Raw genomic sequence first — 113,019 nt, 5'->3', positions numbered from 1 at the left:
CCTGTCGCCGCGCGAACAGGCGGTGCTGCGCGCGCTGGTGCAGCGCAGCGGCGAGCCGCTGTCGAAGCAGCAGATCCTCGACCGCGTGTTCTCCGACGACGACGAGGTGCACCTCGAAGCCATCGAGGTGCTGGTGTACCGGCTGCGCAAGCGGCTCGACGGCAGCGGCGTGCGCATCGTCACACTGCGCGGCCTGGGCTACGTGCTGGAAGCGGACTGAGTGAGCGCGCTGCGCCGCTTCACCGACCGCCTGCGCCGCACCAGCCTGTGGCAGCGGCTCGCGCTGCTGCTGTTCCCCGCCCTGCTGCTGGTGACGGGCATCGAGCTGTGGATGACGCGGCACGACGCGCTGGCCGCCGCCAACGCCGCGTACGACCGCTCGCTGCTCGGCGCGCTCAAGTCGATCGACGCGAACATCTCCACGGCCTCGGGCGGGCTGTCGGTCGAGCTGCCGTACACGATGTTCGAGTTCTTCGAGCTCACGGCCAGCGGGCAGGTGTTCTTTCGCGTCGCGACCTCCGACGGGCTGGTGGAGCTGGGCAGTGCCGACCTGCCCGCGCCGCCCGTCGAGCCGCCGATGGGCGTGCCGGCCTTCTACGACGCCACCTACTTCGGCGAGGCCGTGCGGCTCGCGGCCTATCGGCGCGACCTGGACCGCGCGCCGGCCGGCAGCACCGGGCGCAGCGTGCTGATCCAGGTCGGCGAGAGCACGCGCTCGCGCCAGGAATTCACGAGCCGCTTCGTGCGCAGCGCCGCGCTGCGCGACGGGCTGATCCTCGCGATGCTGCTGTGCGGCACCGCGCTGGCGCTGGCGGCGGCGCTGCGACCGCTCTCGCGGCTGGCGCGCGAGGTCCAGGCACGCACGCCCGACGACCTCACGCGCATCGCCGAGACCGACCTGCCCGCCGAGGTGCGCCCGTTGGTGGCCGCCGTGAACCAGCAGATGGCGCGCACGCAGGAACTGGTCGCACAACAACGGCAGTTTCTGGACGACGCCTCGCACCAGCTGCGCACGCACTTGACCACGCTGCAGATGCAGGCCGACTACGCGCGCCGCGAGGACGACCCGGCGCAGGTGCGCGCCGCGCTCGATGCGCTGGGCGCCGAGATCGGCCGCGCCACGCGCAGCGCGCAGCAGCTGCTGGCGCTGGGCCGCAGCGACACCGTGGCCGTGGCACCGGCCGAATTCGACACCGCCGAGCTGCTGCGCGAAGTGGCGGTCGACCTGCTGCCGCTGGCGCGCGCCAAGCGCATCGACCTGGGCATCCATGCGCCCTCGCCCGAGCTGCAGGCGGTGGGCGACCGGGGCCTGCTGCGCGAGGCGCTGAGCAACCTCGTGGCCAACGCCATCGCCTACACGCCGGCGGCCGGCACGATCACGCTCTTCGCGGCCGGCGACGCCGCGGGCTGGAGCCTCAACGTGGAAGACGACGGCCCCGGCCTGAGCGAGGACGAGCGCGCCACCTTGGGCCAGCGCTTCCGGCGTGGCACGCGCGCGGACCAGGGCGGCTTCGGGCTCGGCCTGGCGATCGTGCGTTCCATCGCGCAGCGGCACCGCGGCGATTTGCGGCTCGAAGCGCGCGGCGCGGGGCCGGGCCTGCATGCCATCATCTGGTGGCCCCGGCCTGCGGGGTGAACCGCCGCCGTCCTTCCCTTCGATGCCACGCCCCTTCGCCTTCACCCGTCGCCATGCGCTGCGCGCGCTGTCCGCGTGGCTCGCGCCTGTCGCGCTGCAGGCGACGGCGGCCGCGGGCGATGTGTCCGAAGGCCCGGCGGAATGCGTGATTCCCGCCAAGGCCGGCGGCGGCTTCGCGCTGACCTGCGCCCTCGCACGCGATGCACTGCAGGCCGTGCGCCCCGCGCGCACGCCGCTTGCGCAGCGCTACCTGCCGGGCGGCATCGGCGCCGTCGCCTTCGACCGCATCGCGAGCGGCCAGCTCGGCGGGCCGGGCACGCTGGTCGCGTTCTCGAGCGGCTCGCTGCTCAACCTCGCGCAGGGCCGCTTCGGGCCGCACCCGCCCTCGGCCGTGCGCTGGATCGCCACGCTGGGCACCGACTACGGCGTGGTCGCCGTGCACCGCGACTCGCCGTATCGCCGTTTGCAGGACCTGATCGCCGCGCTGCGCCAGGACCCGTCGCGCGTGGTCTTCGGCGCGGGCGGCACGGTCGGCAGCCAGGACTGGGTGAAGGCCGCGCTGCTGGTGCGCGCGGCCGGCGGCGCGCCGAAGGCGATGCGCTTCGTGTCCTTCGAAGGCGGCGGCGATGCGCTGGGCGCGCTGCAGGGCAAGCACGTCGACGCGTTCCCCGGCGACGCCGCCGAGGCGCTGCAGGCCATCGCCGGCGGCGCGCCGCTGCGCCTGCTCGCGGTGCTGTCCGAAGCGCGGCTGGGCGGCGCGCTCACCGGCGTGCCCACCGCGCGCGAGCAAGGCGCGGACATCGTCTGGCCGACCGTGCGCGGCGTCTACCTGAGCGCCAACGTGCCCGACGCCGCCGTGCGCGCCTGGACCACCGCCTTCGCCGAGGCCACGGCCGCGCCGGGCTACGCGGCGCTGCGCGAACGGCACGGCCTTTATCCTTTCGCGCTCACCGGCGCCGCGCTCGACGACTACGTGCAGGCGCGCATCAAGGCCTACCAGGCACTGGCCGACGAGCTCGGGCTGCGGCGCTGGAAGCCTTGATCTTCAACTGACCTCCATGACCGAAGACGACATCACCCAACACCTCATCGACATGCTCGGCGGCGGCCATTTCGAAGTGGCCCACGACAACACCTTCTTCTTCCACGGCGCGGACAACAAGTTCCCCTTCGCCACGATCGTGACGAAGGACAACGAGTTCGACAGCGCCTCGAAGCTGAACCGGCCCGGCGTGTTCCGCCTGAACGTCGGCGTGGGCAAGGAGAGCTTTCGTGCGCTGTTCGGCGAGCAGCCACCAGTCGACATCGACTACACCGCGATCGACCGGCTGATGCCGCACCCGGTGTACGCAAAGATGCACTGGGTCAGCGTGATCAACCCGAGCGCCGCGACCTTTGAGACCGTGAAGCCGCTCTTAACGGAAGCGCGCAACCTGCTGATCGCGCGGGACAAGAGCGCGTAGTCCACCCAAAACACCGGGCCATATGAAACGCATACAATCCATATACGTTTCATACAGAGGTGGCCCATGGGCATCGTCAAGATTTCAGACCTGATGCACGAGAACCTGCGCGTGGCGGGCAACGCCCTCAGCCGGTCGATCAATGCGCAGGCAGAGCACTGGATGCGGGTCGGCATGCTGACCGAGATGCATCCCGACCTCGACTACCGGGAGGTCTGTCAGCTGCTGATCCAGGCCGAGCTTTCGGGCGGGCTGGACATTGCCGCGACAGTCACTGCGGCGCCACCGGGCAAGCCCCGCGCCCCCGCGAACGGCAAGCACTGACGATGGCACACGACGTTCCACTCAAGTCCGCCGAAGAGCTGGTGATGGCGCGGCGCGCCGCACAGCTGGCCGCCGAGGTCCTGGCCATGATCGAGCCCCACGTCGTGCCCGGCGTGAGCACCGAAGCGCTCGACCGCCTCTGCCACGCACACATCGTGAAGGTGCAAGGCGCCATTCCCGCCAACGTGGGCTACCTGGGCTATCCGAAGACCATCCTCACCTCGGTGAACCAGGTGGTGTGCCACGGCATCCCCTCGGCCGACAAGATCTTGAAGGCGGGCGACATCGTCAACATCGACGTCGCCGTCAACAAGGACGGCTGGTTCGGCGACACCAGCCGCATGTTCTTCGTCGGTGCGCCCAGCGTGCTGGCGCGCCGGCTGGTGGAGACGACCTACGAAGCCCTGTGCGCCGGCATCCGCCAGGTGAAGCCCGGCGCGACGCTGGGCGACGTGGGCCACGCGATCCAGTCGGTCGCGCAGCGCGAGCACTTCAGCGTGGTGCGCGAATACTGCGGACACGGCATCGGCCGCATCTACCACGACGAACCGCAGGTGCTGCACTTCGGGCGGCGCGGGGCGGGCCTCGTGCTCGAGCCGGGTATGGTCTTCACCATCGAGCCGATGCTCAACGCGGGCCGCGCCGAAACGAAGCAACTGGCCGACGGCTGGACCGTCGTGACCAAGGACCGCTCGCTGTCCGCGCAGTGGGAGCACATGGTGGCGGTCACGGCAGACGGGTACGAGGTGCTGACGGCCTGGCCGGGCGGCACGGGCGCGTACGCGCCGATCTGATGCGCAGCCCCGGCCCTGGGGTGATGACGACTCAGTAAGTCACGGTGACCGTGATCGTGTCGCTGTAGCTGCCCGGCGCCACATTGGTCTGCGCCGGCACCCGCCCGTAGACCGGGATGGCGCTGCCGGGGTTGCCGCTGCCGTCGACCGTGTCCGTGCCTGCGGCATTGCCCCAGCGCAGCGAGCGCGCGGCATCGCGGTACAACTCATAGCGGATGTAGTCGCCGGTGCCGCCCGCCATGCGCCGCTGCGTCCCCGTCACGTTCACGCCATTGCTCAGCCCCACCTTCCAGGCGGTGCTGGGCGGGCAGGCCATGGTGATGGCGGCCGCGCCGTCGACCGCGGACGCCAGCGAGCTGGCACTGCCGAAGTCCAGGTCGGTGGCCGTCACGCTGACGGCACAGGCGCTTGAGTAGGTGGCCGTGACCTGCGTGTAGAAATTCGTCACCCCGGTGTACTTGGCCGAGCTCGCGTTGCAACTGCCGGGGGCGTTGCCGCTCTTCATGCCCCAGACGACCTGGGAGTTGTAGATGTTGGCCTGGTAGCTGCCCGCAGCCAGCGACTGCCCCGACGGCACGCGGCCGTACAGCGGGATGTTCAGCGCGACGTTGCCGCCGCTCGCCGGCAGCACGAACACGCCCGCCGCACTGCTGTAGGTGCCGCCGCCCGGCGGTGGGCCGACGATGCTGCTGCGGCCCGCATCGGAATAGATGTTGTAGGCCATCTGCGAGCCGTTCCAGTTGGTCATGTAGCGCGGCGCGTAGCCGGCGATCTCGTTGCCCTGGTAGACGTACACGCAGTAGTTCATGTACATCGTCTGGCCGGTGTCGTTCTGGCAGGCGAAGCCGACCGTGGCGGTGGTGTCCGTCGCCGCCGACGCCGTGACGGTGCCGAAAGCGAAGCTGGGCTGGCTGGCGACCCAGCAGCTCGGGTCGGCATGCGCCGCGCCCATGCCCAGCAGCCACGAGAGCGCCAGCGCCAGTTTCACGAATCTCAACGTCCACATGTCAACCGCTCTTTCTGCAAACCACCCCCCTCGGGACGCCGCCAGTCGAACTGCGCCCGGCACACCGCGCCGTCGGGCGCGCGCACGGCCAGCGTGTTGCGCACGTCGAGCGTGTCCAGGTACACCCAGCCGTCGTAGCCCACCACCGCGCCACCGCCCTCCTGCCCGTTCACCTGCACGCGGCTGCCCAGCGGCAAGGGCTGGCCCTGCGCGTCCATCAATGCCACGTGGGCGGCCCGCACGGGCGTGATGCCGAAATGCGCCCGCGCGCCCGACCGGCCGGCCGGGGTGATGAGACTCTCGGCGCGCTCGATGCGCACGTCGGCGGGCAGGTCCATCGGGTCGATCGCCAGCTTGTTGTTCTGGTAGGCGTTCACCGGCACGACCAGCAGCAGCCCGCGCGAGTTGGTCTGCCCCACCGGTCGATTCTCGAGCTTCACGGGCACGCCGGCCACGCCGTCGGTGTCCACCACGGCAAAGGCGTCGTCGATGCGCCGCGCGGCCAGCACCCCGCCGCCCATCAGCACCAGCGCACCGCTGGCGCCCGCATAGGCGTAGCGGCTGGCGCGGCCGCCCCCCATCTCGCTCACGCCGGCCTGCACGCGGCCGTAGGGACCCAGGTAGTTGATTTCGGCCTGCCCGCCGGTCGTGCCGCCGCCCGTGCGCGCGGTGGCGCGCCAGCCCCAGCCGCCGTCGCCGAGGGGGGAGTGCTGCGCGCTGACGGTGCCCACCGTGCCCTGGTCGCCGCTGCGCTGCACGCCGGCGCTCACGCTGGTCTGTGCGTCCCACGACCAGCTCAGGCCGACGAAGATGCCGCGGTCGCTGCGCTTGTCCAGGTTCTGGTTCATGCCCACCGAGACCGAGGTCGTGCGCCCGATCGAACGGAACCAGTTCACGCTGGCGTAGCGCGACGCGTTCTGCCCGACCGGGCGCAGGTAGAGGTAGCTCACGCTGACGTTGCCCAGGCCGCCCATGTCGTAGCCCACGCTCGCGCTGGCGCTGCCCTTGGCCGGGGCCGAGCCGTAGGCCGTGGCCACGTCGCGGTAGTCGCCCTGGGTGCGGGTGCCGTTCAGGCCCACCGACAGGCGCTCCTGCCGCCACAGGTAGCCCAGGCTGGTCTGCGTGCCGCTGCGGCTGCCGCCCGGGGTGTCGGCGTCGTGCCGGCTGCCCGCCAGCGCCGCCGACAGCGTGCCCGCGCCGCCCAGTTGCCACACGCCCCCGGCACCGGCCAGCGCCAGTCCGCGCGTCACTTCGCCATGCGCTTCCACCGTGAAGCTGTCGCTGAGGCCGCGGCGCCAGGTGCCGGTCAGCACCGGCTGCTTGCCGTAGTCGAAGGAGCGCAGGCCGTAGTTGCGGCGCACCACGCCCAGGTCCACCGTCCAGTCGCTCAGCCCGGGCGCCAGCAGGCGGCTGCTGTCGAAGAGCGAGAAGCTCAGCGTGGCGGCGCGGCCCAGCGCGTCGGTCACCACCACCTGCGCCGTGCCCGTGCTGTTGATGCGCGGCAGCGCGTTGAGCTGGAAGGGCCCCGCCGGCACCTGGCCGCTGTACTGGCGAATGCCGTCGATGAACAGTTCCACGTCCGAAGGCATCGTCGCCGAGCCGATGAAGCTGGGCAGCGGTGCGGTCTGCCGGTAAGGCTGCAGGCCGAAGTCGCGCGACAGCTGGATGCCGCCGATGCGCGTGGCGCGCGACCAGGGCACGGCGCCGGTGAGCGTGTCGCCCACGCGCAGGGTGAGCATCCTGTCGGGGAAGGCCATGCTCCAGGTGCTGTCCATGCGCACGGACTGGTCCTTCCAGCCCTGGGTGTCGTGCGTGCGCTGCATCAGCCAGGTGGTGCTGAGCACGCTGGCGCCACGGAACGCGCGCAGCTCGCCGAAGGCGCTCAGGCTGGCGCTGCCGCCCCTGCCCTGGGTGCCATAGAGGTCGTAGTTCAGCAGCAGACCGGTGGACGTGCTCAGGGGCTGCGCGGTGACTGCCGCCTGCCCCACGGTGGCCGTGGGCAGCTGCAGCATCGCCAGCGGCGCGGTCAGGCTCAGTTGCTGGCGCGCAGCGTCGTAGTCGGCCACGAGCCCGGGCAGGTCGCGCAGGGGCAGCCATTCGGCGCCGTTGTCGGGCAGGGAGAAACTCAGTTCGCGCAGCACCGCGCGGGAGGCCGACAAGGCCCCGGCCTGCAGGCGAAACGGGTGCAGCCCGCGCGCCATGCCGTTGAGGCTGACCTCCAGGTACAGCGTCATGGCCCCCGGCACGGACTGCGCGGCGGGCGCTGCGTGGGCGGGGAGCGCAGTCAGGGCCAGCGCAAACGGAGCCAGCAAGGCCCTCGCAGCGAACCCGGCCCGCTCAGCGCGCCAGCGGCGCGAGGTTGGCGTCCGTCGTTCTGCCATCGATCATGACCTGCCAGCGACCTGCGCCGGCCAGGGCGGCGGGCGACGTCTTCAGCGGCCAGCGCATGGTGGCGCCGGGCAGCACGTAGCCCAGCAGGCCGGTGTAGGCGGCGACGGCGCGGCCGTCCGCGCCGGTGAACACGAGGTCCGCCAGCTGGGCATGCACCCCGCCGCTGTTGCTGACTTCCAGCACGGCCTTGCCGTCCTCGCGCCGCAGGCTCCAGCGCAACTGCGCGGGGGCCGGCTCCGCGCCCGCCGGGGACACGAAGATGGGCAGCGAGTGCCGCATCACGAAGTTCAGGTTGCTCTTCTTGCCGTCCGTCGCGGTGCCCGCCGCCTGGGGCACGGGCAGTTCATCCACCAGCACGCGGTAGGCCTCTTCCGCCGGGCCCGCGGGCGGCGGGCCGTTGCGGATCACGCGCACCAGTTGCCGTCCGTCGGTGGGCAGCTGCAGCATGGGCGGGCTGACGACCAGTCCGTCCGCCGGCTCCATGCGGTCCTGCCCGTCCACCTGCGTCCAACGGAAGACGCGGATCTGTGCGTCCAGCGGCGCCGTTCCCGTGTTGCTGAGCCAGAGCCCGTCGCCCTGCCGTGTCGGCGCCAGCGTCAGGGTGACCGGCGAGACCTGCAGGCCGGCCGCCTGGACCGCACCGCCGCCAAGCAGGCATGCGCCCCACAGTCCGAGGTTGGCAAGTGCACGTCTCACGATTCAGCCCTGGCTCGGTGATTCAGCTCTGGCTCAGTACGTGACCGTCACCGTCACGGTGTCGGCGTAGCTGTCCGGAGTGAAGTTGGCGTTGGTGTTCTTGGCGTAGACCGTGTGCGTGATCGCCGCACCGGTGCCCGTGCCGCCGACCACATTGGCGCCGGTGCCGATGGTGTTGCCCCACACGATGGTGTTGCCCGCGTTGGAGTACAGCGCGTAGGGCACCTTGTCGGTGTTGGTGGCCGAGTTGGCGACGGACGACATGGCACCCGTGCCGTCGGTGGTGCCGCCGTTGGTGGACGAAGGCAGCAGGCCGACGGTGTAGGGCGTGGTCTTGGAGCAGGTGACCGAGATGGTGTTGTTGCCCGTCTGGTTGGTGGCGGTGGGCTGCACGGAGGTGCCCAGGCTGATGTCGGAGGCGTTGCCGGCGGTCACCGAGCAGCTGCGCACGATGGTCATCTTGACCTGGAAGCTGGCACCGGCGGTGTCAGCCAGGGCCGAACCGGATGCGAAAACGAGGGTGGCGGTGGCCGCCGCGGCGACTGCGAGCTTGAGCATGAAAGCACTCCAAATGTAATCAATAAGACCTGACGGGTCGGTATTTTGTAATCATTTTGCATACGTTTTGACTACAAAGTGGCGCAAGAATGCCCCACAACCGGCCCGTTTGCCCTCGGATTCACGGCGCCTCGGCTCAAGTTTCGTGATCTAGTTCTCGTAACAATTGGAAAACTGTTTGCATTGTTTACATTTCCACCACAGTCAAAGCACCCCCTGCCTCCGCGAAGTGGAGGCCTTGGTGCGGTCGATAGCGGGTGGGGAAGTGGTCGCAACAAGCGCAGGGCTTGGTGGCGCCCGAGGCTGGGCAGCCTCAGGAAGTCGATGCGGGCCGGCTCAAAGCGTTGCCCGGACCCGCCCGGGCGCAGGCGGCAGGGAGTCGCCCTGCCCCCTCGTCAGCCTCAGGCCTTGGCCAACCGCCGCCGCGCCTTCACCGCCGACGCCAGCCCCTCGAGCACCGGCACCGTCTGCGCAAAGCCGATGCAGGCATCGGTGATCGACACGCCGTGCTTCAGCGGCACACCGGGCTTCAGGTCCTGCCGGCCTTCCTCAAGGTGGCTCTCGATCATGATCCCGGTGATGCGCCGCTCGCCGGCCGCGATCTGCGTGGCCACGTCCTCGGCCACCACGATCTGGCGCTGGTGCTGCTTGCTGCTGTTGCCGTGCGAGACGTCGATCATCACCTGCGGGCGCAGGCCGTTGGCCAGCAGCGCCTCGCAGCTCGAAGCGACATCCGCGGCCGAATAGTTGGGCGCCTTGCCGCCACGCAGGATCACGTGGCAGTCGTCGTTGCCGCGCGTCTCGAAGATCGCCGCCATGCCCATCTTGGTCATGCCCATGAAGGCATGCGGCGCGCGGGCCGCGAGGATGGCGTCGGCCGCCACCTTCACGCTGCCGTCGGTGCCGTTCTTGAAACCGACCGGACAGCTCAGGCCCGAGGCCAGTTGGCGGTGGCTCTGGCTCTCGGTGGTGCGCGCGCCGATGGCGCCCCAGGCGATCAGGTCGGCGATGAACTGCGGGCTCAAGAGGTCGAGGAACTCGGTGCCGGTCGGCAGGCCCAGCGTGGTCAGCTCCAGCAGCAGGCGCCGCGCGCGCTCCAGGCCTTCGTTGATGGCAAAGCTGCCGTCCAGGTGCGGGTCGTTGATGTAGCCCTTCCAGCCGACGGTGGTGCGCGGCTTCTCGAAGTAGGCGCGCATCACGATGAGCAGGTCGTCCTGCAGCGAATCGGCCACCTTCTTCAGGCGCTGCGCGTACTCGATGGCCTGGTCGTGGTCGTGGATGGAACACGGGCCGACCACCACGACCAGCCGGTCGTCGCGGCCGTGCAGCACGTCGGCGATGGCCGCGCGGCTGCCTTCGACCAGCGCGAGCGTGTTGTCGCGCACGGGCACGCGCTCCTGCAGCAGCGCGGGGGTCATGAGGGGACGCACGGCACCGATGCGCACGTCGTCGATGCGGGTGGTGTCGAGGGTGCTGTCGCGGGAGCCGACTTCGGCGTCGTGGCGGGGGTCGTCGAGGCGGGGCATGGTCGTGGGATGCTGTGATGTCGAGGGGGTTGCTTCGATTGTCCCCCAGCACGCCCTCCTCCCCGGCTCAGGCCGCCTTCAGGAACACGTCGGGGTCCGTCGCGGCCTGCATCGGCAGCTGGCCTCACGGGACCACAGCCAGGCGATCACGCCGACGAACGCGACAGCGTCGCCAACTTCTTCCTCGCACTCTGCAAGAGGCCGACCTTCTCGACAGGCAGCGGCGCCTTCGTATCCCCGGGCTTGATGATCTCGAGCGCCGCGGGTTTCGGCATGAGCGCATCGCGCGGCGTGAGGCTGTTGAACTTCGCGTTCGAGATGACGTGCACCTTCAGGTGACGGTGGATGTTCTTCGAGAGCTTCCGGCAGGCGGCCGCCAGGGTGGCTTCGTCGGGCATCGACTGGCCGTGCACGACGAGCAGCTCCAGGGTGCCGTCTTCGTCCTCTGCGAGCACGAAGGCGCGCACGACCGAGGCCTTGAACTTGCCGCGCAGCATCGCGCGAACCGGCTCGGCCGCGGCAAACGACTTGAGCGCGATGTTGCGCAGTTCGTCGTGGAAGATGAACGCGCGGTCGATCGAGAAGGTCTCGGCCTCCTCGGCCTTCGGCTTTTGCTTCTTCAGGATGCCGCTGCCGACGAGGTGCGCCAAGGTGCGCTCCGCATCGGCGGGGTCGAGCTTCGAGCGCTGGGCCAGCTCGCTGGAAGACAGGGGTTGGTTGGGCGCGGCGTAGGCGACCATCAAGAGCTTTTGCACCTCGGGGGCGAAAAGAAAATCTGCTGCACTCATTTCGCGGTTCTCTACTTCCGTGCTTCTGTGGGGTTCTCTACAAGCGGGTTGCATTATCGAGAGCGCCCCGCTTCCCGTGCGATGCGGCTTTCTCCACGGCGTTTTCGCGGCGGATTCCGTCACCGCGCATGGCGCCGGCCTACAGCGGAGCCCGGCGCCCACCGGTAAGAACGGCTGAACACGACAAGGAGCTTCAGCCATGGACCTGAAACAGACGATCGACAAGATCAAGCAGGTGGATGCGGCGCGCGCCGACTACCCCGGCGAACACCTCGTCGTGCTCGGCGCCGGCGTGCTGCTGTTGCTGGCCGCGGGCCGCAGCCGGTCGTTCCTGATGCGGATCGTCGCAGCCGCCGCCGGCGGCGCGCTGATCGGCCGGGCCGCAAGCGGCACCGGCGGCATCGCGAAGCTGGCCGGCGTGTTGCAGAACGGAGGCCTGGCATGGCCGCGGCGTTGACCTCGCGGGCCCGACCGCCCGCAGGCGACCCCCGGCGGTACTGGGCCCCGTGCCTGGGCGTGGCGCTGGTGGCGATGTCGCTCTTCTATGTGACCTTGAAAGACCTGGTGCATGAGAGCGCGGTGCGCGCTGCGCTCCTGACCACGGCAGTCGGTCCGGTCGAGGCCGAGCCCGACAGATCGACCGCCCGCCAAACGTTGCCGGATGCGGCGCCAAGCGCATCCTCTTCGGCACCCGTCACCCTGACGAACACGCACTTCGAGCCTCCGGTGATCGGCCCCGAAACGCAGGCCGCTAAGTCCGTTCCTGCCGTCGTCGAGGTGCACAAGTGCGTCATGCCCGAGGGCGATGCGGCCTACTCCGACGGGCCGTGCCCCGCAGGCGCACGCGCGAGCACGCTGCGATTGCCGCGCGACCTGCACGCCTCGGCGAGTCCCTGAGTTCTTGAGCGGCTCACCCCGCCTTCAAGAACACATCGTGGTCCGGCGCAAAGTTGGCGTGCAGCGGCAGCATCGCACCGCCGAGCGCGCAGGCCTGCGCCCCCGCCCTGCCCCCATGCAGCTGCGGCGCCCACAGGCCTTCCCAGTTGCACTGCGCGAGCGCCGCGCGGGTCTGTACCAGCAATGCGTCGAGCAGCGCGCGCGACATCGAGCCGTCCATCACCACGTCGGCCAGGTCGAGCACGGCCGTGCTGCTGACGATGGCATGCGCCAGCGCGCGTGACGCGCTGCCGAGCCAGGCCTGCGTGGCAGTGGCGAACGGCGCCTCGAGCGCACGGTCGTCGTAGGCCGCCGTGGCGTCGAGGCCTTCGGCGCGCAGGCGCTGCTCCAGTTCCCACAGCGACGCCTCGGCCACCACCTGGGTCGACAGGCCTTCGGAAGGCTTCTCGGTGCGCATCGGGATCGACGCGAGCGCGCCCGCATTGCCGTGTGCACCGGTGTGCAGGTGCGAGTTGATGACCAGTCCGCCGCCCACGAAGGTGTCGACGAAGATGTACAGGAAGCTCTTGAGGTCGTGGCCGCGCCCGGTGACCAGTTCGGCCACGCAGGCCGCCACGGTATCGCGCGCAAAGCCCACGGGCACGTCGGTGCGCGCGCGCACCTCGGCCAGCAGGTCCATCTGGTTCCACTCGTCTGACTGCGCCTTCGACAGCCCCAGCGTGCGGTGCCAGCCGCCGAGCTGGAACGGTGCCGCCAGACCCGCGCCCACGTTGCGCGCGGCCAGCAGCCCGAGCCCGTCGCGCAGCCGGTGGATGTGCTCGGCGATCACGGGCAGCAGCGCCCCGGCGTCCGGAAATTCGTAGCGGATCGCGTGGTGCTCGCGCACCCGCGCCGCGAAGTCGATCAAGAGCCACTCAGCGCCGCGCCGCCCGAGCTTGACGCCGATGGCAAAGGCGCCGTCGGGGTTGAGCGCCAGCGGCACCGAGGGCTGGCCGATGCGCCCGCGCACGCGGCTTTGCTTGACGATGAGGCCGTCGTCCTCGAGCCGCGCGGTGATGAGGCCGATGGTCTGCGCGCTCAGGCCCGTGAGCCGCGCGAGGTCGGCCTTGGGCAGGCTGGTGTGCACGCGCAGCGCCTGGAGCACCACGCGCTCGTTGAACTGGCGCATGCCCACCTGGTTGGAGCCGCGCGGACGCAGCAGGGCCGACGGGCGCTCGAGGGCATCGGTATCAAGCATGCGCCTCCGCAGGCAACTGGTCGGCGGTCATGGCGCCGGTCATCACGGCCACGGTGTCGCTCATGCTGATCTTCTTCGGATTGAGCACGGCCGCGCGCCTGCCCAGGCGCGCCACGTGGATCCGGTCGGCCACCTCGAACACGTGCGGCATGTTGTGGCTGATGAGCACCACGGGCAGGCCGCGCTCGCGCACGCGGCGGATCAGCTCGAGCACCATGTTGCCCTCTTTCACGCCGAGCGCGGCAGTGGGCTCGTCCATGATGACCACGTGCCGCGCGAAGGCCGCGCTGCGCGCCACGGCCACGCACTGGCGCTGGCCGCCCGAGAGCGTTTCGACCGCCTGCGTCATCGACTGGATGCCGACCTTCAGGTCGGCCATGCGCGCCGTGCTTTCGAGCAGCATCTTCTTCTTGTCGAGCATGCGCAGCACGTTGCCCAGGAAGCCGGGGCGGCGCAGTTCGCGGCCGAGAAAGAGGTTCTCGTAGATGGTCATCGCGGGCGCGACGGCGAGGTCCTGGTAGACCGTCTCGATGCCGGCGCGGCGCGCGTCCAGCGGGTTGCGGAAATGCACCGGTGCGCCGTCGAGCAGGATCTGGCCTTCGTCGGGCACGATGGCGCCCGACAGCGCCTTGATGAGCGACGACTTGCCCGCGCCGTTGTCGCCGATCACCGCGAGGATCTCGCCTTCGCGCAGCTCGAAGTCGACACCGTCGAGCGCGGTGACCTGGCCGTAGCGCTTCACCAGGCCCTTGGCCTGCATCACGATCTTGGGATTGGCCACGGTGTTCATCAGCGGGCTCCCTTGCGCGAGAGTTGATCGGCCGCCACCGCCAGGATCACGAGCACGCCCGTCACCAACACCTGGTAGATCGACGACACGCCCATCAGCGTGAGCCCGTTGCGGAACACGCCCACGATCAGCACGCCGATGAGCGAACCCAGCACGATGCCGCGCCCGCCGAAGAGGCTGGTGCCGCCGAGCACCACGGCCGTGATGGCGTCGAGGTTCTCGGTCTGGCCCGCGTTCGGGTCGCCCACGCCGGTGCGCGCCACCGACAGCAGCGAGGCGATGCCGTAGAACACGCCCGCCGCCACGTACACCGCGAGCAGCACGCGCTGCGTGGGAATGCCCACCAGCCGCGTGGCCTCGGCGTTGTTGCCGATCGCATAGACATGCCGGCCGGCCGCTGTCTCGCGCAGCACGAACCACGCGAGCGCATAGAGCGCCAGCATGAGCACCGAACCCCACGCCACCTCGGCGCTGCCGATGGTGAAGGTGGTGCCCAGGCCCGTGAGGCCGGCGGGCAGGTCGGTGATGGTCTGCGACGACGAATACAGCTGCGTGATCGCGAACGCGATGTTCAGCGTGCCCAGCGTCACGATGAACGGCGGCAGCTTGATGCGCGTGACCAAGAGGCCATTGAGCAGGCCGAACAGCGTCGTCACGCCGATGCCGCACAGGATGGCCACCGGCACCGGCATGCCGAGCTCGGTGGCGAACTTCGTCATGATGATCCCGCCCAGTGCCATCACCATGCCGCACGACAGGTCGATGCCGGCCGTGAGGATGATCAGCGTCTGGCCGATGGCGATCACGCCCACCACCATCACCTGCTGCAGGATCAGCGACAGGTTGCCGCCCGTGAGAAAACGCTCGGACTGCGTCGCAAAGAAGATGCAGGCGCCGAGCAGGGCCAGCCACGGCCCGAGGGCGCCCCACGGGATGTGGTGCGTCGGAGATTTCGCCATCGGTGTGCCTCCCTATAGACCGGGGCCGTTTACTTCTTGCCCCAGCACAGCTCGGTGCCGGTCTTGGTGTCCTTGCTGTCGACGCCGGCCACGCTCTTGCCGGCGATGAGCGTCACGCCCGTGTCGACGTAGCCCGAGGCCTTCTTGCCGGTCTTGGCGAATTCGACGCCCGCGGCCACGCCCATGGCCGCCATCTTCAGCGGGTACTGCTGCGAGGTCGCGGCGATGATGCCGGCGGCCGTGTCCTTGATGCCCTGGCAGCCGCCGTCGACCGAGACGATCATCACGCCCTTCTCCTTGCCCGCGCGCTTGAGCGCGTTGTAGGCACCGGCCGCGGCGGGCTCGTTGATGGTGTAGACCAGGTTCACGTCGGGCGCCTTCTGCAGGCAGTTCTCCATCACGGTCTGCGCCTTGGCCTGGTCGCCGAAGCTGTCGGCCATGCAGACGATCTCGGGCGACTTCGACAGCTCGTTCGACTTGGCGTCGTTGGCCGGCAGGCCGAAGCCCTTCATGAAGCCGTTGTGGCGCTGCGCGCCCACGGGGTGGCCCGGCAACAGGTCGAGCGCGACGATCTTGGGCGTCTTGCCGGCCATCGCGGCCTTGGCGTATTCGCCGATGAGCACGCCGGCCGTGTAGTTGTTGGTGGCGAAGAGCGCGTCGGTGGCGTCCGGCGGATCGGCCGGGCTGTCGAGCGCGATCACCTGCACGCCCTTGTCGCGCGCCTTCTTGATCGCCGGCACGATGGCCTTGGCGTCGCTGGGCGTGATGAGGATGGTCTTGGCGCCGGCGGCGATCATGTTTTCCATCGCCGTGATCTGGCCCGCGTTGTCACCGTCGGCCTTTCCTGCCCCCGACAGCAGCTTGGCGCCGAGCTTCTTGGCTTCTTCCTGCGCGCCCTCCTTCATCTTCACGAAGAAGGGGTTGGTCTCGGTCTTGGTGACCAGGCCGATGACGGGCGGGTCGGCGGCCAGGGCCGTGGACGTGGCCGATGCGGCAAGGGCCAGGACGGCCAGGGCGGGAACGAAGCGCGGGCTGATGAACATGAGGTTGTCTCCTTCAGGGGGGCGGGCGCACAGCGCCTGCCGTGCTTGCTATGGAACCGGATGACGATCCGCCAACGAGCGGAAAGGCATTCGGACGAGGGGGACTATCGAGCAGTCGACCGACTAAATCAAGCAACTTGAGTTATCGAAAACCCGAGGCCTGACGGGTTCGTGCGGTCAGAGCTGACTGCGACGGAGGATTCCGTGCAGCGCGTAATTTGTAATTCAAACGGCCTCGTTTCTATTGCCGCTCGCTCAATTCTTTTCTGATTTTGACAATTGTCATGGATGTTGATTTATCGTCATCGAAGATGCAAAGAATCGGCAATTCGCAAAACGAAAAATAAAGTTTTCGCTGGAGCCCCACCACTCGCCAGCCGTTGATGCCAATGGATGCAGTGCTCCTTTTTTCGTTGCGATCCGCCGACCCGCTCGAATGAACAAATAACCCGGAGGGATCGCGGCAGATGTTCGGCCACCTTGTGGAAATACTCAGAAACAGTCCGGAGATCGCATTGTTTCTGGTGCTGTGCATCGGCTACGCGGTGGGCCAGATCCGTTTCGGCCCGATCCAGCTCGGCGGCATCTGCGGCACGCTGATTGCCGCGCTGGTGGTCGGCCAACTGGGCATCCGGCTCGACGACAGCGTGAAGAACGTGTTCTTCATGCTCTTCATCTTTGCGCTCGGCTACGCGGGCGGTCCGCAGTTCTTCGCCAACCTCGACGCCAAGGGGTTGCGGCTGGGCCTGCTGTGCCTGGTCGAGGTCGTGGCGGTGCTCGCGCTGGTGCTCGGCGCCACGGTGCTGCTGTCGCTCGACCGCGGCACGGCCGCCGGGCTGATGGCGGGCGCGGCCACCGAATCGGCGGTGGTGGGCACGGCGACCGACGCGATCTCGAAGCTCTCGCTCCCCGCCGCCGAGATCGCGCAGTTGCAGGCCAACGTGGTCACGGCCTACTCCATCACCTACGTCTTCGGGCTGATCGCCATCGTGGTGGTCACGAGCCAGGTGTTTCCGCTGCTGCTGCGCGTGAACCTGCGCGCCGAAGCCGACAAGCTCTGGAAGACCATGGGCGGCGGCGCCGACGACCCGGAGGCCGCCAGCGCCACGCCCGAGATGGTCGGGCGCGTGTTCCGCGTCACCGTGGGCCGCGGCCGCTCGGTCGGCGAGCTCACGTCGATACTCGGGCGGCAGGCCAGCATCGAGCGCGTGGTGCGCGACGGCCAGAGCCTCGCGGTCGAGCCCGACTTGCACCTGCGCGTGGGCGACCAGGTGCTGGCCATCGGCCGGCGCAGCGCGCTCGTCAACGTGGGCGAGCTGCTGGGTCGCGAGTTCGCCGACACCACCGCCTTCGACACCGTGGTCGAGACCACCGAGGTCGTCGCCAACCGCCGCGAATGGTTCGGCCGCGGGCTGCGCATGCTGGAAAACGAGTTGCCGTCCGCCGTGCAGGTGATCGGCGTAGCGCGCGACGGCCACGCGATGCCGCTCGTGAACGCGCTGACGCTGCAGCGCGGCGACGTGCTCCAGCTCTACGGCCCCGCGCCCGAGGTGGCGAGCGCGATCGCGCAGGTCGGCGACCGCGTGATCGCCTCCACGCGCAGCAACATCAGCTTCGCCGCCGCGGGCATCCTGCTGGGCGTGTTCATCGGCAGCTTCAGCGCGAAGCTCGGCGGCATTCCGTTTTCGCTCGGCACCGGCGGCGGCGCGCTGCTCACGGGGCTGGCCTTCGGCTGGTACCAGTCGAAGCACCCGCACCGCCTGAGCGTGCCGGCCGACGCGCTGGCGCTCATGAAGGACCTGGGCCTGGCCACCTTCATCGCCTGCGTGGGCCTGGCCTCGGGGCCGCAGGCGCTGGCGCTGGTCCAGAAATTCGGCGTTGCGCTGCCGCTGGTGGGCATCGCCGTCGCGGTCGTGCCGGCCAGCATCTCGCTGTTCGTCGGCCACCGCCTGCTCAAGCTCGAGGCGCCGGTGCTGCTGGGCGCCATCGCCGGCCAGCAGTGCAGCACGCCCGCGCTCAGCGCCGTGCAGAACGCCGCGGGCAACGCCACGCCACTGCTGGGCTACACGATCACCTACGCCATCTCGAACGTCGTGCTGCCGCTGATGGGGCCGCTGATCGTGGCCCTGGCCGGACTGGTGCAGCACGCGAAATAAGACAACGCCCCGAGACGCTCCACGCCCTCTCTCTTTTCTCATTGATGCCCTGAAAGGACTTCCCCTATGGATTGGCTGCATGAACTCTTCAAGAAATCGCCGGAGATGGCGCTCTTCCTCTCGCTGGCCGTCGGCTACTGGATCGGCAAGATCAAGTTCGGCAAGTTCCAGCTCGGCGGCGTCGCCGGCTCGCTGCTGGTGGCGGTGATCGTCAGCCAGGTCGGCGTGCAGATCGACGGCGGCGTGAAGGCCGTGCTGTTCGCGCTGTTCATCTACGCCGTGGGCTTCGAGAGCGGGCCGCAGTTCTTCAGCTCGCTGGGCAAGCAGTCGATCAAGGAGATCATCCTGGCCGCCGTGATGGCGGCCACGGGCCTGGCGACCGTGGTGGTCATGGCCAAGCTGTTCGGGCTCGACAAGGGCCTGGCGGCGGGCGTGGCGGCCGGCGGCCTCACGCAGAGCGCCATCATCGGCACCGCGGGCGACGCCATCGGCAAGCTCGGGCTCGCCGCGGCCGAGACCGCGCGACTGCAGGGCAACGTGGCCATCGGCTACGCCGTGACCTACGTGTTCGGCTCGTTCGGCGCGATCATCGTGTGCGTCAACATCCTGCCCAAGCTCATGGGCCGCAGCATCCGCGACGATGCGATCGCGGCCGAGACCGCGATGCAGGCCGGCGTGAAGGTGCTCGGCCCCGACCAGGAAGAAGCCGCGCCCTCGCTGGTCGGGCGCATCTACCAGCTCACGAGCGACCCGCAGCGCACGGTGGCCGACATCGAGAACGCCAACCCGGCCACCACCATCACCATCGAGCGCGTGAAGCGCGACGGCAAGTTCGTCGAAGTCAGCCCCACGCTCGTGCTGCGCCAGGGCGACTACGTGCTCACCGTGGGCCGGCGCGACGCCGTGGTGGCGAGCGCGCCGCTGCTGGGCAAGGAGGTCGACGCGGTCGACGGCATGGAGCTGACGCTGAACAAGCGCGAGATCGTGCTCACCAACAAGGACTTCGGCGGCAAGACCGTCGACCAGATCCGCCAGGCCACCGCCGGCGGCGTGCGCCACGGCATCTTCGTGGTGCAGCTCAGCCGCATGGGCCAGGTGCTGCCGATGAAGCCCGACACCGTCGTGCAGGTGGGCGACCTGGTGTCGATCTTCGGCGCCGAGCAGGATGTGAAGCGCGTCGCGTCCCTCGTCGGCGACGTGATCGTGCCCAGTGCCAAGACCGACTTCGTGTACCTGGGCGCGGGCCTGGTGGTGGGCCTGCTGGTCGGCCTGCTGAGCGTGAAGATCGGCGCCATTCCGCTGACGCTCGGCGCCGGCGGCGGCGCCCTGCTGTCGGGCCTGCTGTTCGGCTGGTACCGCGCGAAGAAGCAGACCTTCGGCGCATTGCCACCCAGCGCGGTGCAGCTGCTGAAAGACCTGGGCCTGGCGGGCTTCGTGGTCGTGGTCGGCCTGACGTCGGGCCTGCAGGCCGTGCAGACCATCAAGGAGCTGGGCCTGACCATCTTCGGCGTCGGCGTGGTCGTCACGCTCGTGCCGATGATCCTCACGATGCTGTTCGGGCGCTACGTGCTGCGCTACGACAACACGGCCGTCTTCGCGGGCGCGCTGAGCGGCTCGCGCAGCGCCAACCCGGCCTTCGGCGAAGTGCTGGGCAAGGCCGAGAACGCCATTCCCACCGTGCCCTTCGCCATCACCTACGCGCTGGCGAATGTGTTCCTCACGCTGCTGGGGCCGCTGATCGTGGCGCTGGTCTGAGCACCGCGCCTTCCCTTTTCTTTCTTCTTTCTTTTTATCAACCAAGGAGTACTCCATGGATTTCGGCGACGTGAAAAAGCTGGGCGGCCTGAGCCCGTTCGAACTGAAGGATGCGCTGATCCAGGTCGCACGACAGAGTGACCGGCTCATGCTCAACGCCGGCCGCGGCAACCCGAACTTCCTGGCCACCACCCCGCGCCACGGCTTCTTCCAGTTCGGCCTCTTTGCCATGACCGAGGCCGAGCGCTCGTACATCTACATGGCGGACGTGGGCGGCTTTCCGCAGCGCGAGGGCATCGAGGCGCGCTTCGAGCTCTTCGCCAAGTCGCACGAGGGCGAGCCCGGCGTGCGCTTCATCGAGGCCGCCGTGTCCTACGTGCGCGACCAGCTGGGCCTGTCGGCCGGCGACTTCATCTACGAGATGTGCGAGGCCATCCTGGGCTGCAACTACCCGGTGCCCGACCGCATGCTGCGCCTGACCGAGATCGTCGTGGGCCAGTACATCCACAAGGAAATGATCGGCACCCACCCCTTCGTGGGCAAGTTCGACATGTACGCGGTGGAAGGCGGCACCGCCGCCATGACCTACCTGTTCAACAGCCTGCGCGAGAACCACCTGCTGTCGCCCGGCGACACCATCGCGCTGGGCATGCCGATCTTCACGCCCTACATCGAGATCCCGCACCTGAACGACTACCAGCTCATCGAGGCGCTGATCGACGCGCCGCCGGAGAACAACTGGCAGTTCACCAAGAAGGAGCTGCAGAAGCTGCTCGACCCGAAGGTCAAGGCCTTCTTCCTGTGCAACCCGAGCAACCCGCCGTCGGTGAAGATCAGCGACGAGGTGCTGGGCTACATCGCCGACATCGTGAAGCAGCGGCCCGACCTCATCATCCTCACGGACGACGTGTACGGCACCTTCGCCGACAACTTCCTGTCGCTGTTCGCGATCTGTCCGCAGAACACCATCCTGGTGTATTCGTTCTCGAAGTACTTCGGCGCCACCGGCTGGCGCATGGGCGTGGTCGCCACGCACGAGGACAACATCCTCGACCGCAAGATCGCCGCCCTGCCCGAGGCCAAGCGCAAGGAGCTCGACGCGCGCTACAGCTCCATCACCACCGAGCCACGCAAGCTGAAGTTCATCGACCGCCTCGTGGCCGACAGCCGCACCGTGGCGCTGAACCACACGGCCGGTCTCTCCACGCCCGTGCAGGCGCAGATGGTGATGTTCTCGCTGTTCTGCCTGATGGACGAGGGCGAGACCTACAAGAAGTCGATGAAGCACATCGTCTCGCGGCGCAAGGAAGCGCTGTACCGCGAGCTCGGCCTGCCGCTGCAGCCCGACCCGAACTCGGTGAGCTACTACCACCTGCTCGACCTGCAGGACATCGCCACGCAGATGCACGGCGAGCGCTTCGGCAAGTGGATTCTCACGAAGCTGCAACCGAACGAAGCGCTGTTCCGCATCGCCGCCGAAACCAGCATCGTGCTGCTGCCCGGTCGCGGCTTCGGCGGCAAGCACCCGTCGGGGCGCGTGTCGCTGGCCAACCTCAACGAGTACGACTACGCGAACATCGGGCGCTCGCTGCGCAAGATGGCTTCGGAGTACTTTGCGATGTTCGAGAAGGAGGTCGGGGGCGGCAAGAGCAGCAACAGCACCCCGAAGCGCAAGAAGAAATAGGAAGCAAGCAGGAGCCTCTACTGCACCCCCTAAAGGATTACCCTCGGCCTTTCATCTCTTAACTTCATTGCATTTCCACTTACGATTTGAAGGTCATTGGTTGCAATCTCAGCGACCGGGACATTCAAATAACCAAGGGATTTTTGTAATGAAATCGTTTTATACGATGGCCGGGGTGGTCATCTTGGCGGGGGGGTTGGGGGGATGCGGAGGAGGAGGCGGTGGTGGAGGCGGCGGGGCCGGGTTTCCAATTCTTCCACCCACTCCCGTCGCGCTTGGCGTCACCGTGACCGTCAACGGCAACGCCGTCCAAGCCAATGGCAGCGGCCAGTACGCCGTCAAGCCCGGCGACACGGTCGCCATCGTTCCGAATCTCGACTCCGATTGGAGCAGCAGTTCGTCGCCCGCCGGCTCCGTGAGCCTGCGCAAGACAGACATCTCGAAGCTGAAGTGGTCTGCGCAGCTCGCCAATGAGACCGCTGCTGCCAGCGTGTTCACCGTCACGGCCAAGGCCTCCGCCAACAGCGCGCAGGTCAAGGACACCGTGTTCAATGTGTCGGCCGGCGATGCCCGCAATGCCAAGTACAAGGTCTTCGCGACCAATGGCACCCGGCAAGCACTGTCGCTCAACTTCGACACGATGTCGTACGTCATGACGGACGAGACTGGCGCCACGGTCTCGGACGACTTCGAGACCGATCTTTCCGAGGCTGGCACCTACCTGTTCAAGAGCGCGCGCAACACGGCCAAGGCCCTCAACGCCCGGTTCCGGCTCGCGACCGATACCGTGGTGGGCAGCTTCCCATTCCAGGTTGCCAAGGTCCCGGGTACCTACGCCGTGCAGCCCTTCTTTGCCTCGCGTGCGCTGGTAACGACGCAGTCGGCGCTCGACGGCATCTACACGCGCCTTGGCATCAACCTGCAGGCCGCCACCCGTGACTCGAACATCCGGCAGGTGCAGGTCGCAAACGGTGGCACGGTCGTCTACATGTGCAACGAGGTAATCATCACATCGATTGCGGCCTGCCCACCCGCGTCCCTGTTGACGTACAACGTGACGCCAGGCTCGACATCGGATGCATGGACCATCACCAACGTGAACGATCCGCTTGATACAGGCTCCATCTACATCGCCCGCCTGGCCGGAAAGAACGTCTACCTCTCCGCCGGCACCACCCCAAAGCCGCCGAACGACGCCCTGTTCCGCATTGGCCTCGCTGAATCCGCAAACTGGCCGGTGAGCACGTCCAGCGGCGGTGACACCAACGGCAGTTGGGGCACGCTGGACTTCGATGCCACGACGTACTCCACCGTGTTAGCCCGCAGCGACGCGACGGTTTCCGCTTTCGGGGCCGCCCTGAGCTCCCCGAGCCCGACCGTCTTGAACTTGAGGGCCTTCAAGGGGCCGAGTTCGGAGAGCTACTTCGGAACCCAAGACGATACGCTCTCGGTCGTGGTGGGTGCACGCACCGGTCCGGTTGCCGGCTACATACAGATCGGTCTGAAGCGCTGACCCTCTTTTGCAGGGCATCGGCTACGATGCCGGCGCCCTGCTCAAGAACAAGCCACGCAGTCCGCACCGCGTGGCTTTTTCTTTGGTTCTTTGTCGATTGCCAGAGAACGCTGCGTGAATCCTGAGGCAAAAAAGAGGCGCCGCAGTCACGGGCCTGGTCGCAAATTTCGCCGCTCAAGAACTCGGCGTCAGCCCTTGCCGACCGCGCGCCCCGACGGTTCGAGCACCACCATCCGCCACGCACACAACGTCCCCGCCACCGCCAGCAACGCCGCCAGCGCGAACATCGTGCGATAGCCCAGCTCCTGCGCCACCGCGCCGCCGAGCAGCACGCCCAGCACGCCGCCGAAGCCGTAACCGATCACCGTGAACAGCGCCTGCCCGCGTCCGCGCAGGTGGCCGGGGAAGCGGCGCGACACCACGGCGATGCAGGCCGTGTGGTGCGCCGCGAAGCTCAGTGCATGCAGCCACTGCGCGATGACCAGCGCAGCGATGAAGCCGCCCAGCCCGGCCGTGAGGCCGAGCCGCGCCACGCCGGCGATGCCGCACACCAGCATCCAGCGCGGCATCGGCAACAGGCCGATGAGCCGGCCCTGCAGGAAGAACCAGACGATCTCGGCCACCACCGACAGCGCCCACAAGAGGCCAATGGTGCTCTTGCTGTAACCGATCGAGTCGAGGTACAGCGAGAAGAACGCGTACACCGAGAAGTGCGACATCACCTGGAAGAACAGCGACGCGAAGAACCAGCGCACGGCGGGGATGCGCAGCACGGGGCCGATGGGCTCCTTCACGGCGTCGTGCGCAGCCGGCGGCTCGCGCAGGTCGGGCAGCTTCATGGTCGCGAGCAGCACCACGGCCAGCGTGCCGGCGGCCCAGTACGGAAAGTGCTTCATGCCGAAGCGCTCGAACCACTCGCCCGCGACGAACACGGTGACCAGGAAGCCGGCCGAGCCGCACAGGCGGATGCGCCCGTAGCGCCCCCAATCGCCCGCGACGATCTGCGCCATGGCCGCTTCGGTGAGCGACATCATCGAGCTGGTGTGCGTGAACATCACGAGCAGCACCAGCGCGAGCCACCAGGCGCCGCCATGCCACCACAGGCCGAAGGAGCTGGCCAGCGCCACCGCGGCGCTGAAGCGCAGCAGCTTCACGCGCTGGCCGGTGTGGTCGCTGAGCGCGCCCCAGGCATAGGGCGCGAAGACGCGCGTGATCGATTGCACCGAAGCCAGCAGGCTGATCGTGAAGATCGGCAGGCCCAGGTCCTTGAGCCACAGCGGCAGGTAGGGGTTGAAGAAACCGATGTGCGCGAAGTAGCTGGCCGACAGGCCAGCAAATGCCAACAGGTGGCCGCGCCCGGCGGCCACAGGTGGCGGCGTCGACACTACAGGAAGGACGACTGCGGCGACGCAGCTTCGCTCTTCTCGACGGGCGGGTTCACGTCGCCGCACTGCGCGCGGTTGCGCAGCACGTGCTCCATCACCACCAGCGCGAGCATGGCTTCGGCGATGGGCGTGGCGCGGATGCCCACGCAGGGGTCGTGGCGGCCCTTGGTGATGACCTCGACGGGGTTGTTGTTCACATCGATGGACTGGCGCGGGCTGATGATCGAGCTGGTGGGCTTGATCGCGATGCTCACCTCGAGATCTTGCCCCGAGCTGATGCCGCCCAAAATGCCGCCCGCGTTGTTGCTGAGGAAACCCGTCGGCGTGATCGAGTCGCCATGCGTGGTGCCACGCTGCGTGACGCTGTCGAAGCCGGCGCCGATTTCCACGGCCTTCACCGCGTTGATGCCCATCATGGCGTAGGCGATCTCGGCGTCGAGCTTGTCGAACAGCGGCTCGCCCAGGCCCACGGGCACGTTCGTGGCGGTGACGCGGATGCGAGCGCCGCACGAGTCACCGGCCTTGCGCAGGCGATCCATGTAGTCCTCCAGCGCGCTCACGTCGGCGATGGGGGCGAAGAAGGGGTTGTTCGGGACGTGGTCCCAGCTCTCGAAGGGAATGGCAATCTCGCCGATTTGCGTCATGCAGCCGCGGAACACCATCCCGTATTTTTCGGCCAGCCACTTCTTGGCGACGGCGCCGGCCGCGACCATGGGCGCCGTGAGGCGTGCCGAAGAACGCCCGCCGCCGCGCGGATCGCGGATGCCGTATTTCTTCCAGTAGGTGAAGTCGGCGTGGCCGGGGCGGAACTGCTGGGCGATCTGCCCGTAGTCCTTGCTGCGCTGGTCGGTGTTCTGGATCAGCAGCGCGATGGGCGTGCCGGTGGTCTTGCCCTCGTACACGCCGGACAGGATCTGCACCGCGTCGGGCTCGTTGCGCTGGGTGACGTGGCGGCTGGTGCCGGGGCGCCGGCGGTCGAGGTCGCCCTGGATGTCGGCCTCGCTCAGGGCCATGCCCGGGGGGCAGCCGTCGATCACGCAGCCGATGGCCGGGCCGTGCGACTCGCCGAAATTGGTGACCGCAAAGAGAGTTCCGAAGGTGTTGCCGCTCATGCCGGGGATTATCCCCACAAAGCAGCAGCCGACTCAGTCGGTGGTGTTTTCCATGCGCTTGGCGAGCACGCCGAGCTGCAGCTCGATGCTGAACAGCCGCTCGTTCAACACCGCCGTCTGCAGCCGGATCGCCTCGACGATGGCCTTGGTCTGCGGGTCGGAGGTGCTGTCGGACAGTTCCGCCAGGTCATGCAGCTTCTTGCGCAGTTCGTTGCTCATGGGGCCTCCGTTCGGTCGTGGGATGCGTCGTGGAAGCCCCAGTATGGAGGCTCGTCAACGCTCCGGCAATGCGGCACCGCCCGGGGGTACGGCGCCCTCGTCCTGCGCGCCGTGCGCCGGGGCCGTGCCCACACTGCGCAGGCGCACGGCCACCAGCACGCCGACGAACAGCAGCACCACGGCGCACAGGCCGGCCACCAGCCGCAGGGCGCGCAGCAGCGCCTCGCGCCCGGTGTCGAGCAGCGCGGCGCCCGTGGTACCGGGCAGTTCCCCGGCCAGCGCAACCGCCCCACCGAGCGTGCTGCGGGCGGCTTCGACCGCGGCCGCATCGGCCAGCCCGGCCGGCACGGCGTCGGCCATGGCCGCCCGGTAGATCGCCGCGCCGACGCTGCCGAGGATGGCGATGCCCAGCGCCCCGCCGAACTCGGAGCTGGTCTCCGAGATGGCCGAGGCCACGCCCGCACGCTCGGGCGGTGCGCTGCCCACGACCAGGTCGGTGGCCAGGGTGAACACCGGCGCCAGGCCGAGCGAGGAGATGACCGCGCTCGTCACCATCCAGGCCAGCCCGCCCTGCGCGGGCAGCAGCACCAGCATGCCGAAGCCCAGCGCCGCCACGCCCAGCCCGCCGCCCATCACGTAGGCCGGGCACAGGCGCCGCGTGAGCGCGGGCACGATCATCGAACCGACGATGAAGGCGCCGGCGCCCGGCATGCTCCACAGGCCCGCCGCCAGCGGCGGCAGGCCGAGCACCAGCTGCAGGTACTGCGCGTTGTACAGAAAGAGCCCGAACATCACGAAGCAGGCCAGCATGTAGGCCCCCAGTGAGACGCTGAAGGCCGGCAGCTTGAACAGGCGCAGGTCGATCATCGGGTTGGCCAGCCGCCCCTGCCGGCGCGCGAACAGCCAGCCGAGCAGCGCACCGGCCGCGATGGCCAGCAGCGACACCGCGTCGGGCCCGTGCTCGGCCACTTGCTTGATGCCGTAGATGGCCGCCAGCACCGCGCCGAGCGAGAGCGCCACGCTGGCCAGGTCGAGCGCGCCCGCGTCGGGGTCGCGGTACTCGGGCAAGAGCCACGGCCCGAGCGCCAGCAGCAGCACCATCACCGGCACGCCGATGAGGAACACCGAGCCCCACGGAAAGAACTGCAGCAGCACGCCGCCCAGCACCGGGCCGATGACCGCGCCGGCCGAGTAGCTGGAGATCCACACGCCGATGGCCACGGTGCGCTGCGCCGGGTCGAGGAACATGTTGCGGATGAGCGAGAGCGTGGACGGCGCCAGCGTCGCCCCCGCCACGCCCAACAGCGCGCGCGTGGCGATCAGCATGTTGGCGCTGGTCGAGAAGGCCGCGAGCACCGAGGCCACGCCGAAGGCCACCGCGCCGATCAGCAGCAGCCGGCGCCGCCCGATGCGGTCGCCCAGCGTGCCCATGGTGACCAGCAGGCCGGCCACGAAGAAGCCGTAGATGTCGACGATCCACAGCAGCTGCGAGGCGGTCGGCTTGAGGTCTTCGCTGATCGACGGGATCGCCAGGTTCAGCACCGTGAGGTCCATCGAATAGAGCATGCACGGCAGCGCGATGACCGCCAGCCCGGTCCATTCGCGTGCCGTGGCGCGGGCGGGCGCCGCCCGGTCGAGTGCGCCGCTCATGGGCCGGCTCCGCTGTCGCTTGCCGACCAGGCCTTGCGCACCTCGATGCTGCTCAAGCGCGCCGAGGGAATGCCGGCCGCGAGCTGCAGCGCTTCTTCTTCGCTGTCGGCCTCGACCAGGTAGAAGCCGCCCAGCTGCTCGCTGGTTTCGGCGAACGGCCCGTCGGTGACCGAGAGTTTGTCGTTGCGCATGCGCACCGTGACCGCCGTGCCGGCCGGCTGCAAGGCCTCGGCCACGACGAGCTTGCCGAGCGCCTGCAGATGGGCGTCGTAATCGATGTGTTCGTTGATGTAGTGGTCCATGTCCTGCGCCGAGAAGTGGCTCGTCTGCGCGTCGGTTCCGTAGATCAGGCAAAGGTATCTCATGCGGCATTCCCCTCGGGGTTTTCGATCATTTCCATGACGTCGATGGGACGCACCTCGATGGCGCCGTAGCGCGCCATCGGAATGCGGCCCGCCAGCTGGATCGCGGCGTTCAGGTCGCGCGCCTCGACCAGGATGAAGCCGCACAGCTGCTCGCGCGCTTCGGCATAGGGGCCGTCGACGTGCGAGCGCTGGCCCTGGCGCACCTGCACGACCTTGGCGGCGCGCACCGGGCTCAGCGCCTCGGCGGCGATGAAGTGGCCGGCGGCTTCGAGCAGGCGGTCGTAGGCCATCGAGTCGGCATTGAGCGCACGGCGCTCGTCGGGCGGCAGCGCGCGAAGCACCGCTTCGTCGCAGTGAACGAGGCAGAGGTATTTCATGCGGAATCTCCTTGCAAATTTGAGTGAGGACATCACTGGTCGAACGGCGACGGCCGGAATCGACAAGGGCTGTCAAAAATTTTTCGTGTCAGGCAGCGAGGCCAGCTGCCGCTCCAGGAACTGCCGCTCGGGCTGCTGGCGGACCAGCGACAGTGCCTGCAGATAAGCCTCACGCGCGTCGTCGGTGCGGCCCAGGCGCCGACACAGTTCGGCGCGCGCGCCGTGCGCCAGGTGGTAGCGGGCCAGCTCGCCGCGCGCGAGCAGCGCGTCGATCAGCGCGAGCCCCGCAGCCGGCCCATCGCGCATCGCCACGGCCGCCGCGCGGTTGAGTTCGGCCACGGGCGAGGGATCGAGCCGCAGCAGCACGTCGTACAGGCCGACGATCTGCGGCCAGTCGGTGGCGGCGGCCTCGGGTGCTTCGGCATGCACTGCGGCAATGGCGGCCTGCAAGGTGTACGGGCCGAAGCGGCGCGACAGCAGCGCGCGCTCGACCAGCGCCGCGCCCTCCCCGATCTGCCCGCGGTGCCACAGGCTGCGGTCCTGCGCGTCGAGCAGCACGAGCTCGCCCTGCGCCGAGGTGCGCGCGGCGCGGCGCGCGTCGTGCAGCAGCATCAGCGCGAGCAGGCCCAGCGCCTCGGGGTCGGGCAGCAGCTCGGCCACCAGCCGCCCGAGCCGGATCGCTTCGGCCGAGAGGTCGGCACGCGTCACGCTCTGGCCCGACGAGGCCGCGTAGCCTTCGTTGAACACGAGGTACACCACGCGCAGCACGGCATCGAGCCGTTCGGACAGCTCGGTCAGGCCCGGCACCTGGTACGGAATGCCGGCCTCGCGGATGCGCGCCTTGGCCCGCACGATGCGCTGCGCGATGGTGGGCGCGGGCACGAGGAAGGCGCGCGCGATCTCCTCGGTCGCCAGCCCGCAGACCTCGCGCAGCGTGAGCGCCACCTGGGCGTCGGGCGCGAGCGCGGGGTGGCAGCAGGTGAAGACGAGGCGCAGGCGGTCGTCCTCGAGCGCGTCGGCATCGGGGTCGGCCTCGTGCCAAGCGGGCGCGGGGTCGGCCAGCGTGTCGGTGTGGGCGGTGGCCTCGTCCCACGCGGTGAAGCGCGCCTGCCGGCGGATGCCGTCGATCGATTTGAAGCGCCCCGCCGACACCAGCCAGGCGCGCGGATTGGCCGGCGCGCCTTCGCGCGGCCATTGCTCGAGCGCGGCGCGAAAGGCGTCGTGCAGGGCTTCTTCGGCCAAGTCGAAATCGCCCAGCAGGCGCACCAGCGTGGCGAAGATGCGGCGCGACTCGCTGCGGTAGATCGCGTCGAGCGTGTCGGCGATGGCCGTCGGTTGTGCCGTCACCCGGTGTCGCCGGCGAGCAACCAACTCTCGAGCTTGACGAGGGAGCCGGTCCAGCCATGGTTGTGGCCGTCGCGCGCCGCTTCGTCGAAGAACTGCTGGTGCATGAGCACAAGCTCGCAGCCGCCCGCATCGGGCTCGAGCTGCACGGTGACGCGCGACTCGCGCTCGGGCGTGCTGCGCCAGGCCCAGCTGAAGACCAGCCGGCGCTCGGGCACGACCTCCAGGTAGGTGCCGCTCACGTCGTGCGTCTCGCCGTCGGCCGCCAACATGGTCACGCGAAAGCGCCCGCCCACGCGCAGGTCGACCTCGGCCAGCGGCACGTCGACGATTTCCTCGGGGCCGAACCAGTGCTTCAGCGCTTGCGGGTCGGTCCACGCGCGCCAGACTTTGGCGGGGCTGACGCGGAAGTGCCGCCGGAGCGTGAGCGAGGGGCGATCGGTGCCGGGGCCGGCGGTGGGGCCGGGGGAAGGTTTCGCCATTCGGTGTCCTCCTGGTGGTAGAGAAAGCGCGCCAGGGCATCGAGGCGGCCGGTCCAGAACTTCTCGTAGCGCGAGAGCCACACGGCGGCCTCCTGCATCGGGCCCGGCGACAGCTCGCAGCGCACGACGCGGCCCGCCTTCGTGCGCGAGATGAGGCCGGCGCCTTCGAGCACGCGCAGGTGCTTCATGAAGCCGGTCAGCGACATGCCGTGCGGCTCGGCGAGCTCGGTCACGCTGAGGCCGCCCTCGCCCAGCGCTTCGAGCACGCTGCGGCGGGTCGGGTCGGACAGGGCCGCAAACACGGCGTCCAGGGCATCTGAGTGAACCATGCGGTTGAGTATCTTGAGGGCCCTGCGGGCCGTCAAGCAATGGGCCGTGCGCAGGAACGGTTTATGCATGCTGCATCGCAGCATCATCCCCCGCGAAGGAGCGCCCATGCTGGACCGAACCGCCACCCAGTTCTCCCACGTCAAGCCCGGTGACACCGACTACGTCTCGGGCGGGTTGCGAGACTTCTTCCTGTACCGCGACCTCGGCATTGCGGCCGCCACGCACGGCAAGGTGATCGCGCACCTGGTCAAGGCCAACATGGCACCGGAAGCGGGCACCGGCTGGCACCGCCACGAGGCGGACTTCCAGATCGTCATCATGCTCAAGGGCTGGGCGCGCTTCATGTACGAGGACAAGGAGACGCGCGTCGAAGCCGGCGACGTGGTGCACCAGCGCCCCGGCATCCGCCACTTTCTCTTCGACTACTCGCCCGACATGGAGTACCTGGAAATCGTCTCACCGGCCGACTTCAAGAGCATCGACGTCGAGCCGGTCTGCGAAATTCCGCCGCCCACGCCCTGGCCCTGAAACCCACGGCCGGCGCGGCTTTGCGCGCCGATAAACTCCTCGCGTCTCACCAGAAACGACAACAACCGAGGAGAGAGAACTTGCGTATTCATACTGCCCGCCTGACGGCCGGCTTGCTGTTCGCGTGCGCCCTGACGGCCACCCACCTCAGCAACGCCGCATCCCCCACCACCGCTTCCACAACCTCTGCTGCGAGCTCGCTCGAAGCCGAGCAGGAAGCCGCCTTCAAGGCCGCCAAGGCCGTGCAGAAAGCCGGCCCCGCCGACATCACGCTGCGCGACCAGGCCCACCTGAAGCTGCCCGCGGGCTACGTCTGGGTGCCCACACCCGCCGCCGCGCAGCTCATGCGCAGCATGGGCAACCGCACCGACGACACCTTCATCGGCGCCATCTTCCCCGCCGACGACGGCGACTGGATGGCGGTCGTGAAGTTCGTGAAAGAGGGCTACATCAAGGACGACGACGCCAAGGACTGGAACGCCGACGAACTGCTCACGAGCCTGAAGGAAGGCACCGAGGCCGCGAACGAGGAACGCGCCAAGCGCGGCATCCCGGGCATCGAGGTCACGGGCTGGGCGCAGAAGCCGCAGTACGACGCCGCGACGCACCGGCTGGTGTGGTCGGCCCTGTCGAAGAAGAAGGGCAGCGACGGCGGCAACCCCGGCGTCAACTACAACACCTACGCACTGGGCCGCGAGGGCTACCTGAGCCTGAACCTCATCACCAACGCGAACGACCTCGAGAAGTACAAGCCCGACGCCACCCAACTGCTCGGCGCGCTGCAGTACGACGACGGCAAGAAGTACGCGGACTTCAACGCGTCCACCGACAAGGTCGCCGCCTACGGCCTGGCCGCGCTGGTGGCCGGCGCGGCTGCGAAGAAGCTGGGCCTGTTCGCGGTCGCCCTCGCCTTCCTGGCCAAGTTTGCCAAGGTCGCCGTGGTGGCGGGCGGCGCGGCGCTGTGGGGCCTCACGAAGCTCTTCAAGAAGAAGAGCTGAGCCTGCAGCAGCCCGCCGCGCTCAGCGGCCCGAGAAGCGCGGCGCGCGCTTCTCGGTGAAGGCCTTCACGCCTTCGCGCCCATCCGCGCTGCCCGCGCGTCGGCGCAGCAGGCGGTGTTCCATCTCGAAGTGTTCTTCGATCGGGCGCGCGGTGGCACCACCGCACAGCGCCTTGATGCCCGCGAACGATGCGGTGGCACCGTTCGCCAGCCGCTTCACCAGCGCTTCGGCGGCCGCCGCCAGTTCGGCGTCCGGGTACAGCGCATCGACCGCACCCGCCGCCAGGCAGCGCGCGCTGTCGATCGCGTCGCTCAGCATCAGCCACTGCTGCGCGCACACCGGCCCGATGCGGCGCGACAGGAAATACGAACTCCCCGCGTCCGGCGACAGCCCGATGGCCGCGTAGCCCGTGCGCAGCTTCATCGACTCGGTGGCGAGCACGAAGTCGCCGCACAGCGCCAGCCCCACGCCTGCGCCGCCGACCGTGCCGTTCACCGCCACCACCAGCGGCGCCGGGTTCTGGGCCAGCCGCAGCAGCGCGGGATGCAGCCGGTCGAGGATGGCGTCGACCAGCTCGGGCAGCTTGTCGCCGGCCGCCACGAAGCTGTCGATGTCGCCGCCCGCGCAGAACACGCGGCCCTCGCCCGTCAGCAGGATGGCGCGCGGCGCCGCTTCGAGCACCTCGTCGATGGCGCGCGCCAGCGCATGGCTGCTCGCCAGCGACACCGAGTTGGCGCGTTCGGGCCGCTTCAGCACGATGCGGCCGATGCCGTCCTGCACGCCCCAGGCAATGCCTTCTTCGAACTGCATCTCAGATCCCCGTCAGCCCACCGGTGCACATGAGCGTCTGGCCGCTCACGTAGTCCGACTCGGGCGCGCACAGCAGGTACACCGCGCCGGCCGCCTCTTCGGGCGTGCCGCCGCGGCCCAGCGGAATCGACTGTTCCATCATCGCCAGCAGGCCGGGGTTGACGCCGACCTTGATCTCGCGCCCCTCGATGTTCGCGGTGGTGGCCTCGGCCGTGCTGGCCGTGAGCCGCGTCTGGATGAAGCCGAAGGCCACGCAGTTCACCGTGACGTTCATGCGGCCCCACTCCTTGGCCAGCGTCTGCGTCATGCCCACGATGCCGGCCTTGGCGGTCGCGTAGTTGGCCTGCCCCGCATTGCCGAAGAGCCCGGCCACCGACGAGATGTTGACCACCTTGCGCACCACGCGCCGGCCCGCTTCGCCCTCGGTTTTCGCCAGCGCGCGGATCACGGGCTGCGCGGCGCGCAGGATGCGAAACGGCGCCGTCAGGTGCACGTCGATCATGGCGTACCACTGCTCGTCGGTCATCTTCTGCACCACGCTGTCCCAGGTGTAGCCGGCGTTGTTGACGATGATGTCCAGGCCCTTGAATTCGTTCACCGCCGTGCCGACGAAGCGCTCGGCGAAGTCCGGCGCCGACACGCTTCCGACGCAGGCCACGGCCTGCCCGCCGGCGGCGCGGATGGCCTGCACGGTCTCCTCGGCCGGTGCGGCGTCGAGGTCGTTGACGACGACGCGCGCGCCTTCGCTGGCCAGCTTGAGCGCGATCGCGCGGCCGATGCCGCGGCCCGAGCCGGTGATGAGGGCGACCTTGCCTTCGAGTTTGGGTGTCATGTCTCTTCTCTCTTCTTTCTTTCGTTCGTTCAAGGGGTCAGCGCAGCGCCACCAGCGCCTCGCCCGCGATGCGCGTCTGGCCGTGCTGGTTGGCGCTGAGCACTTCCACGCGCACGCAGCGCTCGCCGCCCAGCTCCAGCTTCTCGACCACGCGGCCGGTGCAGCGCACCGCATGGCTCAGGTGCGTGATGCCCTGGAAGCGCACGTCGAAGCGGCGCAGCTGCGCCTGCGGCACCCACTGCGTGAGCAGCCGGCCTAGCCAGGCCATGCCCAGCATGCCTTGCGCGAACACGTCGGGCATGCCGGCCTTGCGCGCGAAGTCGGTGTCGATGTGGATCGGGTTGTGGTCGCCCGAGGCGCCCGCGAAGAGCGCGAGCGTGGTGCGGTTCACCGGCGGGAGTTGCAGCGCGGGAAGTTCGTCGCCGACCTGGACGGTGTCGTAGCGGAGGGTCATCGCTCGTTCTTTCTTCAGTGGCGGCAGACGATCACCGTGCGCAGCTCGGCCACGAGTTCGTCGCGCTGGTTGGTGGCGCGCGAGGTCTTGACGACGAATTCGAGCGCGCCGTTCTTCTTGTCGTAGATGTCGCTGATGGTAGAGCGCACCGTCACCGTGTCGCCCACGCAGGCGGGGCGGTGGTAGCTGAAGCTCTGCTCGCCGTGCAGCAGCTTCGACAACGGAATCTGCAGGTCGGTGAGCAACTGGTCCGACGCGCCCGAGTCCAGCTCGGCGGCGAACAGGAAGGTCGGCGGTGCGGGCAGGTCGGGGTAGCCGGCGTCGCGCGCGGCGGCGGCATCGGTGTAGACCGGGTCGGTCTCGCCGATGGCCTTGGCGAAGAACTGCAGCCGGCTGCGCTCGATGGGCAGCACCGACGCGGGCAACTCATGGCCGATCCATTTCTTGTCGATCATCTGCGCTGCCCTCAGACGCGTTCGTACAGCGTGACCACGCAGGCGCCGCCCAACCCGAGGTTGTGCTGCAGCGCCATCCGCGCGCCTTCGACCTGGCGCTTGTCGGCCGTGCCGCGGAATTGCTGAACCAGCTCCGTGCATTGCGCGAGCCCCGTCGCACCGAGCGGGTGGCCCTTCGACAGCAGACCGCCCGACGGATTCGTGACGACCTTGCCGCCGTAGGTGTTGTCGCCATCGACCACGAACTTCTCCGCGCCGCCGACGGGGCACAGGCCCAGCGCTTCGTAGCTGATGAGCTCGTTGTGCGCAAAGCAGTCGTGCAGCTCGACCACGTCGATGTCCTGCGGGCCGACACCGGCCGCGTCGTACACCTTCTGCGCGGCTTCCTGCGCCATGCTGAAGCCCACCACCTCGCGCATGTCGCGCGCCTCGAAGGTGATGGCGCGGTCGGTGGTCATGGCCTGGGCCTTGATGCGCACGCTGCGGTCCAGCCCGTGGCGTTCGGCAAAGCGCGGCGAGCAGACGATGGCCGCGGCCGCGCCGCAGGTCGGCGGGCAGGCCATGAGCCGCGTCATCACGCCGGGCCACATCACGGGCGCGGCCATCACCTCGTCTTCGGTGACGACGGTGCGAAACAGCGCCACCGGGTTGTTCGACGCATGGCGGCTGGCCTTGGCGCGGATCTTCGCGAAGGTCGACATCTGCGTGCCGTACTGCTGCATGTGCGCCAGGCCGGCGCCGCCGAAGTAGCGCAGCGCCAGCGGCACCTGCTCGTTGCCGACCAGCTCGTCGGTGATCGACTCGAAGTGATCGAACGGGCTCGGGCGGTCGTTGAACACCGCACCCAGCGCGCCGGGGCTCATGTGCTCGAAGCCCAGTGCCAGCACGCAGTCGGCCGCGCCGCTGGCCACGGCCTGGCGCGCCAGGAACAGCGCGGTCGAGCCGGTGGAGCAGTTGTTGTTGACGTTGACGACCGGGATGCCGGTCATGCCCACTTCATAGAGCGCGCGCTGGCCGGCGGTGGAGTCGCCGTACACGTAGCCGACGTAAGCCTGCTGCACCAGCTCGTAGCCGATGCCGGCGTCTTTCAAGGCGGCGTTGGTCGCGTGCGCGGCCATCTGCGGGTAGGGCTGGTTCGCGCCCGGCTTGGTGAAGGGGATCATGCCGACACCGACGACGTAGACATCCTGGCTCATGAGGGGCTCCTGAAATGAATGAATGGAAAGTAAGAGAGAGTTCGAAAACCGTCAGGCTACGCTTCGTTGGCGCCCTTGCCAAAACGGTTCGCGCAGGCGGGTCTTGAGCACCTTGCCCGCACCCGACAGCGGCAGCGCCTCGACCACCGCCACGCTGCGCGGGCATTTGTAGTTCGCGATCAGCGCCTTGCAATGCGCGATGAGTGCGTCGGCCGCCAGCTGCTGGCCCGGCTTGAGCACGAGCACCGCATGCACGGCCTCGCCCCACTCCTCGCTGGGAATGCCGATGACCGCGCAGGCCGCCACGGCCGGATGCTGGTTGATGGCGTTCTCGACCTCGGCCGAATAGATGTTCTCGCCGCCGCTGATGATCATGTCCTTCAGGCGGTCGACCACGAAGATGTAGCCGTCGTCGTCCATGTACGCGCCGTCGCCCGTGTGCATCCAGCCGCCGCGCACAGCCGCGGCCGTTTGCGCGGGCTGGTTCCAGTAGCCCTGCATCACGTTGGGGCCGCGCACCGCGACCTCGCCCACCGTGCCACGCGGCACCTCGAGGCCTTCGGCGTCGACGATGCGCACCTCGGTGCAGTAGCTGGCGCGGCCGGCCGAGCGCAGCTTGCCCCGGCGCTGGCCTTCGGCCGTGTGGTTGCGCGCCGGGTTGACGGTGGCCAGCGGCGACAGCTCGGTCATGCCGTAGGCCTGCACGAAGTCCACGCCCGGAAAGGCGGCCATCGCGCGGGTCAGCACCGCCTCCGAGATCGGCGAGGCGCCGTAGGTGATGCACTTCAGGCTGCCGAGGTCGCGCGGCTCGCGCATCGCCGGATGGTCGACCAGCATCTGGATCATGGTGGGCACCAGCAGCGCGTGCGTGACGCGGTCTTGCTCGATGGCGTTCAGCACCGCCTCGGGGCTGAACGCCGGAATGATCGCGTGCGTGTTGCCCTCCAGCCAGTGCGGTGCGGCCAGGCCCATGTCGGCCAGGTGGAACATCGGCGCGGCATGCAGGTAGCAGCCCTCGGGCGAGGCCAGGCCCTCGGCGTGCAGGGCCAGCCCCGAACTGCCCATGTTGGTGTGGCTCAGCATCACGCCCTTGGGAAAACCCGTGGTGCCGCCGGTGTAGAAGATGCCGGCCAGGTCGTCGTCGCAACGGCCGGCGTCGGGCACGGGCGAGGCGGCCTCCAGCAGCGCCTCGTAGCCGAGCATGCCGGGCGGCGTCGGGCCGTCGCCGCAATAGATCACCTCGCGCAGGCTGGTCGCCTGCCCGCGCATCTGCTCGACCACCGGGCGGAAGGTGTCGTCCACCAGCAGCAGTGTGGAGCCCGAGTCGTCCAGCGAGTACAGGATTTCGGCCGCCGACCAGCGGATGTTGCAGGGGTTGAGCACACCGCCGCCCCAGGGCACGGCCATCTGGTATTCGAGGTAGCGCGCCGAATTGAGCGCCAGCATGGCGACGCGGTCGCCCGCCTGCATGCCGAGCCCCTGCAGGGCGCCCGCCAGGCGCGCGACCCGCTCGGCATAGGCGCGAAAGCTCAGGGTGCGGCCGGCGGCGCGCACGGCGATCCGGTCGGGGTGCTGCTGCACGCTGCGGTGCAGCGACTGGGTCAGGTACATGGCGGTTGTCTCCGTTCGGTTCTTGTGTAGGCGCATGGTAGAAACCGCGCCGTGCCACGGCGATTGCGCATCGCATCGCCCGCATGGCAGAAAACCTCAATCGACACCCGCGCCGCCACCGGGTCTGATCCGCTCACGCATGCTGCAACCGCCCGTCACCATCCCGATCGTGTTCGTCCAGGGCATGCTCTCGGGCGTGCGCGCGCGCGGCGACGACGCCCCCGTCTGCATCGACACCGCGCTGCAGGACGCCGGCATCGCCCCCGCCCTGCTCGACGCACCGGGCGCGCGCGTCACGGCCGAGCAGTACGTGGCGCTGTTCGCGCTGCTGATGGAGCGGCTGGACGACGAGGCCCTGTGCTTCCTGTCGCGCCGCCTGCGCTGCGGCAGCTTCGCGCTCATGACGCGCGCCACGTTGGGCGCGCCCACGCTCGAGGTGGCGCTGCGGCGCGTGGCCCGGGCCTTCAGCCTGCTGCAGGACGACCTCGAGATGGTGCTGCTGCGCGAGGGCCCGCTCGCGGGCTTCGGCCTGCGGGTGCAGCAGCTGCCGCGCACGCCGCTGAATTTCTTGCACGAGCTGATGCTGCGCGTGTACTGGCGGCTCTTTGCCTGGCTGCACGGCGGCCGACTGACGGCGCGCCGCTTCGACTTCGGCTTCGAGCAGCCGCCCTACGCGGCGCGCTACACCAAGGTGTTCCCCGCGCCGCTGCAGTTCGGCCAGCCGCTGTCGGCCGTGTGGTTCGACGCGAGTGCGCTGGCCACGCCGATCCACCGCGACGCGCGGGCCATGAGCGACTTCCTGGCCGCCGCGCCGGCCCACGTGATCCTGCCGCCGCTGGGCGAGCTGGCCGTGAGCGCGCGTGTGCGCACCGTGCTGCAGCAGCACCGCCCTGCCTGGGTCGACCTGGCCACGGCCGCGCGCAGCCTGCACATGTCGGTGAGCACGCTGCAGCGCCACCTGGCCACCGAGGGCACCTCGTTCCAGTCGCTCAAGGACCAGCTGCGGCGCGACGTGGCCATCGTGCGCTTGAACACCAGCACCGTGCCGCTGGCGGCTCTGGCCGAGGAGCTGGGCTTTTCGGACAGCGCGGCGTTCCAGCGCGCGTTCAAGACCTGGACCGGCGGGGCGCCGGGGTCGTATCGAAGGCGACCCAATCCGGAGCCGGACTCGGACCCCGAGGCTTGAAGCTACCCGTCTACCACTTGACCCGCACGCCGAGCGATCCGTTGACCGAGCTCTTCACCTTGGCATCGCCGCCCGAGGACCACAGCTTGCCGACTTCGCCGTACAGGCTGGTCGCCTGGCTCAGCGCCAGCGTGAAGCCGCCTGCGAGTTCGGTGCTGGTGCCGCCGGTCGGCGCGGCGATGTCGGTCGTGGTCGCGCCATTCACGAAGCGCGCGATGTCGGTGCCGCTCGAGGTCTTGTAGACGTTGACGCGGCCGTAGGGCTGCAGCACGCCCACACCGGTGTCGATCTGGCCCTTGACCCGCACGCCTGCGCGGGCGATCCAGCCGCTGTCGGCTTGGGGTTGCGCGATGGCACCGATGATGGCCGAGTTGCCCAGGTCCATGTGGTGGTGGATCAGCTGCAGCTGCGGCTCGATGCGCCAGCCGCTGCCGCCGATCGCGAAGGCCTTCCCCACTTCGATGGAGCCCAGCAGGCTGTGGCCCTTGCCGCCCACGCCGGCGCCGAGCATGGGCTCGACCGTGTAGCGGTGGCGGCCCGACTGCACCACCGCATCGGCGTAGAAGCCGCTGTCGGCGGTGTAGGTGCCGTACACGCCGACGTACTGGCTGCGCAGGTCGTTGCGGCCCACCGCGAGGTGGCGGATGCCGCTGGCAAAGCCGCTCACGCGGGCATCGCCGTCGAGCTGGCCGACGTACAGGCCGGCGCGCCAGTTCGGCGTGGCGAGCAGGTCGGTGCCCGCCTGGAAGCCGGTGAGGCGGCCCTTGCTGGTGGGCGAGACGGTGCCGCCCTGCTGGATGTCGATGTCGGTGGAGAGCACGCGGGCCCAGGCGCGGCGGTCGGAGCCGGTCTGAGTGCTTGTGGTTCCCTTCACATCTTCGTCGCCCACGCGCTTGCGCACATCGCCCAGCATCGCGAGGTTGCCCTGGCGCAGCTGGCCCGGCAACGCGGCGTACAGCGCCGCTTCCGGGCGGTAGGTGACGACGGGCAGGCCCACCGGTTGACCCGGCGACACTGCGTCGGTGGTGGAGCGCAGGTACCAGCTCTCGCCCGCGCCCTTCGCATCGGCGGCATGCAGGCGGTACTCGTAGGCGCCTGCGTCGACATGGCCACCGGCCAGCGAGAAGGCGTCCTTCGTGGTCTGCGCGGTGGTGGTCGCGCCGTTCTGCGCGGTGATGACCTCGATGCCGTTGCCGCTCGTGAGTGCGCCCAGGCCACCGAGGTTGCTGATCTGCACCGTGGTCTTGCCGCTGGCAATCGCGGTGGGGCCGTCGAGCACGAGGCGGTCGGAGGGACCGGTGCCGTTAAGCGTCGTGCTCAGCTTGAGCACGCCGTTGTTGCCAACGTAGGCGCCCTTGACGGTCAGCGTCGTACCTGCGGTCGCGCCGGCCAGCGACACAGTGCCGCTGTTGGCCAATGACGCGACGGTCTGGTTGAAGCCCGCCAGGTCGAGCGTGGCACCTGTGGCCACGCTGTGGGCTGAAGCAGCGCTCAGCGTGTTCGCTGCACCGGCCTTCAACGTGCCCTGCGCCACGTTCGTCGCACCGGTGTAGGTGTTGGCGCCCGACAGCGTCAGCGTGCCCGTGCCCTGCTTGGTGATGAAGCCGCCGCCGCTGATCGCACCGCTCAGCGTGCCGCTGAACGCACCGGTGTCGATGACCGGGTCGTTGTTGCCCGTCAGCTTGATGGTGTTGGCGATCGTGAGGCCGTTCGCGCTGAAGCCCAGCGTGGTGTCGTCGTCCATCGACAGTGTGCCGGTGCCCAATGCCTGGCTGTGGCCCACGTTCAGGCGGCCCTGGCGCAGTGCCGTGCCACCGGTGTGGGTGTTCTCGCCCGACAACGTGAGCGCGCCCGTGCCGACCTTGATGAGCGAGCCGCCGATGCCGGAAATCACGCCCGAGATTTCCGTGTCGGTGTTGAGAGCGCCCGTTGTCAGCGCCTTGGCGCCGAGCAGCACGCGGCCGGCGCCTTCGAGCGAACCGATGGTGATGCCGGGTGTGCCGAGCTTGGACAGGAAGACCGTGCCACCGGCCTTGTTCACCACGCTCGCCTGGGCGGCCGTTGCGTTGTCGCGAATGTCCAGCACGCCATCGCGCTCATTGACGATGGTCGCCTGCTCGGCGGAAGCGTCGCCCCAGAGGTAGGTCGTGCCACCAGCGAAGTTGGTGATGTGGGTCTTGCCTGCCTTGGCGTTGAACCAGACCATGACCTCGCCACCGCGGTTCTCGATGGTGGCATTGCCGGCCGTCGCGTTGCCACGGAAGTCGATCGAGCCGCCGGCATGCGCGGTCAAGGTCGCGTGGCCGGCCGAGGCGTTGTCCTGGAACTGGACGAAGCCGCCGTTGCCCGACTGGGCGGCGCCTGCCGTGATCTTTAGGCTTTCCGCATCCGCACTGCCGCTGAAGATCAAGGCCGCGCCACTGCTCACGCCCACCGGACCGGTACCCACCGCGCCTGTCGCGCCCACATTCAACGTGCCGCCGTCGACCTGCGTACCACCCTTGTAGCTGTTGGCCGCGGTGAGCAGCAGCTCGCCGCCGCCGATCTTGCGCAGGCTGCCCGCGCCGCTCATCGTGCCCGCGAAGCTGCCGCTGGCCACCTGGTCGAAGGCCACCCGGGCGTCGTTGACGATGGGGCCGCGCAGGCTGGTGGTATCGCCCTGCAGCGTGCCGGCGCGCACGAGCGTTCCGCCGGTGTAGGTGTTGGCGCCCTTCAGGATCAGCGTGCCCAGGTCGTCCTTCGTGAGGCCGCCCGCGCCGGTCAGCACCGACGCGATGGTGGCCTGCATCTGCGCCCCCGAGGCCGTGCCGTCGCCGACCTTGATGACGGTGTTGGCATTGCCCAGCGTCAGTGCGTCGCCGTTGACGACATAGCCGCTGGTGGAGAACTGCGCGCCATCGATGCTGATCGCGCCGCCCGTGTTGTCCACCCGGACCGTGCCGGCCGCGCCGCCGAACAGCGCGAACTGGTTCTGCTGCCAGCCGGTGTTGGTCTTGCCGTTGGCGCCGGTCCAACTGTCGGACGGGTCGTTGAGGGTGGAGTTGCCGATGCGCCAGGTGCCGGAGCCGCCGCTGATCGTGCCGTCGTTGTAGGTGGAAGCATCGCCGCCCGCGCCGTCCCAGAAGCCGAGCGACACGCCCTTGCTGTTGATCAGGTTGATCTCGCCCAGCACCGACGACTGCACGTGCAGGTCGCCGACCGCCGTGCCCGCGGGCACTATGCCGATATTCAAGCCGTTGTCGATCAGCGAGCCGGAGTAGCTGATCAGGCGGTACAGGCCGGGCCCGAAGGTGCCGCCGGCCGATTGCGCCACGTTGAGCGTGCCGTCGAGCACGAGGCCGCCGTTGACCTTGACGAGGTCGTTGAGCGGACCGCCCGCCGTGCCGGCCTGGCCCAGCTCGTAGCTCAGGAAGGCGCCCGGGTCGAAGCGCAGCATGCCGGTGGTCAGCGTGCCGAGGTTGCTGCCCGGTGCGAGCGTCGCGCCGTTGGCGATGGTGACCTGGCCCGCGATGCTGCCGCCGCCGCTGAGCGTGGCGCCGTTCTTGACCTGCACCGTGCTCGTGCCCGTGGCGCTGCCGGTGCTGTTGTTCACGCGCAGCGTGCCGGCGTTGACCTCGGTCGCGCCGCTGTAGGTGCTGGCGCCCGTCAGTTCCAGCACGCCCACGCCGTTCTTGGACAGGGTGCCGGAGCCGCTGATGACGCCTGCGTAGCTCAGGCTGTCCGCGCGGTCGAAGACCAGGTCGCCGTCGTTGGCGATGTTCCCTGCGATGCTGCCGGTGGTGCCACCCGCGCCGATCTGCAGGATGTTGCCGGCCACGACGGTGGTGGTGCCCGTGAAGGTGTTGTCGCCGGTCAGGGTCAGCTTGCGCGCGCCTTTCTGCAGAAGGCTGCCGGAGCCGCTGATGTTGCCGGCGAAGGTGGTGTCGGCGCTGCGGTTGAACACCAGCGCGGCGTTGTTGGCAATGCTGCCGAGGATGCTGCCGCTGTCGCGGATCTCCAGGGTGCCGCCGTTGAGGGTCGTGCCACCGGTGTAGGTGGCGTTGCCTGTGTAGACCAGCGTGCCCGCGCCGGTCTTCGTCACACTGCCGCTGCCGGTGATGTGGCCTGCGAAGGCCGCATCGTTCGATCGGTTGAAGACCAGCGCCGCATGGTTGGTGACGTTGCCGTCGATGCTGCCGGTGGTGCCGCCGCTGCCGATCTGCAAGGTGCCCGCGCTGACCGTCGTGCCGCCGGTGTAGGTGTTCGAGCCCGAGAGCGTCAAGGTGCCCGAGCCTTCCTTGACCAGCGAGCCCGTGCCGTCGATGCTGCCTGCGAAGGTGGTGCTGGCGTTGGCCGACCCGACGGTCAGGGTCGCGCTGCCCAGCTGAACGGTGCCTGCGGTGCCCGACAGGCTCGAGGCACGCAGGTTGAAGCTGCCCAGGTCGAGCACGCCGCCAAGCAGGGTGTACGCCGTGTTCTGCGACAGGGCCGATGCGGCGCCGAAGCGCAGCGTGCCCGCTTGGATGGTCGTACCGCCGCTGTAGGTGTTGGCGCCGGTCAGGGTCAGGGTGCCCGCCGTCGTCTTCGCGAGTTGGCCCTCGCCAATGATTGCACCCGAGAACGTGCCGGACTCTACCGTCGTGGTCTGGGTCGGGCCGTTTCCGGTTCGGGTGTTCAGCGTTCCGGCGCCCTGCAGGTTGCGCAGGGTGGCGCTGGCGCCGTTCAGGTCGAGCGTGGCGCCTGTGTCCACCGTGGTGGAAGCCACGTTGGACAAGAGGAAATTGAGGAAACCGGCGTCTACCGCCTGCAGCGTGCCGCCGGCCACGACGATCGCGGCATCCGAAAAGAGGCTGCCTCCGCCGCCGCCGCTCAGACGGATGGTGCCGTTTTCGGCGGCGCTGCCAAAGACGACAGTCGCCCCGGCGCCCAGGTTCAGGGCACCGCCGATACCGAACGCCTGGCCACTGGCGGCAGCCACTGTGCTTCGCTGACCGCCGGCGAAGTCCAGGCGGTTGGTCAGGTGGAGACTCGAGGTGGCGGTCAGCTTGCCGCCGTCGAGCGTGACCGTACCGGCGCCGAGCGCGCCAGCCGTGCCGATCTGCAGCGTGGTGCCTGTCTTGATCGTGGTTCCGCCGGCGTACGTGTTGGGACCGCCCAGCGCCAGCGTGCCGCCGCCGTCGGCCGTGAGACTGCCGGCGCCGGAAATGACGCCGTTCATGGCCAGATGCGCAGGCATTGGGCCGGTGCCGTCGACGGTGACCGTGAGGTCGCCCGTGGGCAGGAACGCGCCCGTCAGCGTCCACTGGCTGCCGCTGTGGGCATGGACGCTCGAGAAGCCCGACATCGCATCGTCTTCGCTGCCGCTGCCCTGGAGATTCAGGGTGTTGCCGCTACCGAGGGCAACCACTTGGCCGTTCAGCACCGACCCCGTCTGCAGCGTGAGTGAAGCGTTGCCGCCGCTGAAGCTGATGGCGTTCGCGCGGGTGACGCCATCGCCAGAGAGCCCGCCCGAGATGGTGCCGCTGCTGACGATGCGCGAGGCACCGCTGGCGACGATGCCTTCTCCACCCGTGCCCGCAGCGCCTGCTGCAGCGTCCGTGCTGCTGCCCCCTGTGCCGCCGTTGCCACCGGTGATGCTGCCGGCGTTGACAAGTGAAAGCCCGGCTCCTGAGAGCGAGAGGCCCACCCCACCTCGGCCACCACTGCCGCCATTACCGACAGCCCCCCCGGCGAGGGCAACACCGTCGCCCGCTCCTCCATTGCCGCCATTGCCGCCAGACACGCTGCCGCCCTGGGCATTCGTGATCGTCGCCACGGCCGTGTCGACAACAAGCCCGAGCCCCCCGTCGCCGCCACTGCCGCCCCCTCCCGCCCCGCCAACGTTATAGCCACGGAACCCGGCGCTGCCATTGCCGCCATTCCCGCCTCGAACGGCCACTGCGTTGACAACATCGGTGGATGCCACGGCCCCATGGCCACCCGCGCCGCCACCGCCGCCGCCATAGCTCGCGTTCCCGCCGGCTCTTGTTTCGCCGGCATTGCCGCCATTGCCGCCGGTCGGCGACTGCAAGGTACCGGACGCGCCGCCGCCCCCTCCGCTGCCCGCGGTTGGTTGAGAGTTGGGCACACCGTCGGCTCCGTTGGCGCCCGGCGACGCACCGGCCGCCCCGCCTGCGACATGGTCCGTAGAAACACCGGCCTGTCCCACATCGCCGCCCGCGCCACCGCTGTCAAAGTCGCCCGCCCCACCAGCGCCCCCGGCAGCCAGTGCGGCAGCGCCGGCCACGGTCAGACCCGCGGCCAGGACAGCCGCACGCACCTTCGAGCCCGCGCCCGACTTGCCCGAGGCACGCGCGGTTTCAGGTGCGGCCACCCAGGCCCCCAGCGACGAGTTCCAGAGGCTGCGATGTGCTTTGTTCATGGGGAGAAAAACCTTGAAATGAGAGGCCGGATGCACCAGAAATGGGCAAACCGTCAGGAAACGTTTATTTTTGTAAATAAATTGTTTCCAACCTATCGCCAGAACTAGTTATTCATGCGCGTCGCCATCCTTGCTGGGTTTTCGGAAACTTCCGTACGTCCAGCAATCCGGCGCGACAATCCGCCGCATGGCTTCCGCACCCGACCTCCCTCCCCTCAACCGCCAGTTCGTCGCCCACTTCGGCGAGATGGGCAGCAAGTGGGGCATCAACCGCACCGTCGGCCAGATCTACGCGCTGATCTTTTTGTCGGAGCGCGCGCTCAATGCCGACGAGATCGCCGAGATGCTGGAGTTCTCGCGCTCCAACGTGAGCATGGGTTTGAAGGAGCTGCAGGCCTGGCGCCTCGTGCACCTGCGCCACCACGCGGGCGACCGGCGCGAGTATTTCGAGGCGCCGAAGGACGTGTGGGAAATCTTCCGCGTGCTGGCCGAGGAGCGCCGGCGCCGCGAGATCGAGCCCACGCTCTCGATGCTGCGCAACGCGCTGCTCGAATCGCCCACCAGCGACGCCGAACGCCACGCGCAGGCCCGCATGCGCGAGATGCACGACCTGATCGACCGGCTGATGAAATGGTTCGACGACGTGCAGCGGCTGGCGCCCGAGACTGCGATGCAGCTCATGGGCATGGGCGCGACGGTGACGAAGGTCCTGACGCTCAAGGACCGCCTCACGGGCGGTGCGTCGAAGCAGAGCAAAGGCCCCGCGGGCGAAACCTGAGTCGCGCCGCGAGGCTGAGGGAACGGACGGGGCGCTACGCCCTCACAGCCGTTCCTGCCCCTGCGGGGTTTCCGGCGTGCCGAGCTTTTCCTTGCGGATGGCCTCGTCGTCCATCAGCTCGTACCACATGGCGTTGAGCACGGCGAAGGCGGCGGCCAGCGGCAGGCCGAGGATCCAGGCGAAGTACCACATGTCTTTTTCCTTCCCGTTTCAGTAGGCGTGTCCGCTCTCGTCGCGGATGGCTTGTTCGTCGACCTTGCCCCACAGCACGTGGTAGACCCAGGTGGTGTAGGCCACGATGATCGGGATGAAGATCGCGGTGACCACCAGCATGATGAACAGCGTCAGGTGGCTCGACGACGAATCCCACACCGTGAGGCTGGCACGCGGGTCGATCGACGAGGGCAGGATGAACGGGAACATCGACGCGCCCACGCTCAGGATGATGCCGGCGATGCCCAGCGCCGCCGTGAGCAGCGCGAACCCCGGCCGGCGCAGCACCAGCCCGAGCAGCGCGCCCAGCGTGCCGACGAAGCCCGCCGCCGGCGCGGCGATGGTCCAGGGGTGCGCCGCGTAGTTGCCCATCCAGGCGCCGGCATGCAGCTCGACGGTCTTGAGCATCGGGTTCGACGGGCCTACCGCGTCGACCACGCTGCTGATGCGAAAGCCCCCGATGCCCATGGCCAGCCACACGCCGGCCAGCGCATAGAACACGAGCGTGAGCACCGCCGCGACCATGCCGTAGCTGCGTGCGCGCTCGGCCACCGGCCCGGCGGTCTTGAGCAGCAGCCAGGCCGCGCCGTGCATCACCAGCATCGCCACCGACACCAGCCCGCAGAGGATGGCGAAGGGGTTCAGCAGGCCGAAGAAGCTGCCGTCGTAGAAGATGTGCATGTCGGCGCCGAAGCGGAACGGCACGCCCTGCAGCACGTTGCCCACGGCCACGCCGCAGATCAGCGCAGGCACGAAGCCGCTGAAGAACAGCACGCCGTCCCAGCGCGCGCGCCACTGCGGCGACTCGCGCTTGCTACGGAACTTGAAGGCCACCGGCCGCAAGATCAGCGCCGACAGGATCACGAACATCGCCAGGTAGAAGCCCGAGAACGACACGGCGTACAGCTGCGGCCAGGCCGCAAAGACGGCGCCGCCGCCCAGGATGAGCCACACCTGGTTGCCCTCCCACACCGGGCCCACGCTGTTGATGACCACGCGCCGTTCGATGTCGTTGCGCGCCGCAAAGGGCAGCAGCATGCCGGCGCCCAGGTCGAACCCGTCGGTCACCGCGAAGCCGACCAGCAGCACGCCGATCAGCAGCCACCAGATGAAGCGCAGGGTGTCGTAGTCGAGGAGTGTGTGGAGGATCATGCGGCGCTCCCGGTCGAGGCAGAAGAGGAAGACGTGGCGGCACGCGCCGGCGGAATGTGCGAGCGTGCATCGCCCTCGGTGGGCGCATGCTCGACCTCGGGGCCCTTGCGGATGGCCTTGAGCATCAGCTTCATCTCGATGATGAGCAGCGTCGTGTAGATCGCGATGAAGCCCGCGAGCGTGATCAGCAGTGTCGTCACGCCCAGGTTCGACACGGCCACCGCGGTCGGCAGCACGCCCTCGATCACCCAGGGCTGGCGACCGAACTCCGCTACCAGCCAGCCGGATTCAATGGCGATCCACGGCAGCGGAATCGCCCACACCGCGACCTTCAGCAGCCAACGGTGGCGGTCGAGCGCACGGCGCGCCGACAGCACGAAGAAGGTGCCCGTCAGCAGGATCAGCAGCATGCCGATGCCCACCATCACGCGGAACAGCCAGAACAGCGGCGCCACCTGCGGCACGGTGTCCCATGCGGCCTTGGCGATCTGCTCGTCGGTGGCCTGGCGCGGATCGTCCACGTAGCGCTTGAGCAGCAGCGCGTAGCCCATGTTGATGCCGTTGTCCTCGAAGTCGCCGCGCACGCCCTGCGTTACCTTGTCGGCACCGCCGGCCTCGCGGATCTTCTGCAGCGCGTCGTAGGCCTTCAGGCCCTCGCGGATGCGGGCCTCGGCGCGCTTCACGAGCTCGTCGATGCCGGGCATCACGGTGTTGAGCGAGCGCGTGCCGATGAGGCCCATCACCGCCGGGATGTGAATGGCGTAGTGCGTCTCGCGCGCCTTCTGGTCGGGGAAGCCGATCACGGTGAACGCGGCGGGCGCGGGCTGCGTCTCCCACATGCCTTCGATGGCGGCCAGCTTCATCTTCTGGTGTTCGCCCGAGAGGTAGCCGCTCTCGTCGCCGAGCACCGCCACCGACAGCGCGGCGGCCAGGCCGAAGGACGCGGCCACGGTCATCGAACGCTTGGCCAGCTCGATGTGGCGGCCCTTGAGCAGGTACCACGCCGACACGCCGAGCACGAACACCGCGGCGCACACATAGCCGGCCGACACGGTGTGCACGAACTTGGCCTGCGCCACCGGGTTGGTCAGCACGGCGGCGAAGTCGGTCACTTCCATGCGCATGGTCGCGGGGTTGAAGGCCGCGCCCACGGGGTTCTGCATCCAGCCGTTGGCGATGAGAATCCACAGCGCAGAGAAGTTGGAGCCGATGGCCACGGCCCACGTCGCGGTCAGGTGGCCCACCTTGGAGAGCTTGTCCCAGCCGAAGAAGAACAGGCCCACGAAGGTCGCTTCCATGAAGAAGGCCATGAGCCCTTCGATGGCCAGCGGCGCGCCGAAGATGTCGCCGACGTAGTGGCTGTAGTAGCTCCAGTTCATGCCGAACTGGAACTCCATCACGATGCCGGTGGCCACGCCCATCGCGAAGTTGATGCCGAACAGCACGCCCCAGAACTTGGTCATGTCGCGCCAGATGACGCGCCCGGTCATCACGTAGACCGTCTCCATGATGGCCAGGATGATCGACAGTCCGAGCGTGAGCGGCACGAACAGGAAGTGGTACAGCGCCGTCACGGCGAACTGCAGGCGCGAGAGCGCGACGATGTCAAGGTCCATGGGGGCTTCCTTTATGTGTTCTGTTCGTTCGTTGCTCGGTCGGTCAACTCATCAATCGGGGCGCAGGCCGCGCAGCGCAGCCTCGAAGGCCTCCGTGCCACGGCGCAGGTCGGCGACGATGCGACCCTGCACCATGCACACGAGGCGGTCGGCCAGCGCGGCTTCGCGGCGCAGGTGCGTGGCGATCAGCAGCGTGCGCGGACCGGCCTCTTGCGCCAGGCGCTGCAGCACGTCGTGCGCGGTGGCGGCGTCGAGCGCCTCGGTCGGTTCGTCGAGCAGCCACAGCGGCACCGGGCGCAGCAGCAGCCGCGCGAGCGCGAGCCGGCGTGACTGCCCGCCCGACAGGCCGAGGCCGCCTTCGCCCAGGCGCGTGTCGAGGCCGGTGGCCAGCGCGCGCACATCGGCATCGAGGCCGGCGGCGTGCAGCACGGACCAGAGGCGCTCGTCGCTCGCTTGCGGATCGGCCAGGCGCAGGTTGTCGCGCAGGCTGTCCTGGAAGAGTTCGGTGCGCTGGGTCAGCAGGCAGGCCGGTTGTGCCTGCACGTGACCGGCGCGGGGCGTGAGGTCGCCGGCGATCACGGAAAGCAGCGTGGACTTGCCTGCGCCGCTGGCGCCGACCAGCGCGACGCGCTCGCCCGCGTTCAGATGCAGCGACACACCGCCAAGCACTTCGGCCAGGCTACCGGGGTGCATGACGGTGAGCTGGTCGACCTGCACGGCCGCCGTCTGCGCGGTGCGAGCGGGGCGCGCGCCCTCTTCCACCGACGGGTCCAGTCGCGGTGCCAACCGACGCACCGCCAGCCAGGTGCGTCCCGCGTCGAGCGCGCCACGCCGCAGCGCGGCGAACGGTTCGGTGGCGGTCAGCGCGATCAGCAACGCGAGCGCCGCGCCGGGGGCGCCGATGACGCCTTCGCTCACCAGCGCGCCCACGGCCAGCAGCACGCCGACCAGCGTCAGCGTGCCCGCGCTGCCATAGGCGAAACCGGCCGCGGCTTCGAGCTTGTTCAGTGCGAGATCGGCCTGCGCGAGGTGCGCGTCGGCATTCATCAGCGCGGCGCGCTGGGCGTCGAGCCGGCCTGCCATCGCAAGGTCGGCCTGGCCTGCGACCAGGTCGACAGCCCGCGCGCGCAGCGCCTCCACGGCATGCGCGCGTTGCCGCGCCGGCTGCCGTGCACGCCGCGCGATGAGGAACGCCAGCCCCCAGCCGACGGCGCAAAGCCAGAGCGCGATCGCCACGCCCATCCCCACATGCATGAAGCCGAGCACGATGCCCGCCAGCAGCGCCGCGCCGAGCGCCGCAGCAGCAGGCACGAACAGGCGCAGGTAGAGCGACTCGAGCGCGTCGATGTCGGCCGTGAGGCGGAACAGCAGCCGCGCCGGCCGCATCAGCAGGTCGCGCGCGGCCTCGGGGCGTGCCCAGCCTCGGAACAGCCGCACGCGCAGCTCGGCGAGCACGGCGAAGGTGGCGTCGTGCGTGACCAGCCGCTCGCCGTAGCGCGACCCCGTGCGTCCGAGTGCCAGCAGCCGGATGCCGGCCGAAGGCATGAAGACATCGAAGGTGAAGGCCGTGGCCGCGTGCAGGCCGGCGAGCGCGGTCGCCGTGATGAACCAGCCCGACAGGCCCAGCAGTGCCATGCCTGCGAGCACGGTGACAGCAGCCAGCAGGCAGCCCAGCAGCAAGGCACGCGGCTGCGTCGCGAGGAAGGGACGCAACACGAGGCGCAGGTCGCGCCAGCGGGGGGAGCGGGTCGCGTGGTTGCTCATGCGGCCTTCTCCACCAGCGGTTCGGGGCCGAGGTTCACGGTGCGGTCCATGCGCGCGGCCAGCATCGGGTCGTGGGTCGAGACGATCAAGGTCCGGCCACGGGCGAGCGCCACCAGGGCGTCGGCGACGCGCGCGGCGGTGGCGGTGTCCAGGTGGGCCGTGGGTTCGTCGGCCAGGATCAGGTCGGCATGCGGATGCACCGCGACGCGCGCCAGCGCCAGCCGCACGGCCTCGCCGCCCGACAGGCCGCTGCCGCCCTCGCCCAGCGCGGTGCCGGGGTGGGCCTGCGCCACGTCGTCGAGCGCCGCGAAACGCATCGCCTCGGCGACCTCGGGCGCGCCGATGTCGGCACGGCCCAGCGCCACGTTGGCTTCGACCGATCCGGCGAAGACGTGGGGCTTCTGTCCCATCCACGCCGTGCGCTGGCGCAGCGCGGCGGCCGTGTGTTCGGTGAGCGGCACGCCGCCGATGGCGATCTCGCCGCGCGTGGCGGGCATCAGCCCGGCCAGCAGCGAGAGCAGCGCGGTCTTGCCCGATCCGCTGGGGCCGGCCAACGCGACATGCTCGCCGGCGCCGATGCGCAATTCATAGCCATCGAAGAGCGGCGTCGACTCGCCGGGCCAGGAGAAGTGCAGCCCATGGACTGTCACCGCAGGCGCAGCCCCTGCCCCGGCGGCGCCAGTCGCTGCGCGCGTGACCGCGACGCCCGCGCCGGGCAACGGCAGCGCGCCGCCTTGCAGGTCGTCGAGCGCCTGCAACGCCGCCTCGCCGGCCGCGCGGTCGTGCCAGACCGCCGACAGCTCGCGCAGCGGCTCGAAGAAGGCCGGCGCCAGCAACAGCACGAACAGGCCTTCGCCCAGACTGAGCTGCTGGCCCCAGGCGCCGAAACCGAGCGAGCCCAGCAGATGGAAACCGATGTAGACCGCGACCAGCGCCACGCCCAGCGCGGAAAACAGCTCCAGCACGGCGGACGACAGGAAGGCGATGCGCAGCACCGCCATCGTGCGCTGGCGCAGCGACTGGGCGGAGGCACCGAGCCGGTCGGCCGTGGTATCGACCGCATCGAGCGCGCGCAGCGTGGCCAGGCCGCGCAGGCGGTCGAGCAGGAAGGCGTTCATGCCGCCCATCTCGACCATCTGCGCCTCGCTGGCCGCCTTGGCGCGCCAGCCGACGATGGCCATGAAGATCGGGATCAGTGGCGCCGCCACCAGCAGCACCAGCGCCGCAGCCCACGAGAACCAGGCCACTGCCGCGAGCAGGAAGAGCGGCACCACCGTCGCGCGCCATCGCGCGGGTTGGTAGCGCACGAGGTACGGCACCAGCGCCTCGGCCTGTTCGGCGAGCACGCTGGCCGCAAGGCCGGAGGGCGCGCGTTCGCGGTCGAGCGGCGAACTGGCCGCCAATACGGACGCTGTCTGCGCGCGCAAGGCCGTCAATTGCGCCCGCGCGCGCCCGAAGGTGCGGCGCACGCCCCAGGCTTCGCAGCCCGCGCGCAGCAGGCCGAGAAAGAGGATGCCCACCGCCGGCCACAGCACGGCCGCCATGCCCTCGCCGTTGGCCAGACCCTGGACTGCCATCGCCAGCAGCGCCGCCTGCGGCAACCAAGCGAGCGCCGCGACGCCTTGCACCACGCTGCCGATGTCGGGCGACGTGAAAGCCTTCAACGGCGATCGTGGCGGCGATGGTTCTGTCATTCCTTGAGTTTGTGTATTTTCAGTATTTACTGAAAGATTCACAATCATACACAACAGGGGCAGTTCGCGCAGACTGCCCGCTCTGAAGCCCGAAGGCAACAGATTTGCAAAGGAATGGGAAGAAAAAGGGCCGCACCGCAGCGGGTGCGGCGCGCTTCAGTACGACACGATGAGGCCGCTGACGAGCAATGCGGCAAAAAGTGTGCAGACGCTGCGCAGCGACGCCGGCCGGGCTTCGACCCCGCGGTACAGCAGCACCGCGGCGCCCACCGAGAGGCCGAAGGTCGCGACCATGCCCAGCAGGTCGACCCATGGCCCATGCGGCCCCAGACCCGCCACCAGCGCGTTCACGGCGAGCAGCACCGGAAAGTGGATCAGGAACAGCGAATACGAAATGCGCCCCAACTGCTGCAGCGGCACGGCCGCCGCGGGCCAGTGGGCGGGCGACAGCCACTGCCGGCGCTGCGCCACCGCGATCAACAGCGCGGTCACCAGCGCGATGGCGATGCGGCTGCGCCAGTCGATGGCAAGCGCGCCCGCCCCCACCAGCGCCAGCAGCGCGACGGCGCTGCACCAGGTGCTGGTGCGCGTGGCGCGGCCGACCCAGAAGGCCAGCATGCCGAGCCCGTAGGCGCCGAAGAAATAGAACGCCGTTTCGTCCAGCCGCGCCTGCCGGTTGAACAGCGCGAGCGACGCCACGGCCACGATGAACACCAGCGCCACCGGCGCCCAGCGCGCGGCCGAAGTGGGTTGTCGCAGCACGGCGGGCAGCCCGACCAGTGCGAGCGCCAGCGCGAACAGCTGGAAGTCGATCGCCACGTACCAGACACCGGTCGACAGCGACTCGTAATTCAGCAGGTCTTGCAGCAGCAGGCCGTGCGCCAGCAACTGACCGAGGCTCGGCTCGGCCGGCACCACCTCTTCACCCAGCCATGGCCTCGCCACCTCGGCCACCAGCACGCAGACCGTGAGTGCCGCAAGGTACGGCATGACCAGCCGGCCATAGCGCTGGAAGATCCGCGAGAGCGGCCGGTCCACGCGCAGCACGCCGTCGGGCGCCAGGCTCGCCGTGGCCAGAAAGCCGGCGATCACGAGAAAGACCTGCACCGCGAGCCGACCGTCATTCGCCAGCCAGCCGAAGAAATCGGGCGCCAGCACCTGCGCGCCGGCCGGCATCGGGCCGTAGCGCGCGAGGTGATGCCCGACGATCAGCGCACAGGCCAGGCCCTTGACCACGTCCAGCAGCGGCATGCGCCCCTGCCGCGCAGGCACGGCCCCGCCGCCACCGCTCGCAGCGGAGGTCGATGCCGGTGCGTGCGAACCGTTCAAAGTGCCAATCGCTGTCGTGCTTCCTGGTACTCGCGCTTGAGCTTCTCGATGAAGGCGCCCGCGCTCGCCACTTCGGTGATCGCGCCGATGCCCTGGCCCGAGCCCCAGATGTCTTTCCAGGCCTTGGCCTTGCTGCCTTCGCCGCCGCCGAAGTTCATGGTCGTCACGTCGCCTTCGGGCAGGTTGGCCGGGTCCATGCCGGCCTTGACGATGCTGGGCGCCAGGTAGTTGCCGTGCACGCCGGTGAACAGGCTCGAGTAGACGATGTCGTCCGAGTTACCGTCCACGATGGCCTGCTTGTACTCCTCGCTCGCGCGCGCCTCTTCGGTCGCGATGAAGGCGGTGCCGATGTAGGCGAAGTCGGCGCCCATGGCCTGCGCCGCGAGCACCGCGCCGCCGGAGGCGATGGAGCCCGACAGCGCGATCGGGCCGTCGAACCACTGGCGGATTTCCTGCACCAGCGCAAACGGGCTCTTCACGCCCGCGTGGCCGCCGGCCCCGGCCGCCACGGCGATGATGCCGTCGGCGCCCTTCTCGATCGCCTTCTGCGCGAACTTGTTGTTGATGATGTCGTGCAAGGTCACGCCGCCGTAGCTGTGCACCGCGTCGTTCACGTCGGTGCGCGCACCCAGCGAGGTGATCACGATCGGCACCTTGTACTTTACGACCATCTCCATGTCGTGCTCCAGGCGGTCGTTGCTCTTGTGCACGATCTGGTTGATGGCAAACGGCGCGGCCGGCTTGTCCGGGTTGGCCTTGTTGTAGGCCGCCAGCTCCTCGGTGATCTCGATCAGCCACTCTTCGAGCTGGGCGGCCGGGCGGGCGTTGAGCGCCGGCATCGAGCCGACCACGCCGGCCTTGCATTGCGCGATCACGAGCTTGGGGTTGCTGATGATGAACAGCGGCGAGCCGATGATCGGCAGCGGGAGGTTCGCGAGAACAGAAGGCAGCTTGGACATGTCGTCTCCGGGAAGGGGTTCGGTTTTATAAGAGCAAGGGGCCGCTGCCGCCCGTCAGATCGGCGACAGCGGCGGGTGCGTCAGAACGCCTCGAGCGCCAGCGCCGTGACGCTCTCGGCACCTTCGACGATGCTGTCGCGGATGCCCGGCACCTTGTTCAGGATGTGCTCGGCGTAGAAGCGCGCGGTGGCGATCTTGGCCTGCATGAAGGCGACGTCGACATTGTGCGAGGCCTGGTCCTGCGCCACGATCAGCGAGCGTGCCAGCTGCCAGCCGGCCACGAGGTTGCCTGCCAACATCAGGTACGGCACGCTGCCCGAGAACACGGCGTTGGGCGAGGCCTTGGTCTGGCCGGCGACGAAGTCGACCACGTCGATGAAGGCCAGGCGCGCGGCGGTCAGACGTTTGAGGACGGCGGCGGCCGCAGCGCTGTCGCTCTTGGCAAGTTCGGCCTCGGTCTTCTCGATCTGCGCGGCAATCGCCTTGGCCGTCTGGCCGCCGTCGCGTGCGGTCTTGCGGCCCACGAGGTCGTTGGCCTGGATCGCGGTGGTGCCTTCGTAGATCGTGAGGATCTTCGCATCGCGGTAGTACTGCGCCGCGCCGGTCTCCTCGATGAAGCCCATGCCGCCGTGCACCTGCACGCCCAGCGAGGTCACTTCGAGGCTCATCTCGGTGCTGTAGCCCTTCACGAGCGGCACCATGAATTCGTAGAAGGCCTGGTTCTGCTTGCGCGCGTCGGCATCGGGATGATGGTGGGCGGCGTCGTAGGCGGCGGCGGCCACCGAGGCCATCGCGCGGCAGCCTTCGGTATACGCGCGCATCGTCATCAGCATGCGCTTGACGTCCGGGTGGTGAATGATGGGCGCGCTGGCATTGATCGAGCCATCGACCGGGCGGCTCTGCACGCGGTCCTTGGCGTAGGCGACGGCGTGCTGGTAGGCACGCTCGGCGATCGCGATGCCCTGCATGCCCACGGCGTAGCGGGCCGAGTTCATCATGATGAACATGTACTCGAGGCCGCGGTTTTCCTGGCCCACGAGGTAACCCACCGCGCCGCCGTGGTCGCCGTACTGCAGCACGGCGGTCGGCGAGGCCTTGATGCCCATCTTGTGCTCGATGCTCACGCAGTGCACGTCGTTGCGCGCACCGAGCGAACCGTCGGCGTTGACCATGAACTTCGGCACCACGAACAGGCTGATGCCCTTCACGCCTTCGGGCGCGCCGCTCACGCGGGCCAGCACGAGGTGCACGATGTTCTCGGCCATGTCGTGCTCACCGTAGGTGATGAAAATCTTGGTGCCGAACACCTTGTAGGTGCCGTCGGGCTGCGGCTCGGCGCGGCTGCGCACCATGGCCAGGTCGCTGCCGGCCTGCGGCTCGGTGAGGTTCATCGTGCCGGTCCACTGGCCGCTCACGAGCTTCTCGAGGTACACGGCCTTGAGCTCGTCGGAGCCGGCGGTGAGCAGCGCCTCGATGGCGCCGTCGCTCAGGAGCGGGCACAGCGCGAAGCTCATGTTGGCCGAGTTGAGCATTTCGCCGCAGGCCGCGCCGATGGTCTTGGGCAGGCCCTGGCCGCCGAAGTCCGCCGGATGCTGCAGGCCCTGCCAGCCGCCCGACACGTACTGCGCGAAGGCGTCCTTGAAGCCCTTGCTGGTGGTGACTTCGCCGTCCTTGAACGACGACGGGTTGCGGTCGCCTTCGACGTTCAGCGGCGCCACCACGTCCTGGTTGAAGCGCGCGCACTCTTCGAGCACGGCCTGTGCAGTTTCGAGGCCGGCGTCTTCGAAGCCGGGCAGCTTGGCGATCTCGCCGATGTTGGCCAGGTGTTCGATGTCGAACAGCATGTCCTTGAGGGGGGCGGTGTAGCTCATGTCTTCTCTCCAGGGGCCGCGGTGGGAGCGGCAGATGTAAAAAAGGCATCGCGAACGATGCCTTCTGGCTCAATGCGTTGAAGCGATCAGAGCGCCTTCACGAGTTCCGGCACGGCCGTGAACAGGTCGGCCACGAGGCCGTAGTCGGCCACCGAGAAGATCGGTGCTTCTTCGTCCTTGTTGATCGCGACGATGACCTTCGAGTCCTTCATGCCGGCCAGATGCTGGATGGCGCCCGAGATACCCGCGGCGATGTACAGCTGCGGCGCGACGATCTTGCCGGTCTGGCCCACTTGCCAGTCGTTCGGGGCGTAGCCTGCATCCACTGCGGCGCGGCTGGCGCCCAGGCCGGCGTTGAGCTTGTCGGCCAGCGGCGTCATCACTTCATTGAACTTCTCGGCGCTGCCGAGAGCCCGGCCACCGGAGACGATGATCTTGGCGGCCGTCAGTTCGGGGCGGTCGCTCTTCGTGACTTCACGGCCCACGAAGGCGCTCTTGCCGCTGTCGGCGACGCCTTCAGCCGTTTCGATCGCTGCGCTGCCACCGGTGGCAGCAGCTGCGTCGAAGCCGGTCGTGCGCACGGTGATCACCTTGGTGGCGTCGGTGCTCTGCACGGTGGCGATGGCGTTGCCGGCGTAGATCGGGCGCTCGAACGTATCCGGGCTGACAACCAAAGTGATGTCGCTGATCTGCGCCACGTCCAGCTTGGCAGCCACGCGCGGAGCGACGTTCTTGCCGTTGGCGGTCGAGGGGAACAGGATATGGCTGTAGTTGCCGGCGATCGCGAGCACTTGCGCTGCGACGTTCTCGGCGAGGTTCTCTGCCAGCGATGCGCTGTCGGCAGCGATCACCTTGGACACGCCGGCGATCTGCGCGGCGGCCTTGGCGGCTTCGGCGGCGTTGGCACCGGCCACGAGGATGTGGACGTCGCCACCGCAAGCCAGGGCTGCAGTCACGGTGTTGAGGGTGGCCGGCTTGATGCTGGCGTGGTCGTGTTCGGCAATGACGAGTACGGTCATGTTCGTTTCTTCCTCAGATCACTTTGGCTTCGTTCTTGAGCTTGTCCACCAGGGTGGCAACGTCGGGCACCTTGATGCCGGCGCCCCGCTTCGGGGGCTCGCTGACCTTGAGGGTCTTCAGGCGGGGCTTGACGTCCACGCCCAGGTCTTCGGGCTTGAAGGTGTCCAGCTGCTTCTTCTTGGCCTTCATGATGTTGGGCAAGGTGACGTAGCGTGGCTCGTTCAGGCGCAGGTCGGTCGTGATGACCGCGGGCAGCGTGAGCGTGAGGGTTTCCATGCCGCCATCGACTTCGCGTGCGACGGTGACCTTGTCAGCTGCGAGGTCGACCTTCGAGGCGAAGGTGGCTTGGGGCAGATCAGCCAAGGCAGCCAGCATCTGGCCCGTTTGATTGGCGTCGTCGTCGATGGCTTGCTTGCCCAGGATGATCAACTGGGGCTGTTCCTTGTCGACCAGTGCCTTGAGCAGCTTGGCCACGGCCAGCGGCTGCAGCTCTTCAGCGGTCTCGACCAGGATGCCGCGGTCGGCACCGATGGCCATCGCGGTGCGCAGGGTTTCCTGGCACTTGGCATCGCCGCAGGAGACGGCGATGACTTCGGTCACGATGCCCTTTTCCTTCAGCCGCACCGCTTCTTCGACAGCGATCTCGTCGAAGGGGTTCATGCTCATCTTGACGTTGGCAATGTCCACCCCGGTGCCGTCGCTCTTGACGCGCACCTTCACGTTGTAATCGACGACCCGTTTGACAGGCACAAGAACCTTCATTGACTTGACTCCATTGGATTGCAAAAAGGGGGGCTTCGAGAGCAGCCTGCCATTTTAGGACGCCGGCCTTGGCTGCCTCTCCATTCTTCTTGTCGGCCTCGAGGGCCATGAAAAAAAGAACGATCGTGCTTTTCCGTGATTATAAAACAGCGGGAGGCGCTGCGGTCACTCCCGCCGGCAAAGATTCCACTCGCAGCACCCGCTGCGGATAGGGAATGTCAATGCGGGCGGCGCGCAGTCCTTCGAGGATGGCGATGTTGATGGCCGAGCGCACGTTGTCCTTGCCCTTGTCAGGGTCGGCGACCCAGAAGTTCAGGCTGAACTCCAGGCCGTCGGGCGCGAAGGTGACGAGGTAGGCGATGGGCGCCGGGTCGGTCATGACGCGCGGCTGGGCCTTGGCGGCGTCGCACAGGATGCCCTGCACCTGCGCCACGTCGCTCTCGTAGCCGACCACGATGTTGGTCGTGATGTTGAACTTGCGGTCGGCCAGCGACAGGTTTTCGACCCGGCCGGTGATCAGCGATTCGTTCGGCACGATCGCCTCGCGCCCGTTGCCCGCGCGGATGAGCGTGTAGCGCGTCTTGATGTCGGTGATGCGGCCTTCGAAGGTGTCGACCTTCACGTTGTCGCCGATGCGGATCGAGCGCTCCAGCAGGATCACGAAACCGCTCACGTAGTTGGCCGCCAGCTTCTGCAGGCCGAAGCCCAGGCCCACGCCGAGCGCGCCGCCCAGCACCGACAGCGCCGTGAGGTCGACCCCCACCGCCGACAGCGCGAACAAGAGGCCGATCAGCAGCAGGAAGGCGCGCACCGCGTTCGACGCCACCTTGCGCATCGACAGGTCGCTCACGGCCTCGCGCAGGATGCGTTTTTCGATGGTGCTGGCGATCCACAGCGCGATCATCAGCACGAGCCCCGCCGACAGCGCGCCCTGGATGATGGTCTGCAGGCTCACGCGGGTCTTGCCGAAGGCCAGCGTGATGTCGTCCAGTTCGGCCAGCACCGGCGGCAACAGCCCGACGATCCACAGCACGGCGGCGATCCAGGCCAGCCACGAGATGGTGCGCTCGATCAGCCGCACCAGGCTGGAGGTCGGGAACACGGCCCGCAGCACCCGCGCGAACAGCCGGATGACCGCCAGCGACAGGAACACCGGCACGGCGATGCGCAGCACCAGCACCACGGGCAGCAGGTCGAGCGCCAGGCGGCGCGCAATGCCGGTGAGCACCAGCGCGAGCAGCGGGAACAGCAGGCCGTCGAAGGTGCGCTCGCCGAACCAGATCGAATCCTTGGGCTGGTCGCGCCCGAACCATTTGCACACCGCCCATGCCACGCCCACGCAGGCCACGAGCACGGCGAGTTCGATGCCCAGGCCGTGCGCGTCGACCTGTCGCAGGCGCTGGAGGAAGTCGTCGAAATTGAAATTCATCGGTGAAAGAAACAGGGCGCCTCGCGGGCGCCAACCGGGTTACAGGTCCGCCAGCACGCGGATGTGCGCTTCCACGCTGCGCGCCAGGGCGTCCAGGTGGTAGCCGCCCTCGAGCAGCGAGACGATGCGCCCGCGCGCATGGCGCTTGGCGACATCGCGCACGCGGCCGGTGATCCAGGCGAAGTCGTTTTCGTTGAGGCCGAGCTGGCCCAGCTCGTCCTCGCGGTGGGCGTCGAAGCCGGCGCTGATGAACACCATCTGCGGCTTGAAGGCCTCGAGCCGGGGCATCCAGATCGCCTCGACCAGCTCGCGCACGTCCATGCCCTTGGTGTAGGCCGGAATGGGCAGGTTCAGCATGTTCGACGCCGGGTGCTCGGTGCCGCTGTACGGATAGAACGGGTGCTGGAAGAACCCGACCATCAGCACGCGCGGGTCGTTCGACAAGATGTTCTCGGTGCCGTTGCCATGGTGCACGTCGAAATCGACGATGGCCACGCGGTCCAGGCCGTGCACCTCGAGCGCATGCCGCGCGGCAATGGCCACGTTGTTGAAGAAGCAGAAGCCCATGGCCTGCTCGCGGCAGGCATGGTGGCCCGGCGGGCGCACGGGGCAGAAGGCGTTCTCGATCTCGCCGGCCATCACGGCATCGGTGGCCGCCACGGCGGCACCCGCGGCGCGGCGCGCGGCCAGCAGGGTGAAGCGGGTCAGCACGGTGTCGGGGTCGACCTGCGCATGGTCGGGGCCGCCGGCGGGCGCGTCGGCCACGAGGCGCTGCTGCAGTTCCTCGAGGTGTTCGACATGCGCGTGGCTGTGGGCCCGGGTGATCTGTTCCAGCGTGGCCAGGGGCACTTCGCCCCGCGCCAGCGCGTCGCCGACGCCGGTCAGCAGCAACCGGTCTTCGATGGCATCCAGCCGCTCGGGGCATTCGGGATGCCCGTTGCCCATGTCGTGCTTCCAGAAGTCGCGATGCGTGAAGTAGCCTGTCTTGCCCATCTCTCGCCGTGTCTCGTGTCGTCGCGTCTAGACCTCACGCAGCATGGGGCCGCAAGGTCTTACGGTATCGTTTGCATATGGATACAAATATGGACGTTGCTGCGAAGCTAGCCACTTTGCTGAGTCAGCTTAACACGGTGATTGTTGGCAAAGAGGCCCAGGTGCGCGACTGCGTGGCCTGTCTGCTGGCGGGCGGGCACCTGCTGATCGAGGACGTGCCGGGGGTCGGCAAGACCACCCTGGCCCATGCGCTGTCGCACACCTTCGGCCTGCAGTTCTCGCGCGTGCAGTTCACGGCCGACCTGATGCCGGGCGACCTGTCGGGCGTGGCGATCTACGACCGGGGCCAGCAGGCCTTCGTGTTCCACCCCGGGCCGATCTTTGCGCAGGTGTTGCTGGCCGACGAGATCAACCGCGCCAGCCCCAAGACCCAGAGCGCGCTGCTCGAGGCGATGGAAGAAAAGCAGGTCACCGTCGAGGGCGAGACCCGCCCCCTGCCCTCGCCCTTCTTCGTGATCGCCACGCAGAACCCGCAGGACCAGCTCGGCACCTTCGCGCTGCCCGAGTCGCAGCTCGACCGCTTCCTGATGCGCATCTCGCTGGGCTACCCCGACCGCGCGGCCGAGCGCCAGCTGCTGGCCGGCGCCGACCGCCGCGAGATGCTCGCCGGCCTGCCCGCGATGCTGACCGCCGGCGAACTCACCGCCCTGCAGCAGCGCGTGCAGCAGGTGCATGCGGCCGAGCCGCTGCTGAACTACCTGCAGGACCTGATCGCCGCGACCCGCTCGGGCCGCTGGTTTTTGCAGGGCCTGTCGCCGCGCGCCGGTATCGCCGTGCTGCGCGCCGCCAAGGCGCAGGCGCTGCTGGCCAACCGGAACTACGTGGCGCCCGACGACGTGCAGGCCGTGCTGCCGCAGACCATCGCGCACCGCCTCACGCCCGTGGGCGACGCGGGCCGTGGCGCCGTCGAACAGGTGCGCGCCATGATCGCCGCGGTGCCGCTGCCGTGAACCCTGTCGGCGTCCTGCGTTCGCGCATCGACGGCTGGTTCCTCTCGCGCCGGGCCCCGTCGGACACGCTCGAACTCACCCAGCGCAACGTCTACATCGTGCCCACGCGCGCCGGCTGGACGCTGGCGGCCACGCTGCTGGTGCTGCTGATAGCGTCGATCAACTACCAGCTCAACCTGGGCTACCTGCTGACCTTCCTGCTGGCCGGCAGCGTCGCGGTGGGCATGCATGTGTGCCACGCCACGCTGCGCGGGCTGGCGCTGCGCATGGTGCCGCCCGAGGCGCAGTTCGCGGGCGCCGCGGCGGTGCTGCGCGTGGTGCTGCACAACGAACGGCGCAGCGTGCGCTACGGCATCGGCATGGCGGTGCGCGGCAGCGGCCAGTGGGCCTGGACCGACGTGCCCGCCGAAGGCACGGCCACGGTGGAGATCGCCTTCCAGCCCGAGCGGCGCGGCCTGCACCCGGTGCCGCCGCTGACCGCCGAGACGCGCTTTCCGCTCGGCACCTTCCGCGTCTGGACGGTCTGGCGGCCGGCCGCGCAGCTGCTCGTGTACCCGACGCCCGAAGCCCATCCGCCGCCGCTGCCGGCGGGCGAGCCGCTCTCGGGGCCCGCCGCCGCGTCGGCCGCGGTGCGGGCGCAGAACGCCGGCGAATACGACGGCGTGCGCGCCTACCGGCGCGGCGACCCGCTCAAGCTCGTGGTCTGGAAGAAGGCCGCCCGCGCGCAGGCCAACGGCTCCGAAGACCTCGTGAGCCGCGACACGCAGCACACGCAGCGCGAGGAGCTCTGGCTCGACGCGCACGCCGCCGCGCTGCCCGACATCGAGGCCCGCCTGTCGCGCCTGTGCGCCTGGGTGCTGATGGCCGACCGGCTGGACGTGGACTATGGCGTGCGCGTCGCCGGCCGCACGGTGAAACCGTCGCAAGGCGAAGCGCACCGGCGCGCCTGCCTCGAAGCGCTGGCGCTGTGCGCATGAACGGGATCGCCGCATGAACCGGGTCGTACGCGAACTCACCGCACTGCCGAGGGACGCACGGGACACGCTGTTCCTGCTGTGCGTCATCGGCCTCATCCTGCTGCCGCAGGTGGACGAGCTGCCCTGGTGGTGCTCGGCCATCACCGCCATGGTGCTGCTGTGGCGCGCCTCGCTGGCGGTGCAGGCGCGCCCGCTGCCCAGCAAGTGGTGGCGCATCGCGCTGCTGGCGCTGGCGCTGGCCGGCACCTACGCCACCCACCGCACGCTGCTGGGCCGCGACGCGGGCGTCACGCTGGTCGTGTGCCTGCTGGCGCTCAAGACGCTGGAGCTGCGCGCGCGGCGCGACGCCTTCGTGGTCTTCTTCCTGGGCTTCTTCGCGATGCTCACGAACTTCTTCTATTCGCAGTCGCTACTCACCGCCTTCACCATGCTGCTGGCGCTGCTGGGCCTGCTGACGGCGCTGGTCAACGCCCACATGCCCGTGGGCCGGCCGCCGCTGATGCAGGCCGCGCGCATGGCCGGCTGGATGGCGCTGGCGGGGGCACCGGTGATGCTCGCGCTGTTCCTGCTGTTCCCGCGCTTCGCGCCGCTGTGGGGCACGCCCGGCGACGCCATGGCCGGGCGCACCGGCCTGTCGAACACGATGCGGGTCGGCAGCATCGCCGAGCTGGCGCTCGACGGGAGCATCGCGGCGCGCATCAAGTTCGACGACAACCGCGCGCCGCCGCAGAGCCAGCTGTATTTCCGCGGCCCCGTGCTGGCGCAGTTCGACGGCCGCGAGTGGACGGCACTGCCGACCTGGGCACGCAGCGGGCAGTCGGTGTCGAACCTGCGCACGCGCGGCGAACCCGTGCGCTACGAGGTCACGCTCGAAGCCAGCCAGCGCCCGTGGCTGCTCACGCTCGACGCCGCGCCGCGCGCGCCCGAGGTGCCCGGCTACGAGGTCACCGGCACACCCGACCTGCAGTGGTTCGTGAACCGGCCGATCATGGACCTCGTGCGCTACCGCGCCGAGAGCCACCCGCAGTTCCAGAGCGGCCCAATAACGCGCACCGGCGGCCGGCTCCAGCCCTACCTGGCGCTGCCGCCCGGCAGCAACCCGCGCACCGCCGCGCTCGCCGCCCAGATGCGCGCCGACCCCACGCTGGCCGGCGCCGATGCACAGGCCTTCGTGCAGGCCGCGCTGCAACGTCTGCGCACCGGCGGCTACACCTACACGCTGGAGCCCGGCGTGTACGGCAACGAGACCGCCGACGAATTCTGGTTCGACCGCAAGGAAGGTTTCTGCGAACACATCGCCTCGGCCTTTGTGGTGCTCATGCGCCACCTGCAGATTCCGGCACGCATCGTCACCGGCTACCAGGGCGGCGAGCTCAACAACGTCGACAACTACTGGGTGGTGCGCCAGAGCGACGCGCACGCCTGGGCCGAGGTGTGGCAAGAAGGCGCGGGCTGGGTGCGCGTCGACCCGACCGGCTCGGTCGCGCCGGGGCGCATCGGGCAGTTCCAGCGCCTCACGCCGCAGCCCGGCCTGCTGGCCGGCGCCATCGGCGTCATGAGCCCGACGCTGGTGCAGAACCTGCGCGCCGCCTGGGAGGCCGTGAACAACGGCTGGAACCAGTGGGTGCTCAACTACACGCAGAGCCGCCAGCTCGACCTGCTGAAGACCCTCGGCTTCAACGCCCCGAGCCTGGAAGACCTGGGCTACGTGCTGCTGTACCTGCTGGTGGCCGCGAGCCTGGCCGGCGCCGGCTGGACGCTGTGGGAGCGCAGCCGGCACGACCCGTGGCTGCGCCTGCTGGGCCGGGCCCGCGCGCGCCTGGCCAAGGCCGGCCTGCCGCTGCCCGAGACAGCGCCGCCGCGCCAGATGGCCCAGGCCGCCGACGCCCGCTTCGGGCCCGCCGCGCAGGCCGTGCGCGACTGGCTGCTGAAGCTCGAAGCCCAGCGCTACGCGCCCGCCGCGTCCGGCCCATCGGCCTCGCTCGCCGCGCTGCGCGCCGAGTTCCGCCGGCTGCCCTGGCCGCCCACGCCGCCGCGCGCCTGACGCGCGGCTGCAACCACATGTGTCCCCCGAAAGTGCGCATGCGCACGGGCGGCACAATCGTGCCCATGTCACACGCCTTTCCCACGCCCTTGCGCGCCGCAGTGGCCGCCACCGCCCTCCTCGCCGCCTGCGTCGCCTGGCCCACGGGCGCCCTGGCCCAGAAGCCCCAGGCCAATGGCCGCCCCGCCGTCACGCCGGTGCGCGGCAGCACCCCCTACGCCACGCGCGACGACGCCATGGCGTTCGCCGACGACGTCGCCCAGCGCCGCAACCTCGACCGCGACTGGGTGCGCGCCACCATCGGTGCCGCGCGCTTCCTGCCCAACGTGCCGCGCCTGATGCTGCCGGGCCCGGTCGGCACGGTGAAGAACTGGCAGACCTACCGCAGCCGCTTCATCGACCCGGTGCGCATCGCGGCCGGCGTGCGCTTCTGGCGCGCCAACGCCGAGACGCTCGCGCGCGCCGAGGCCACCTACGGCGTGCCGCCGGAAATCATCGTCGGCATCGTCGGCGTCGAGACCATCTACGGCCGCAACATGGGCAACTTCCGCGTGATCGATGCGCTGGCCACGCTGTCCTTCGACTTCCCGCAGGGCCACCCGCGCGCGGCCGAGCGCGTCGCCTTCTTCCGCGGCGAGCTCGAGAGCTTCCTGAGCACCGAAAGCCGCACCGCCGACGACCCGCTCACGCCCGTGGGCAGCTACGCCGGCGCCATGGGCATGCCGCAGTTCATGCCCAGCAGCATCGCCAAGTACGCGGTCGACTTCGACGGCGACGGCCGCATCGACCTCGTGAACAACCCGGTCGACGTGATCGGCTCGGTCGCGAGCTACTTCAAGGGTTTCGGCTGGACCCCGGGCATGCCGTCGATCTACCCGGTGCACTTCGAGGAAGCGCGCCTGAAGAAGGCGCTGCTGCTGGCACCCGACATCCTGCCGACCTTCAGCGCCGACAGCTTCGTGGCCGCAGGTGCCGTTCCCGAGGGCGAAGGCCTGAAGCACAAGGGCCTGCTGGCGCTCATCGAGCTGCAGAACGGCCTCGACGCGCCGCCGACCTATGTCGCGGGCACGCGCAACTTCTACGTGATCACGCGCTACAACTGGAGCAGCTACTACGCGATGTCGGTGCTCGACCTCGGCCAGGAGGTCAAGGCCGCGATGGAGCAGTGACCGCGATGACACCGCAGGCGCTGCACGCGAACTGGACCGCCGCCTGGCAAGCGCTGGGCGTGGCCGCGCCCGACGACGCGCTGCAGCTGGAACTGCAGCGCCGCTACGGCGAGCCGCAGCGCCATTACCACACGATGCAGCACCTGGGCGAATGCCTCGCGTGGTTCGACCGGGAACAGGCACTCGCCGAACGCCCCGGCGAGGTGGCGCTGGCGCTGTGGTTCCACGACGCGATCTACGACGTGCATGCGCACGACAACGAGGCCCGCAGCGCCGACTGGGCGCGCCAGGCGCTGCAGGCCGCCGGTGCGAGCGATGCGTCGGCCGAGCGCGTCCACGCGCTCGTCATGGCCACGCGCCACGACGCCGTGCCCGAGGGCCGCGACGCCGAGTTGCTGATCGACATCGACCTGTCGATCCTCGGCGCCGAGCGCGCGCGCTTCGACGAGTACGAGCGCCAGGTGCATGCGGAATACGGTTTCGTTCCCGAGGAGATTCGCCTGCCGCGCCGGCGCGCGATCCTCCAGCGCTTTCTCGACCGTCCGGCGATCTACGCCACGCCGCGCCTGCATGCCCTGCTCGAAGCGCGGGCGCGCGAGAACCTTCAGCGCTCGATCGCGGGCTGAACCGTCGGCACCAGCCGCCACCATTCGGAGCGCGGCGGCACGTCGCCGAACGTCTCCTCCACCACCCCGAACAGCAACCCGTCGCGCCCAGCGCCCAGCTGCGACAGCGCCAGCGGCTGCGCGAGATCGCGGCACAGCATGAAGCTCGCATCGCCCTGCCAGTGGAGGCAGCGGCCGACCTCGGCCAGCATCAGTGCGGGCTGGCCCTGCATGAAGGTGAAGGGCATCGGCAAGCCCGCGTCGAGCTGCGCCAGCCCCGCGCGCGTGGCCTCCCACGCGCCGCGCCGGCTGGTCACGCGCAGGCGCGCGCCCGCCGGCAGCGCGGCTTCGCCGGCCGCGTCGAGGCAGCGCAGCGCGCCGTACATCGCCAGCTCGGTCCACAGGCCGACGCGGCGCGGCCGGCGGCCCAGGCGGGTCGCGAGCGCGTCGCGCCAGTCGTCGGGCGGCGGATGCGCCACGACATGGGCGACGGTGCGCCAGGGGGTTGTTGCAGCGTGGCTCATGCGGCGTCGCAATCCTTGAGCACCAGCGACGCATGCCCGCCGCCGAAGCCCACCACGTTGAGCAGGATGTGGCGCAGCCACGCCGGCGGCCCGTCGCTCAGCGCGATGCCGAGGGTCTCGTCCAGCGCGTAGCCGACCGACGGCCAGGCGCCGCCTTCGATGCAGCCGACCAGCAGGGCCAGCTCCGCCGCCCCGGCCGCGCCGAGCGTGTGGCCGATCGCCGACTTGAGCGACACCAGCGGCGGCAGCGGCGCGAACACCTCCCGCAACGCCTCGACCTCGATCGCGTCGTTGACCAGGCTGCCGGCGGCCTGCACCTTGATGAGGTCGATGTCCGCGGCCTGCAGGCCGCTGCGCGCCAGCGTGTCACGGCACATCGCGCGCACCGCGCTCGCCTCGGTACCCGACGGGTTGCGGCCGTCGACCACGTTGGCGCCGCCCAGCAGCGCCCAGCGGGCAGGTTGCGACCCGAGCCGCAGCGCCGCCACCGCTTCGCCGAGCACCAGCCCCTGGCGCCCCGCGCCGAAGGGCCGCGCGCTGTCGGGCGCCAGCAGCTGCATCGCGCCGAAGCCGGCCACGGTGAAGCGGTTGTCGAGTTCGGCGCCGATCACCAGCGCCTCGCGGGCCTCGCCTGCCCGCACCATGTCTGCGGCCGCCAGCATCGCGTTGAGCGCCGAGGTGCAGGCGGTCGAGACGGTGAAGACCGGGCCTTGCCAGTCGAGCGCGGCGGCGGCGATGTCGGCGAAATCCTGCAGGTCGCCGCTGAGCCGCGCATCGTGCTGCGCATGCTCCATGGCCCCGATGTCGAGCGACGACGAGGCCACGAACAGCGGCCCCTGCCGGTCCAGGCCCTCGCCGGTCTGCGCGACCACGCGGCGCACCGTGTGCTGCACGCGCTGCGCCCAGTCACCGGGCGGCACGGGCAGCGTATAGACCGGCCACTGCAGGCCATCGGCCACCGTCACCGGCGTGGGCGGCACGCCGCCGCGCCGCAGTGCAGCGAGCGCCGACGGCACGTCGTCGCCGAGCACGCAGGCCAGGCCCATGCCGGCCAGGTACACGGGGGCCACCAGGCTCATGCCTTGCCCGCTTGCGCCAGGTGTTCCGCCAGGTGCGCGATGGAGGTCATCGCGCGGCGCGTGTCCTTGCTGTCGGGCATGCGCAGGCCGAAGTGCTGCTGGATCGCCATCGACACCTGCAGCGCGTCGAGCGAGTCGAGGTCCAGGCGCGCCTCGGGGCCGAACAGCGGCTCGTCGTCGCCGAGGCCGCCGGGCGGCGCGTCTTTTTCGACGGCCTCGAGCACGAGGGCCTTGAGGCGGGCGATGAATTCAGGAGAAGAAACGGTGCTCGTCACGGTGCGCGCCTGCGAAACAGAAAGACAGCCACGAAGAACATGAGGGCCGCGAACGCCACCAGCCGACCGACCTGCGGCAGCACCTCGGCCACGCCGCCGCCGCGCAGCAGCACGGTGAGCAGCGCTTCGAGCCCCCAGTTCATGGGAGAAATTTCGACCATGCGCTGCATGAAGCCCGGCATGACGAACTTGGGCACCATGATGCCGCCCGCCGCCGCCATCAGCACATTCACCATCGGCCCGAGCGTGGCGGCCTGCGCATGGCTCTTCACCAGGCAGGCCACCGCCAGCGACAGGCTCACCGCCGCCAGGCTCACGGCCGCGAGCGACAGCAGCAGACCGCCCCAGTGGATGCCCGCGAGCGAGAGCGCGTCGCCACCGATCAGCGGCATGAACCAGATGCCCGCTGCCAGCATCAGCAGCGCCTGCAGCGCGTTCACACCGAGGTAGGGCAAGGCCTTGGAGGCCAGCAGCATGGAACGCGACACGCCCAGGCTCTGCAGCCGGCCGAGCGCGCCCGAGCCGCGCTCCTGCACGAACAGGCTGGACAGCGAGGCCACCACGAAGAACATGCCGAACACCAGCCAGGCCGGCACGTTCTGCTGCACCGACGTGGGCCGCGGGCCGGCGGTGGCAAAGCGCTCGGCCTGCACCATCGCCTGGATGGACGCCTCGGGTGCGGGGCTGGCCGTGCCGGGCACCGCCAGCGCGAGCCGCGCCTTGAGTTCGCCCGAAGCGCCGATGAGTTCGGCACGCAGCGCATTGAACAGGTTGGCGTCGATGCCGGGCTCGGCCAGCAGGCGGATGTGGGCGCGCGTGGAGAGCGCGGCCGATTCCAGCTCGTCCGACAGCCCGGGCTCCAGCACGATCACGTACTTGAGCGTGCCGTTGCGCAGCCGCGCCTGCCAGTCGGCGCCCAGCGGCTGCGGCGCGCCGTGGCTGCGCTGCCAGATCTGCAGCAGCCATTTGGCGGGCGTGCCGCTGTCGCGCGCATCGACCGCGTAGCTCAGCTCGGCCAGCGGCGGACGGTAGATGTCCTTCAGCGTGAGCGACATCAGCACGATGAACACCATCGGCATCACGAACAGCACGGCCAGCCCGTGCATGTCGCGCACGAGGGCCAGCAGTTCTTTCTTGATGAGCGCTAGGAGCATGGCGTTCGGTCAGTCGCGCAGCGAGCGGTGCGTGAGCGCCATGAACAGCTGCTCGAGGTCGTGCCGGCCGAACTCGGCCTGGCGCACCTCGATGCCTTCGGCTTCGAGCGCGGCCAGCACGGGGCCGGGGCCGGTGCCTGCGTTCAGGTGGATGCGCCAGTGCGCCGCGCCCTGCTCCACCGTGCCGAAGCGCGAGAGCCTCTGCGCGTCAAGCCCGTCGGCGGCCAGGGTCAGCAGCATCGCGCTTTGCGACAGCAGCGCGTCGAGCGGGCCTTCGCGCAGCACGCGGCCCTGGTCGAGGATGGCCACGCGGTCGGCGATGGCCTCGATCTCTTCCATGTAGTGCGAGGCGTAGATCACCGCCGCGCCGGCCTGCGCCAGGCTCTTGATCGCATCGAGGATGAAGGCGCGCGACTGCGGATCGACGCCCACCGTCGGCTCGTCGAACAGCATCAGCTCGGGCTCGGGCAGCAAGGCGATCGCGAGGTTCAGGCGCCGCTTGAGGCCGCCCGAGAGCCGCTCGGCGCGCACGCCCGAGAACTGTTCGAGCTGTGCGAACTGCGTGCAGGTGTCGATGCGCGCCTTCTTGCGCGCGCCCGAGAGACCGCCGGCCGCGGCGAAGCAGGCCAGGTTCTCTGCCACGGAGAGCATCGGGTAGAAGGCCTGGTCCTGCGGCGCCACGGCGATGCGCGTGGGCGCCTTGGCGCGCACCTGCTGCAGCGGCTGGCCGTCGATGCGGATGTCGCCCGACTGCACCGCGAGCGCGCCCGACAGGTGCGAGATCAGCGTGGTCTTGCCGGCGCCGTTCGGCCCCAGCAGGCCCAGCACGCAACCGCGCGGCACGGCGAGCGACACGTCGGCCAGCGCGGCCTTGTCAGCGTGCGGGTAGCGGTAGCCGAGCTGGTGAAGCTCGAGCATCAGGCGACGGCGGCCTTGAGGTCGCGGAAGAAGGTTTCCTCTTGCTGCGCCTGCTCGCGCAGCTTGCCGGCGAGCGCCACCGGATCGACCGGCTCGCGACCCTTGACCATGCGCGCCGCCTTGAGCGCGAACGCGCGCCAGCCGTCGCCGATGGCGATCAGGCGTTCGGACATCTGCGTGAGCTGCGGCTTGTCGAGCAGCTGCGCGGCCTCCTGCAGGAAGCCCGCGTAGATGAAACGGAAGCCCGCCCCACCCGTGCCGATCTCTTCCTGCATGCGCACCAGGTGGCCGATGAAGTCGACGCTGCGCGGATCGCTCGGTGACAGCTTCTGCATGCGCTTGGCCAGCGTGCGCATGCCGCGCACGCCGACGATGGGAATGGGCGCGAGCATGTTGCGCACGGTCTTGCGGATGGCCTGGGTCACCGAGGCGGCGTCGACCGCCTTGCGCTCGATGGCCTGCGGGTAGTACATGAGGCCCTTGGGCGCCAGCACGCCCTTGGCGAAGCGGGCGCGTGACAGGTCTTCGCTGGCGCAGCGCACGGGCTCCTCGAACACCGGGTCGCTGATCAGGTAGTCGTCGCCATCCTTGCCGTAGACCAGCAGGTTGTGCGCGTTGAAGTGAAAGCGCATGTTCGGCGGGAAGTACGGCAGCCAGTAGACCGAGGTCTGTAGGCCCACGAGCTGGCCGTCGGCCAGCAGCGCGTCCAGCCGCTGCTGCCCGGCCTGCGGGCTGCGGAAGGTCTCGAAGCGAAAGCGCGCGGCCATCGGTGCCAAAAGGCCCTTGATGATGGCCTTGGGCGGCATGCGGTACGAGATGAGCGGCAGGCCCGACAGCTTGATGAACGGCAGGTAGGCGAACGACAGCGCCGACGACAACCCCAGCGCCATCGCCTCGCTCATCGGCGCGCCGTGGTGGCGCATGAGGCTGGAGATGACGCCGCTTTCGCAGTGCGCCGCCTGTTGGTGTTGGAAGTTCACGGCAGGCCTTGCAGGGTGGAAACGGGCAGCCCCAGCGCCTGGCCGTAGCGGGCGAGCTGGGCCGGCGACAGCGCGGCGAAATGGCGCGGCAGCAGGTGGCGGCGCACGCGCCACTGCCAGAAGCCGCTGGTCTGCGAGAGCAGCGCCACGTCCATGCGGCGCTCGTACATCCAGTACTCGAGCGGCGAAGCCAGCCCGGCCTTCACGCGCGCCTTGGCCTCCTGCGCCTGCTCGATGAGCACATCGACCGCGTGGCTGGTGACGATCTCTTCCGCCTCCCAGCCTTTCGAGGTGGTGGTGACGACGCGGCCTTGCGCGTCGCGGGCGTACATCAGCTTGGAATGGCCCGCGAGGGTCGCGTTGCCCTCTTGCGGCACGGCATCGAGGTCCATGGCTACACCGCCTCCAGGTAGATGAAGCCGCTGGAGAAGCGGCCGCTTTCGGGCACGAACATCAGGAGCTTCTGGCCGGGCTTGATGCGGCCCGAGCGGAACAGCTCGTCGAGCATGATGTACGGCGAGGCCGAGCCCGTGTTGCCCTTGGTCGCGAGGTTGCTGAACCAGCGCTCGCGCGGAATCGGCAGGCCCAGCGCAGCCAGGCTCGCGGCCACGGGCTCGACGAAATAGTGCGACGACAGGTGCGGCAGGAACCAGTCGATGTCGTCGGTCTTCAGTCCGCGCCGCTCGATGATGGCCGCCAGCGGCTCGGCCAGCGTGGCGCGCACGATGTTGTCGTTGAGCAGGCGCACGTCCTGCTTGACGGCGAAGGTCGAGTCGCGCTGCCAGTCGGCCGGCGAGGTGCGGGCCCAGCCGTCGAGGCCGCCCTGTTCGTTCTTGTCGGCGCCGGCATACATGCACACCGGCAGCTCGTGCGCCGCCGACGACAGCTCGATCCACTCGACGCGCAGCGACAGCGGCCCGCGCGGCTCGCGCTCCAGCAGCACCGCGCCGGCGCCGTCGGACAGCATCCAGCGCAGGAAGTCCTTCTCGAAGGCGATCTCGGGGCGCGCTTCGAGCGCTTCGAGCTTGTGCTCGAGCTCGGCTTCGAAGTTGATGCCGCGCATCACGGCCGAGGCCAGCTCGGAGCCCGTGGCGACCGCGCGGCGCGCATCGCCTGCACGCACCGACAGCCACGCATGCTTGAGCGCCGCCGCGCCGGCCAGGCAGATGCCGGCGCAGGCCACCACCTCGAGCCGGGGCCAGCCCAGTTCACCGTGCACCATCACCGCGTGGTTGGGCATGAGCTGGTCGGGCAGCGAGGTGCCGGTGGCCAGGCAGTCGACCGGGCCGATGTCGTCGCCCAGCGCGCGGATGGCCGCGGCGGTGAGCTGTGCGTTGGTCATGGCCAGCTGGCCGGTGGCGCGGTCGATGGCGTAATGGCGCGACTGGATGCCGTTGCTGCGCAGGATGAGGCGTCGCGCACGCGACACCTTGCCGCCGATGCGGCCCAACACTTCTTCGATGTCTTCGTTGCTGACCGGAGAAAAAGGCAGGAAGGCGGCGGTGCGGGTCAGGAAAACATCAGTCGTCATAGAGAGGGAGCCGGTCCGTGGCAGAGCCCGACGGGCGCTCGAATTGAGCCGTCATTTTAGTCAGCCACCCTCGGAACAACGGCCGCAACAGGGCCTGCAGCGTCAGGCTCACCGGCACGACGGTGACGATCAGTGCCAGCAGAAACAGCACGTACAGCAAGAGCAGCGGTTTACGCACCGCCGCGCCCGGCCCGCCGGCCGCCATGATCAGCTTGCCCCAGAGATAGAAGCTGCGCGTGCCGGCCTTCTCGCTGATGAGCAGGCGCGCCTGGGCGCGCACCGCGCCCAGCCCGGCCAGCAAGGGCGCATCGCCCTGCTCGCGGCCTTCATGCAGCGCGTCGCGCAGGGCCCGGCCGAAACGGCCGCAGCCGCGGATCTGTTCCTCGCTCAGGCCCGCATCGGGCATGCCCCAGAAGCCGCGCTTGCGGCCCCAGATGAGCCAGGCCGGCGTGGTGAAGAAGGTGGCGAGCGTGGGCCCCGGGTCGGTGAGCACCACGTTGTCGATCAGGCGCGCGCCGGTGGCGGCGAGCAGGCCCTTGAGCTTTTCGTGGGCCAGCAGCCACATGTTGCGGCAAGCAATGACCGTGACCACGGGTTTTCCCTTGAGCAGCCGCGCCGCCACGGGGTGCTGCAGGAAGGCCACGACCGGCTGCGCGGGGGCCAGGAACCAGACCTGGTACGGCAGGATGACGAGGTCGAAGTCTTCATCGCCCGTGAGCGTCAGCGGCGCCAGCGGGCCCGGCTTCAGGTGGGCCGACTCGGGGAACGCGTCGAAGAAGGTCAGGAAGGGCCAGGGAAAGGGAAAGCGCTGCAGCGGCCGCAGCGTTTCCACGCGCAGTTCGATGCCCGGGTCGGCGCGCAGCGGCGCGGCGATCTGCCCGGCCACGCGGTCGAGTTGCCCGGTCTGCGAGTACTGGATCAGCAGGACGCGTTTGACACGCGCGCTCGGGGTGGCAGGAGGGCTGGCGGTGGGGCTGGAAGAACTTGGATTCACTGGCGGGCCGTGGCGGGGGCCGTCGAATGTAAGCGAACCTTTTCAAAGGTGCATCTGCCATAGGTCATGGCGTCGCGTGAATCCGACGAACCAGGGCGCCAGAAAGCGAAAAAGGGCCGCACCTCGCGGCGCGGCCCTTGTTTGCAATTGCTGCTGGCGACGCGCCGGTCAGCGCACCTTGCCGGCCTTCCAGGCGCTCAGCAGCTTGTTGTAGTCGATGGTCTCGCCCTTGGGCTTCTCGTTGGCCAGCTTCTTCCACGGGGCGTGCTGGTCGCTGAGCCACTTGTTCGGGTCGCCCTTGGCATTGAGCTTGGGCGCGCAGTGGGCCATGCCGGCGCGTTGCAGGCGACCCATCACGTTGTCCATCTCGTCGGCCAGGTTGTCCATGGCCTTCTGCGGGGTCTTCTCGCCCGTGACGGCCTCGGCCACGTTCTTCCACCACAGCTGCGCCAGCTTGGGGTAGTCGGGCACGTTGGTGCCGGTGGGCGTCCATGCCACGCGGGCCGGGCTGCGGTAGAACTCGACCAGGCCGCCCAGCTTGGGCGCCATGTCGGTCATGGCCTTGCTCTGGATGTCCGATTCGCGGATCGGGGTCAAACCCACGATGGTCTTCTTGAGCGAGACGCTCTTGGAGGTCACGAACTGGGCGTAGAGCCAGGCGGCGGCGGTCTTGTTGGCGTCATGGCCGTTGAAGAACGACCACGAACCCACGTCCTGGTAGCCGTTCTGCATGCCCTGCTTCCAGTACGGGCCGTTCGGGCCGGGCGCCATGCGCCACTTGGGCGTGCCGTCCTCGTTCACCACGGGCAGGCCCTTCTTGGTCATGTCGGCCGTGAAGGCCGTGTACCAGAAGATCTGCTGGGCGATCTGGCCCTGCGCGGGCACCGGGCCGGCTTCGCCGAAGGTCATGCCCATGGCTTCCTTGGGCGCGTACTTCTTCATCCAGTCGATGTACTTGGTGAGCGCGTACACGGCGGCCGGCGAGTTGGTCGCACCGCCGCGCGACACGGCCGCGCCCACGGGCGTGCACTTGTCGTCGGCCACGCGGATGCCCCACTCGTCGATCGGCATGCCGTTGGGGGTGCCGATGTCGGCGGTGCCGGCCATCGAGAGCCACGCATCGGTGAAGCGCCAGCCCAGCGACGGGTCCTTCTTGCCGTAGTCCATGTGGCCGTAGATCGGCTTGCCGTCGATGGTCTTCACGTCGACGCTGAAGAACTCGGCGATGTCCTCGTAGGCGCTCCAGTTCAGCGGCACACCCAGGTCGTAGCCGTACTTGGCCTTGAACTTGTCCTTCAGGTCCTTGCGATCGAACAGGTCGGCGCGGAACCAGTACAGGTTGGCGAACTGCTGGTCGGGCAGCTGGTAGAGCTTGCCGTCGGGCGCGGTGGTGAACTTGGTGCCGATGAAGTCCTTGAGGTCGAGCCCGGGGTTGGTGTACTCCTTGCCCGCACCGGCCATGTAGTCGGTGAGGTTCATCATCTTGCCGTAGCGGTAGTGCGTACCGATCAGGTCGGAGTCGGAAATCCAGCCGTCGTAGATCGACTTGCCCGACTGCATCGAGGTCTGCAGCTTCTCGACCACGTCGCCTTCCTGGATCAGGTCGTGCTTGACCTTGATGCCGGTGATTTCCTCGAAGGCCTTGGCCAGCGTCTTCGATTCGTATTCATGCGTGGTGATGGTCTCCGACACCACCGAGATTTCCTTGACGCCCTTGGCCTGCAGCTTCTTGGCCGCGTCGATGAACCACTTCATCTCGGCCGCCTGCTGGTCCTTGCTCAGGGTCGACGGCTGGAACTCGCTGTCGATCCATTTCTTGGCTTCGGGCTCTGCGGCCCATGCGCCGTGCGCGGCGACCATCGCCGCCGCCATTGCCAATGCCGTGTAGCGCATCTTCATGAATGTGTCTCCTCGGTTGTGCTTCCCCGGTTTTTTCATCGCGGCTCCGGGGAGGCGGAGAGCCGGACGCGTTGACGAAATCGGTGGAGCTAGCCTTTGCGCATCACGAGCGCGAGCACGAACATCGACAGCACGAAGCCGATCCAGATCGAGGGCTCCGCCTCCAGGCTCAGCCACTCCTGCACCTTGCCGGCCAGGCCGACGAAGATCAGGTTGACGTAGGCCGCGGACAAGAGGCCGATGAAGAGCCGGTCGCCGCGCGTGGTGGCAATGGGCAGCCAGCCGCGGCGCATCGTGGTGGGCGACTTGAATTCCCACACCGTCATACCGACCAGCATGAGCGCGATGCAGCTGAAGAAAACGGCCACCGGGGTGGTCCAGACCATCCAGTCGAACATCTTTCGACCTCCTTAAACGCGGCCCATCGCGAAACCCTTCGCGATGTAGTGACGCACGAACCAGATCACGATCGCGCCGGGCACGATGGTGAGCACACCGGCCGCGGCCAGCGTCGCCCAGTCCATGCCCGAGGCGCTCACCGTTCGCGTCATCGTCGCCACGATGGGCTTGGCGTTCACGCTGGTGAGCGTGCGCGCCAGCAGCAGCTCGACCCAGCTGAACATGAAGCAGAAGAACGCCGCCACGCCCACGCCGGCCTTGATGAGCGGCAGGAAGATGGTGAGGAAGAAGCGCGGGAACGAGTAGCCGTCGATGTACGCCGTCTCGTCGATCTCACGCGGGATGCCGCTCATGAAGCCTTCGAGAATCCACACCGCCAGCGGCACGTTGAACAGCAGGTGCGCCAGCGCCACGCCCAGGTGCGTGTCCATGAGTCCGACGGTGCTGTACAGCTGGAAGAACGGCAGCAGGAACACCGCGGGCGGCGTCATGCGGTTCGTGAGCAGCCAGAAGAACACGTGCTTGTCGCCCAGGAACGAATAGCGCGAGAACGCATAGGCCGCCGGCAGCGCCACGGTGAGCGAGATCACCGTGTTGATCGCCACGTAGATCAGGCTGTTGATGTAACCCGAGTACCACGACTCGTCGGTGAAGATGCGCGCGTAGTTGGCCCAGGTGAGCTGCTGCGGGAAGAACGAGAAGCTCGACAGGATCTCCTCGTTCGTCTTGAAGCTCATGTTGACCATCCAGTAGATGGGCAACAGCGCGAACAGGATGTACAGCAGCAAGAAGATGCTGCGCTTGTGGAAGCGTTTTTCGTTCATTGTTCTTTCTCCACTTCTTGCGTGCCCACGCGCTGCATCCAGTTGTAGAGCACGAAGCAGAACAGCAGGATGATCAGGAAATAGATCAGCGAGAACGCCGCCGCCGGCCCGAGGTCGAACTGCCCCACCGCCTTCTGCGTGAGGTACTGGCTCAGGAAGGTGGTCGCATTGCCCGGCCCGCCGCCCGTCAGCACGAAGGGCTCGGTGTAGATCATGAAGCTGTCCATGAAGCGCAGCAGCACCGCGATCATCAGCACGCCGCGCATCTTGGGCAGCTGGATGTAGCGGAACACCGCGAACTTGCTGGCACCGTCGATGCGCGCGGCCTGGTAGTAGGCGTCGGGAATGGAGCGCAGGCCGGCATAGCAGAGCAAGGCCACCAGCGGCGTCCAGTGCCACACGTCCATCACCAGCACCGTGAGCCACGCGTCGGTCGCGCTACCGGTGTAGTTGTATTCGATGCCCATGACCTGCAGCGCGTGGCCCAGCAGGCCGATGTCGGCACGGCCGTAGATCTGCCAGATGGTGCCCACCACGTTCCACGGAATGAGCAGCGACAGCGCCACCACCACCAGCACTGCCGACGACTTCCAGCCCGTGGCCGGCATCGACAGCGCGAGCGCGATGCCCAGCGGAATCTCCACCAGCAGCACCGACAGCGAGAAGCCCAGCTGGCGCCACAGCGCCTGGTGCAGCTCGTCGTCGCGCATCACGGCGGCGAACCATTCGGTGCCGACGAACACGCGCCGGTCGGGCGAGATGATGTCCTGCACCGAGTAGTTGACCACCGTCATCAGCGGCACGATGGCCGAGAAGGCCACGCAGATCAGCACCGGCAGCACGAGCCACCAGGCCTTCTGGTTGATCGGCTTGTTCGTCGGGTTCATGCCACCAGTTCCTCGTCCTTGTAATAGCAGGTGTGGGTGTCGAGCACCCGCAGCCACACCGTGTCGCCCACCGAGGGCGGCTGTTCGTCCGAATGCATGCGCACCTTGACCACGCCGCCGTCGACCTCGGCGCTGAGCATCGCGTGCGTGCCGACGTCCTGCACCTGCTTCACCACCGCCGGCACGGCGCCGGCCGCACCCGCATTCGACAGGCGCAGGTACTCGGGCCGGATGCCGATCTTGAGCGCGCCGGGCGGCAGCTCGCGCGTGGGCACCAGCGGCGTGCCCGCCACTTCGAGTGCGCCGTTGGCGCTGTGGGCCGACAAAAAGTTCATGCCCGGCGAGCCGATGAAATGGCCGACGAAGGTGTGGGCCGGCCGCTCGAACAGCGCCTCGGCGCTGCCCACCTGCACGGCCTTGCCGCGCGTCATGACCACCACTTCTTCGGCGAAGGTCAGCGCCTCGACCTGGTCGTGCGTCACGTAGATCAGCGTGAGCTTGAGCTCGCGGTGGATCTGCTTGAGTTTGCGGCGCAGCTGCCACTTCAGGTGCGGGTCGATCACGGTGAGCGGTTCGTCGAACAGCACCGCCGACACGTCGCTGCGCACCAGGCCGCGGCCCAGCGAAATCTTCTGCTTGGCGTCGGCCGCCAGGCCCGCGGCGCGCTGGTTGAGCTGGCCGCTCATGTCGAGCATTTCGGCGATCTCGCCCACGCGCTTCTTGATCTGGTCTTCGGGCACCTTGCGGTTGCGCAGCGGGAACGCCAGGTTCTCGGCCACGGTCATGGTGTCGTAGATCACCGGGAACTGGAACACCTGCGCGATGTTGCGTTCCTGCGGCGTGGCGCGCGTCATGTCGCGGCCGTCGAAGCTCACGCTGCCCTGCGAAGGCACGAGCAGGCCCGAGATGATGTTGAGCATGGTCGTCTTGCCGCAGCCCGAGGGGCCGAGCAAGGCATACGCGCCGCCGTCGCGGAAGCTCATCTTCAGCGGGAGCAGCGCGTAGTCGCTGTCCTGCGTGGGGTTGGCGCGGTAGGCGTGGGCCAGGTCGAGATCGATGCGTGCCATGACTAGCTTCCTTTGCGCCATGCCGGCGCGAGCGCCAGCTTTTCGCTGGCATCGAACACATAGGCTTGCGACGCGCTGAAGTACAGCGTGATCGAAGCGCCCAGCTCGAAGCGGTGCACACCGGTGAGCTGCGCCACCAGTTCGCCCACCGCCGTGTCGACGTGCACGAAGGTGTCGGAGCCCGAAATCTCGGCCAGCTCCACCTTGCCGGGCAAGGCGATGTCGCCCTCCCCCGCGTTCACGTTCAAGGCACTCGCGCGCAGGCCGACGGTGACCGCGCCCGACACGCTGTCAGGCAGGGCCAGCGTCAGCGCGGGCCCGCCCGCGAGCTGCACGCGGCCGGCCGCGGCCGTGCCCGCCAGCAGGTTCATCGGCGGATCGCTGAAGGCGCGCGCCACGCGCAGCGACTGCGGCGCGTGGAACACCTCGGCGGTCGGGCCGTATTGCAGCAGCTCGCCGGCGTCCATCACGGCCGTGTAGCCGCCCAGCAGCAGCGCTTCGCCGGGCTCGGTGGTGGCGTAGATGACGGTCGAGTCGCCGGTGGCAAAGAGCTGCGTGAGTTCTTCGCGCAGGCCTTCGCGCAGCTTGTAGTCGAGGTTGACCAGCGGCTCGTCGAGCAGCATCAGCGGTGCGTTCTTGGCGAGCGCGCGCGCCAGCGCCACGCGCTGCTGCTGGCCGCCCGACAGCTCCTGCGGATAGCGGTCGAGGAACATGCCGATGTGCAGCTTGTCGGCCAGCGCCTTCACCCGCGCGTCGATGTTCGACTCGCCGCGCAGCTTCAGCGGCGAGGCGATGTTGTCGGCCACCTTGAGCGAGGGGTAGTTGATGAACTGCTGGTAGACCATCGCGACGTTGCGCTCACGCACCGGCGTGCCGGTGACGTCCTTGCCGTCGACCAGCACACGCCCGGTGCTCGGCGTGTCGAGCCCGGCCATGAGGCGCATCAGGCTGGTCTTGCCGGCCTGCGTGGCGCCGAGCAGCACGGTCACCGCGCCGCTTTTGGGCGCAATGCTCTGCTCGTAGAGCCAGGTTTGCGCGCCGACCTTCTTGGTGACGCGCTCCAGAGTCAGCTGCATCAGCTCACCTCCACTTCCACGGTGTCGTTGTTGTTCTTTGCGTTGGCCTGCAGCCAGATCGCCACCTGCTCGCGCTCGGCCGGCGTGTAGTGCAGGCCGAGCTTGGTACGGCGCCAGAGCACGTCGTCCGAGCTCACGGCCCATTCGCGCGCCTGCAAGAAGCGCAGCTCGCGCTCGTACAGGCCGGGCGCCACCTCGGTGCCCATGTCGGCCAGCGACTGCGCCTCGCCGACCAGTTCGGCCACGCGCGCGCCGTAGCCGCGCGCCAGCCGCAGCGCGACCTGGGCGTCGAGCCAGGGGTACTTGGCCTGCACGGCCGCCACGAAGCGGGCGAAGTCGTCATCGGGGCGCTTGGGCGCGCCGATCCAGGCCGACAGGTCGCCGCCGGCCAGGAAGGCGCCGTCGGTCCAGGCCGGGCGCTGCGCGCCCGACTGGCCGAGCATCTTGCCGACCTCGTCGGCCGCGTCCTCGGCCAGCTTGCGGAAGGTGGTGATCTTGCCGCCCCACACCGACAGCAGCGGCGCGGCGGTGGTGTTCGACTCGAGCAGGTAGTCGCGCGTGACGGCCGAGGGGTCGCCCGAGGCGTCGTCCAGCAGCGGGCGCACGCCCGAGTAGGTCCAGACCACGTCGGCCGGCACGATGGCCTTGTCGAAGTAGCGGCTGGCCTGGGTGCACAGGTAGTCGATTTCTTCCTGCGCGATGCGCGCGGCGCCGGGGTCGTCGCCGCTGATCTCGATGTCGGTGGTGCCGATCAGCGTGAACGCGCCCTGGTAAGGGATGGCGAAGATGATCCGCTTGTCGGGGTTCTGGAAGATGTAGGCGTGGTCGTGGTCGAACAGGCGCGGCACGATGATGTGGCTGCCCTTCACGAGCCGCAGGCTCTTGGTGGCCAGCGCCTCGCCGCGTGCCGACTGGGCCACGCCGCGCAGGAAGGATTCGGCCCAGGGGCCGGCCGCGTTCACCACGGCGCGCGCACGCACGGTGCGGTGCGCGCCATCGGGGCCTTCGAGCGTGGCGACCCAGCCGTCGGCGCCGCGCTGCGCATGGATGCAGCGCGTGCGCGTGAGCACTTCGGCGCCCTTCGAACGCGCGTCGATGGCGTTGAGCACCACCAGCCGCGCATCGTCGACCCAGCCGTCGGAGTACACGAAGCCGCGCTTGTACTGCGCCTTGAGCGGCGCGCCGGCCGGGTGCTGGCGCAGGTCGATGCCGCGCGACGGCGGCAGCACCTCGCGCTTGGCGAGGTGGTCGTACATGAACAGGCCGATGCGGATCATCCAGGCCGGGCGCATCGAGGGGTCGTGCGGCATCACGAAGCGCAGCGGCCACATGATGTGCGGCGCGCTCTTGAGCAGCACCTCGCGCTCCTGCAGCGCCTTGCGCACCAGCGAGAACTCGTAGTACTCGAGGTAGCGCAGCCCGCCGTGGATCAGCTTGGTGGAAGAAGACGACGTGTGCGAGGCCAGGTCGTCCTTCTCGCACAGGACCACGCGCCAGCCCCGGCCGGCGAGGTCGCGCGCAATGCCGCAGCCGTTGATGCCACCGCCGACGACCAGCACATCGCAATCGGTGGCGGGTTCGGCCGCTGGAGAGGAGAAATCGGTCACAGGCTGGAGGTCCGTAGGTTCGTGACTTTTGTCAGCAAAGGCCGAGATTGTATTTTCGCGTTTTTTCATTTGGATTCCTTTTGGCGCGATTTTCCTCCGAGTTTTCCCTTACTCGGCTTCGTTTTCTTTCGTTTTAAAGTGACGCGGCCTGTACCCTCGACCCCAGTCTTTCCGCTTTCCACGACGCCTCTGTGAACTCCAACCCGCGCCAGATCAACCTCCTCGACACCGTGCGCGCGCGCGGTTCGGTCACCGTCGAACAGCTCGCCGACATGCTGGGCGTCACGCTGCAGACCGTGCGGCGCGACGTGCAGCGGCTGGCCGATGCGGGCTTGCTCACGCGTTTCCACGGTGGCGTGCGCGTGCCCAGCTCGACCACCGAGAACATCGGCTACCAGCAGCGCGAAACGCTCAATGCCGACGGAAAAGCGCGCATTGCGCGCCGCGTGGCCGAGCTGGTGCCCAACGACTGCTCGCTGATCCTGAACATCGGCACCACCACCGAGGCCATCGCCAAGGCGCTGATGCGCCACACGGGCCTGCGCGTGATCACCAACAACCTGAACGTGGCGACCATCCTGAGCGGCAACACGGCCTGCGAGGTGATCGTGGCCGGCGGCTCGGTGCGCCCGCGCGACCGCGCCGTGGTGGGCGAAGCCACCATCGACTTCATCCGCCAGTTCAAGGTCGACATCGCGCTCATCGGCGTGTCGAGCATCGAGGCCGACGGCTCGCTGCGCGACTTCGACCTGCGCGAGGTGAAGGTCGCGCAGACCATCATTGCCCAGGCGCGCGAGGTGTGGCTGGCGGCCGACGCGAGCAAGTTCAACCGGCCGGCCATGATCCAGCTGGGCACACTCTCGCAAATCGACCGCCTGTTCACCGACGCCGCGCCGCCGCCGCCCTTCCCCGACCTGCTGCATGCCGCGCAGGTGCGCCTCGAGATCGCGCGCGACAACTGAACCCCATCAGACTCATCGAATGACCACCTACCTGCTTGCCCTGGACCAGGGCACCTCCAGTTCGCGCAGCATCGTGTTCGACCGCGAAGGCCGCATCGTCGCCATCGCCCAGAAGGAACTCACGCAGATCTACCCGCAGCCGGGCTGGGTCGAGCACGACCCGATGGAAATCTGGCGCAGCCAGCTGGCCACCGCGCGCGAGGTGCTGGCCAAGGCGAAGCTGCAGCCCGCCGACATCCACGCCATCGGCATCACCAACCAGCGCGAGACCACCGTGCTGTGGAACCGCACCACCGGCCAGCCGGTGCACCACGCCATCGTCTGGCAGGACCGCCGCGCCGAGCCGCTGTGCGCGCAGCTGCGCGAGCAGGGCCTGAGCGACACCATCCGCGAGAAGACCGGGCTGGTGATCGACGCGTATTTCTCGGGCACCAAGCTGCGCTGGCTGCTGGACCACGTGCCCGGCGCGCGCGCCCAGGCCGAACGCGGCGAACTCGCCTTCGGCACGGTCGACAGCTGGCTCATGTGGCAGCTCACCGGCGGCAAGGTGCACGTGACCGACGTGAGCAACGCCTCGCGCACGATGCTCTTCAACGTGCACACGAACGACTGGGACGCCGACCTGCTGAAGGCACTCGACATCCCCGCCGCGCTCATGCCGAAGGTGCAACCCTCGAGCTCGCACTTTGCCGACACCGACGCCGCGCTGCTGGGCCATGCGCTGCCCATCGGCGGCGTGGCCGGCGACCAGCAGAGCGCCCTCTTCGGCCAGGCCTGCTTCGAGGCCGGCATGGCCAAGAACACCTACGGCACCGGCTGCTTTTTGCTGATGCACACGGGCGGCGCGTTCCAGCCCTCGCACAACGGCCTGCTCGTGACCAGCGCCGCGCAGACCGATGCAACCCCGCAGTACGCAATGGAAGGCAGCGTGTTCGTCGGCGGCGCCGTGGTGCAGTGGCTGCGTGACGGCCTCAAGGCCATCAAGGGCAGCGCCGAAGTGCAGTCGCTCGCCGAGAGCGTGCCCGACGCCGGCGGCGTGATGATGGTGCCGGCCTTCACCGGCCTGGGCGCGCCCTACTGGGACGCGGATGCGCGCGGCACGATCACCGGACTCACGCGCGGCACCACGGTCGCGCACATCGCGCGCGCCGCGCTGGAAAGCATCGCCTATCAAAGCGCCGCACTGCTGCAGGCCATGAGCCGCGACGCGGTGGCCGCGGGCGGCAAGCCCGTGGCCGAGCTGCGCGTGGATGGCGGCGCGAGCGTGAACGACCTGCTGATGCAGTTCCAGGCCGACCTGCTGGGCATTCCCGTGGTGCGGCCCGAGGTGGTCGAGACCACCGCGCTGGGCGCGGCCTACCTCGCGGGGCTGTCGACCGGCGTCTACACCGACGCGCGCCAGCTCTCGAAGCTGTGGAAGGTGGAGCGCCGCTTCATGCCGACCATGGGCCGTGCGCAGGCCGAGGAATCGATGGCGCGCTGGGAGCGCGCGGTGCGCCAGGCCACAGCGACCTGAGCGGGCGCGGGCTTACCAGCCCCAGAGGGAGCGCTTCAGCACCCAGCCGGTGGTGCCGCCTTCGTGGCGCACCTTCACCCAGTCGCCGCGGCGCTCGAGGGTGCGCAGCACGTCGCCGTACACGGCCTTCTTCACCACCGGGCTGCGCGCGCCGGGCGCGCGGCGCAGCTGCGCGGTCTTCGACTTCACGACGTGGTGCGGCGTCTTGCTCGTCATCGAACGGAAGACCCAGGCCTTGTCGTTCTCGAAGTCGGTGACACGAAGCCAGTCGCCCTTGCGGCCGATCACGCGCAGCGGATAGCCCCTGCTCACGGTCCAGTGCGCCTCGGCGCGCTGGCTGGGGGCGGTGCGCATGTTCAGGGTCTTGACCGCGACACTGACCATCTGCGGCTGCGCGGCAAAGGCGGACGGCAGCAGCATCCACGAGAAGAAGAATGCGAGCAGGAGCGCGGGCAGTCGGCGGCTGAATCGGGCCATGGGGCGAGGGTTCCTTTCGAGAAGACACAAGAGGTCCGGCAAATGCCGGTCGAAGCCCCCTCTGGGACGCTGAGCGCCGATAAGTTCCGCGGGGATATCCCTGAGCCGCACTCCAAAGACCCCGCGAGGGTCGGGACACTGGCCGTGTCGCGACAGGGTGCGGGGCAGAATTCGCCCGCCCTCGACTCCCCCGCGCCGCGCTTGACACATCCCGCCATCGACGCCCCGCGTCCTCCCTCCAGCGCCCTGCTGGCCTGCGGCGTGGTCGGCGCAACGCTGCTGGCACTGATCGCCCTGGGCCACGACGGCCGCCGCATCGCCCAGCTTGCGGTGCTTGCCGCGCCGCCCGTGCTCTGGCTGCTGTGGCCGCTGCACAGCGCACGCCTGCGGCGCTGGCGCACGGCGCTCGTGTGGCTCTGGGTCATGGGCTTCGGCCTGGACGCCGTGGTCCGCGCCTACCTGCTCGACACCTACCAGGCCGCGCCCGACAGCGCCATGGTGCTGGGCGCCGCGGCCAACACCAACGCGCGCGAAAGCACCGAGTACCTGCGCATGCACTGGCGCTCCGCCGTCGTCTGGTCGGCCGCGCTCGTGGCGGCGGGCATGGTGGCGGGCCTCTTCGCTCGACGCGGTGCCACGGCGCCGCATGCGCGGCGGCCGTTCTGGGCGCGCTCGCTGCTGCTCCTCATCCTGCTCGCCGCTTGCGTCGCCTACGTGAGCAAGCCCTGGCGCCGGCTGCACCCGGTCGTCTTCTGGACCCAGTGGTCGCAGTCGCTGCACGACCAGCGCGCCGCCTGGGCCGACCAGGAAAAAACCCGCGATGCGCAGATGGCCCAGGCCCGGCAGATCGCACCGGTGATCACGCGCGAGGGACCGTCCACGGTCGTGCTCGTCATCACCGACAGCATCAACCGCGACAACATGGCCCTGTACGGCTACGGCCGCCCGACCACGCCGCGCCTGCAGGCGCACAAGGCGCAGGAAGGCGACCGCATGGCCGTGCTGCGCAACGCGTGGTCGGTGGACGCGAGCACCCTGCCCGCGCTGCGCAACATGTTCCATTTCGGCCAGCCCGCCAACGGAAACGGGAACAACGGGAACGGCGACAGCCCGCCCCACCTGCTCGCCCTGGCGCGCGCCGCCGGCTACAAGGTCTGGTGGATCAGCAACCACGACGACCTGGCCATCGAGCAGCAGCACGCGCGCTACGCCGACGTGGTCGACATGGTGAACCGCACGCCGGGCCGCGCCAGCGCCTCACTCGACGGCGAGATCCTCGACTGCGTGCAGGAAGCCTTTGCCGACACCAGCACCGAGCGCAAGCTCATCGTGGTCCACCTGATGGGCGCGCACCCGCACTACAGCCTGCGCTTTCCCGAGAACGCCAATCCCTTCGACGACAGCGTCGACGCGGTCGAGAACGGCCTCGTGAAGGACGGCCGCTCGGCCTGGGTGCGCCACTTCCGCCAGGAGTACGACGCCGCCCTGCTGTACCACGACTTCGTGGTGTCGGAGCTGCTGCAGCAGACCCGCAGCACCGGCAAGCCGGACGACTACCGCGCCTGGATGTACCTGTCGGACCACGGCCAGGAAGTCGGCCACGGCAGCAACCGCGCAGGCCACAGCCCCGCGACCGCCTCGGGCTACCGCATCCCCGCCGTCGTCTGGCGCAACCGCGAGCCGCTGCCCACCGGCGCCGCCACGCAGCAGCCCTTTCGCGCGGACTGGGCCGGCTGGAGCCTGATGGACCTGCTGGGCATCCGCTGGAGCGGGCAGAAGGCCGAGCGCAATGTGCTGGGCGACAGCTACCGGTGGCAGGCGCCGGAGATTCCGGTGACCGTCGAGTCGTTCTCGAAGTAGAAGTAGCTGAAGGTCAGCGATCGGCCACCGGCCGCACGGCGTGGGTGGCCTCGGCCGCCTCGTTCTGGCCGATCCATGCATTGCTGAAGTCCACGGCATAGAAGTGCTGCGCGGCCTCGCTGCCCGAGCCCGACCAGAACTTGCGCAGCGGCGTATCCGGAAAGCGTGCGCTGTCGATGGTGGGAACGGAGGTTTCGCGGGCGCACCACCGGGGCACGGTGACGGGCTCCCGTTCGGGACTCAATTCGAGCGTGAAGGTCTCGTCGACCAGGCCATGGTCACAACGCCGCAGCGCCCCCAGCTCCACGATGGTCGGCAGCCGCCATTGCGAGATGCCTTCGTGGCCCTTGGTGTTGAGCGCCTGCACGCGTTCCTGCGCGTCCATCAGGCTCAGGGCTTCGGCCTCGCCGACGCAACGGCCACCCTGCCAAGTCTGCCCCAGCGCGCAGCGCAGCCAGCGCAATCCCGTGGCGGCATCGACGACGACGGCCGTCGATGCCTGCGCGGAGGCTTGTTCTTTCGGTGAGGCGGCCTGGTCGCAGCCGGCAAGCAACACGACAGCCGCCAAGGCGGCGGCCTTCCACTTGCCATCACGGGCAAGCATCGATTTCTTCATGAGAACTCCCTGCGGTCAGCAACTTGGATCGAGATCGAACTCGAATGCTACCGCCGGGGGTGCGAGGTCCCGGGGCCGGCCTGGGCCCGCAGGACGTCGATTCAATGCACCGTCAGTGCGCCGGCACCAGGAAGTCCTGGCTGATGCGCCCGCCCAGCTCGTTCACCCGGTCGAGGAACTGCGTGAGGTAGGCGTGCAGGCCCGTCGCCAGGATCTCGTCGACGCGTGCGTACTGCAGGTCGGCCAGCAGCTTGCCGGCACGGCGTTGGGTTTCGGCGCTCTGCTCGTTCTGCACTTTGGCGAGGTTGTTGACCACCTCGACCAGGCTCGCGTGCAGCGAACGCGGCATGTCGGCGCGAAGAATCAGCAGCTCGGCCACGCGCTCGGGCTTGATCACGTCGCGGTACACCTTGCGGTACACCTCGAAGGCCGAGACGCTGCGCAAGATGGCGCTCCAGTGATAGAAGTCGTACTCTTGGTCTTCCTCGGTGGCAGCACCGAAGAATTCGCTGTTGAGCGCGTGGAACTTCACGTCGACCAGGCGCGCCGTGTTGTCGGCACGCTCCAAAAAGGTGCCCAGGCGCGAGAAGTAGAACGCCTCATCTTGGAGCATCGTGCCCAGCGTGACGCCGCGCGACAGGTGCGAGCGGAACTTGACCCACTCGAAGAACTGGCCCGGGTCGCGCTCGAAATCGCCGGCGCGCAGCATGCGGTTCACCTCGAGCCAGGTGGTGTTCTGGGTTTCCCAGGCTTCGGTGGTGAGCGCGCCGCGCACGGCACGCGCGTTCTCGCGCGCGGCCTTCAGGCAGGAGACGATCGACGACGGATTGCTCTCGTCCTTGACCATGAACTCCATGACTTCGTTGGGCGTGATCTGGTCGTACTTCTTGCTGTACCAGGGCAGCAATTCGCTGATCGAGAGCACGCCCTGCCAGCCGTACTTGGCGACCTCGGCCGACTGCGGCAGCAGAGAGGTCTGGTAGTTGACGTCGAGCATGCGCGCCGTGTTCTCGGCACGCTCGGTGTAGCGCGACATCCAGTAGAGGTGGTCTGCGGTGCGGGACAGCATCGTGGGTGCTCCTACTGCGATTGGCTTTGCGACTGCGTGGCCGCCTTCGGCTTGGCCGTGCGGTCCGCTTCGAGAATCCAGGTGTCCTTGGTGCCGCCGCCCTGCGACGAGTTGACCACCAGCGACCCTTCCTTGAGCGCCACGCGCGTGAGGCCGCCGGGCACCATCTGCACCTCGCTGCCGGAGAGCACGAAGGGACGCAGGTCGATGTGGCGCGGCGCGATGCCGGCGTCGACGAAGGTCGGCGAGGTCGACAGGCTCAGCGTGGGCTGGGCGATGTAGCCGTCGGGCTTGGCGATGACGGCCTTCTTGAAGTCTTCGATCTCGGCCTGCGTCGCGGCCGGGCCGATGAGCATGCCGTAGCCGCCGGCGCCGTGCACCTCCTTGACGACCAGGTCCTTCATGTTGTCGAGCGTGTACTGCAGCTCGTCCTTGTTGCGGCACATGTAGGTGGGCACGTTCTTCAGGATCGGCTTCTCGCCGAGGTAGAACTCGACCATCTTCGGCACGTAGGGGTAGATCGACTTGTCGTCGGCCACGCCGGTGCCCACGGCATTGCAGATCACGACGTTGCCCTGGCGGTAGGCGCGCATGAGGCCCGCGCAGCCGAGGGTGGAGGTCGGGCGGAACACCTCGGGGTCGAGGAAGTCGTCGTCGACGCGGCGGTAGATCACGTCGACCCGCACCGGGCCGCGCGTGGTGCGCATGTAGACGAAGTCGTCCTTCACGAACAGGTCTTGTCCCTCGACCAGTTCCACGCCCATCTGCTGAGCCAGGAACGCGTGCTCGAAGTAGGCGCTGTTGTACATGCCGGGCGTGAGCACCACCACCGTGGGCTCGGCCGTGGCCGGCGGCGCGCTGGCGCGCAGGGTTTCGAGCAGCAGGTCGGGGTAATGGGCGACCGGCGCGATGCGGTTCTGGTTGAAGAGCTCGGGAAAGAGCCGCATCATCATCTTGCGGTTCTCGAGCATGTAGCTCACGCCGCTGGGCACGCGCAGGTTGTCTTCGAGCACGTAGTACTCGCCGTTGCCCTGGGCATCGGGGGCGCGCACGATGTCGATGCCCGAGATGTTCGAGTAGACGTTGTGCGGCACGTTCACGCCCATCATCTCGGGGCGGAACTGGGCATTGTTCAGGATCTGCTCGGCCGGGATGATGCCGGCCTTGATGATTTCCTGGTCGTGGTAGACGTCGTACAGGAAGCGGTTGAGCGCCGTGACACGCTGCACCAGCCCCTTTTCCATGCTCTCCCACTCGTGGGAGGGAATGATCCGGGGCAGCAGGTCGAACGGGATCAGCCGCTCGGTGCCGGAGCCGTCCTCGTCCTTGGCGCCGTACACCGCGAAGGTGATGCCGACCCGGCGGAAAATCATTTCCGCCTCTTCACGCCGCGATCGCATCACCTCACCGGGTTGCTTCGCAAGCCATTGGTCGTAGCGCTTGTAGTGCTGTCGGATTGCAGCGCCCGCATAGGGGAGCTGCTCATACATCTCGTCGAATTTGTGCATGGAACGACCAATCTCCTTGAGCCATAGCTTAGCAAGTTCGAGGCCAGTAGAAGCCCTAGGTTTGGGCCCGATGCGAGGGCATTTCGCGTTTCGGACCTTCATGGCATGCGGTGGCGCCAGTAGCGCGGATCATTCGCGCGTTCACACTTCAGCTCGGCCGGCGCCGGGCTCGCCCAGTGGGCGGCGCCGCAGCGCGGGCTGTCGACCACCTGCACGCCGCGTTCGACGTAGCGCGCCACCACCTCGGGCGCGGGGTGGCCGAAGCGGCTGCGGTAGCCGGCCTGCACGAGCGCGATGCGCGGGCGCACGGCGTCCAGAAAAAGCTCGCTCGACGAGGTCTTGCTGCCATGGTGCGGCACCAGCAGCACGTCGGCCGCAAGCCCGGGCGTTCGCGACACCAGCGCGGCCTCCTGCAGCCGTTCGATATCGCCCGCCAATAGAACCGTGGCACGGCCGTTGCCGATGCGCAGCACGCACGACACGGCATTGGGCCGCGTGAAGCCGAGGTAGTCGCTGTCGAAGGGAAACAGCACCTCGAAATCGACACCGTCCCAGGTCCAGCGCTGCCCGGCCTCGCAGCGGCGCGCGGGGCGCAGCGCCTGCAGCGGGTGCGCGGCCTCGATGGAACTCAGCAGCGCGGCCTGCGGCTGCATGGCGAGCACGGCGGGGGCGCCGCCGGTGTGGTCGATGTCACGGTGGCTCAGCAGGAGCATGTCGAGCCGCTCGCCCCGCGCGCGCAGCAGCGGCACGAGCACGCGGTGGCCCGCGTCGCTGTCGAGCCCGTAGCGCGGCCCGGCGTCGTACAGCAGGCTGTGCGTGGCGGTGCGCACGAGCACCGCGTTGCCCTGCCCGATGTCGGCGGCGAGGAGGTCGAACTCGCCCACGGCGGGCCGCGTCGGCAGCCACAGCAGCACCGGCAACAGCAGCGGCAGGCCGAGCGCGCGCACCGACCACGGCAGGCGCATCGCCAGCAGCACGCCGCCCGCCACGCCGCTTGCGGCCAGCCATGGCGGCGGCGCGGCCATCGACAGCGTGGCGAACGGCAGGCCGGCGAGCGCCTGCAGCAGCAGCGCGAACAGCTTCACGGCGACGGCCGCCGCGTCCCACAGCGGCGGCACCGCCACGCCGAGCATCGCCAGCGGCGTGATCACCAGCGTCACCCACGGGATCGCGAGCGCGTTGGCCACGAGCCCGACCGCCGACACCTGCTGGAACAGCAGCAGGCTCAGCGGCGTGAGCGCCAGCGTGATCGTCCATTGCTCACGAAAGAAGCGCCCCAGGCGCGTGAGCGCGCCCCCCCTGCCCTCGCCCGGCACGGCCGTGGCGGAGGCGAACAGCACCGCCACCGCCACGAAGCTGAGCCAGAAGCCGGCCTGCAGCAGCGCCCACGGATCGGCGCCCACCACGACCGCCGCCGTCAGCAGCCAGACGTGCGGCCATGGCCAGCGCCGGCCCGTCAGGCGCAGCAGCGCCACGGCCGCGAGCATCCAGACCGTGCGCTGCGAGGGCACGCCCCAGCCACTGAAGAGCGCGTAGAGCGCGGCCAGCAGCACGCCGCCCGCGAGCGCAGCCTGTTGCGCGGGCAGCCGCAGCATGAGCCGGCTGCTGCGCCGCCAGAGCGCGCCCACGACATGCGCCGCGAACCACGCGAACAAGGTGATGTGCAGGCCCGAGATCGACATCAGGTGCGCCACGCCGGTAGCGCGGAACACGTCCCAGTCGGCGCGGTCGATGGCGCCCTGGTCGCCAGTGACGAGCGCGGCGATCACGCCGGCCTGGCGCCGGTCGTCCACGCGGGCGAAGACGGCATCGCGCACGGCTTCGCGCGCCCGCTCGATCGGGTGCCGCCACGTCGTGCCCAGCAGGCGCGGCGCGGGGTCGCGCGCCCCGGCGCGCACATGGCCCTGCGCATGCACGCCTTGCTCCCACGCCCACAGTTCGCTGTCGAAGCCGTGCGGATTGAGGTTGCCGTGCGGCGCGCGCAGGCGCACGGTCAGTTGCCAGCGCTGGCCGGCGTGCACCTCGCCCACGGTGCGTGCGACGGATGCGCGACGTTCGGCGGGCTGCTCCCACATCCCGCCGTAGTCGCCGTACCAGGCGAGTGCGATGCGCGGCGGCACCGCCGGCGGCGCAGCATCACGTGAGGCCTCGGCCCACTGCGCCGTCTCCACATCGAAACGGAAGCGCGTTCCGATCTCGCCGGGCTGCGGCATCTGCGAGACCACGCCCGTGAGCCGCAGGTCGCGTCCTTCGAGCTGCGGCTCCAGCGCCCCTTGCGCGTAGGCCGTGGCGCGCCATCCGGCGAGCCCCGCGCCGGCCATCGCGCCGCAGGCCAGCGACAGCACGAGCACCGCCCACCGAGGCCCACGCCACCGCCACAACAGCCATCCGCCGCCGAGCCCCACGAGCAGCAACGCGACGTAGACACCCGCCGCCCACAACAGCGGCTGGCGCAGTTGCACCGCCGCGCCGAGCAGCGTGCCGCCCAGCGCAACGAAGGCCCCCGACCCACCCGCGACAGCCTCGGACGCACGCCGCGACTGCCCTCCCGACACCCCGGAATCCATGATGCAAACCCTCCCCCAACCCACGCTCGATGGCGCGTTAATTGCTTGGCAACTGGGCTAGTATGCGTCTCACCAGAGACATCTTTTCGATGCAACCTCGCTGCACTGCACGCCCCTACGCATGTCCATCCACGCCGCACTCCACCACGTCACCCACTACACATACGACCGCCTGGTGCAGTTGGGCCCGCAAGTCGTGCGACTGCGCCCCGCGCCCCATTGCCGCAGCAATGTGATCTCGTACTCGCTGCGGGTCGAGCCGGCCGAGCACTTCGTCAACTGGATGCAGGACCCGTTCGCCAACTACCAGGCGCGGCTCGTGTTCCCCGAGAAGACGCGCGAGTTCAAGGTCACGGTCGACCTCGTGGTCGAGATGGCGGTCTACAACCCCTTCGACTTCTTCCTCGAGCCGCAGGCCGAGAACTTCCCCTTCAAGTACACGGCCTCGCAGGCGGAAGAGCTGGCGCCCTACCTCGTCACCGAGAAGCCCACGCCGCTGCTGCAGGCCTACCTCGACAGGATCGAGCGCAAGGAGCAGCGCACCATCGACTTCCTGGTCGGCATCAACCAGCAGGTGCAAAAGGACGTCAGCTACCTCATCCGCATGGAGCCCGGCGTGCAGACGCCCGAAGAAACGCTGAGCAACGGCAGCGGCTCGTGCCGCGACTCGGGCTGGCTGCTGGTGCAGCTGCTGCGCCACTGCGGCCTGGCCGCGCGCTTCGTGTCGGGCTACCTGATCCAGCTCACGCCCGACGTGAAGGCGCTCGACGGCCCCAGCGGCACCACGGTCGACTTCACCGACCTGCACGCCTGGTGCGAGGTGTTCCTGCCGGGCGCCGGCTGGATCGGCCTGGACGCCACCTCGGGCCTGCTCGCCGGCGAAGGCCACATTCCACTGGCCTGCACGCCCACGCCGTCGAGCGCCGCGCCCATCGAAGGTGGCGTCGACGAGTCCGAGGTCGAGTTCAGCCACGAGATGAAGGTCACGCGCATCTACGAATCGCCGCGCGTCACCAAGCCCTACACCGAAGAACAATGGGCCGAGGTGCTCGCGCTCGGCGACGCGGTCGATGCGCGCCTCGTCGCCGGCGACGTGCGCCTGACCATGGGCGGCGAGCCCACCTACGTGGCCACCAGCGACCGCGACGCGCCCGAATGGAACACCGACGCGCTCGGCCCCACCAAGCGCGGCTACGCCACCGAGCTCGTGCACAAGCTGCGCGCCGAGTACGGCCAGGGCGGCTTCCTGCATTTCGGCCAGGGCAAGTGGTACCCGGGCGAGCAGCTGCCGCGCTGGGCGCTGTCGATCTTCTGGCGCGCCGACGGCCAGACGCTGTGGCACGACCCCGAGCTGTTCGCCGACGAACGCTTTCCCACGCACTACACGAGCGAGGATGCGCGCCGCTTCACCACCGTGCTGGCGCACAAGCTGGGCCTCACCGAGCGCTACATCCAGGCCGGCTACGAGGACACCTACTACTACCTGTGGCGCGAACGCCGCCTGCCGGTGAACGTCGACCCCTTCGACTCCAAGCTCGACGACGAACTCGAACGCGTGCGCCTGCGCCGCGTGTTCACGCAGAAGCTCGACGCGGTGATCGGCTACATGCTGCCCATCGAACCCGGCAACGCCAACAGCGACGCGCCCGCGCTCGCCGGCCCCGGCTGGAAGACCGGCCCCTGGTTCCTGCGCGACGACCGCCTGTTCCTGATCCCGGGCGACTCGCCCATGGGTTACCGCCTGCCGCTCGACTCGCAACCGTGGGCCAGCAAGGGCGACTACCCCTATCTCATCGAGCGCGACCCGACCGCGCCGCGCGCGGCGTTGCCCAGCGCGTCCGACTACCGCGCGCGCTATGCCACCGCCACCCCGGTGGCCGGCGCCGACCTGGGCGAGGTGCCCTACACCTTCGGCGCGCCGCCCGTGGTGGCCGCGTCGCTGCGCATGCAAAGCCCCGGCGATGCGGCGAAGGGCGATGCAGCAGCTGCTGCGGATGCCGCCACGCCCGCCACGCGCCAGCCGCTGCGCGGCGAATCGGCCCACTGGGTCACGCGCACCGCGCTGTGCGTCGAGGTGCGCGACCCGCGCCGCGCCAACGGCCCCGCGGCCGAAAAGAAAGGCAGCGCCTCGGGCGTGCTCTACGTCTTCATGCCGCCACTGGCGCGCCTGGAGGACTACCTCGACCTCGTCGCCGCCGTCGAAGCCACCGCGCAGCAGCTGGGCGTGCGCATCGTGATGGAAGGCTACCCGCCGCCGCGCGATCCGCGCCTGAAGATGCTGGCCGTGACGCCCGACCCGGGCGTGATCGAGGTCAACATCCACCCGGCCCACAACTGGAAGGAACTCGTCGACCACACCGAGTTCCTCTACAACGCCGCGTTCGAGACGCGCCTGTCGGCCGAGAAGTTCATGACCGACGGCCGCCACACCGGCACCGGCGGCGGCAACCACTTCGTGATGGGCGGCGCCACGCCCGCCGACAGCCCCTTCCTGCGCCGGCCCGAACTGCTGGCCAGCCTGCTGCTGTACTGGCACAACCACCCGTCGCTGAGCTACCTGTTCTCGGGCATGTTCATCGGCCCGACCAGCCAGGCGCCGCGCGTAGACGAGGCGCGCAACGACCAGGTCTACGAACTCGAAATCGCGCTGAAGGAAATCGCCAAGAACCGCGAGATCTACGGCCAGAATATGCCCGCGTGGCTGGTCGACCGCACGCTGCGCAACATCCTGATCGACGTGTCGGGCAACACGCACCGCAGCGAGTTCTGCATCGACAAGCTCTACTCGCCCGACTCCAGCACCGGCCGCCTCGGCCTCCTGGAACTGCGCGCCTTCGAGATGCCGCCGCATGCGCGCATGAGCATCGCGCAGCAGCTGCTGATCCGCGCGCTGGTCGCCCGCTTCTGGGACGCGCCCTACCAGGCGCCCGTCACCCGCTGGGGCACCGAGCTGCACGACCGCTTCCTGCTGCCGACCTTCGTGAAGATGGACTTCGACGACGTCATCAGCGAGATGCGCCAGGCCGGCTTTGCCTTCGATGCCGACTGGTTCGCACCGCACTTCGAGTTCCGCTTCCCGCTCGTGGGCCAGATGCAGTCGATGGGCGTGGAGCTGTCGCTGCGCAACGCGCTCGAACCGTGGCACGTGATGGGCGAGGAAGGCTCGGCCGGCGGCACGGTGCGCTATGTCGATTCGTCGCTGGAGCGCATCGAAGTGCGCGTGACCGGCCTGAACGAAAGCCGCCACGTCGTCACCGTCAACGGCAAGGTGCTGCCGCTGCAGCCCACGGGCGTCACCGGCGAGTTCGTGGCCGGCGTGCGCTACAAGGCCTGGAACCCGCCTTCGGCGCTGCACCCCAGCATTCCGGCCCACGCACCGCTGACCTTCGACCTCGTCGACACCTGGATGAAGCGCTCGCTGGGCGGCTGCCAGTACTTCGTCGCCCACCCGGGCGGTCGCAACTACGACACCTTCCCGGTCAACGCCTACGAGGCCGAGAGCCGTCGCCACTCGCGCTTCACGCGCACCGGCCACACCCCGGGCCTGCTGCGCACGCCGCCGGCCACCATCGAGCTGCCGGGCAGCCGGGAGTTTCCGTTCACGCTGGACCTGCGGCGCTGAGGAACGAGGTGGGCTCTGTTCGTGCGGGGCTTATTGCTTGCCGCGCGCCTTCGGAGCCTTCTTCTCATCGGGCGTCACAAAGCCGATGGGCCGCCTGGGCGGATCGGGTGGCGTCGTCAGCGCCTTGATGGCATCGAAGACCTGGCGCAGCTGGTTGCGCGTGTTGCTGCTGAACGATTCCTGCCGCATGTCGATCAGCTCGGTCTTGTCTTCCAGCTCGCTCAAACGCCTGGCCAGGTCCTGGTGCGTGGTGACCAGCGTCCGTACCCGCACGAAGGTGCGCATGATCTCGATGTTGACCGCAATGGCGCGCGGGCTACCGAGCACCGAGGACAGCATCGCCACGCCCTGCTCGGTGAACACGTAGGGTGCCGTGCGTCGGCCGCCACGGCCGGTGTTTGAGGTCACAGTTTGTGACCTCAAAGCCGCCCACTCCTCAGGCGAAAGCTGGAACATGAAATCGGCCGGAAAGCGTTCGGCATTGCGCTTGACCGCCTGCACCAGCACCTTGGTCTGCACGTCGTAAAGCACCGCTAGGTCGGAATCGAGCATCACGCGCTGCTCTCGCAATGACAGGATGCGGCTCTCGATATGTGGTTGCAGCGGTGAGTTGGGGGACGCCGCGCTCATGTGAAGAGATGGATTGTTTTTTTGATTATGGCTACCGCTGTTCATGTACGGACCTTCAACGCCTTCATTTCGCCTCGCGAGACGGTGCGCGGAGGCCCCGGTGACGGTGATGTGACAATCTCCCCCCTGTGGAACCCCTGAACGAATCCCTGTTCGACGCCCAGGCCCCGGAGCATCCGGCGGCCCTGGCGTCTTCGCTCGCGCCGGCGGCCCTGCCTGGGCATTTCGACGAATTGCGGGGACAGGCAACGCCCGCGGCGCCCTCACGGCCGGTGTCGGGCGCGGCCCCGGCGCCCGCCGCGGCCCCGCTGCTGTACGACGCCGCCGAGGAGCGACCTGCTCCGTCGCAATCGCAGTCCCAGTCACAGTCCTCCTCGCAATCGCAGGCACAGGAACCCTCACCCTCCAGCGAGCAGCCCCCGCTCACCCCCGCCTGGAACGCCTTCTTCGAACAGCTCGGCCCCGGCGGCATCAACGACCTGCCGCGGCGCGCGGTCAGCCTGGAGCGGCAGATCCGCGACAACGGCGTCACCTACAACGTGTACGCCGACGCCAACGGCCCGCAGCGGCCGTGGTCGCTCGACCTGTTCCCGCTGATCGTCTCGCCCGAGAGCTGGGCCCAGGTCGAGGCCGGCGTGCAGCAGCGCGTGCGCGTGCTCGACCGCGTGATGGCCGACGCCTACGGCCCACAGCAGCTGCTGGCCGAGGGCCTGCTGCCGCCGGCACTGGTGCGCGGCCATCCGGGCTACCTGCGCGCGCTGCACGGCGTGAAGCCGGCGGGCGACACCTGGCTGCACATCGCCGCCTTCGACCTCGCGCGCGGCCCCGACGGCAACTGGTGGGTGGTCTCGCAGCGCACGCAGGCGCCTTCGGGCCTGGGCTACCTGCTGGAGAACCGCCTGGCGATCACGCGGCAGTTTCCGCAGGCCTTCGAGGCGTTGCAGGTACAGCGGCTGGCCGCCACCTACAGCGCCATGATGGAAGGCCTGCAGCGCATGTGCCCCTCGGGCTCGCCGCCGCACATCGCACTGCTCACGCCCGGCCCGTACAACGAGACCTACTTCGAGCACGCCTACCTGGCGCGCTACCTCGGCCTGACGCTGGTCGAGGGCAGCGACCTCACGGTGCGCGACCAGCGCCTGTACCTGAAGACGCTGCAGGGCCTGCGCCCGGTGCACGGTCTCATCAAGCGGCTCGACGACCAGTTCCTCGACCCGCTGGAGCTGCGCCCCGACTCCACGCTCGGCGTGCCCGGCCTGCTGCAGGCGATCCGTGCGGGCAACCTGCTCGTGGCCAACATGCCGGGCTCGGCCTTCCTTGAGTCGCCAGCGCTGCTGGGCTTCCTGCCGGGGCTGGCGCTGCGGCTCATCGGCGAGAAGCTCAAGCTGCCGGCACTGCCGACCTGGTGGTGCGGCGAACGCGCCGCGCTCGAGGCCGTGCTGCCGCAGCTCGGCGAAAGCGCCATCAAGCCGACCTACCCCGGCTTCCAGGGGCGCTCCAGTTTCGACGCCGTGTTCGGCAGCCAGCTCGGCCGCCGTGAAATCGACGAATGGGCCGGCCGCATCGTGCGCGAGGGCGACGTCCACACGGTGCAGGGCTACCTGCCGCTGTCGCAGATGCCGACCTGGGCCAGCGACCTCGGCCCCGGCCACATCGCACCGCGCGCGCTGATGCTGCGCGTGTTCGCAGTGAGCGACGGCCCGCAGTCGTGGCGCGTGCTGCCCGGCGGCCTGGCGCGCCTCGCGGGCCCCGACGCACAGATCGCCTCGATGCAGCGCGGCGGCAGCAGTGCCGACGTCTGGGTGCAGACGCACGGCGAGGTCGACCGCACCACGCTGCTGCAACCGCACGCCACGCCGGCCTCGCTGGCGCGGCACCGCGCGCCTGTCACCAGCCGCGCGGCCGAGAACATGTTCTGGCTCGGCCGCTACACCGAGCGCGCCGAGAACGCGGTGCGGCTGGCGCGGCTCACGCTCAACCTGCTGGGCAGCGAAGACCAGTCCTCGCGCCCGCTGCTCGAATGGCTGCACCGCATGGCGGTGCGCAATGCACTCGTGCCGGCCGAGGCGCCGAGCGCGCCGCAGTCCCGCCGCGTGTTCGAACGCGCACTCATCGCCGAGCTGGGCGACGTCGACAACGGTGGCAGCGTCGGCTACAGCCTGCGCAGCATCCGGCAGGCCGCGGCGGCCGTGCGCGAGCGGCTCTCGCAGGACAACTGGAACCAGATCGTGCGCGCCGAAAGCGACTTTTTGCGGCGCGCGGCCGAGCAGGCCGGCGAAGGCAGCTTTGCCGCCAGCGCCGCCTTGCGCGCGCTCGAATCCGCGAGCACCGCGCTGGCCGCCATGACCGGCGCGCAGACCGACCGCATGACGCGCGACGACGCCTGGCGGCTGCTGTCGATCGGCCGCCACATCGAGCGGCTGGGCTTTCTCTCGAGCGCGCTCGAGGCCGGCTTCGCCAACGGCGCCGTGCACGAGGTGAGCGGCTTCGAGGCGATGGTGGCGCTGTTCGACAGCACCATCACCTTCCATGCGCGCTACCAGCAGCGCCGCGACGTCGCCACGCTGGTCGACCTGCTGGTGCTCGACGCCGAGAACCCGCGTTCGCTGGCCTGGGTCACGCAGACGCTGCGCGGGCGCATCGCGCGGCTCGCGGGCAGCGCGCCGGGCAAGCTCACGGCCCTGTCGTACGAGCTGCCCGACCCGGCCACCTGGACGCTCGAACACCTGTGCGCGGCCGGCCCCGGCGCCGACTACCCCGCGCTGGTCGAGTTGCTCGCCACCTGCGAGACCGCGGCGTACCACGTGTCGGACGCCATCGGCACGCGCTACTTCACGCTCACGTCCGAATCGCTGCGCTCAGTGGGCGCCTGATTCCACAGATACACACAACGATATTTCGAAGGAGGCATTTCCATGTCCGGCATCGCCCTCAACCGCCGTCTCACACTGACCGCCGCCAGCCTCCTGGTCGGCCTCGCGCTCGCCGGCTGCGGCAAGCAGGAACCCGCCGCGCCCGGGGCCGCCTCGGCACCGCCGCCCGCTGCCGCACCGCGCGTGCTGGTCGTCGGCACCGATGCGGCCTACACGCCCTTCGAATCGCAGAACGAAAAGGGCGAGGTCGTGGGCTTCGACATCGACGTGGTGAAGGCCATCGCGCAGAAGGCCGGCATCGAGGTGAAGTTCGTCAACACGCCGTGGGAAGGCATCTTCAACACGCTCGAGCTGGGCGACCGCGACCTGCTGGTGTCGGCCATCACCATCACGCCCGAGCGCCGCCAGACGATGGACTTCTCGCAGCCCTACTTCGAGGCCCGCCAGCTCATCGCGGTGAAGAGCGATTCGACGGTCGCGAAGTTCGACGACATCAAGAAGCTCAAGGTCGGCGTGCAGAACGGCACCACCGGCGACGAGGTGGTGGGCAAGCTGCTGGGCAAGTCGAGCACCGACATCAAGCGCTTCGAATCGACGCCGCTGGCGCTCAAGGAACTCGAAGCCGGCGGCGTACAGGCCGTGGTGGCCGACAACGGCGTGGTGGCCCACTACCTGGCCAACAACCCGGGCGGCGGCTTCAAGACCGTGAGCGACGCCGGCTTCTCGACCGAGCAGTACGGCATCGCCGTGAAGAAGGGCAACGCCGAGCTGCTGGCGAAGATCGACAAGGGCCTGGCCGACATCAAGGCCGACGGCACCTACGCGAAGATCTACGCCTCGCACTTCGGCGCCGAGTCCAAGTAACCAGCGAGCCGCGCGATGCTGCTGCACGTCACCCACGAAACGCGCTACGCGTACGCGCCGGCGGTCGAGACGGCGCAGCACCTGGCGCACCTGCGCCCGCTGGCCACCGCCTCGCAGGAGCTCGTGAGCCACCAGCTCACGATCGACCCCGCGCCCGCGCAGCGCAACGAGGTGCCCGACCTGTACGGCAACACGCGCGCCTTCTTCGCGCTCGAGACAACGCACGACCACCTCATCGTCACGGCCGAAAGCGTCGTGAAAACCTCGGCGCCCGTGCTCTCGCCCGCCGTGGCACGCGAGCTGCCCTGGGAGACCGTGCGCGAGCGCTTCCGCTTTCGCAAGGACGCACCGTTCGACCCCGCCTCGGAGTTCGTGTTTCCCTCGCCGTACGTGCCGCGCCACGACGACTTCGTGGCCTACGCGCGCGCCAGCTTCGTGCCCGAACGTCCCACCTTCGACGTGGCGATGGACCTCACCGAGCGCATGTACCGCGACTTCGCCTACGACGCCGACAGCACCGAGATCAACACCCCCGCCGTCGAGGCCCTGGCGCAGCGCAAGGGCGTGTGCCAGGACTTCGCCCACATCCTCATCGCGTGCTTTCGCGCCATGGGCCTGCCGGCGCGCTACGTGAGCGGCTACCTGCTCACGCAGCCCCCGCCGGGCCAGCCGCGCCTGGTCGGCGCCGACGCCTCGCATGCGTGGGTGTCGGTGTATTTGCCTGGCGAGGGCGAAGGCCCCGAGAGCGTGGGTGGCTGGGCCGACTTCGACCCCACCAACGGCCGCCAGCCCGGCGAGGACTACGTCACGCTCGCCATCGGGCGCGACTACTCCGACGTCTCGCCGATGCGCGGCGTGCTGCATGGCGGCGCGCGCCACACGCTGCATGTCGGCGTGACCGTGCAACCCGTGGGGGAAGTGGTGCAGCTGCCGGCGTCGGCGGCGCAAACACAGACACAATCACCCCCGTCATCGTCATCATCATCCCCAGATCAGGAGTCTCCATGAGCGTTTACGACAAGCTTTCCAGCCTCGGCATTTCCCTGCCCCCGGTGTCCGCACCCGCCGCCGCCTACGTGCCCTTCGTGCAGACCGGCAACCTCGTGTTCCTGTCGGGCCACATCGCCAAGAAGGACGGCAAGGTCTGGGTCGGCCAGCTCGGCGCCAACATCGGCACCGACGAAGGCAAGCAGGCCGCGCGCGCCATCGCCATCGACCTGCTCGGCACGCTGCACGCGGCCGTGGGCGACCTGAACAAGGTCAAGCGCATCGTCAAGGTGATGAGCCTCGTGAACTCGGTCGGCACCTTCACCGAACAGCACCTGGTGACCAACGGCGCCAGCGAATTCTTCGCCGAAGTGTTCGGCCCCGAAAAGGGCGCGCATGCGCGCAGCGCCTTCGGCGTGGCGCAGATCCCGATGGGCGCCTGCGTCGAGATCGAGCTGATCGCCGAGATCGGCTGATCTTCTTCAGGGCGGCTCAGCCTCAATGAATGAGCCGCCCTCCGTTGCCGATCATTGAAAGCGTCACCGGATGCGGACGCACCCCGGGATCGTCGCCACTCGACACCGGAATCCCCTCGATCTCACGCCGCAGCATCAGCTTCATGGCGTCCTGCATCGAGCGGCGTGGTGAAGCGGCCAGCGCCGAGCGCGCGGCCTCCACCGTCACCATCGCCACCACGTACCCTTCCAGCGAAAAGTAGCTGAACTCGTCGCGGCCCATGTGGCTGCGCATGTCCTGCTGGTAGCGCTGCACCAGCGGCGAGGTTGCCAGCCGCGGGTTGGGCATGACCTGCGAGATCACCGTGCCGCGCGCCGCCGGCCCCACGCTCTTGGCGAGCACCTCGCCGTTGACGATCGAGAGCATGTACGGCGTCGGCCTCGCAACACCGCTCTCCGCCGCCAGCCCCGACAGCAGCTTCACCCCGCACGGCGTCACGCACAGCGCGAACAGCGCATCGGGCTTGGCCGCGCGCACGCTCGCGGCCAGCGCGGCGCCGTCCATCTGCGCCAGCGCCACGCCCTGCTGCCCCACCAGTTCGATGCCCGCGCCGCGCAGCGCGATCTCGAGCGCGGCAAAAGCGTCGCGCCCCAGCCCGTCGTCCTGCCAGACCGCGAAGACGCGCCGCTGTCGCACCGACACCGCCTGCGCGACCAGCTGGCGCACCTCGTCGGCGTAGCTTGCGCGCAGGTGGTAGATGAGCGCGCGCTGCGCGCCGTGCAGCGCCGAGGCGCCGGTCATCGCGCCGATCAGCGGCGTGCCCGCCTCGCGCATCGTCGGGTAGGCCGCGTCGATGTGCGAGGTGCCGGCCGACAGGCCCAGCGCATCGACCTTGTCCTGCACCACCAGCTGGCGGATGTTCTGCGTGTGGCGCTCCACCGAGTAGCCGTCGTCCAGCGCGCGCCACACCAGCTTGTGGCGCCCGAGCAGGCCCTCGCGCTGCACGCGCGCCAGGTAGGCGTCGATGCCGTCCTTCACGTTGCGCCCGGCCTCGCCGAGCGGCCCGCTCAGCGGCAGCGACTGCCCCACCACGATCTCGTCGGCGCGGCCCGGCAGGCCCAGGCACAGGAGGAGCAAAGGCGCAAGCCAGCGGTAGACCATCGTCGTGTCGTCCTTGCCGGCGTCGCCGGCCGTGGGGCAGCCTGAAGCAGGCGGGCCCCGATCTTGGCGGCGCAGCGCATGCGGCGGCCATCGGACATTTCCGGCCGGCGCTACGGGGAACCCTGCTGCTCGCAAACCCTCGGGCGCGGCCGTGCGGCGCGGCCCGCGACCTATCATGCAGCGCGCCACCGCCCGCCCCCATGACAGCACCCGCCCGCGAGAGCCTGCAGGACATGCCCTTCGACACCATCGTCGAACAGGCGGTGGCGGGCATCTACGTGATCCAGGACGACCGCTTCGTCTACTGCAACGCGACCTGGGCCGCCATCGTGGGCTACACCGCAGAGGAAATGACCGGCATGTCGCTGGCCGAGATCGTGCCGCCCGACTTCGTGGAAGTCGTGCGCTCGCGCATCCGCATCCGGCTGGCGGGCAATCCGCCGAGCATGCACTTCATCACGCGCGGCCTGCACCGCGACGGGCGCGTGCGCTTCGTCGAAGTCCACGGCTCGCGCATCGAGCACCGGGGCCGCCCGGCCGTGATGGGCGTGGGCGTGGACGTGACCGACCGCGTGCGCAACGAGGAAGAGCGCCAGCGCTCGCGCGAGCAGTTGCAGGCCCTGGCGGCCTACACCGCCAACAAGCTCGAGGAGCAGCGACTGGCGCTGTCGCGCGACGTGCACGACGTGCTCGGCGGCATGCTGACCTCGATCAAGATGGACGCCACGCGCATCCAGCGCCGCGCCGACAACCCCGAGGTGCAGGCGCTCACGCAGGGCCTGATCGCGCTCACGCAGCAGACCATCGACACGGTCAAGCAGATCTCGGAGGCGCTGCGCCCCAGCGCGCTCGACCACCTCGATCTGTCGGTGGCGCTGGCCCACGAGCTGCAGGCCTTCACGCGCCGCTCGGGCGTGCTGCATTCGCTGGACACCGACGCGCCCGCGCTGCGGCTCGCGCCCAAGCAGGCCACCGCCGTCTACCGCATCTTCCAGGAAGGCCTGACGAACGTCCTGCGCCACGCGAAGGCGCAGCGCGTGGACGTGCGGCTGCGCGTGGACGGCGAACGCCTGCGGCTCGCGCTGCACGACGACGGCTGCGGCTTCGACCCCGACGCGCCCGAGGGCAGCGCGCTGGGCCTTCTGAGCATGCGCGAACGCGCGCGCGAGATCGGTGGCGAGCTGCACATCCACGCGGCGCCCGGCGCGGGCACGCGCCTGGCGCTGAGCGTGCCGCTGCTGCAGCCGGAGAACGGCCCGGCATGATCGACATCCTGATGGTCGACGACCACACGATCTTCCGCTCGGGCCTGCAGCGGCTGCTGCTCGACGAGACCGACCTGCGCACCACGGCCGAGGCCGGCAACGGCGCCGAAGCGCTCGAGCTGGTGCGCCAGCGCCGCTTCGACGTGGTGCTGCTGGACATCAACATGGAAGGCCGCAACGGCCTGGAGGTGCTGGCCTCGATCCGCGCGCTGCAGCCCGCGCTGCCGGTGCTCATGCTGTCGATGTACGCCGAGGAACAGTACGCGCTGGTCGCCATCCAGGCCGGCGCGCGCGGCTACATCGCGAAAGACGCGGAGCCCGCCGAGCTGGTGCGCGCGATCCGCTGCGTCGCGGCCGGCGGCCAGTACCTGAGCGCGCGCGCCGCCTCGCAGGTCAGCGGCCAGCTCGAAGGCCGCGACGACCGCCCCGCGCACCAGCGCCTCACGGTGCGCGAGCACCAGATCATGCTCATGATGCTCAAGGGCCTGTCGCTCACCGCCATCGGCGACGAGATGCTCATCAGCGTGAAGACCGTGAGCACGCACCGCAGCAACATCCTCGACAAGCTGGGCGTGGCCAGCACGGCGGAGCTGGTGCTCTATGCCGTGCGGCACGGGATCATCCAGTAGCTGGCTTTTTCAGGAGCTCAGCGAGTACCGTTGCGCAGTGGGTCCACCGAATCGGGCAGCGCGTTGAAGTCGATCTGCTGGAACAGGAACTCGCGTTGCTGCGGCGACAGCAGCGAGTAGCGCGGCCAGAAGAACAGGTAGTCGTCGGCCGACATGCGCGGCTGGTTGTCGAAGACCATGCGCTTGCTGCACAGCAGGCACACGAAGTTGGTCCAGTTGTTCCAGGTCGTCTGGCCGTCGAACATGCGGCTCGGTGCGCCGTAGCGGGCAAAGCTCGCCGCGTGGCCGATGAACTTGTCCGACAGCGCCTTGCGGCTGCTGGCGTTCGCGGGGCTCCAGGCAAAGCGCATGAAGTTCGGCTCGTCGGTCACGAAGTTGCCGAACAGCGCCGCCACGTCGATGCCGTGGAACGCGCCGAAGGTGTCCTTCCAGGGCTGCGGCGTGTCGTCCCAGTTGTAGTTGTAGCGGTAGATGTCGCCGTTCTGCAGGCGCAGCACGCGGATCACGTTGTCGATCACGTTGTCCAGCGCGTAGCTGATCACTTCATGCGTCTGCGTGTAGATCGGCCGGAACTCGGGCTTGATCAGCTGGTTGAAGGTGACGCTGCCGGGCGCCGCGTAGTTGGTCAGGTTCCACAGCTCCTGCTGCGAGGGCTGGCCCATGCCGAACAGGAAGGCGAAGTACGAGCCCTCATCGTGCGTGGAGCCGATCATCAGCGGCATCTTGTTGTAGTTGCCCGCGAGCAGCCCGGGCAGCCCGCTCGCACGGATCACGGTGCCGTCGGTGAAGTGGCCCGGCACCACGGGGCTGGGCGTGAACTTCATGATCTGCGCCGCGCTCGCACCGCGCAGCAAGGCGGCGATGTCGGACTGGCTCATCGTCACGCGCTGCGCCGCGGCCTGCAGCGTGGTCGAGGCGCGGCCGGTGTCGACCAGCAGGTTGTCGATGAGCGAGTCGGCCGCCAGCGTGCCCACCACTGGCGGATAGGCATTGGGCACGCCCGACATGCACAGCGCGCGGTGGAACTTGCCGTCGGCCAGCGGCGACTGCAGCAGGCCCCAGGTGTTGATGCAGCCGGCCGACTGGCCCGCCACCGTCACCTGCCCCGGGTTGCCGCCGAAGGCGCGCGCGTTGGCCTTCACCCAATCGAGCGCGCGCACGAGGTCCAGCGTGGTGAAGTTGCCCGAGTCGTCCAGCGCGTTGCCGGTCTTCATGGCCGGGTGGTTCAGCCAGCCCAGCATGCCCATGCGGTACTGCACGGTGACCACCACCATGTTGGCCTTCTGCGCCAGGTAGGCGCCGTCGTAGGCCGGCTCGCGCGCCGAGCCCTTGGTGTTGCTGCCGCCGTGGATCCAGAAGAACACCGGCAGGTTCTCGGCGCTGGAGTTCGGGCGCCACACGTTCAGGTACAGGCAGTCTTCGGTGCCCACGGGCTGGCCGAAGGTGGCCGGGTCGGGCTCGCCGAAGGGGTTGCCGACCTGCGCGCACATGCCGGCCAGCGTGGTCGCGGCGCGCGCGCCGCTCCACGGCTGCGGCGGCTGCGGGGCGCGCCAGCGCAGGTTGCCCACCGGCGGCTGCGCGAAGGGAATGCCCAGGAAGGCGTGCGTGTTGTTGGCCGCGACCTTGCCGTAGATCTGGCCGGCGTCCAGCGTGCGCGTGAGGCTCTGGTTGTAGGCGGCCAGCGCGGGCGCCGCGAGCATCGCGAGCGCCCACAGGACCGTGGTGCGAAGCAGCAGGCGAACGAGGCCTGCGAGAGAACGGGAGCGGTGCATGGTGGTTGTCTCCTCGAGGTGGATGCGGCGGGCTCTGACGGCCTCGGTCATGCATCGATTCTCGTGAGCACCCTGCCCCGCTCGCCTCGGTGTCATCGCAGGGGGGCGGCAAGAATCCTCCGATTGACATCCGCCCCGCAAAGGGCCATGCAACGCTTGGCCGCTGCTACTTGCGCTTCCAGCTCGCCACGGTGATGAACACGCCGGTTTCCTTCGCGTCGCGCAGGCGCACGCTGTAGCGGCCCGCGCCGTCGGTGCCGTTGAAGACGACCTCGCGGCCCTCTTCGTCCAGCGTCGCGCCCTTGGCGAGTTCGCGGTAGGTGTCGACCAGCTTGGCGATCGGCTCGTAGCTGCGCAGCGTGACCTCGGCATCGGGCAGCTGCGCCTCGGGGCGCTGCGAGCGCTCGTAGGCCGTGCGCATCGGCAGGCCGGCCAGGCCCTTGGGCAGCACGATCTTGCCGGCGCTGGCGGTGCTGTTCACCTCGGCCGTCTGCACCAGCAGCGGATGCAGCGACGCCGGGAAGCCCGGCGGCAGCTGCTCGGCGCGCCAGCCCGGCACGCCGGGCTGGCCGGTGATGTATTCGACGCTGGCGATCTTCTGCGCGGCGGCCACGTCCGCCGGATCGTCGCTGTCGGCCATGGCCGCGAGGAACGACGGCAGCTGCTTGCTCCAGGCCACCAGCGGCGCGGCGTCGGCCTGGCTGGCACCGGCACGCTGGAAGACCGACAGCACGGTCTGCGGCAAGGGGTTGCACACCTTGGGGTCGTCGCGCTTGGCGGCCGCGCGGCAGTGGCCGTTGACCAGCCCCACCGCCTGCACGCGGCCGTCGGCGTCGATCAGCATCGCCGCGCGCTCTTCGCCGTGGCCGCCGCCGCTGACGGACGCAATGACCTGGCGGCCGTCGGGCCACACGGTGCGCGTGACGTCGAACTTCGAGCGCATGCCTTCGAGCAGCTGCTGCGCGATCAGCGTGTCGGGCTCGGTGTAGCTGCCGCGCGCGTAGCCGACCAGGCCGATCACGGCGCTGCGGATGCGCGTCTGCTCGCTGAGGCGCAGGGTGGGCGGCGGCAGTTCGGTCGTGACGGGGCCGGCCGTGTCTTGTGCATGGGCTGCGAACGCGCAGGCGAACAGCAGCGACGCGAGCGCCGCCGGAATCAACTTCTTCTTCATTCTGAAATCTCCACTTCGATGTTCGTGATCGCGGGCATGTCACGCGGGACCGTCGTGCTGACGGAGAAGCTCAGGCCGTTGCGGCTGCCGGCGATGAAGCCGTCGCCGGACTCGATGTCCTTCAGCGGCGGCGACAGCTGCTTGTAGAACGCCAGCACCTGCTGCGGCGTGTCGACGGTCTGCAGGCGCAGCACGCGCTTGGCCTTGGCGTCGCTCAGTGCGTCCTGCGCGGTGCCGTAGATCAGCGCCTTGGGGTACAGCGGCACCTGCGCGGAGAAGGCCTTGTTGGGCCGCACGATGGGACGCGCCGTGGTGCGCGCGGCGTCCATCGTGACGTACTCGGTCGTGGCGATCTTCTCGCCCACGCCCTCGCCGCCCTGCATGCGGTCGGGAACCTGCTGGCTCCATGCGACCAGCGGTTGCGCCTTGGTGCGGTCGAGGCCGGGGCGCAAGAAGATCGAGAGCACGGCATGCTGGTCGTCGAGGCAACCGCTCGACGACGAGTCCTTGCCGCAGCTGCGATGCACCAGTGCGGCAGCCAGCACGTCACCGCTGCGGTCGTCGACCAGCACGGCCGCGCGCTCGCCGCCGTCGTAGGGCCGGCGGTACGACGAAAGCAGTCGTTGGCCGTCAGGCAGCGCCTGCTGCTTGCGGTCGGGGCGCGAGGCCAGGCCCGAGATCAGCTGCTCGGCCAGCAAGCCTTCGGGCCAGTAGTACGAGCCCGACGCCATGCCCGCGAAGCGCGTCACGGCAAGGTCGAGTGCGGGGGCCTGGGATGTTTCCGGGGCGCGCTCGTGATGCGGCACGAGGACCAGCTGGGGTGTCGCGGTTTGTGCGACGGCGCCGAGGGAAGAGAGAAGAAGAAAAGCGAGGAAAGCGGAACGCGGTCGAAGGTGAGGCATGCAAAAAAGAAAACGAACGATGCGGCTTGCCCGACGTTTGCGGACAAGTGTGTCGTTTCATTCTAGAAGGCGTTCATTGCCCAAACGCCTTGCCTCTCATCGCCGCGACCATCGTCTCACGGCGTGACCGCGAGCTTCGAACACAGCAGCCGCATCGCCGCACCGATCGGCGCGATCACCGGCACCTCGAAGCGCGGTGCGAGCGCGAGCGCCGCCTGCCCGAGCGGACCGCCGCCGATGATCACGGCCTGCGCGCCGTCGTCGTCGATGCAGCGTTGCACGGCCTGCGCCAAGGCCTCTTCGAGCGCCTTCGCATCGGCCGCGAGCGCGCGCGGATCGCCTTGCGTGAGGCGGATGCCGCTGAACTGCGCGCGCAAGCCGAGCGCGGCGGCGCGCGCTTCGATGGGCGCCACGAGGTCGGGCGTGACGGTGGCGATGCCGAAGCGGCGTCCGCCCTCGCCCGCCGCGAGCATCGAGGCTTCGGCGATGCCGACCACGGGCACGCCGACCTCGCGCCGCAGCAGCGCCACGCCGGGGTCGCCGAAGGCGCTGACGATCACGCCGTCCCAGCCCTCGCCCGCCGCCGCGCGCCACACCTTCAGCACCTCGAGCGCGGCCGCGTTCAGCTCGTCTTCGTTGACGATCATCGGCGGGCCCTGCACGGCCGTGCGGCCGGTCACGCGGCAACCGGCGGGCGCGTCAGCGGACGCGATGCCGACCATCATGTCGGTGGTGGCGACGGAGGCGTTGGGGTTGATGAGCAGGATGTCGGGCATGCGGAAAAACGCTTTCTTTGGAGATCGTTCGGTGCGTGGCTCAGTTCGAGCGGGCCAGCGTCGCGCCCGGTGCGCGGTCTTCGGCCTCGGCCTCGCCGGGCAGCGGCAGCGCATCGGGCGACTGGCCGTAGGTCTCGGGCACGCACTGCACGCTGGCGACGAACACCGCGTACATCGCGGCGGCCAGGCCGAACACGCCGACCAGCCCGAAGCTGTCGAACAGGCGGCCCGCCACCAGCGGCATCAGCGCGCCGGCCGCCGTGCCCGTGGCCAGGATGAAGGCCGTGCCGAAGGCGCGCACGCGCGTCGGGTACAGCTCGGGCGCGAAGATCCAGATGGTGGTGTTCAGCAGCAGCACGAAGAACTGGAACACCGCGCCCGCAATGAGGATCACGACGATGCTCTTGGCCACGAAGCCGATGGTCAGCGCCGCGAGGCAGGCGCACACAGCGCCGGCCGTCAGCACGCGCTTGCGCGGAAAGTGAAAGCCCAGCAGCGAGGCCGCGATGGCGCCCAGCAGGCTGCCGCCCTGCATCACCATCGTGAACAGCAGGCTCTTGGACATGCTGTAGCCCAGCGTCACGAGGATGGTCGGCATCAGCGTGAGCACCGAGATCTGCGCGCCGTAGGTCATCCAGATCGTGATGCACAGCGGCACCGTGCGCCGCGCGAGTGCGCCGCGGAAAATTTCGGTCATGCGCACCTTCGGCCGGGCGGCCTGCGCCAGCGTGCCGTCGTCGGTGATGTATGGCTGCGGCGCCGCCGGCTTGCCCGACAGCCGCCCCGAGGCGAGGCGCGACAGCACCGCGTTGGTTTCCTTCACGCGCCCCTGCGACAGCAGGAAGCGCGGCGTCTCGGGGATGTAGCGGCGGTAGAAGGCGCCCAGCAGCGCCGGCACCATGAGGCAGGCGAACAGCCAGCGCCAGGCGTTGTCGCCCGGGAACATCCAGAACACCAGCAGGCCGAAGCCCGGTGCGAGGAAGTTGCCCAGCCCGCCCGCGCCCACGTTCACCATCCCCACGGCCGTGCCGCGGAACTTGGTCGAGCAGAACTCGGCCAGCATGGTCACGGCAATGGCGATCTCGCCGCCCAACCCGAAGCCCACGACCGCGCGGCCCAGCGCCATCACCGTGAAATTGGGCGCCATCGCGCAGATGCCTGCGCCGAGCGTGAACAGCAGCAGGTCGATCGACAGCATCACGCGCCGGCCGTAGCGGTCGGCGATGAAGCCCGAAATGATCCGTCCGATGGCCGCGCAGGCGAAGGTGACGGTGTTCAGGAAGCCGATGTCGGAGGCGCTCAGCCCCCACTGCTCGCGCAGCATCGGGCCGACGATGCCGACCGCGTTCTGCTCGAAGGCGTCGAACAGGCAGCCGATGAGGATCAGGAAAATGATCGTGTGGTGCGAACGCGTGACGCCGATGGTGTCGAGCGCGCGATCGAGCTCCGCGACTCGGGGCGAGTCGGGCCCGGAAGAAAGTGCAGGTCCAGCCATGAGAAACCTCTGAAGAAGGAATGAAGTGCTTGCTTGCGCGTGGCAGCCCGATGTCGCGGATCGCATCGTAGGCCGCATCACGCCTGAATGGCATATGGATTTCACCTACTTTGAATAGTTGAAATTCAAATTTCATTCAGTTGCGAGCGCTTGCAAGCTTCATGCCGGGTGGTTTTCAGGCCTGGAAGACGGGTTCTCCGGGATTGGGCTGGAAAGTGGCGCCCGAACGCACCTGCAGCGTGCACTTGCGCACCGCGGGCGTGCGCCGCTGTCTAGGAGCTCGCGGCGCCGGCCAGCGCCAGCAGTTCGTCGACCTCCCAATGGTCGTCCGCGTGCCCGCCGTACTTGACGGCGACCACGGTGCCCCGCGCGTCGATGAGCACGTCGGCCGGCAAGCCCGTGATGCCGTTCTCCGCCCGCCTGTAGAAGCGGCCCGTCGCGAGCACCCAGCGCAGGCCGCTCCAGAAGACGCGCGGATGCAGGAACGCCAGCCGCGAGGTTTCCACACCGAAGCGCCGGTAGTGCGCCTTGGCGGGGTCGGCCACGCAGTCGAACGGCAGCTGCGCCTGGTACTTGCGCATCTCCTGCGCGGACGAGTGAAAGAGCACGACCTCGCGGATGCCCGCCGCCGCCAGCTCGCCTTGCCTGCGGGCGAAGGTCAGCAGATGGAAGTTGCAGACCGGGCAGCCCGCGAAGCGGCGAAACTGCAGGTGGACCCAGCGCGAACCGGCGTCCGGCAGCTGCAAGGGCTTTCCGTGGATCGTTTCCAGGGCCGTGGCGGGCACCACATCGCCGGGCGAGAACTTCATCGATGATCCTTCAAGAGGGTTGCGAGGACGCCGGGCCGGGTGGCTGGAAAGCGTCTTCCGATTTTTAAGTACACTGTACGTTTATTACTCTACAACCTCCTCGAGAACGGAGTCAAGCGTGGGACGTCCCGCCAAATTCACCCGTGAACAGCTCCAGCAGGCCGCGCTGGCGCTGGTCGATGCGGACGGCCTCTCCGGCCTGACCATGCGCGCGCTCGCGAGCCGGCTGGAAACCGGCGCGATGACGCTCTACAACTACGTGTCGCAGCGCGAGGAGCTGGAGATGCTGGTGGTCGAGGCGGTGCTGGGCAAGGTGCGCTGGGAGACCGACGACCGCCTGCCCTGGCACGAAGCGCTGGAGGACATCGCGATCGCGCTGTGGCGCGTGATCCGCGACCATCCCCATGTGATTCCCCTGATCCTCACGAAGCGCAGCCGCTCGCCCGCGGTGTTCGAGGTAACCGAAGCCTTGCTGCGCACGCTGGCCCAAAGCGGCCGCAGCGGCGCCCGCCTGCTCGTGGGTTTTCGCGCGGTGTCGGCGCTCATCATGGGCGCCGCGCAGGCGGAGCTCGCCGGGCCGCTCACGCTACAGGCCGACGAATCGCCCGACGACACGATCGCGCGCTTCCAGGCCCTGCCACAGGACCGGTTTCCGCACCTGATCGAGATCGCGACCGCCGCCACGGCCAGCGATGCGGAGACCGAGTTCCGGGCGAGCCTGTCGCTGCTGATCGATGGCCTGCGCGCGGATGCTGCGCCGCAGGCCTGACGCCGCTCAGGCCAGGGCCAGCGCCTCGACCTGGTCCAGCGCGCGCGAGACACCGCCCAGGCGCGTCGCCAGGTGCTGCGCGCGCTTCAGGTACAGGTGCGCGTCGTGCTCCCAGGTGAAGCCCATGCCGCCATGCACCTGGATCGCCGTGCGGGTGGCCTGCTGCGCGCCTTCGATGGCCGTGAACTCGGCGGCGGCGCAGGCAAAACGCCAGTCAGGCAGGCCGCCGTCGAGCGCGGCGGCGGCGTAGCGCACGGCCAGGCGCGCGTTGTCCACGCCCATCCAGGCGTCGGCGAGCTGGTGCTTGATGGCCTGGTAGCTGCCGATGGGCTTGCCGAACTGCACGCGCTCGCGGGCGTAGGCGCTAGCGAGGTCGAGTGCGGCCTGCGCGACGCCGACGAGTTCCGCCGACAGCGCGACGCGGTGGGCGGCGCGCACGCGGGCACGCGCTTCGGGCGCGATGGGCAGCGTCTCCCACGCGAGCGATGGCGCGGGAGCCGCCGGTGCTTGCCGCAACGTGGGATCGAGCGCATCGGATGCCGCGCCCTCGGGCATCGGCCGCAGCGCCACACGCAGCGGCACCGCGTCGTCGTGCCAGCCCTGCACCACCACGAGATCCGAAGCCTGCCCCGCATGGTCGATCCAGCCATCACCGTCCGCGATGCAATGGAAGGCGCCCTCACCCGCCATTGCCGCACGCACCCAGTCTCGCAG

Annotated in this window: 99 protein-coding genes and 1 pseudogene (2 of these 100 running past the window's edge); 32 read left to right on the top strand and 68 right to left on the bottom strand. The window is 69.1% G+C overall.

Annotated features, from left to right (window positions below):
* The 6 genes from AC1RGU_RS06555 to map form a co-directional block, all read left to right on the top strand.
* On the top strand, positions 1 to 220 hold the 3' end of the coding sequence (locus AC1RGU_RS06555) for a response regulator (RefSeq protein WP_062482520.1). 446 nt of this gene lie to the left of the window's left edge; only the last 220 of its 666 coding nucleotides appear in the window; its start codon lies beyond the left edge, outside the window; its stop codon occupies positions 218 to 220.
* Positions 221 to 1,636 (top strand): sensor histidine kinase, encoded by a 1,416-nt coding sequence (locus tag AC1RGU_RS06550; RefSeq protein ID WP_492695513.1) that lies wholly within the window; start codon positions 221 to 223, stop codon positions 1,634 to 1,636.
* Between the two features lie 22 nt (positions 1,637 to 1,658).
* Positions 1,659 to 2,678, top strand: coding sequence for a Bug family tripartite tricarboxylate transporter substrate binding protein (locus AC1RGU_RS06545; protein ID WP_492695512.1), 1,020 nt, complete (start codon positions 1,659 to 1,661; stop codon positions 2,676 to 2,678).
* A 16-nt stretch (positions 2,679 to 2,694) separates the two neighbouring features.
* Positions 2,695 to 3,099 carry a DUF6194 family protein gene (locus AC1RGU_RS06540; protein WP_492695510.1) on the top strand — a complete coding sequence of 135 codons (405 nt, stop codon included), beginning with the start codon at positions 2,695 to 2,697 and terminating at the stop codon, positions 3,097 to 3,099.
* A gap of 66 nt (positions 3,100 to 3,165) precedes the next feature.
* Positions 3,166 to 3,423, top strand: coding sequence for a ParD-like family protein (locus AC1RGU_RS06535; RefSeq protein WP_492695508.1), 258 nt, complete (start codon positions 3,166 to 3,168; stop codon positions 3,421 to 3,423).
* A gap of 2 nt (positions 3,424 to 3,425) precedes the next feature.
* The gene (gene map, locus AC1RGU_RS06530) at positions 3,426 to 4,217 is read left to right on the top strand and encodes a type I methionyl aminopeptidase (RefSeq protein ID WP_307694061.1); all 792 of its coding nucleotides are present in this window, start codon (positions 3,426 to 3,428) and stop codon (positions 4,215 to 4,217) included.
* A 31-nt stretch (positions 4,218 to 4,248) separates the two neighbouring features.
* On the opposite strand, the gene AC1RGU_RS06525 is transcribed toward map, so the two are convergent.
* The 6 genes from AC1RGU_RS06525 to AC1RGU_RS06500 all read right to left on the bottom strand — a co-directional run bounded on the left by AC1RGU_RS06525 (position 4,249) and on the right by AC1RGU_RS06500 (position 11,182).
* The gene (locus AC1RGU_RS06525) at positions 4,249 to 5,223 is read right to left on the bottom strand and encodes a Csu type fimbrial protein (protein WP_492695505.1); all 975 of its coding nucleotides are present in this window, start codon (positions 5,221 to 5,223) and stop codon (positions 4,249 to 4,251) included.
* Entirely contained in the window at positions 5,211 to 7,457 is a 2,247-nt protein-coding gene (locus tag AC1RGU_RS06520) for a fimbria/pilus outer membrane usher protein (RefSeq protein ID WP_492695503.1), read from the bottom strand. The genes AC1RGU_RS06525 and AC1RGU_RS06520 overlap by 13 nt, the downstream gene beginning before the upstream one ends.
* Positions 7,458 to 7,560: 103 nt before the next feature.
* The gene (locus AC1RGU_RS06515; protein ID WP_492695501.1) at positions 7,561 to 8,310 is read right to left on the bottom strand and encodes a fimbrial biogenesis chaperone; all 750 of its coding nucleotides are present in this window, start codon (positions 8,308 to 8,310) and stop codon (positions 7,561 to 7,563) included.
* A gap of 33 nt (positions 8,311 to 8,343) precedes the next feature.
* A complete protein-coding gene (locus tag AC1RGU_RS06510; RefSeq protein ID WP_492695500.1) occupies positions 8,344 to 8,868 on the bottom strand; it encodes a Csu type fimbrial protein in 525 nt (174 codons plus the stop codon).
* 401 nt (positions 8,869 to 9,269) lie between these two features.
* Positions 9,270 to 10,394 (bottom strand): 3-deoxy-7-phosphoheptulonate synthase, encoded by a 1,125-nt coding sequence (locus AC1RGU_RS06505; protein ID WP_492695498.1) that lies wholly within the window; start codon positions 10,392 to 10,394, stop codon positions 9,270 to 9,272.
* 146 nt (positions 10,395 to 10,540) lie between these two features.
* Positions 10,541 to 11,182 (bottom strand): hypothetical protein, encoded by a 642-nt coding sequence (locus AC1RGU_RS06500; RefSeq protein WP_492695496.1) that lies wholly within the window; start codon positions 11,180 to 11,182, stop codon positions 10,541 to 10,543.
* Positions 11,183 to 11,381: 199 nt separating this feature from the next.
* Between AC1RGU_RS06500 and AC1RGU_RS06495 the strand changes: the two genes are divergently transcribed.
* Both AC1RGU_RS06495 and AC1RGU_RS06490 read left to right on the top strand, forming a co-directional pair.
* Positions 11,382 to 11,639 carry a hypothetical protein gene (locus tag AC1RGU_RS06495; protein ID WP_492695495.1) on the top strand — a complete coding sequence of 86 codons (258 nt, stop codon included), beginning with the start codon at positions 11,382 to 11,384 and terminating at the stop codon, positions 11,637 to 11,639.
* On the top strand, positions 11,624 to 12,079 hold the full coding sequence (locus tag AC1RGU_RS06490) for a hypothetical protein (protein ID WP_492695493.1): 456 nt from the start codon (positions 11,624 to 11,626) through the stop codon (positions 12,077 to 12,079). The genes AC1RGU_RS06495 and AC1RGU_RS06490 overlap by 16 nt, the downstream gene beginning before the upstream one ends.
* Before the next feature lie 13 nt (positions 12,080 to 12,092).
* Here the strand turns inward: AC1RGU_RS06490 and AC1RGU_RS06485 are convergent, their stop codons facing one another.
* The 4 genes from AC1RGU_RS06485 to AC1RGU_RS06470 are packed head-to-tail and all read right to left on the bottom strand — an operon-like array spanning position 12,093 to position 16,108.
* Positions 12,093 to 13,316 (bottom strand): ROK family transcriptional regulator, encoded by a 1,224-nt coding sequence (locus AC1RGU_RS06485; protein WP_492695492.1) that lies wholly within the window; start codon positions 13,314 to 13,316, stop codon positions 12,093 to 12,095.
* Positions 13,309 to 14,106 carry an ATP-binding cassette domain-containing protein gene (locus AC1RGU_RS06480; RefSeq protein WP_095744828.1) on the bottom strand — a complete coding sequence of 266 codons (798 nt, stop codon included), beginning with the start codon at positions 14,104 to 14,106 and terminating at the stop codon, positions 13,309 to 13,311. The genes AC1RGU_RS06485 and AC1RGU_RS06480 overlap by 8 nt, the downstream gene beginning before the upstream one ends.
* On the bottom strand, positions 14,106 to 15,065 hold the full coding sequence (locus tag AC1RGU_RS06475) for an ABC transporter permease (protein ID WP_062475719.1): 960 nt from the start codon (positions 15,063 to 15,065) through the stop codon (positions 14,106 to 14,108). Before AC1RGU_RS06475 ends, AC1RGU_RS06480 begins: the two co-directional genes overlap by 1 nt.
* 29 nt (positions 15,066 to 15,094) lie before the next feature.
* Entirely contained in the window at positions 15,095 to 16,108 is a 1,014-nt protein-coding gene (locus AC1RGU_RS06470; protein WP_062475722.1) for a sugar ABC transporter substrate-binding protein, read from the bottom strand.
* Positions 16,109 to 16,575: 467 nt separating this feature from the next.
* Between AC1RGU_RS06470 and aspT (AC1RGU_RS06465) the strand changes: the two genes are divergently transcribed.
* The 4 genes from aspT (AC1RGU_RS06465) (at position 16,576) to AC1RGU_RS06450 (ending at position 23,216) form a co-directional block, all read left to right on the top strand.
* On the top strand, positions 16,576 to 18,264 hold the full coding sequence (aspT, locus tag AC1RGU_RS06465) for an aspartate-alanine antiporter (protein WP_492695490.1): 1,689 nt from the start codon (positions 16,576 to 16,578) through the stop codon (positions 18,262 to 18,264).
* A 66-nt stretch (positions 18,265 to 18,330) separates the two neighbouring features.
* On the top strand, positions 18,331 to 20,019 hold the full coding sequence (aspT, locus tag AC1RGU_RS06460) for an aspartate-alanine antiporter (RefSeq protein ID WP_492685291.1): 1,689 nt from the start codon (positions 18,331 to 18,333) through the stop codon (positions 20,017 to 20,019).
* Positions 20,020 to 20,074: 55 nt separating this feature from the next.
* Entirely contained in the window at positions 20,075 to 21,703 is a 1,629-nt protein-coding gene (locus AC1RGU_RS06455) for a bifunctional aspartate transaminase/aspartate 4-decarboxylase (protein WP_492695489.1), read from the top strand.
* Between the two features lie 286 nt (positions 21,704 to 21,989).
* Positions 21,990 to 23,216, top strand: a complete 1,227-nt coding sequence (locus AC1RGU_RS06450) for a hypothetical protein (RefSeq protein ID WP_492695487.1) — start codon at positions 21,990 to 21,992, stop codon at positions 23,214 to 23,216.
* 188 nt (positions 23,217 to 23,404) lie between these two features.
* On the opposite strand, the gene AC1RGU_RS06445 is transcribed toward AC1RGU_RS06450, so the two are convergent.
* The 9 genes and pseudogenes from AC1RGU_RS06445 to AC1RGU_RS06405 all read right to left on the bottom strand — a co-directional run.
* A complete protein-coding gene (locus tag AC1RGU_RS06445; RefSeq protein ID WP_492695485.1) occupies positions 23,405 to 24,601 on the bottom strand; it encodes an MFS transporter in 1,197 nt (398 codons plus the stop codon).
* The gene (aroC, locus tag AC1RGU_RS06440) at positions 24,601 to 25,713 is read right to left on the bottom strand and encodes a chorismate synthase (protein ID WP_095947386.1); all 1,113 of its coding nucleotides are present in this window, start codon (positions 25,711 to 25,713) and stop codon (positions 24,601 to 24,603) included. Before aroC ends, AC1RGU_RS06445 begins: the two co-directional genes overlap by 1 nt.
* 33 nt (positions 25,714 to 25,746) lie before the next feature.
* A complete protein-coding gene (locus AC1RGU_RS06435) occupies positions 25,747 to 25,932 on the bottom strand; it encodes a hypothetical protein (protein ID WP_056583411.1) in 186 nt (61 codons plus the stop codon).
* A 54-nt stretch (positions 25,933 to 25,986) separates the two neighbouring features.
* The gene (locus AC1RGU_RS06430; RefSeq protein WP_492695483.1) at positions 25,987 to 27,582 is read right to left on the bottom strand and encodes an MFS transporter; all 1,596 of its coding nucleotides are present in this window, start codon (positions 27,580 to 27,582) and stop codon (positions 25,987 to 25,989) included.
* On the bottom strand, positions 27,579 to 27,947 hold the full coding sequence (locus AC1RGU_RS06425; RefSeq protein WP_095744823.1) for a YciI family protein: 369 nt from the start codon (positions 27,945 to 27,947) through the stop codon (positions 27,579 to 27,581). Before AC1RGU_RS06425 ends, AC1RGU_RS06430 begins: the two co-directional genes overlap by 4 nt.
* On the bottom strand, positions 27,944 to 28,324 hold the full coding sequence (locus tag AC1RGU_RS06420) for a YciI family protein (RefSeq protein ID WP_139703818.1): 381 nt from the start codon (positions 28,322 to 28,324) through the stop codon (positions 27,944 to 27,946). The genes AC1RGU_RS06425 and AC1RGU_RS06420 overlap by 4 nt, the downstream gene beginning before the upstream one ends.
* A gap of 72 nt (positions 28,325 to 28,396) precedes the next feature.
* Entirely contained in the window at positions 28,397 to 29,671 is a 1,275-nt protein-coding gene (locus AC1RGU_RS06415; RefSeq protein WP_492695481.1) for an RNA polymerase sigma factor, read from the bottom strand.
* The gene (locus tag AC1RGU_RS06410) at positions 29,668 to 30,150 is read right to left on the bottom strand and encodes an SRPBCC family protein (RefSeq protein ID WP_369632295.1); all 483 of its coding nucleotides are present in this window, start codon (positions 30,148 to 30,150) and stop codon (positions 29,668 to 29,670) included. The genes AC1RGU_RS06415 and AC1RGU_RS06410 overlap by 4 nt, the downstream gene beginning before the upstream one ends.
* Positions 30,151 to 30,299: 149 nt before the next feature.
* Positions 30,300 to 30,479: pseudogene (locus AC1RGU_RS06405) on the bottom strand (ArsR/SmtB family transcription factor); the annotation flags it as partial.
* A 106-nt stretch (positions 30,480 to 30,585) separates the two neighbouring features.
* Between AC1RGU_RS06405 and AC1RGU_RS06400 the strand changes: the two are divergent.
* Both AC1RGU_RS06400 and AC1RGU_RS06395 read left to right on the top strand, forming a co-directional pair.
* Positions 30,586 to 31,008, top strand: coding sequence for a cupin domain-containing protein (locus tag AC1RGU_RS06400; protein ID WP_095744821.1), 423 nt, complete (start codon positions 30,586 to 30,588; stop codon positions 31,006 to 31,008).
* Positions 31,009 to 31,088: 80 nt separating this feature from the next.
* Positions 31,089 to 32,006, top strand: a complete 918-nt coding sequence (locus AC1RGU_RS06395; RefSeq protein WP_492695478.1) for a DUF2167 domain-containing protein — start codon at positions 31,089 to 31,091, stop codon at positions 32,004 to 32,006.
* Positions 32,007 to 32,027: 21 nt separating this feature from the next.
* Here the strand turns inward: AC1RGU_RS06395 and AC1RGU_RS06390 are convergent, their stop codons facing one another.
* The 6 genes from AC1RGU_RS06390 to AC1RGU_RS06365 are packed head-to-tail and all read right to left on the bottom strand — an operon-like array spanning position 32,028 to position 37,364.
* Positions 32,028 to 32,816, bottom strand: coding sequence for an enoyl-CoA hydratase/isomerase family protein (locus AC1RGU_RS06390; protein WP_492695476.1), 789 nt, complete (start codon positions 32,814 to 32,816; stop codon positions 32,028 to 32,030).
* A gap of 1 nt (position 32,817) precedes the next feature.
* Positions 32,818 to 33,648 (bottom strand): SDR family NAD(P)-dependent oxidoreductase, encoded by an 831-nt coding sequence (locus tag AC1RGU_RS06385; protein ID WP_492695474.1) that lies wholly within the window; start codon positions 33,646 to 33,648, stop codon positions 32,818 to 32,820.
* Between the two features lie 37 nt (positions 33,649 to 33,685).
* On the bottom strand, positions 33,686 to 34,102 hold the full coding sequence (locus AC1RGU_RS06380) for a MaoC family dehydratase (RefSeq protein WP_492695473.1): 417 nt from the start codon (positions 34,100 to 34,102) through the stop codon (positions 33,686 to 33,688).
* A gap of 14 nt (positions 34,103 to 34,116) precedes the next feature.
* Positions 34,117 to 34,557, bottom strand: a complete 441-nt coding sequence (locus AC1RGU_RS06375) for a MaoC family dehydratase N-terminal domain-containing protein (protein ID WP_070059441.1) — start codon at positions 34,555 to 34,557, stop codon at positions 34,117 to 34,119.
* Between the two features lie 11 nt (positions 34,558 to 34,568).
* Positions 34,569 to 35,753: a lipid-transfer protein gene (locus tag AC1RGU_RS06370; protein ID WP_492695470.1), complete on the bottom strand. Its 1,185-nt coding sequence runs from the start codon at positions 35,751 to 35,753 to the stop codon at positions 34,569 to 34,571.
* A 51-nt stretch (positions 35,754 to 35,804) separates the two neighbouring features.
* Positions 35,805 to 37,364 (bottom strand): long-chain-fatty-acid--CoA ligase, encoded by a 1,560-nt coding sequence (locus AC1RGU_RS06365; RefSeq protein ID WP_492695468.1) that lies wholly within the window; start codon positions 37,362 to 37,364, stop codon positions 35,805 to 35,807.
* A 139-nt stretch (positions 37,365 to 37,503) separates the two neighbouring features.
* Here AC1RGU_RS06365 and AC1RGU_RS06360 point away from each other — a divergent pair, with 139 nt between their 5' ends.
* On the top strand, positions 37,504 to 38,550 hold the full coding sequence (locus AC1RGU_RS06360) for an AraC family transcriptional regulator (RefSeq protein ID WP_492695466.1): 1,047 nt from the start codon (positions 37,504 to 37,506) through the stop codon (positions 38,548 to 38,550).
* Positions 38,551 to 38,560: 10 nt separating this feature from the next.
* Here AC1RGU_RS06360 and AC1RGU_RS06355 read toward each other — a convergent pair whose 3' ends face one another.
* On the bottom strand, positions 38,561 to 44,950 hold the full coding sequence (locus tag AC1RGU_RS06355; protein ID WP_492695464.1) for an autotransporter-associated beta strand repeat-containing protein: 6,390 nt from the start codon (positions 44,948 to 44,950) through the stop codon (positions 38,561 to 38,563).
* 187 nt (positions 44,951 to 45,137) lie between these two features.
* Between AC1RGU_RS06355 and AC1RGU_RS06350 the strand changes: the two genes are divergently transcribed.
* Positions 45,138 to 45,728, top strand: coding sequence for a GbsR/MarR family transcriptional regulator (locus tag AC1RGU_RS06350; protein ID WP_492695462.1), 591 nt, complete (start codon positions 45,138 to 45,140; stop codon positions 45,726 to 45,728).
* A gap of 42 nt (positions 45,729 to 45,770) precedes the next feature.
* On the opposite strand, the gene cydX is transcribed toward AC1RGU_RS06350, so the two are convergent.
* The 12 genes from cydX to AC1RGU_RS06290 all read right to left on the bottom strand — a co-directional run bounded on the left by cydX (position 45,771) and on the right by AC1RGU_RS06290 (position 60,530).
* On the bottom strand, positions 45,771 to 45,920 hold the full coding sequence (gene cydX / locus AC1RGU_RS06345; protein WP_062475789.1) for a cytochrome bd-I oxidase subunit CydX: 150 nt from the start codon (positions 45,918 to 45,920) through the stop codon (positions 45,771 to 45,773).
* Positions 45,921 to 45,938: 18 nt separating this feature from the next.
* On the bottom strand, positions 45,939 to 47,093 hold the full coding sequence (gene cydB / locus AC1RGU_RS06340; RefSeq protein ID WP_062475791.1) for a cytochrome d ubiquinol oxidase subunit II: 1,155 nt from the start codon (positions 47,091 to 47,093) through the stop codon (positions 45,939 to 45,941).
* Complete coding sequence (locus AC1RGU_RS06335; RefSeq protein WP_095947372.1) at positions 47,090 to 48,709, bottom strand: cytochrome ubiquinol oxidase subunit I; 1,620 nt, start codon at positions 48,707 to 48,709, stop codon at positions 47,090 to 47,092. The genes cydB and AC1RGU_RS06335 overlap by 4 nt, the downstream gene beginning before the upstream one ends.
* A gap of 51 nt (positions 48,710 to 48,760) precedes the next feature.
* The gene (cydC, locus tag AC1RGU_RS06330) at positions 48,761 to 50,473 is read right to left on the bottom strand and encodes a thiol reductant ABC exporter subunit CydC (protein ID WP_492695459.1); all 1,713 of its coding nucleotides are present in this window, start codon (positions 50,471 to 50,473) and stop codon (positions 48,761 to 48,763) included.
* Positions 50,470 to 52,167 (bottom strand): thiol reductant ABC exporter subunit CydD, encoded by a 1,698-nt coding sequence (gene cydD, locus AC1RGU_RS06325; protein WP_492695457.1) that lies wholly within the window; start codon positions 52,165 to 52,167, stop codon positions 50,470 to 50,472. The genes cydC and cydD overlap by 4 nt, the downstream gene beginning before the upstream one ends.
* 156 nt (positions 52,168 to 52,323) lie before the next feature.
* Positions 52,324 to 53,418: an acyltransferase family protein gene (locus tag AC1RGU_RS06320; RefSeq protein ID WP_062482677.1), complete on the bottom strand. Its 1,095-nt coding sequence runs from the start codon at positions 53,416 to 53,418 to the stop codon at positions 52,324 to 52,326.
* 74 nt (positions 53,419 to 53,492) lie between these two features.
* A complete protein-coding gene (locus tag AC1RGU_RS06315; RefSeq protein WP_062482679.1) occupies positions 53,493 to 54,455 on the bottom strand; it encodes an NAD(P)H-dependent flavin oxidoreductase in 963 nt (320 codons plus the stop codon).
* Positions 54,456 to 54,535: 80 nt separating this feature from the next.
* Complete coding sequence (locus AC1RGU_RS06310) at positions 54,536 to 56,326, bottom strand: acyl-CoA dehydrogenase (RefSeq protein ID WP_070059450.1); 1,791 nt, start codon at positions 56,324 to 56,326, stop codon at positions 54,536 to 54,538.
* Between the two features lie 86 nt (positions 56,327 to 56,412).
* Positions 56,413 to 57,345 (bottom strand): electron transfer flavoprotein subunit alpha/FixB family protein, encoded by a 933-nt coding sequence (locus AC1RGU_RS06305; protein WP_492695454.1) that lies wholly within the window; start codon positions 57,343 to 57,345, stop codon positions 56,413 to 56,415.
* A 13-nt stretch (positions 57,346 to 57,358) separates the two neighbouring features.
* Positions 57,359 to 58,108, bottom strand: coding sequence for an electron transfer flavoprotein subunit beta/FixA family protein (locus AC1RGU_RS06300; protein WP_070060185.1), 750 nt, complete (start codon positions 58,106 to 58,108; stop codon positions 57,359 to 57,361).
* Positions 58,109 to 58,247: 139 nt separating this feature from the next.
* The gene (locus AC1RGU_RS06295; RefSeq protein ID WP_492695452.1) at positions 58,248 to 59,537 is read right to left on the bottom strand and encodes a mechanosensitive ion channel family protein; all 1,290 of its coding nucleotides are present in this window, start codon (positions 59,535 to 59,537) and stop codon (positions 58,248 to 58,250) included.
* 39 nt (positions 59,538 to 59,576) lie between these two features.
* A complete protein-coding gene (locus tag AC1RGU_RS06290; RefSeq protein WP_062482261.1) occupies positions 59,577 to 60,530 on the bottom strand; it encodes a histone deacetylase family protein in 954 nt (317 codons plus the stop codon).
* An 89-nt stretch (positions 60,531 to 60,619) separates the two neighbouring features.
* Here AC1RGU_RS06290 and AC1RGU_RS06285 point away from each other — a divergent pair, with 89 nt between their 5' ends.
* The 5 genes from AC1RGU_RS06285 (at position 60,620) to AC1RGU_RS06265 (ending at position 66,356) form a co-directional block, all read left to right on the top strand.
* Complete coding sequence (locus AC1RGU_RS06285; RefSeq protein ID WP_070059454.1) at positions 60,620 to 61,540, top strand: AAA family ATPase; 921 nt, start codon at positions 60,620 to 60,622, stop codon at positions 61,538 to 61,540.
* Positions 61,537 to 62,517, top strand: coding sequence for a DUF58 domain-containing protein (locus AC1RGU_RS06280; protein WP_492695449.1), 981 nt, complete (start codon positions 61,537 to 61,539; stop codon positions 62,515 to 62,517). The genes AC1RGU_RS06285 and AC1RGU_RS06280 overlap by 4 nt, the downstream gene beginning before the upstream one ends.
* Before the next feature lie 13 nt (positions 62,518 to 62,530).
* On the top strand, positions 62,531 to 64,561 hold the full coding sequence (locus AC1RGU_RS06275) for a transglutaminase TgpA family protein (protein WP_492695447.1): 2,031 nt from the start codon (positions 62,531 to 62,533) through the stop codon (positions 64,559 to 64,561).
* Between the two features lie 65 nt (positions 64,562 to 64,626).
* Positions 64,627 to 65,730 (top strand): lytic murein transglycosylase B, encoded by a 1,104-nt coding sequence (mltB, locus tag AC1RGU_RS06270; RefSeq protein ID WP_070059562.1) that lies wholly within the window; start codon positions 64,627 to 64,629, stop codon positions 65,728 to 65,730.
* A 5-nt stretch (positions 65,731 to 65,735) separates the two neighbouring features.
* Positions 65,736 to 66,356: an HD domain-containing protein gene (locus tag AC1RGU_RS06265; RefSeq protein ID WP_492695445.1), complete on the top strand. Its 621-nt coding sequence runs from the start codon at positions 65,736 to 65,738 to the stop codon at positions 66,354 to 66,356.
* Here AC1RGU_RS06265 and AC1RGU_RS06260 read toward each other — a convergent pair.
* The 16 genes from AC1RGU_RS06260 to glpD all read right to left on the bottom strand — a co-directional run bounded on the left by AC1RGU_RS06260 (position 66,335) and on the right by glpD (position 81,618).
* Positions 66,335 to 66,859 (bottom strand): hypothetical protein, encoded by a 525-nt coding sequence (locus AC1RGU_RS06260; protein ID WP_492695443.1) that lies wholly within the window; start codon positions 66,857 to 66,859, stop codon positions 66,335 to 66,337. The genes AC1RGU_RS06265 and AC1RGU_RS06260 overlap by 22 nt on opposite strands.
* Positions 66,856 to 67,938, bottom strand: a complete 1,083-nt coding sequence (locus tag AC1RGU_RS06255; protein WP_492695441.1) for a beta-ketoacyl synthase N-terminal-like domain-containing protein — start codon at positions 67,936 to 67,938, stop codon at positions 66,856 to 66,858. The genes AC1RGU_RS06260 and AC1RGU_RS06255 overlap by 4 nt, the downstream gene beginning before the upstream one ends.
* A complete protein-coding gene (locus AC1RGU_RS06250; protein ID WP_062476711.1) occupies positions 67,935 to 68,213 on the bottom strand; it encodes an acyl carrier protein in 279 nt (92 codons plus the stop codon). Before AC1RGU_RS06250 ends, AC1RGU_RS06255 begins: the two co-directional genes overlap by 4 nt.
* On the bottom strand, positions 68,210 to 69,367 hold the full coding sequence (locus AC1RGU_RS06245; protein WP_492695438.1) for an ABC transporter permease: 1,158 nt from the start codon (positions 69,365 to 69,367) through the stop codon (positions 68,210 to 68,212). The genes AC1RGU_RS06250 and AC1RGU_RS06245 overlap by 4 nt, the downstream gene beginning before the upstream one ends.
* Positions 69,368 to 69,376: 9 nt before the next feature.
* Positions 69,377 to 70,285, bottom strand: a complete 909-nt coding sequence (locus tag AC1RGU_RS06240; protein WP_492695436.1) for an ABC transporter ATP-binding protein — start codon at positions 70,283 to 70,285, stop codon at positions 69,377 to 69,379.
* Positions 70,285 to 71,265, bottom strand: coding sequence for a BtrH-related acyltransferase DarH (gene darH, locus AC1RGU_RS06235; RefSeq protein ID WP_062476720.1), 981 nt, complete (start codon positions 71,263 to 71,265; stop codon positions 70,285 to 70,287). Before darH ends, AC1RGU_RS06240 begins: the two co-directional genes overlap by 1 nt.
* Positions 71,262 to 71,657 (bottom strand): DarG family dialkylresorcinol biosynthesis protein, encoded by a 396-nt coding sequence (locus AC1RGU_RS06230; protein ID WP_489057299.1) that lies wholly within the window; start codon positions 71,655 to 71,657, stop codon positions 71,262 to 71,264. Before AC1RGU_RS06230 ends, darH begins: the two co-directional genes overlap by 4 nt.
* Positions 71,658 to 71,659: 2 nt before the next feature.
* Complete coding sequence (locus tag AC1RGU_RS06225; protein WP_062476726.1) at positions 71,660 to 72,796, bottom strand: beta-ketoacyl-ACP synthase III; 1,137 nt, start codon at positions 72,794 to 72,796, stop codon at positions 71,660 to 71,662.
* Entirely contained in the window at positions 72,786 to 73,790 is a 1,005-nt protein-coding gene (locus tag AC1RGU_RS06220; RefSeq protein WP_235926656.1) for a dialkylrecorsinol condensing enzyme, read from the bottom strand. The genes AC1RGU_RS06225 and AC1RGU_RS06220 overlap by 11 nt, the downstream gene beginning before the upstream one ends.
* 168 nt (positions 73,791 to 73,958) lie before the next feature.
* A complete protein-coding gene (locus tag AC1RGU_RS06215; protein WP_070059465.1) occupies positions 73,959 to 75,689 on the bottom strand; it encodes an ABC transporter substrate-binding protein in 1,731 nt (576 codons plus the stop codon).
* An 89-nt stretch (positions 75,690 to 75,778) separates the two neighbouring features.
* A complete protein-coding gene (locus tag AC1RGU_RS06210; RefSeq protein WP_062476731.1) occupies positions 75,779 to 76,087 on the bottom strand; it encodes a DUF2160 domain-containing protein in 309 nt (102 codons plus the stop codon).
* A gap of 12 nt (positions 76,088 to 76,099) precedes the next feature.
* Positions 76,100 to 76,912, bottom strand: a complete 813-nt coding sequence (locus AC1RGU_RS06205) for a carbohydrate ABC transporter permease (protein WP_062476734.1) — start codon at positions 76,910 to 76,912, stop codon at positions 76,100 to 76,102.
* Complete coding sequence (locus AC1RGU_RS06200; protein ID WP_062476737.1) at positions 76,909 to 77,799, bottom strand: carbohydrate ABC transporter permease; 891 nt, start codon at positions 77,797 to 77,799, stop codon at positions 76,909 to 76,911. The genes AC1RGU_RS06205 and AC1RGU_RS06200 overlap by 4 nt, the downstream gene beginning before the upstream one ends.
* Positions 77,796 to 78,866 carry an ABC transporter ATP-binding protein gene (locus tag AC1RGU_RS06195; protein ID WP_062476739.1) on the bottom strand — a complete coding sequence of 357 codons (1,071 nt, stop codon included), beginning with the start codon at positions 78,864 to 78,866 and terminating at the stop codon, positions 77,796 to 77,798. Before AC1RGU_RS06195 ends, AC1RGU_RS06200 begins: the two co-directional genes overlap by 4 nt.
* A 2-nt stretch (positions 78,867 to 78,868) precedes the next feature.
* On the bottom strand, positions 78,869 to 79,942 hold the full coding sequence (locus AC1RGU_RS06190) for an ABC transporter ATP-binding protein (RefSeq protein WP_159277465.1): 1,074 nt from the start codon (positions 79,940 to 79,942) through the stop codon (positions 78,869 to 78,871).
* The gene (gene glpD, locus AC1RGU_RS06185) at positions 79,942 to 81,618 is read right to left on the bottom strand and encodes a glycerol-3-phosphate dehydrogenase (RefSeq protein ID WP_492695431.1); all 1,677 of its coding nucleotides are present in this window, start codon (positions 81,616 to 81,618) and stop codon (positions 79,942 to 79,944) included. Before glpD ends, AC1RGU_RS06190 begins: the two co-directional genes overlap by 1 nt.
* A 122-nt stretch (positions 81,619 to 81,740) precedes the next feature.
* Between glpD and AC1RGU_RS06180 the strand changes: the two genes are divergently transcribed.
* Both AC1RGU_RS06180 and glpK read left to right on the top strand, forming a co-directional pair.
* On the top strand, positions 81,741 to 82,511 hold the full coding sequence (locus AC1RGU_RS06180; RefSeq protein ID WP_062476748.1) for a DeoR/GlpR family DNA-binding transcription regulator: 771 nt from the start codon (positions 81,741 to 81,743) through the stop codon (positions 82,509 to 82,511).
* A gap of 19 nt (positions 82,512 to 82,530) precedes the next feature.
* The gene (glpK, locus tag AC1RGU_RS06175) at positions 82,531 to 84,027 is read left to right on the top strand and encodes a glycerol kinase GlpK (protein WP_492695429.1); all 1,497 of its coding nucleotides are present in this window, start codon (positions 82,531 to 82,533) and stop codon (positions 84,025 to 84,027) included.
* A 12-nt stretch (positions 84,028 to 84,039) separates the two neighbouring features.
* Here glpK and AC1RGU_RS06170 read toward each other — a convergent pair whose 3' ends face one another.
* On the bottom strand, positions 84,040 to 84,504 hold the full coding sequence (locus tag AC1RGU_RS06170; RefSeq protein WP_492695427.1) for an SH3 domain-containing protein: 465 nt from the start codon (positions 84,502 to 84,504) through the stop codon (positions 84,040 to 84,042).
* A gap of 42 nt (positions 84,505 to 84,546) precedes the next feature.
* Here AC1RGU_RS06170 and AC1RGU_RS06165 point away from each other — a divergent pair, with 42 nt between their 5' ends.
* Positions 84,547 to 86,364: a sulfatase-like hydrolase/transferase gene (locus tag AC1RGU_RS06165; RefSeq protein WP_492695425.1), complete on the top strand. Its 1,818-nt coding sequence runs from the start codon at positions 84,547 to 84,549 to the stop codon at positions 86,362 to 86,364.
* Between the two features lie 13 nt (positions 86,365 to 86,377).
* Here the strand turns inward: AC1RGU_RS06165 and AC1RGU_RS06160 are convergent, their stop codons facing one another.
* From AC1RGU_RS06160 to AC1RGU_RS06145, 4 genes are all read right to left on the bottom strand, one after another.
* Entirely contained in the window at positions 86,378 to 86,980 is a 603-nt protein-coding gene (locus AC1RGU_RS06160; protein WP_492695422.1) for an Lcl C-terminal domain-containing protein, read from the bottom strand.
* A 112-nt stretch (positions 86,981 to 87,092) separates the two neighbouring features.
* Positions 87,093 to 88,049 (bottom strand): alpha-E domain-containing protein, encoded by a 957-nt coding sequence (locus tag AC1RGU_RS06155; protein WP_062476763.1) that lies wholly within the window; start codon positions 88,047 to 88,049, stop codon positions 87,093 to 87,095.
* 11 nt (positions 88,050 to 88,060) lie between these two features.
* On the bottom strand, positions 88,061 to 89,557 hold the full coding sequence (locus AC1RGU_RS06150; RefSeq protein ID WP_062476766.1) for a circularly permuted type 2 ATP-grasp protein: 1,497 nt from the start codon (positions 89,555 to 89,557) through the stop codon (positions 88,061 to 88,063).
* A 98-nt stretch (positions 89,558 to 89,655) separates the two neighbouring features.
* Positions 89,656 to 92,124 carry a DNA internalization-related competence protein ComEC/Rec2 gene (locus tag AC1RGU_RS06145; protein WP_492695421.1) on the bottom strand — a complete coding sequence of 823 codons (2,469 nt, stop codon included), beginning with the start codon at positions 92,122 to 92,124 and terminating at the stop codon, positions 89,656 to 89,658.
* A gap of 121 nt (positions 92,125 to 92,245) precedes the next feature.
* Between AC1RGU_RS06145 and AC1RGU_RS06140 the strand changes: the two genes are divergently transcribed.
* Positions 92,246 to 95,746: a transglutaminase family protein gene (locus tag AC1RGU_RS06140; RefSeq protein ID WP_492695419.1), complete on the top strand. Its 3,501-nt coding sequence runs from the start codon at positions 92,246 to 92,248 to the stop codon at positions 95,744 to 95,746.
* 30 nt (positions 95,747 to 95,776) lie between these two features.
* On the opposite strand, the gene AC1RGU_RS06135 is transcribed toward AC1RGU_RS06140, so the two are convergent.
* Positions 95,777 to 96,421, bottom strand: a complete 645-nt coding sequence (locus AC1RGU_RS06135; protein WP_492695417.1) for an ORF6N domain-containing protein — start codon at positions 96,419 to 96,421, stop codon at positions 95,777 to 95,779.
* A gap of 83 nt (positions 96,422 to 96,504) precedes the next feature.
* Between AC1RGU_RS06135 and AC1RGU_RS06130 the strand changes: the two genes are divergently transcribed.
* Genes AC1RGU_RS06130 through AC1RGU_RS06115 form a run of 4 tightly spaced genes read left to right on the top strand, consistent with a single transcriptional unit; the run spans position 96,505 to position 101,576 of the window.
* The gene (locus AC1RGU_RS06130) at positions 96,505 to 99,249 is read left to right on the top strand and encodes a circularly permuted type 2 ATP-grasp protein (protein WP_492695415.1); all 2,745 of its coding nucleotides are present in this window, start codon (positions 96,505 to 96,507) and stop codon (positions 99,247 to 99,249) included.
* A gap of 42 nt (positions 99,250 to 99,291) precedes the next feature.
* Positions 99,292 to 100,113 (top strand): basic amino acid ABC transporter substrate-binding protein, encoded by an 822-nt coding sequence (locus tag AC1RGU_RS06125; protein ID WP_492695413.1) that lies wholly within the window; start codon positions 99,292 to 99,294, stop codon positions 100,111 to 100,113.
* Positions 100,114 to 100,128: 15 nt separating this feature from the next.
* Entirely contained in the window at positions 100,129 to 101,121 is a 993-nt protein-coding gene (locus tag AC1RGU_RS06120; protein ID WP_492695412.1) for a transglutaminase family protein, read from the top strand.
* Positions 101,118 to 101,576 carry a RidA family protein gene (locus tag AC1RGU_RS06115; RefSeq protein WP_062476784.1) on the top strand — a complete coding sequence of 153 codons (459 nt, stop codon included), beginning with the start codon at positions 101,118 to 101,120 and terminating at the stop codon, positions 101,574 to 101,576. The genes AC1RGU_RS06120 and AC1RGU_RS06115 overlap by 4 nt, the downstream gene beginning before the upstream one ends.
* A gap of 22 nt (positions 101,577 to 101,598) precedes the next feature.
* Here AC1RGU_RS06115 and AC1RGU_RS06110 read toward each other — a convergent pair whose 3' ends face one another.
* On the bottom strand, positions 101,599 to 102,717 hold the full coding sequence (locus AC1RGU_RS06110; protein ID WP_492695411.1) for an ABC transporter substrate-binding protein: 1,119 nt from the start codon (positions 102,715 to 102,717) through the stop codon (positions 101,599 to 101,601).
* Positions 102,718 to 102,917: 200 nt separating this feature from the next.
* On the opposite strand from AC1RGU_RS06110, the gene AC1RGU_RS06105 reads away from it, so the two are divergent.
* Together AC1RGU_RS06105 and AC1RGU_RS06100 are read left to right on the top strand one after the other, a co-directional pair.
* Positions 102,918 to 103,982: a sensor histidine kinase gene (locus AC1RGU_RS06105; RefSeq protein ID WP_487849164.1), complete on the top strand. Its 1,065-nt coding sequence runs from the start codon at positions 102,918 to 102,920 to the stop codon at positions 103,980 to 103,982.
* Entirely contained in the window at positions 103,979 to 104,611 is a 633-nt protein-coding gene (locus AC1RGU_RS06100; RefSeq protein WP_062476788.1) for a response regulator, read from the top strand. Before AC1RGU_RS06105 ends, AC1RGU_RS06100 begins: the two co-directional genes overlap by 4 nt.
* Before the next feature lie 17 nt (positions 104,612 to 104,628).
* On the opposite strand, the gene AC1RGU_RS06095 is transcribed toward AC1RGU_RS06100, so the two are convergent.
* From AC1RGU_RS06095 to AC1RGU_RS06070, 6 genes are all read right to left on the bottom strand, one after another.
* Complete coding sequence (locus AC1RGU_RS06095; protein WP_492695409.1) at positions 104,629 to 106,383, bottom strand: carboxylesterase/lipase family protein; 1,755 nt, start codon at positions 106,381 to 106,383, stop codon at positions 104,629 to 104,631.
* 166 nt (positions 106,384 to 106,549) lie between these two features.
* A complete protein-coding gene (locus AC1RGU_RS06090; RefSeq protein ID WP_492695407.1) occupies positions 106,550 to 107,554 on the bottom strand; it encodes a hypothetical protein in 1,005 nt (334 codons plus the stop codon).
* A complete protein-coding gene (locus tag AC1RGU_RS06085; protein WP_492695405.1) occupies positions 107,551 to 108,303 on the bottom strand; it encodes a hypothetical protein in 753 nt (250 codons plus the stop codon). The genes AC1RGU_RS06090 and AC1RGU_RS06085 overlap by 4 nt, the downstream gene beginning before the upstream one ends.
* 269 nt (positions 108,304 to 108,572) lie before the next feature.
* Entirely contained in the window at positions 108,573 to 109,232 is a 660-nt protein-coding gene (locus AC1RGU_RS06080; protein WP_492695404.1) for an aspartate/glutamate racemase family protein, read from the bottom strand.
* Positions 109,233 to 109,272: 40 nt separating this feature from the next.
* Complete coding sequence (locus AC1RGU_RS06075; RefSeq protein ID WP_492695402.1) at positions 109,273 to 110,727, bottom strand: MFS transporter; 1,455 nt, start codon at positions 110,725 to 110,727, stop codon at positions 109,273 to 109,275.
* A gap of 272 nt (positions 110,728 to 110,999) precedes the next feature.
* Positions 111,000 to 111,536, bottom strand: coding sequence for a peroxiredoxin-like family protein (locus tag AC1RGU_RS06070; RefSeq protein ID WP_159272393.1), 537 nt, complete (start codon positions 111,534 to 111,536; stop codon positions 111,000 to 111,002).
* Positions 111,537 to 111,654: 118 nt separating this feature from the next.
* Between AC1RGU_RS06070 and AC1RGU_RS06065 the strand changes: the two genes are divergently transcribed.
* Complete coding sequence (locus tag AC1RGU_RS06065; protein WP_492695400.1) at positions 111,655 to 112,305, top strand: TetR/AcrR family transcriptional regulator; 651 nt, start codon at positions 111,655 to 111,657, stop codon at positions 112,303 to 112,305.
* 6 nt (positions 112,306 to 112,311) lie between these two features.
* On the opposite strand, the gene AC1RGU_RS06060 is transcribed toward AC1RGU_RS06065, so the two are convergent.
* Positions 112,312 to 113,019, bottom strand: the 3' portion of a protein-coding gene (locus AC1RGU_RS06060; protein WP_492695398.1) for an acyl-CoA dehydrogenase family protein. Its footprint extends 324 nt past the window's final position; 708 of the gene's 1,032 nt are visible here — the last part of the coding sequence; its start codon lies beyond the right edge, outside the window; it ends in the stop codon at positions 112,312 to 112,314.

The organism is Variovorax sp. GW823-FHT02B07, assembly GCF_058797695.1.
The sequence above is the reverse complement of the archived record's forward strand: the minus strand, read 5'-3'. Positions and strand labels throughout refer to the sequence as shown.

Coding starts and splice junctions, on each gene's coding strand:
- AC1RGU_RS06545 (WP_492695512.1), top strand. CDS start 1,659: ATGCCACGCCCCTTCGCCTTCACCCGTCGCCATGCGCTGCGCGCGCTG.
- AC1RGU_RS06540 (WP_492695510.1), top strand. CDS start 2,695: ATGACCGAAGACGACATCACCCAACACCTCATCGACATGCTCGGCGGC.
- AC1RGU_RS06535 (WP_492695508.1), top strand. CDS start 3,166: ATGGGCATCGTCAAGATTTCAGACCTGATGCACGAGAACCTGCGCGTG.
- map (WP_307694061.1), top strand. CDS start 3,426: ATGGCACACGACGTTCCACTCAAGTCCGCCGAAGAGCTGGTGATGGCG.
- AC1RGU_RS06525 (WP_492695505.1), bottom strand. CDS start 5,223: ATGTGGACGTTGAGATTCGTGAAACTGGCGCTGGCGCTCTCGTGGCTG.
- AC1RGU_RS06520 (WP_492695503.1), bottom strand. CDS start 7,457: ATGACGCTGTACCTGGAGGTCAGCCTCAACGGCATGGCGCGCGGGCTG.
- AC1RGU_RS06510 (WP_492695500.1), bottom strand. CDS start 8,868: ATGCTCAAGCTCGCAGTCGCCGCGGCGGCCACCGCCACCCTCGTTTTC.
- AC1RGU_RS06505 (WP_492695498.1), bottom strand. CDS start 10,394: ATGCCCCGCCTCGACGACCCCCGCCACGACGCCGAAGTCGGCTCCCGC.
- AC1RGU_RS06500 (WP_492695496.1), bottom strand. CDS start 11,182: ATGAGTGCAGCAGATTTTCTTTTCGCCCCCGAGGTGCAAAAGCTCTTG.
- AC1RGU_RS06495 (WP_492695495.1), top strand. CDS start 11,382: ATGGACCTGAAACAGACGATCGACAAGATCAAGCAGGTGGATGCGGCG.
- AC1RGU_RS06490 (WP_492695493.1), top strand. CDS start 11,624: ATGGCCGCGGCGTTGACCTCGCGGGCCCGACCGCCCGCAGGCGACCCC.
- AC1RGU_RS06485 (WP_492695492.1), bottom strand. CDS start 13,316: ATGCTTGATACCGATGCCCTCGAGCGCCCGTCGGCCCTGCTGCGTCCG.
- AC1RGU_RS06480 (WP_095744828.1), bottom strand. CDS start 14,106: ATGAACACCGTGGCCAATCCCAAGATCGTGATGCAGGCCAAGGGCCTG.
- AC1RGU_RS06475 (WP_062475719.1), bottom strand. CDS start 15,065: ATGGCGAAATCTCCGACGCACCACATCCCGTGGGGCGCCCTCGGGCCG.
- AC1RGU_RS06470 (WP_062475722.1), bottom strand. CDS start 16,108: ATGTTCATCAGCCCGCGCTTCGTTCCCGCCCTGGCCGTCCTGGCCCTT.
- aspT (WP_492695490.1), top strand. CDS start 16,576: ATGTTCGGCCACCTTGTGGAAATACTCAGAAACAGTCCGGAGATCGCA.
- aspT (WP_492685291.1), top strand. CDS start 18,331: ATGGATTGGCTGCATGAACTCTTCAAGAAATCGCCGGAGATGGCGCTC.
- AC1RGU_RS06455 (WP_492695489.1), top strand. CDS start 20,075: ATGGATTTCGGCGACGTGAAAAAGCTGGGCGGCCTGAGCCCGTTCGAA.
- aroC (WP_095947386.1), bottom strand. CDS start 25,713: ATGAGCGGCAACACCTTCGGAACTCTCTTTGCGGTCACCAATTTCGGC.
- AC1RGU_RS06435 (WP_056583411.1), bottom strand. CDS start 25,932: ATGAGCAACGAACTGCGCAAGAAGCTGCATGACCTGGCGGAACTGTCC.
- AC1RGU_RS06430 (WP_492695483.1), bottom strand. CDS start 27,582: ATGAGCGGCGCACTCGACCGGGCGGCGCCCGCCCGCGCCACGGCACGC.
- AC1RGU_RS06425 (WP_095744823.1), bottom strand. CDS start 27,947: ATGAGATACCTTTGCCTGATCTACGGAACCGACGCGCAGACGAGCCAC.
- AC1RGU_RS06420 (WP_139703818.1), bottom strand. CDS start 28,324: ATGAAATACCTCTGCCTCGTTCACTGCGACGAAGCGGTGCTTCGCGCG.
- AC1RGU_RS06410 (WP_369632295.1), bottom strand. CDS start 30,150: ATGGCGAAACCTTCCCCCGGCCCCACCGCCGGCCCCGGCACCGATCGC.
- AC1RGU_RS06400 (WP_095744821.1), top strand. CDS start 30,586: ATGCTGGACCGAACCGCCACCCAGTTCTCCCACGTCAAGCCCGGTGAC.
- AC1RGU_RS06390 (WP_492695476.1), bottom strand. CDS start 32,816: ATGCAGTTCGAAGAAGGCATTGCCTGGGGCGTGCAGGACGGCATCGGC.
- AC1RGU_RS06385 (WP_492695474.1), bottom strand. CDS start 33,648: ATGACACCCAAACTCGAAGGCAAGGTCGCCCTCATCACCGGCTCGGGC.
- AC1RGU_RS06380 (WP_492695473.1), bottom strand. CDS start 34,102: ATGACCCTCCGCTACGACACCGTCCAGGTCGGCGACGAACTTCCCGCG.
- AC1RGU_RS06375 (WP_070059441.1), bottom strand. CDS start 34,557: ATGATCGACAAGAAATGGATCGGCCATGAGTTGCCCGCGTCGGTGCTG.
- AC1RGU_RS06370 (WP_492695470.1), bottom strand. CDS start 35,753: ATGAGCCAGGATGTCTACGTCGTCGGTGTCGGCATGATCCCCTTCACC.
- AC1RGU_RS06365 (WP_492695468.1), bottom strand. CDS start 37,364: ATGTACCTGACCCAGTCGCTGCACCGCAGCGTGCAGCAGCACCCCGAC.
- AC1RGU_RS06360 (WP_492695466.1), top strand. CDS start 37,504: ATGCTGCAACCGCCCGTCACCATCCCGATCGTGTTCGTCCAGGGCATG.
- AC1RGU_RS06355 (WP_492695464.1), bottom strand. CDS start 44,950: ATGAACAAAGCACATCGCAGCCTCTGGAACTCGTCGCTGGGGGCCTGG.
- AC1RGU_RS06350 (WP_492695462.1), top strand. CDS start 45,138: ATGGCTTCCGCACCCGACCTCCCTCCCCTCAACCGCCAGTTCGTCGCC.
- cydX (WP_062475789.1), bottom strand. CDS start 45,920: ATGTGGTACTTCGCCTGGATCCTCGGCCTGCCGCTGGCCGCCGCCTTC.
- cydB (WP_062475791.1), bottom strand. CDS start 47,093: ATGATCCTCCACACACTCCTCGACTACGACACCCTGCGCTTCATCTGG.
- AC1RGU_RS06335 (WP_095947372.1), bottom strand. CDS start 48,709: ATGGACCTTGACATCGTCGCGCTCTCGCGCCTGCAGTTCGCCGTGACG.
- cydC (WP_492695459.1), bottom strand. CDS start 50,473: ATGAGCAACCACGCGACCCGCTCCCCCCGCTGGCGCGACCTGCGCCTC.
- cydD (WP_492695457.1), bottom strand. CDS start 52,167: ATGACAGAACCATCGCCGCCACGATCGCCGTTGAAGGCTTTCACGTCG.
- AC1RGU_RS06320 (WP_062482677.1), bottom strand. CDS start 53,418: ATGCCGCTGCTGGACGTGGTCAAGGGCCTGGCCTGTGCGCTGATCGTC.
- AC1RGU_RS06315 (WP_062482679.1), bottom strand. CDS start 54,455: ATGTCCAAGCTGCCTTCTGTTCTCGCGAACCTCCCGCTGCCGATCATC.
- AC1RGU_RS06310 (WP_070059450.1), bottom strand. CDS start 56,326: ATGAGCTACACCGCCCCCCTCAAGGACATGCTGTTCGACATCGAACAC.
- AC1RGU_RS06305 (WP_492695454.1), bottom strand. CDS start 57,345: ATGACCGTACTCGTCATTGCCGAACACGACCACGCCAGCATCAAGCCG.
- AC1RGU_RS06300 (WP_070060185.1), bottom strand. CDS start 58,108: ATGAAGGTTCTTGTGCCTGTCAAACGGGTCGTCGATTACAACGTGAAG.
- AC1RGU_RS06295 (WP_492695452.1), bottom strand. CDS start 59,537: ATGAATTTCAATTTCGACGACTTCCTCCAGCGCCTGCGACAGGTCGAC.
- AC1RGU_RS06290 (WP_062482261.1), bottom strand. CDS start 60,530: ATGGGCAAGACAGGCTACTTCACGCATCGCGACTTCTGGAAGCACGAC.
- AC1RGU_RS06285 (WP_070059454.1), top strand. CDS start 60,620: ATGGACGTTGCTGCGAAGCTAGCCACTTTGCTGAGTCAGCTTAACACG.
- AC1RGU_RS06275 (WP_492695447.1), top strand. CDS start 62,531: ATGAACCGGGTCGTACGCGAACTCACCGCACTGCCGAGGGACGCACGG.
- mltB (WP_070059562.1), top strand. CDS start 64,627: ATGTCACACGCCTTTCCCACGCCCTTGCGCGCCGCAGTGGCCGCCACC.
- AC1RGU_RS06265 (WP_492695445.1), top strand. CDS start 65,736: ATGACACCGCAGGCGCTGCACGCGAACTGGACCGCCGCCTGGCAAGCG.
- AC1RGU_RS06260 (WP_492695443.1), bottom strand. CDS start 66,859: ATGAGCCACGCTGCAACAACCCCCTGGCGCACCGTCGCCCATGTCGTG.
- AC1RGU_RS06255 (WP_492695441.1), bottom strand. CDS start 67,938: ATGAGCCTGGTGGCCCCCGTGTACCTGGCCGGCATGGGCCTGGCCTGC.
- AC1RGU_RS06245 (WP_492695438.1), bottom strand. CDS start 69,367: ATGCTCCTAGCGCTCATCAAGAAAGAACTGCTGGCCCTCGTGCGCGAC.
- AC1RGU_RS06240 (WP_492695436.1), bottom strand. CDS start 70,285: ATGCTCGAGCTTCACCAGCTCGGCTACCGCTACCCGCACGCTGACAAG.
- AC1RGU_RS06230 (WP_489057299.1), bottom strand. CDS start 71,657: ATGGACCTCGATGCCGTGCCGCAAGAGGGCAACGCGACCCTCGCGGGC.
- AC1RGU_RS06225 (WP_062476726.1), bottom strand. CDS start 72,796: ATGACGACTGATGTTTTCCTGACCCGCACCGCCGCCTTCCTGCCTTTT.
- AC1RGU_RS06215 (WP_070059465.1), bottom strand. CDS start 75,689: ATGAAGATGCGCTACACGGCATTGGCAATGGCGGCGGCGATGGTCGCC.
- AC1RGU_RS06210 (WP_062476731.1), bottom strand. CDS start 76,087: ATGTTCGACTGGATGGTCTGGACCACCCCGGTGGCCGTTTTCTTCAGC.
- AC1RGU_RS06205 (WP_062476734.1), bottom strand. CDS start 76,912: ATGAACGAAAAACGCTTCCACAAGCGCAGCATCTTCTTGCTGCTGTAC.
- AC1RGU_RS06200 (WP_062476737.1), bottom strand. CDS start 77,799: ATGAACCCGACGAACAAGCCGATCAACCAGAAGGCCTGGTGGCTCGTG.
- AC1RGU_RS06195 (WP_062476739.1), bottom strand. CDS start 78,866: ATGGCACGCATCGATCTCGACCTGGCCCACGCCTACCGCGCCAACCCC.
- AC1RGU_RS06190 (WP_159277465.1), bottom strand. CDS start 79,942: ATGCAGCTGACTCTGGAGCGCGTCACCAAGAAGGTCGGCGCGCAAACC.
- glpD (WP_492695431.1), bottom strand. CDS start 81,618: ATGAAAAAACGCGAAAATACAATCTCGGCCTTTGCTGACAAAAGTCAC.
- glpK (WP_492695429.1), top strand. CDS start 82,531: ATGACCACCTACCTGCTTGCCCTGGACCAGGGCACCTCCAGTTCGCGC.
- AC1RGU_RS06170 (WP_492695427.1), bottom strand. CDS start 84,504: ATGGCCCGATTCAGCCGCCGACTGCCCGCGCTCCTGCTCGCATTCTTC.
- AC1RGU_RS06165 (WP_492695425.1), top strand. CDS start 84,547: ATGCCGGTCGAAGCCCCCTCTGGGACGCTGAGCGCCGATAAGTTCCGC.
- AC1RGU_RS06160 (WP_492695422.1), bottom strand. CDS start 86,980: ATGAAGAAATCGATGCTTGCCCGTGATGGCAAGTGGAAGGCCGCCGCC.
- AC1RGU_RS06155 (WP_062476763.1), bottom strand. CDS start 88,049: ATGCTGTCCCGCACCGCAGACCACCTCTACTGGATGTCGCGCTACACC.
- AC1RGU_RS06150 (WP_062476766.1), bottom strand. CDS start 89,557: ATGCACAAATTCGACGAGATGTATGAGCAGCTCCCCTATGCGGGCGCT.
- AC1RGU_RS06145 (WP_492695421.1), bottom strand. CDS start 92,124: ATGGATTCCGGGGTGTCGGGAGGGCAGTCGCGGCGTGCGTCCGAGGCT.
- AC1RGU_RS06140 (WP_492695419.1), top strand. CDS start 92,246: ATGTCCATCCACGCCGCACTCCACCACGTCACCCACTACACATACGAC.
- AC1RGU_RS06135 (WP_492695417.1), bottom strand. CDS start 96,421: ATGAACAGCGGTAGCCATAATCAAAAAAACAATCCATCTCTTCACATG.
- AC1RGU_RS06125 (WP_492695413.1), top strand. CDS start 99,292: ATGTCCGGCATCGCCCTCAACCGCCGTCTCACACTGACCGCCGCCAGC.
- AC1RGU_RS06120 (WP_492695412.1), top strand. CDS start 100,129: ATGCTGCTGCACGTCACCCACGAAACGCGCTACGCGTACGCGCCGGCG.
- AC1RGU_RS06115 (WP_062476784.1), top strand. CDS start 101,118: ATGAGCGTTTACGACAAGCTTTCCAGCCTCGGCATTTCCCTGCCCCCG.
- AC1RGU_RS06110 (WP_492695411.1), bottom strand. CDS start 102,717: ATGGTCTACCGCTGGCTTGCGCCTTTGCTCCTCCTGTGCCTGGGCCTG.
- AC1RGU_RS06105 (WP_487849164.1), top strand. CDS start 102,918: ATGACAGCACCCGCCCGCGAGAGCCTGCAGGACATGCCCTTCGACACC.
- AC1RGU_RS06100 (WP_062476788.1), top strand. CDS start 103,979: ATGATCGACATCCTGATGGTCGACGACCACACGATCTTCCGCTCGGGC.
- AC1RGU_RS06095 (WP_492695409.1), bottom strand. CDS start 106,383: ATGCACCGCTCCCGTTCTCTCGCAGGCCTCGTTCGCCTGCTGCTTCGC.
- AC1RGU_RS06090 (WP_492695407.1), bottom strand. CDS start 107,554: ATGAAGAAGAAGTTGATTCCGGCGGCGCTCGCGTCGCTGCTGTTCGCC.
- AC1RGU_RS06080 (WP_492695404.1), bottom strand. CDS start 109,232: ATGCCCGACATCCTGCTCATCAACCCCAACGCCTCCGTCGCCACCACC.
- AC1RGU_RS06075 (WP_492695402.1), bottom strand. CDS start 110,727: ATGGCTGGACCTGCACTTTCTTCCGGGCCCGACTCGCCCCGAGTCGCG.
- AC1RGU_RS06070 (WP_159272393.1), bottom strand. CDS start 111,536: ATGAAGTTCTCGCCCGGCGATGTGGTGCCCGCCACGGCCCTGGAAACG.